76 protein-coding genes, 1 tRNA gene and 1 pseudogene are annotated in these 89,175 nt (G+C 48.4%); 25 read left to right on the forward strand and 53 right to left on the reverse strand.

The window, feature by feature from the left end:
* Positions 1-9 precede the first annotated feature (9 nt).
* From VK958_RS06685 to VK958_RS06735, 11 genes are all read right to left on the reverse strand, one after another.
* Positions 10-1,116, reverse strand: a complete 1,107-nt coding sequence (locus VK958_RS06685; protein ID WP_325240040.1) for a pseudouridine synthase — start codon at positions 1,114-1,116, stop codon at positions 10-12.
* A gap of 44 nt (positions 1,117-1,160) precedes the next feature.
* Positions 1,161-2,417: a biosynthetic peptidoglycan transglycosylase gene (locus tag VK958_RS06690; protein ID WP_325240042.1), complete on the reverse strand. Its 1,257-nt coding sequence runs from the start codon at positions 2,415-2,417 to the stop codon at positions 1,161-1,163.
* A 9-nt stretch (positions 2,418-2,426) separates the two neighbouring features.
* Entirely contained in the window at positions 2,427-2,741 is a 315-nt protein-coding gene (locus tag VK958_RS06695; RefSeq protein WP_325240045.1) for a (2Fe-2S) ferredoxin domain-containing protein, read from the reverse strand.
* Positions 2,742-2,850: 109 nt separating this feature from the next.
* On the reverse strand, positions 2,851-3,795 hold the full coding sequence (locus tag VK958_RS06700; RefSeq protein WP_325240047.1) for an energy transducer TonB: 945 nt from the start codon (positions 3,793-3,795) through the stop codon (positions 2,851-2,853).
* A gap of 18 nt (positions 3,796-3,813) precedes the next feature.
* On the reverse strand, positions 3,814-5,184 hold the full coding sequence (gene mpl, locus VK958_RS06705; protein ID WP_325240049.1) for a UDP-N-acetylmuramate:L-alanyl-gamma-D-glutamyl-meso-diaminopimelate ligase: 1,371 nt from the start codon (positions 5,182-5,184) through the stop codon (positions 3,814-3,816).
* A gap of 127 nt (positions 5,185-5,311) precedes the next feature.
* On the reverse strand, positions 5,312-5,938 hold the full coding sequence (thiE, locus tag VK958_RS06710; RefSeq protein WP_325240050.1) for a thiamine phosphate synthase: 627 nt from the start codon (positions 5,936-5,938) through the stop codon (positions 5,312-5,314).
* Entirely contained in the window at positions 5,922-6,782 is an 861-nt protein-coding gene (gene thiD, locus VK958_RS06715; protein ID WP_325240052.1) for a bifunctional hydroxymethylpyrimidine kinase/phosphomethylpyrimidine kinase, read from the reverse strand. The genes thiE and thiD overlap by 17 nt, the downstream gene beginning before the upstream one ends.
* An 11-nt stretch (positions 6,783-6,793) precedes the next feature.
* Positions 6,794-6,867 (reverse strand) — tRNA-Gly (locus VK958_RS06720).
* A 128-nt stretch (positions 6,868-6,995) separates the two neighbouring features.
* On the reverse strand, positions 6,996-10,994 hold the full coding sequence (locus VK958_RS06725) for a two-partner secretion domain-containing protein (protein WP_325240053.1): 3,999 nt from the start codon (positions 10,992-10,994) through the stop codon (positions 6,996-6,998).
* Positions 10,995-11,182: 188 nt separating this feature from the next.
* Positions 11,183-12,886, reverse strand: coding sequence for a ShlB/FhaC/HecB family hemolysin secretion/activation protein (locus VK958_RS06730; RefSeq protein WP_325240054.1), 1,704 nt, complete (start codon positions 12,884-12,886; stop codon positions 11,183-11,185).
* A gap of 156 nt (positions 12,887-13,042) precedes the next feature.
* A complete protein-coding gene (locus VK958_RS06735; protein WP_325240055.1) occupies positions 13,043-15,298 on the reverse strand; it encodes a primosomal protein N' in 2,256 nt (751 codons plus the stop codon).
* A 59-nt stretch (positions 15,299-15,357) separates the two neighbouring features.
* On the opposite strand from VK958_RS06735, the gene argS reads away from it, so the two are divergent.
* The 3 genes from argS to VK958_RS06750 all read left to right on the forward strand — a co-directional run bounded on the left by argS (position 15,358) and on the right by VK958_RS06750 (position 18,459).
* The gene (gene argS / locus VK958_RS06740; RefSeq protein WP_325240056.1) at positions 15,358-17,016 is read left to right on the forward strand and encodes an arginine--tRNA ligase; all 1,659 of its coding nucleotides are present in this window, start codon (positions 15,358-15,360) and stop codon (positions 17,014-17,016) included.
* Positions 17,017-17,112: 96 nt separating this feature from the next.
* Entirely contained in the window at positions 17,113-17,703 is a 591-nt protein-coding gene (locus VK958_RS06745) for an SPOR domain-containing protein (RefSeq protein WP_325240058.1), read from the forward strand.
* Positions 17,704-17,820: 117 nt separating this feature from the next.
* The gene (locus tag VK958_RS06750; protein WP_325240060.1) at positions 17,821-18,459 is read left to right on the forward strand and encodes a thiol:disulfide interchange protein DsbA/DsbL; all 639 of its coding nucleotides are present in this window, start codon (positions 17,821-17,823) and stop codon (positions 18,457-18,459) included.
* Positions 18,460-18,553: 94 nt separating this feature from the next.
* Here the strand turns inward: VK958_RS06750 and VK958_RS06755 are convergent, their stop codons facing one another.
* The 4 genes from VK958_RS06755 to VK958_RS06770 form a co-directional block, all read right to left on the reverse strand.
* Positions 18,554-18,913: a hypothetical protein gene (locus VK958_RS06755; protein ID WP_325240062.1), complete on the reverse strand. Its 360-nt coding sequence runs from the start codon at positions 18,911-18,913 to the stop codon at positions 18,554-18,556.
* Between the two features lie 10 nt (positions 18,914-18,923).
* On the reverse strand, positions 18,924-19,499 hold the full coding sequence (locus tag VK958_RS06760) for a hypothetical protein (RefSeq protein WP_325240064.1): 576 nt from the start codon (positions 19,497-19,499) through the stop codon (positions 18,924-18,926).
* Between the two features lie 181 nt (positions 19,500-19,680).
* The gene (locus tag VK958_RS06765) at positions 19,681-21,375 is read right to left on the reverse strand and encodes a potassium channel family protein (RefSeq protein WP_325240066.1); all 1,695 of its coding nucleotides are present in this window, start codon (positions 21,373-21,375) and stop codon (positions 19,681-19,683) included.
* A 10-nt stretch (positions 21,376-21,385) separates the two neighbouring features.
* Entirely contained in the window at positions 21,386-21,760 is a 375-nt protein-coding gene (locus VK958_RS06770; RefSeq protein WP_055830719.1) for a DUF6394 family protein, read from the reverse strand.
* A 60-nt stretch (positions 21,761-21,820) separates the two neighbouring features.
* On the opposite strand from VK958_RS06770, the gene VK958_RS06775 reads away from it, so the two are divergent.
* Positions 21,821-22,627, forward strand: coding sequence for an SDR family oxidoreductase (locus VK958_RS06775; protein WP_325240071.1), 807 nt, complete (start codon positions 21,821-21,823; stop codon positions 22,625-22,627).
* A gap of 32 nt (positions 22,628-22,659) precedes the next feature.
* On the opposite strand, the gene VK958_RS13965 is transcribed toward VK958_RS06775, so the two are convergent.
* From VK958_RS13965 to mnmG, 20 genes are all read right to left on the reverse strand, one after another.
* Positions 22,660-23,277 carry a DUF1508 domain-containing protein gene (locus tag VK958_RS13965; protein WP_325240073.1) on the reverse strand — a complete coding sequence of 206 codons (618 nt, stop codon included), beginning with the start codon at positions 23,275-23,277 and terminating at the stop codon, positions 22,660-22,662.
* A complete protein-coding gene (locus tag VK958_RS06785; protein WP_325240075.1) occupies positions 23,270-24,532 on the reverse strand; it encodes a type II toxin-antitoxin system HipA family toxin in 1,263 nt (420 codons plus the stop codon). The genes VK958_RS13965 and VK958_RS06785 overlap by 8 nt, the downstream gene beginning before the upstream one ends.
* A 97-nt stretch (positions 24,533-24,629) precedes the next feature.
* The gene (gene ettA / locus VK958_RS06790; protein WP_325240077.1) at positions 24,630-26,294 is read right to left on the reverse strand and encodes an energy-dependent translational throttle protein EttA; all 1,665 of its coding nucleotides are present in this window, start codon (positions 26,292-26,294) and stop codon (positions 24,630-24,632) included.
* A 143-nt stretch (positions 26,295-26,437) separates the two neighbouring features.
* Positions 26,438-26,899, reverse strand: a complete 462-nt coding sequence (locus tag VK958_RS06795) for an Hsp20 family protein (protein WP_325240079.1) — start codon at positions 26,897-26,899, stop codon at positions 26,438-26,440.
* 116 nt (positions 26,900-27,015) lie between these two features.
* On the reverse strand, positions 27,016-28,236 hold the full coding sequence (locus VK958_RS06800; RefSeq protein ID WP_325240081.1) for an EAL and HDOD domain-containing protein: 1,221 nt from the start codon (positions 28,234-28,236) through the stop codon (positions 27,016-27,018).
* Positions 28,237-28,350: 114 nt separating this feature from the next.
* Positions 28,351-30,186 carry a glutamine--fructose-6-phosphate transaminase (isomerizing) gene (glmS, locus tag VK958_RS06805; RefSeq protein ID WP_325240083.1) on the reverse strand — a complete coding sequence of 612 codons (1,836 nt, stop codon included), beginning with the start codon at positions 30,184-30,186 and terminating at the stop codon, positions 28,351-28,353.
* Positions 30,187-30,190: 4 nt separating this feature from the next.
* Positions 30,191-31,561, reverse strand: a complete 1,371-nt coding sequence (glmU, locus tag VK958_RS06810; protein ID WP_325240085.1) for a bifunctional UDP-N-acetylglucosamine diphosphorylase/glucosamine-1-phosphate N-acetyltransferase GlmU — start codon at positions 31,559-31,561, stop codon at positions 30,191-30,193.
* 112 nt (positions 31,562-31,673) lie between these two features.
* Positions 31,674-32,099 (reverse strand): F0F1 ATP synthase subunit epsilon, encoded by a 426-nt coding sequence (locus tag VK958_RS06815; protein WP_325240086.1) that lies wholly within the window; start codon positions 32,097-32,099, stop codon positions 31,674-31,676.
* A gap of 74 nt (positions 32,100-32,173) precedes the next feature.
* Positions 32,174-33,628, reverse strand: coding sequence for a F0F1 ATP synthase subunit beta (atpD, locus tag VK958_RS06820; RefSeq protein WP_325240088.1), 1,455 nt, complete (start codon positions 33,626-33,628; stop codon positions 32,174-32,176).
* Positions 33,629-33,705: 77 nt separating this feature from the next.
* Positions 33,706-34,575 (reverse strand): F0F1 ATP synthase subunit gamma, encoded by an 870-nt coding sequence (gene atpG, locus VK958_RS06825; RefSeq protein ID WP_325240089.1) that lies wholly within the window; start codon positions 34,573-34,575, stop codon positions 33,706-33,708.
* 29 nt (positions 34,576-34,604) lie between these two features.
* On the reverse strand, positions 34,605-36,146 hold the full coding sequence (atpA, locus tag VK958_RS06830) for a F0F1 ATP synthase subunit alpha (protein WP_325240091.1): 1,542 nt from the start codon (positions 36,144-36,146) through the stop codon (positions 34,605-34,607).
* Positions 36,147-36,162: 16 nt separating this feature from the next.
* Positions 36,163-36,699 carry a F0F1 ATP synthase subunit delta gene (locus VK958_RS06835; protein ID WP_325240093.1) on the reverse strand — a complete coding sequence of 179 codons (537 nt, stop codon included), beginning with the start codon at positions 36,697-36,699 and terminating at the stop codon, positions 36,163-36,165.
* A 9-nt stretch (positions 36,700-36,708) separates the two neighbouring features.
* Positions 36,709-37,179: a F0F1 ATP synthase subunit B gene (locus tag VK958_RS06840; RefSeq protein ID WP_325240095.1), complete on the reverse strand. Its 471-nt coding sequence runs from the start codon at positions 37,177-37,179 to the stop codon at positions 36,709-36,711.
* Positions 37,180-37,244: 65 nt separating this feature from the next.
* Positions 37,245-37,511 (reverse strand): F0F1 ATP synthase subunit C, encoded by a 267-nt coding sequence (gene atpE, locus VK958_RS06845; protein WP_055830697.1) that lies wholly within the window; start codon positions 37,509-37,511, stop codon positions 37,245-37,247.
* Between the two features lie 59 nt (positions 37,512-37,570).
* A complete protein-coding gene (gene atpB / locus VK958_RS06850) occupies positions 37,571-38,446 on the reverse strand; it encodes a F0F1 ATP synthase subunit A (protein WP_325240097.1) in 876 nt (291 codons plus the stop codon).
* 28 nt (positions 38,447-38,474) lie between these two features.
* Entirely contained in the window at positions 38,475-38,867 is a 393-nt protein-coding gene (locus VK958_RS06855) for an ATP synthase subunit I (RefSeq protein ID WP_325240099.1), read from the reverse strand.
* A 159-nt stretch (positions 38,868-39,026) separates the two neighbouring features.
* A complete protein-coding gene (locus VK958_RS06860; protein ID WP_325240101.1) occupies positions 39,027-39,875 on the reverse strand; it encodes a ParB/RepB/Spo0J family partition protein in 849 nt (282 codons plus the stop codon).
* A 42-nt stretch (positions 39,876-39,917) separates the two neighbouring features.
* Positions 39,918-40,676, reverse strand: a complete 759-nt coding sequence (locus VK958_RS06865; RefSeq protein ID WP_325240103.1) for a ParA family protein — start codon at positions 40,674-40,676, stop codon at positions 39,918-39,920.
* Entirely contained in the window at positions 40,676-41,302 is a 627-nt protein-coding gene (rsmG, locus tag VK958_RS06870; protein ID WP_325240105.1) for a 16S rRNA (guanine(527)-N(7))-methyltransferase RsmG, read from the reverse strand. The genes VK958_RS06865 and rsmG overlap by 1 nt, the downstream gene beginning before the upstream one ends.
* On the reverse strand, positions 41,299-43,236 hold the full coding sequence (gene mnmG, locus VK958_RS06875; protein ID WP_325240177.1) for a tRNA uridine-5-carboxymethylaminomethyl(34) synthesis enzyme MnmG: 1,938 nt from the start codon (positions 43,234-43,236) through the stop codon (positions 41,299-41,301). The genes rsmG and mnmG overlap by 4 nt, the downstream gene beginning before the upstream one ends.
* 234 nt (positions 43,237-43,470) lie before the next feature.
* On the opposite strand from mnmG, the gene VK958_RS06880 reads away from it, so the two are divergent.
* Together VK958_RS06880 and VK958_RS06885 are read left to right on the forward strand one after the other, a co-directional pair.
* Entirely contained in the window at positions 43,471-43,905 is a 435-nt protein-coding gene (locus tag VK958_RS06880; RefSeq protein ID WP_325240107.1) for a DUF1924 domain-containing protein, read from the forward strand.
* 18 nt (positions 43,906-43,923) lie between these two features.
* Positions 43,924-44,511, forward strand: a complete 588-nt coding sequence (locus tag VK958_RS06885) for a cytochrome b/b6 domain-containing protein (protein ID WP_325240109.1) — start codon at positions 43,924-43,926, stop codon at positions 44,509-44,511.
* A 20-nt stretch (positions 44,512-44,531) separates the two neighbouring features.
* Here VK958_RS06885 and mnmE read toward each other — a convergent pair whose 3' ends face one another.
* The 5 genes from mnmE to rpmH are packed head-to-tail and all read right to left on the reverse strand — an operon-like array spanning position 44,532 to position 48,328.
* A complete protein-coding gene (mnmE, locus tag VK958_RS06890) occupies positions 44,532-45,914 on the reverse strand; it encodes a tRNA uridine-5-carboxymethylaminomethyl(34) synthesis GTPase MnmE (RefSeq protein WP_325240178.1) in 1,383 nt (460 codons plus the stop codon).
* Between the two features lie 43 nt (positions 45,915-45,957).
* On the reverse strand, positions 45,958-47,565 hold the full coding sequence (gene yidC, locus VK958_RS06895; RefSeq protein ID WP_325240110.1) for a membrane protein insertase YidC: 1,608 nt from the start codon (positions 47,563-47,565) through the stop codon (positions 45,958-45,960).
* 19 nt (positions 47,566-47,584) lie between these two features.
* Positions 47,585-47,794, reverse strand: coding sequence for a membrane protein insertion efficiency factor YidD (gene yidD, locus VK958_RS06900; RefSeq protein WP_325240112.1), 210 nt, complete (start codon positions 47,792-47,794; stop codon positions 47,585-47,587).
* Between the two features lie 8 nt (positions 47,795-47,802).
* A complete protein-coding gene (gene rnpA / locus VK958_RS06905; RefSeq protein ID WP_325240114.1) occupies positions 47,803-48,168 on the reverse strand; it encodes a ribonuclease P protein component in 366 nt (121 codons plus the stop codon).
* A gap of 25 nt (positions 48,169-48,193) precedes the next feature.
* Complete coding sequence (rpmH, locus tag VK958_RS06910) at positions 48,194-48,328, reverse strand: 50S ribosomal protein L34 (protein ID WP_018987191.1); 135 nt, start codon at positions 48,326-48,328, stop codon at positions 48,194-48,196.
* Between the two features lie 335 nt (positions 48,329-48,663).
* On the opposite strand from rpmH, the gene dnaA reads away from it, so the two are divergent.
* The 5 genes from dnaA to VK958_RS06935 all read left to right on the forward strand — a co-directional run bounded on the left by dnaA (position 48,664) and on the right by VK958_RS06935 (position 57,065).
* Positions 48,664-50,094 carry a chromosomal replication initiator protein DnaA gene (gene dnaA, locus VK958_RS06915; RefSeq protein ID WP_325240121.1) on the forward strand — a complete coding sequence of 477 codons (1,431 nt, stop codon included), beginning with the start codon at positions 48,664-48,666 and terminating at the stop codon, positions 50,092-50,094.
* A 269-nt stretch (positions 50,095-50,363) separates the two neighbouring features.
* Positions 50,364-51,467: a DNA polymerase III subunit beta gene (dnaN, locus tag VK958_RS06920; protein WP_325240123.1), complete on the forward strand. Its 1,104-nt coding sequence runs from the start codon at positions 50,364-50,366 to the stop codon at positions 51,465-51,467.
* Positions 51,468-51,561: 94 nt separating this feature from the next.
* Positions 51,562-53,967, forward strand: a complete 2,406-nt coding sequence (gyrB, locus tag VK958_RS06925; protein ID WP_325240125.1) for a DNA topoisomerase (ATP-hydrolyzing) subunit B — start codon at positions 51,562-51,564, stop codon at positions 53,965-53,967.
* Between the two features lie 293 nt (positions 53,968-54,260).
* Complete coding sequence (locus tag VK958_RS06930; protein ID WP_325240127.1) at positions 54,261-55,499, forward strand: putative DNA modification/repair radical SAM protein; 1,239 nt, start codon at positions 54,261-54,263, stop codon at positions 55,497-55,499.
* Positions 55,500-55,547: 48 nt separating this feature from the next.
* Entirely contained in the window at positions 55,548-57,065 is a 1,518-nt protein-coding gene (locus tag VK958_RS06935) for a UdgX family uracil-DNA binding protein (protein WP_325240129.1), read from the forward strand.
* 126 nt (positions 57,066-57,191) lie between these two features.
* Here VK958_RS06935 and VK958_RS06940 read toward each other — a convergent pair whose 3' ends face one another.
* Both VK958_RS06940 and VK958_RS06945 read right to left on the reverse strand, forming a co-directional pair.
* The gene (locus tag VK958_RS06940; protein ID WP_325240131.1) at positions 57,192-57,422 is read right to left on the reverse strand and encodes a hypothetical protein; all 231 of its coding nucleotides are present in this window, start codon (positions 57,420-57,422) and stop codon (positions 57,192-57,194) included.
* A 170-nt stretch (positions 57,423-57,592) separates the two neighbouring features.
* Positions 57,593-59,359 (reverse strand): monovalent cation:proton antiporter-2 (CPA2) family protein, encoded by a 1,767-nt coding sequence (locus VK958_RS06945; protein WP_325240133.1) that lies wholly within the window; start codon positions 59,357-59,359, stop codon positions 57,593-57,595.
* Between the two features lie 300 nt (positions 59,360-59,659).
* Between VK958_RS06945 and VK958_RS06950 the strand changes: the two genes are divergently transcribed.
* The 10 genes from VK958_RS06950 to VK958_RS06995 all read left to right on the forward strand — a co-directional run bounded on the left by VK958_RS06950 (position 59,660) and on the right by VK958_RS06995 (position 68,349).
* Complete coding sequence (locus tag VK958_RS06950) at positions 59,660-63,124, forward strand: response regulator (protein WP_325240135.1); 3,465 nt, start codon at positions 59,660-59,662, stop codon at positions 63,122-63,124.
* Positions 63,125-63,126: 2 nt separating this feature from the next.
* Positions 63,127-63,945, forward strand: a complete 819-nt coding sequence (locus VK958_RS06955; RefSeq protein ID WP_325240137.1) for a CheR family methyltransferase — start codon at positions 63,127-63,129, stop codon at positions 63,943-63,945.
* The gene (locus VK958_RS06960; protein WP_325240139.1) at positions 63,946-64,557 is read left to right on the forward strand and encodes a chemotaxis protein CheB; all 612 of its coding nucleotides are present in this window, start codon (positions 63,946-63,948) and stop codon (positions 64,555-64,557) included.
* Entirely contained in the window at positions 64,544-65,314 is a 771-nt protein-coding gene (locus VK958_RS06965; RefSeq protein WP_325240141.1) for an ATP-binding response regulator, read from the forward strand. The genes VK958_RS06960 and VK958_RS06965 overlap by 14 nt, the downstream gene beginning before the upstream one ends.
* Positions 65,315-65,379: 65 nt before the next feature.
* Positions 65,380-65,760: a sensor histidine kinase gene (locus tag VK958_RS06970; RefSeq protein WP_325240143.1), complete on the forward strand. Its 381-nt coding sequence runs from the start codon at positions 65,380-65,382 to the stop codon at positions 65,758-65,760.
* Positions 65,761-65,777: 17 nt separating this feature from the next.
* Complete coding sequence (locus tag VK958_RS06975; RefSeq protein WP_325240145.1) at positions 65,778-66,134, forward strand: response regulator; 357 nt, start codon at positions 65,778-65,780, stop codon at positions 66,132-66,134.
* Complete coding sequence (locus tag VK958_RS06980) at positions 66,131-66,778, forward strand: hypothetical protein (protein ID WP_325240146.1); 648 nt, start codon at positions 66,131-66,133, stop codon at positions 66,776-66,778. The genes VK958_RS06975 and VK958_RS06980 overlap by 4 nt, the downstream gene beginning before the upstream one ends.
* On the forward strand, positions 66,779-67,102 hold the full coding sequence (locus VK958_RS06985; protein ID WP_325240148.1) for a thioredoxin family protein: 324 nt from the start codon (positions 66,779-66,781) through the stop codon (positions 67,100-67,102). It abuts the gene before it with no gap.
* 187 nt (positions 67,103-67,289) lie between these two features.
* Complete coding sequence (locus VK958_RS06990) at positions 67,290-67,661, forward strand: hypothetical protein (RefSeq protein ID WP_325240150.1); 372 nt, start codon at positions 67,290-67,292, stop codon at positions 67,659-67,661.
* A 115-nt stretch (positions 67,662-67,776) separates the two neighbouring features.
* Positions 67,777-68,349 carry a hypothetical protein gene (locus VK958_RS06995; protein ID WP_325240152.1) on the forward strand — a complete coding sequence of 191 codons (573 nt, stop codon included), beginning with the start codon at positions 67,777-67,779 and terminating at the stop codon, positions 68,347-68,349.
* Between the two features lie 46 nt (positions 68,350-68,395).
* Here VK958_RS06995 and VK958_RS07000 read toward each other — a convergent pair whose 3' ends face one another.
* Positions 68,396-69,319, reverse strand: a complete 924-nt coding sequence (locus VK958_RS07000; RefSeq protein WP_325240154.1) for a DNA-3-methyladenine glycosylase family protein — start codon at positions 69,317-69,319, stop codon at positions 68,396-68,398.
* 114 nt (positions 69,320-69,433) lie between these two features.
* Between VK958_RS07000 and VK958_RS07005 the strand changes: the two genes are divergently transcribed.
* On the forward strand, positions 69,434-69,634 hold the full coding sequence (locus VK958_RS07005; RefSeq protein ID WP_325240156.1) for a hypothetical protein: 201 nt from the start codon (positions 69,434-69,436) through the stop codon (positions 69,632-69,634).
* Between the two features lie 18 nt (positions 69,635-69,652).
* Here the strand turns inward: VK958_RS07005 and VK958_RS07010 are convergent, their stop codons facing one another.
* From VK958_RS07010 to VK958_RS07020, 3 genes are read right to left on the reverse strand one after another with little or no spacing between them, the layout of a single operon-like run.
* Entirely contained in the window at positions 69,653-70,486 is an 834-nt protein-coding gene (locus VK958_RS07010) for an alpha/beta hydrolase (protein WP_325240158.1), read from the reverse strand.
* Between the two features lie 51 nt (positions 70,487-70,537).
* Complete coding sequence (locus VK958_RS07015; RefSeq protein WP_325240159.1) at positions 70,538-71,188, reverse strand: glutathione S-transferase N-terminal domain-containing protein; 651 nt, start codon at positions 71,186-71,188, stop codon at positions 70,538-70,540.
* Between the two features lie 52 nt (positions 71,189-71,240).
* Entirely contained in the window at positions 71,241-71,990 is a 750-nt protein-coding gene (locus tag VK958_RS07020; protein ID WP_325240161.1) for a glucose 1-dehydrogenase, read from the reverse strand.
* A gap of 139 nt (positions 71,991-72,129) precedes the next feature.
* On the opposite strand from VK958_RS07020, the gene VK958_RS07025 reads away from it, so the two are divergent.
* Entirely contained in the window at positions 72,130-73,062 is a 933-nt protein-coding gene (locus VK958_RS07025) for a LysR family transcriptional regulator (RefSeq protein ID WP_325240163.1), read from the forward strand.
* A gap of 20 nt (positions 73,063-73,082) precedes the next feature.
* Positions 73,083-73,529, forward strand: a complete 447-nt coding sequence (locus VK958_RS07030; protein WP_325240164.1) for a YiiD C-terminal domain-containing protein — start codon at positions 73,083-73,085, stop codon at positions 73,527-73,529.
* Positions 73,530-73,535: 6 nt separating this feature from the next.
* Here the strand turns inward: VK958_RS07030 and VK958_RS07035 are convergent, their stop codons facing one another.
* From VK958_RS07035 to pdxR, 7 genes are all read right to left on the reverse strand, one after another.
* A complete protein-coding gene (locus VK958_RS07035; RefSeq protein WP_325240165.1) occupies positions 73,536-77,180 on the reverse strand; it encodes an AAA family ATPase in 3,645 nt (1,214 codons plus the stop codon).
* 26 nt (positions 77,181-77,206) lie between these two features.
* Positions 77,207-79,114, reverse strand: coding sequence for an AAA family ATPase (locus tag VK958_RS07040; RefSeq protein ID WP_325240167.1), 1,908 nt, complete (start codon positions 79,112-79,114; stop codon positions 77,207-77,209).
* Between the two features lie 6 nt (positions 79,115-79,120).
* Positions 79,121-80,821: a restriction endonuclease subunit S gene (locus VK958_RS07045; RefSeq protein ID WP_325240168.1), complete on the reverse strand. Its 1,701-nt coding sequence runs from the start codon at positions 80,819-80,821 to the stop codon at positions 79,121-79,123.
* Positions 80,821-82,290 carry a type I restriction-modification system subunit M gene (locus VK958_RS07050; protein WP_325240170.1) on the reverse strand — a complete coding sequence of 490 codons (1,470 nt, stop codon included), beginning with the start codon at positions 82,288-82,290 and terminating at the stop codon, positions 80,821-80,823. The genes VK958_RS07045 and VK958_RS07050 overlap by 1 nt, the downstream gene beginning before the upstream one ends.
* Before the next feature lie 23 nt (positions 82,291-82,313).
* A complete protein-coding gene (gene hsdR, locus VK958_RS07055) occupies positions 82,314-84,704 on the reverse strand; it encodes an EcoAI/FtnUII family type I restriction enzme subunit R (protein ID WP_325240172.1) in 2,391 nt (796 codons plus the stop codon).
* 442 nt (positions 84,705-85,146) lie between these two features.
* Positions 85,147-87,201 carry a sensor domain-containing protein gene (locus VK958_RS07060; protein ID WP_325240174.1) on the reverse strand — a complete coding sequence of 685 codons (2,055 nt, stop codon included), beginning with the start codon at positions 87,199-87,201 and terminating at the stop codon, positions 85,147-85,149.
* Between the two features lie 159 nt (positions 87,202-87,360).
* The gene (gene pdxR, locus VK958_RS07065) at positions 87,361-88,818 is read right to left on the reverse strand and encodes a MocR-like pyridoxine biosynthesis transcription factor PdxR (RefSeq protein ID WP_325240176.1); all 1,458 of its coding nucleotides are present in this window, start codon (positions 88,816-88,818) and stop codon (positions 87,361-87,363) included.
* A 193-nt stretch (positions 88,819-89,011) separates the two neighbouring features.
* On the opposite strand from pdxR, the pseudogene VK958_RS07070 reads away from it, so the two are divergent.
* A pseudogene (locus VK958_RS07070) lies at positions 89,012-89,175 on the forward strand (AAA family ATPase); the annotation flags it as partial.

The following is an 89,175-nucleotide window of genomic DNA, read 5'->3' on the forward strand; positions in this document are numbered from 1 at the left end:
CTATTGCCATCAAAACTTCTCATGCTCTCCCAAATATCGCCACTGCCCCGCCGGTAATTTCCCCAAACTTATCCTGCCAATCCGGATCCGCTTCAACCCAACCACTTTCAAGCCCACCAGCTCACACATCCTGCGAATCTGCCGCTTGCGCCCTTCGCGCAAGACAAACCGCAACTGATCTTCATTCTGCCAGGAGACTTTGGCCGGTTTGAGCTGCACACCATCCAGGCTTAAACCATGGTTGAGCTTTGCCATGCCGCTGGCACTCAACTCACCCTCTACCCGCACCAGATATTCTTTTTCTACACTGGAATCATCACCAATCAAGACGCGCGCAATCCGCCCGTCTTGAGTCAGTACCAGCAAGCCGGTGGAGTCGATATCCAGGCGTCCTGCAGGCGCCAGTCCATGAAAAATCCCTCTGTGGAACGTTTTCTGGGTCGGGTCTTCTGACCACTGATTTTCGGGTTTCACCAAAACCACGGCGGGTTCATAACCATCTTCCGCCTGACCACTGACATAGCCAACCGGCTTGTGCAGCAGGATGGTGACATTTTCGGCCTGGTATTCTTTGGCATAGGTGCTGATAATAATCTCGGCATCCGCGTCTATACGTGTACCCAGGGCCTCGATGATCTCGCCATTGACCTTGACCCAGCCATTCACAATCCAGTCATCGGCTTCACGTCGGGAACACAGACCACGGTCTGCCATCACTTTGGATAAACGAGGTTGGGCATCCGGATCTGTTGGGGGGATAGGGCGTCTTGGTACCGAATCATCACGCCGTACAGGGCGATCGGAGCTATATTCTTTACGAGCATTGTGCTGAGAGTCATTTCGCGATTCCCTGCCTGGTGCATTGCGTGCGTCTTTACGCGCATAGGGTTTATCGCCTGGCTTGTGCTCATGCCTGCTGCGGTCCTGGCGCCCTGGCTTTTCTGTTCTGGCGTTTTGTCTGTCTGCAGGCGGCGCTTTCTCAACAACTTTAGGGACAGGTTTAGGCGGTGGTTGGGTGCGGTCACGCAGGGTGGGTGAGGCGCGACGCACCGGTTTGCTGCGCTTTGGCGCTTCTTCACTATCCGCAGGGGGTTTATTCAGTTTGATTGTGCTCAAAATACAGGTCCCGACTTGGTTGGGAAATAAAGTGCTATTGTAAGTTATCCAGCGGCTTTCACCGGACGAAAATTCAGGCTACCCGGCTCTTTACGCGCACTGCGGGGCATAAAATGCAGGATATCTTCTGCGCGCTTTAAATCCGGTTGCTGTTGGATATACTGTTTTTTCCAGGCGCGGTGCGGATTACTGATAATGCCAGCCAGCCACGCCGCCTGTATCGGATTCAATTTATCCGGTGCCAGATCGAAATAATAGCGGGATGCAGCATGCGCACCGCAAAGACTTGGACCTAGATCCACCGTATTCAGGTATAGCTCCAGGATATCGGTTTTGGTCAGTGCAGATTCCAGTTGCACGGCATAGAGCAATTCCTCTACTTTGCGCTTCCAGGTACGTTCGCCGTTAGTGAACATGTATTTCGCCAGTTGCTGGGTAATGGTACTGCCGCCTACCTGTTTATCAGTGCTTTCCTTGCCCAGCAAATGCTGCATTTGTGCAATGACAAAACCGGGATGATGTTTGAATTCGGCATCCTCGGCGATGATGGTCGCTACAGGCAACCAGCGCCCAAGCTTGTCGTAAGACACCCATTGCATGTTTTCGGGATGTTTATGTTCATCCAGTAACGGGCAATCATATTGTATAGGTAGCGTAGTGGCGGCGCTTATATTCAGCCCGGAGACAGCCATCGCATTCAATTGCGGTTGTGCACTCCACTCCTGCTTGGGCCAGCGCAAAGTACCTGATGCAGATAATGAACCGGAGACCATTGCGTCGCGTATTACCTGAGAATGTGGTTGCAACGGTTTGAGCAATGCCTGCAATGGCGTTTGCGGCAGTTCCCAGGTCAGTTTTAAACTGCGCATGCTGACTTTGCCGCTGAAATCTATTTTAAACAGCGGCTGCTGTTCACCTACAGAAAGGTTCCCATGAATATGGTCCTGGTCCATCTGCAGCCACAGTTCGACCATCGGCAGGACAATCGGCTGGTCACTCACCGATTTCGCCTCTATCCAGCACTGGCGGCAGCGGACCCGCAACCCATTTTCGTCGGATAATTGGATATCGCCATGGTGTATATTAAATGCCTGCCTGTCTAATAGCCAACGCCCGGGGGCTGAAGTAGCCAGCATTAGCAATGGCACTACCCGCACCTGCACCCCACCAGCCACGGGCAATCTGACGCGCCAGGCCTCTGTGTCATAGGGCTGCCAGATCCAGCCAGCCAATGCCACCACCGTCATGCCAATGACGACCAGCAGCGTGACGATCAGTCTTTTAAACCACAGTAACAGCATGCGTACAGCCTACACCACCAGGCGCTCCACGATTTTGCCTTGTTGCAAATGGCTTTCGATAATCTCATCGATATCTTCGTTATCAACAAAGGTATACCAGACCGCTTGCGGGTAAATGACCATCACCGGCCCCTCGCCACAACGGTCCAGGCATCCAGCACGGTTGATACGCACTTTGCCGGTGCCTGCCAGGCCTTGTTTCTTTACCTGTTTCTTCATGTGATCAAAGGCCGCTTCAGCGCCGCGGTTCATGCAGCAGTCTTCGCCTTTTTCGCGCTGGTTAAGGCAAAAAAACACATGATATTGAAAGTGACTTTGATTCATAAGGTTGCTTTCTGATGCCGCTTATACAAAAGATCAATTGAAAATACCACAGAATAAGATTACAGAAAAACAGAGTATGAAAAACACCTACTATAAAACCTTAGTCACTTTACTCTGTTGAAAGTTGGTCTTCTTTGCTGAATGTCCAGGTACGGGTAATGCTCAGCACATCGGTGTCCTTGCGGATGTTTTCAGGAAAAGCCGGGAAGGGCGCGGCGAGTTGCACAATGCGGCGCGCGGATTCATCAAGTAAACGTTTTCCAGAGCTCTGCTGGATTTTAATGCTTTCGATACTACCATCGGCGCGAATAGCTACGGTCAATTGCAATTTTCCATACAGCTTTTGCGTGCGGGCCGCTTCAGGATAATTAAGATTCCCTACCTGCTCGATTTTTTGCCGCCATTGATCCACATAGCTGGCAAACCGGTACTCGCGGGTGCGCGCACCAATAAACTGCCGTTTGGGACGCATTTCGTAAGCATCCTGCTGTTTGGCGATCAAAGCTTCCAGTTTTGCCATTTCCTGCAAGGCCATGATTTCCTGTTGTGTTTGCACCGGTTGATTCAGGGCTTGTGGCGCGGGCTTTCTGGTGGCGGCCTGCGTTTGTGACAACGGCAGTGCTTGTACGCTGGTCACGGCCTGGCTTGCTTTAAGCTGCGTCAGTAGCGCTTGGGCCTCCTGCTCAAGTTGTGCGACACGTTGTTGATGTCGCTGTAATTCCGCATCCTGTGGCGTGGCAGGAATGGCTGGCTGCATGGTGGCTTCAGTGGCTTGCGGGGTGGTCGCCGGCATTTTCTGCACGCTGGGCAACGGACTCTTCATCTGCCGTTTTTCGTCGGTATTGCCACCACGATCCAGATTGGCTTGCGCCAAAGCATCTGCTTTTTCAGGTGCCTGCCGGGTTTTGCTGTTAACCAGCATCACCTTGAGTGAAGGAATCTGGTCTTTCAGTGCCTTTAATTCAGGTTGAAAATGTAGCGTCAATAACACCGCATGCGCGAGGAGCGAAAACCATATGGCCCATACCAGAGGCGAACGTTCACGGAAGCGCATAGGGCATCTGCCGCCTGGTTAGCCCTGCAATGCCTGTAGTAATTGTTGGTGTACGCCACCAAAGCCGCCATTACTCATCACCAGTATCTGGTCGCCAGGTTGCGCCAAGCGGCTGACCGCTTGCACCAATTCGGATAAATCATCAAAGGTTTGTGCTTTGCTTTGCATGGGGGCGAGGGCAGCCGCAGCATCCCAGCCCAGGTTATTGGCGTAGCAGAATACGGCATCCGCATCACGTAAACTGTCGGGCAATGCGTCTTTCATCACGCCCAGCTTCATGGTGTTTGAACGTGGCTCTAGCACTGCCAGGATTCGGGCTTTGCCTACCTTGGCACGCAGGCCTGCGACAGTGGTCGCAATCGCAGTCGGATGATGGGCAAAATCATCGTATACCGTGATATTGTTGACGACGCCTTTGATTTCCATGCGGCGTTTAACATTTTTAAATTCGTTTAATGCTTCAATCGCAATACAGGGTGCGACACCGACGTGGCGTGCAGCGGCAATCACAGCCAGCGCGTTACTGCGGTTATGTTCACCCATCAACGCCCAGCTGACATTGCCCTGGCGCTCGCTGTTAAAAAAAACATCGAAGCGACCTTGTGCATCCACATTGCCTACTTGCCAGCCTTTAGCACTGTCTATGCGCTCCACTCCGCTCCAGCAGCCACGCGCTAATACGCGGTCCAGGCTCTCCTGCTGATTGGCGACTACCAGGCCTTGTTGCGGCACGGTACGTACAAAATGGTGAAACTGTTTTTCAATCGCTGGCAGGTCTTCAAAAATATCTGCATGATCAAATTCCAAGTTATTCAGCACTGCAGTGCGTGGGCGATAATGGACGAATTTGGAACGCTTGTCGAAAAAGGCGGTGTCGTATTCATCGGCCTCAATCACAAAGAAGGGCGAAACAGATTTCGGGTCTTGCCTGGGTGTTTGCGGCAAACGGGCAGACACCCCAAAGTTCTCCGGCACGCCGCCGATCAGGAAACCCGGTGCCAGACCAGCATATTCAAGTACCCAGGCAAGCATCGAAGAAGTCGTCGTTTTGCCATGTGTGCCGGCAACTGCTAATACCCATTTACCTTGTAAAACGTTTTCAGCCAGCCATTGCGGGCCGGAAATATAAGGCAGGCCTTGATTGAGGATTTCTTCCATCAAAGGGTTTCCGCGTGCAACGACATTTCCGATCACATACATATCGGGGTTGAATGCCGTCTGGCTCGGGTCAAAACCTTCGATCAACTCAATGCCCTGTGCTTCCAGTTGCGTACTCATGGGTGGGTAAACATTGGCATCACACCCGGTGACACGGTGCCCGGCCGCTTTTGCCAGCACAGCGATGCCACCCATAAACGTACCGCAAATACCGAGAATGTGAATATGCATAGAATTTACCGAATCAATTTAACGAGTGCATTTTACCAAACAAGCTTTAATTCCAAACAAGCTTTAATTAAGCTACAGCTTAAAAAGATAGCGGACATGACTGAGGCAAAAGCGGCAGCGAAAAAACTCAATTTTTCGCAAATAATGGCAGGTATTGGCGACAGCGCGCTGAAATATCGCTGGCCTGGAAAATATCTGTAATCACTGCCAACGCATCTGCACCAGCGGCGATCAGTGGCGGCGCATTCTTCAAAGTGATTCCACCTATACCAACTACGGGTATGGAGAGCGATTGCTTGGCCTGAGAGAATAAGTCTATCGTAGCGCGTGGCGCGTCTGGCTTGGTGGAAGAAGGGTAGCAGGCACCAAATGCGATGTAATCTGCCCCTGCGGCCTGCGCCTGCTCGGCCAAATCAAAGCGGTTATAACAAGAAGCGCCTATGATTTTATCCGTACCGAGCAACGTTCTTGCTTCTGCGATTGCCCCGTCATACTGGCCAATATGCACGCCATCCGCATCCAGGCTGATGGCAAGAGCTACGTGATCATTGATCAATAAAGGGATATCGGCCTGGCGGCAAATGCTCAACAGCGCACTTGCCTGCTCAAACCGTAATGCGTCACTGGCTGTTTTGTGCCGATACTGAACGATTGCTACGCCGCCTTGTAACGCCTGTTTCACTTGCTTACACAGTAATTCTGTATCGTCACAGTCTGGTGTGACCAGGTAAAGCCCGTTAATGCTGTAGCTCACTGGCTTTTTCCTGTTCCTCGGTTTCGCGTGCCCAAAAGAACCGGTCCGGGATAAATTGACCCATGCCTGGACGGAAGGAGTGGCGCAAGGTCTGCCAGGTGAATTCCTGTGCTTCATGCACAGCTTCTTCAATGCTCAGCCCATGTGCCAGGCACGCAGTAATCGCGCTGGCCAGCGTACAGCCGGAACCATGATAGCTTCCTGGTAAACGTTCCCAGTGATAATCCTTGATCAGGCCTGGCATATTGCTTAGCTGCATGCCATACAGGCTGTTGACCACATCAATCGAGCGTTCATGAGTGCCGGTGATCATCACGTATTCAGTGCCCATTTCAAGCAGGCGCAACGCGCATTCTTCCAGCGAACTATGCTTTACTTCATCGCCTTCGTCGTAATAAGCGAGTCGACGCGCTTCGAGGCTATTGGGTGTAATCAAGGTTGCTTGCGGGAACAGTAATTCACACATCGCCGCCTGCATTTCTTCATTAGAAAGCTCATCGCCGCGCCCTGAGGTGAGAATCGGGTCTATGATCAAAGGCACATCAGGATAATCGGCCACGATCTCGGCGATGATGGCGACATTTTCTACGCTACCAAGTAAACCCAGCTTGAATGCGCTGACGGAAACGTCTTCGAGAATGGTACGCGCCTGATCATTGATCCAGTCCGCATCCAGCGGCATGACGCTTTCCACGCCCACGGTGTCCTGCACCGTGATACCGGTAATCACTGACAGTGGGTAACAGCCAATGCTGGCAAGCGCCATGATATCCGCTTGTACGCCGGCACCACTGCTGGGGTCTGTTGCTGCAAATGTAAGAACGGTGGGGGGAGTGTTAGCCATGAAAATTCCTTTGGAGCGGCTGACGGGAATCGAACCCGCGTATCAAGCTTGGGAAGCTGGCGTTCTACCATTGAACTACAGCCGCGAATAGCCCTTATTTTACTTGTATTTTACTTGGTTGGCTAAAAGCCAAAAGCAAAATGTCATTGTCCATAAGAAAAAAGCCGGACAACTGTCCGGCTTTTCTGGGATCACTAACCTAAGCAGACTGGATTAAATACAATTCGAACTGACACCATCTGGCAGTTTCACGCCTGAATTCAGGATAGGCGTACTGCCCAGGCTGTCTTCGTTGGTAGGACATGCCACTGCATCCAGATCTTCTTCATCACCCGCAGCTGGGTTCAGGGAAACGATGAACATCGTGTTCAATATCGGATTATTAGGAATCAAACCACCCAAACCGGCATCATCACGGGGAGAAGCGAAACCCAGTGCTGGCGGTGTTCCACCTCCGGTATCAGTGATACTGCCTGTGGCATTAGAAGTTTCAACAAACTGATAACCATACACCTGTTTACCCTCTGCAGTCACAATGACACCCGGAGCATTCAGGTCATAGGTTCCGGCAATCGGTTTATTGGTACCAACTGATGGGTTATCAAAGGTTGCCCCAGTGATAGGGGTTGCGGCACCAGCCTGGTCATTATTAAAGAACCCTGACAGGCTAGCATTGAGGCCGGACAAGTCTGTCACCGTATTATTGCCATCGAACGGTTTCGTACTTGTGCCATTCAATGTCACGTTCACAGTAGGTGCGACTTTGTAGATAAACCCATCGTTAGCACCAAGAATGGTGTCACCAAAACTGGCATTGTACTGCGTGAAATCATAGCTTGCCGTCAGTGCCGCACCACGCGTGTCAGCAGTTGGGCTGGTTGAATACACCAGCCATCTGCCACCCGCACCGGTTGTAATCGAGCCATTACCGGCATTGTTGAAATTACGCTCGGCTACCAGCTGAACGGCAGTCGCAGTGCCGCTTGTGGTGACGATATTGCCATTCAGGGTCAAGTCCCTGGCTGCACGCACCAGCAAGTCACCGGTCATGTCTGCAGATTCGACGGTGATATCATCGGCATCACGCACACTTACGTTACGGCCATTCACCACCTGGATCGAAGCGAACTGGTTAGCAGCGTTGTTGGCAGTAAAGTCGCCAGTACCGGTTTTCACAATCACGGCATTACCTGCAGCGTTGATCACATCATTCAAAGCCACGTTGCCGCCAGATGTGGTTTCAAATGTGGTAGCGGTATGCAGGTTAACCCTGTCGTTGTAGGTCTGGTTACCTGTGGTTTTCATGGTGGAACCAAAGATCTCGGTAGTGCCACCAGCATCCGTCGTCAAACTTGCCAGTTCTTTGGTTGCGCCTACGGATTGCGTAAAGTTGGTTGTGCCGTTGGTATTCACAGTGAGCGCACGATTGCCTGCCGCTACGGAATCCACAGTGCCGTTAAAATTCACATTACCGCCGGTGACGCCTCGGCTATCGATCACTGCATTGGTTGCAATCAGCGCATTGCCGTTGATATCAACAGTGCCGCCATTACCGGAGGTACCTGACCCGCCAGCCACGCCACCACGGGTATCGATGGATTGCAAGGTAACCGTTCCACCTACAGAAGTCAGATTCACGTTGCCGCCGTCACCTGCATTGCCGGAACCATTTGAAGCGGCTCCGCCAGCAGTGATATCACCAACTTTAACGCTGCCGTTGTTAGCGATGGCGACGACCTGGCCGCCAGCACCGCCAGTGCCGTTGGCGCTGGTTGGCGCAGACCCGTTGGTGTTGATATTACCAACAGTCACGTTCTGGCCTGTCAACAGGGCGGCGCCACCGTTGATGCCATCGCCATTTGCAACTGTTGAACCTGAGGTATCAATCTGGGTGGTACCCAGATTTGCATCGCCATTGGCAACCACGATCACATTACCGGTTAAGTTGACATCGGTGCCCGCACCGGTCTTACCCATGCCGTTGGTGTTCAGGCTACCGTTATTCATGGTCACATTATTATTGGCACCAATCAGGATATTGCCAGAAATAGCCACGTTAGAACCGCTGATTGGCACGGTTTGGCTAGTGGTTGATTCACCTGCCACGTTGATTTTAGTATCTTGTAAATCAATATTGCCTTGTGAAATCACCGCAACATTTCCGCCCTGGCCACCAGTGTAAGTCACACCGGTAGAAGCTGGATTAGCGGTATTGATTTCACCTGACATGGTGAGATCTTTGCCGGCTAGCAGCAGCACATTGCCGCCAGTTTCTTGTGTAGCACCACCACTTTGATCATAAGTATTGATTTTCATGTCGCCCAGATCAACATTACCGTTAGAGCCGATCATGACCATGCCGCCATTGGTTGTGACATCACTGCCGGTAGTCTGGGTGATATTTGCACCTGCAAGTGATACCACGCCTTTATCAGTCACGATATCGGCTTTTAAATTGAGGTTACCGATGTTGTTGCTATCAGAGTCGGCCGTGAGCGCCACAAATCCTGCACCATCAGCAATGATATTGGCATTCAGGTTGATATCGTTTTTAGCCAGCAACGTTAAGCTGACACCGGTATTGCCTGTCGCAGTTCCCAGGTTAAACTCGGAATTCACATTGATGTCTTTATTTGCCTGCAACACAATATTGGCATTGTTACCTACGCCAGTGAAACTGCCGCCTGCGCCCACATTAAAAACACTGTCCACACCGAAATTGTCGTTATAGGCTTCCTGATTATCCACGCCTGGCTGGAATCCGGAGGTGTTGGATGCAGCTCCATTGATCAGTGTGATATTTTCAGGGTCCAGTAATAAAGTACCTCTGTCACCATTCACAGCTGCAAGATTCACACGTCCTGCAAAGTCCAGGTAATTCTTGCCGGATACTTCAGTAAAACCGCCATTACCCCCTAGCAGGCCACCTTGTGCAGAGATGGATCCATAGAAACGGGTGGCATGGTTAGCCCATACAATCACCTTGCCGCCGTCACCTTGTTTGATCGCATCTGCCTTGATAGTCGCGCCACTGGCAATGTATGTTGTTCTGGCATTATAAACAGCGGCATTCGCGCCCTGATAATCGCCACCAACCAGTACTTTGCCACCGCCGGTATCGCCGGAAGCATCAAGCAAAGCGCCATTCATCAATGCTACCTGCTCACCGGTGACCTCAATGGTGCCGCCAGTCGTATTTTCACCTTTGGCAAGCAATTTACCGGAAACCTCTACTTTGGAATTATCGCCACCTTCAAGGCGAATCACGCCATCGCGTTCAACCAGTTGGTTGGCTTCGATGATGCCGGTGACGTTGATTGCAGCAGAGCGTGCATTCGTGGCTAATTGCACAATGCCACCATTCGCCTGGATCAATCCGCTATTTTTTACAATCCCTTCAACCGCTTGCGCCGTCAAGTTGGCCCTTACCAGGCCATTACCATAAAAATCCAGCACTGCTTCTTTGGCAGAGGCTAATACCACGCTGCCGTTACTCGCAACCAGGGTGCCTGCGTTTTCAACTTTTTTACCCAGCATGACGATATAGCCTTCATCAGCGGCTTTGATTGCGCCTTTATTAATCACGTTCCCGGCAGTATCTCCCCCGGTAAAATGGTAGCGACCCTTGAGGAAATCGTCATTAGAGATATTTAATGTAGATGCAACAATATTACCAACGTTAACTTCAGCATTTGGACCAAACAACACCCCATTCTGGTTAATCAAAAACAGGCTGCCGTTAGAGTTTAATTTACCCATGATTTCCGAAGCGCTGTTTCCAAGCACACGGTACAGTGCTCGACCTGCATCTGGCATCACTACATCCAGCTGATGACCTTCTAGCACACCGAATTTGTAGAAATTAACAATATTGACGTTGGCCGTATGGGTATATTGGGTATGCGTAGCGCTGATGTCTTTGATAGTGAGGTCACCTGCGACAACGCCAGCAACCACATTTGTATCCGCAAATGATGAGAAAGGCATTAAAGTTGCGGCGAAAGCAGTTGCAATCGCTACACGCCATTTTGTATCTGAAGTAAAAGATACTTCTCTTGAAGAGACGCAGTTGCCTGACTCTTTAGAACCATTCACCTGGCCATGCAACGAAGACTTGCCACTAGTACGTGTGCCTTCGGCAACGGCGACCCATGCCTGTTGCACCTTGCTCCAGATCAAACGATAAACGTGGTTTAGGGATGCTGCTTTCATGAAATTCTCCTCAAAGGCATTCCACTGATCCTCCAGGATCAGTGGTCTTCCATAACTTCTCTCATTCCTGATAATCAATAGTTTGATTCAGGATGTTTTTTTTGTCTGTAGCCCAGTATGACTAATGGGCTAAGATTAATTATTTTATATATTTGTATTATGAACTTGCTAAGCGAACTTACAACGATCTAAAAGTTTTTACGCAGTTGTGCCCACAATTGATATTCAGTATCACTGGCAGCACCATCAAGATCACGCTTTTGCTGCGAATAAGTGGTAGTTAATATCCACTGTGCGGGGAACTGGATATCCGTACCGACACCTATGTGATTTGACCGGACATGATTATCACCGCCAGCAGGATCGTGATTGAGCCTGCCACGACCTGCGTCGTAAAACGCGAATGGTGTCACAGATTGAATATAAGGGACTACATCTGCAGCCGTTGAAACAAATGTCCTGCGGAGATCAGTGCCTACCATCCAGCCCTGGTCAGCCTGGCTCGGAATTTCGGAGAACTGTCTCCAACGGTTAATCGCGCCAATACCGAATCTTTCAGCAATATCCAGGTTACTGTCAGTGCCTTGATAATCGGCACGGACTATCCAGTTAATGCCATTTTCAAACACTTGGGTACGGCTTGATGTCCAGTTCCATTTAATGAAACTTCCTTGAGTATTCAGCTGGTCCCTGTCATTCGCTTTGGCAGTTCCATCTTTGAAAGAGACGTTACCTTGCGTCAGGATAATCCCCCACTGATAAGCCACACTGCCGCTATCATTGATCCAGTCACCGACCAGGCCAAGCTCAAGACTGGCAATATCACGTCGATTATTAATCAAGAATAGATCTACATCATCATCCAGAATTTTGTAATTGCTACCGACTTTGAATGCGATACCTTTTTTGGTTTCACGCAACAGCGGATGCTCCAGAGAACCATAGAAATAATGCGCATCACCAGAGGCATCAAAGATTTTAAAATCTTTGCCAAGCTTGTAATCCACATAGCTGTAAGCCACATTCAAGATCGTGCCTGCATCACCCACCGGAGTGAAATAAAGGCTGCTCAGCGAGCGCTGGCCCCCATCGTTTGAAAACTTACCGATCATCGCTAACTGGTCGCCACGGCCTCTGAGGTTATTCACGGCCAGGCCAAAACCCAGGGTTTCGCGATTGGTGAAGCGGTTGCCATAGTTATTGGCGCTGACAAACCCGCTGTATGAGACACGTGGTTCGACCGAAACAGCAACGTCTGAACTACCGACCGCTTCACCCGGGTTCAGCTGCGAGGTGACCTGTATGCCAGGCAAACCATTCATCACCATCAGGTTACGCACCAGGTTGCGCTCGTTAAGCACCTCCCCTTTTTCAAGGCCGTATTGGGAAAGTGACTGGAAATATTCCTGATCAAGCCCTTGGCCTGTTTCAGCTTTTACATCGCCCAGTGTCCCTTCAAGGATAGAAAGCTCAACCACTGCTTCTGTCTCAGTAGTTTTCTGCAGATCCTGGGCAGGTAAATACACTTGCGTCAGCAAATAACCACGCTGACGATAATAATTACGGATTGTCCCAACCGCTTCGTTGAGCTCTTTCATGCCAATTTCGTGACCGGTTAAATACTCGACTTGTGCTGCAAGCACTTCGTTGGAGAATTGTTTGTTGCCGGAGAATTTGAATTCCTTGACGGTTATTTTTAGGCTGGATTTTTTCTGTTTCTTTTCTTGCACCGGCGTCTCTTCAGGCACCTGAATGACTGGCGCAGGTTGAGGCAGGATAGGCCTTGGCAGATTTTGCTGGATGTTTTGAACATCAGGTAATTGCACACCGCCCGCGAACGCCTGCACTGTGTAACCTATCGCCAACAAATTGACTACACTCCATCGTGTCATGTGATTTTTCAACATCATTCCTTAATTGCACCCTAAATTAAGGTCTTATGATAGCTCACTACGAAAATTAACATATGTGCAGCGACCTATTGACTACAATGTTTTACAATCTTTAAGCCTGAGAACTGTTTAATTGTTGTAAAAACCCTGCAAAAATCAATATTCCAATGCATCTACATCCACCACCCAGCGTATTTTTGCCTGCAATGGGTGTTGCCTCGCCCAGACGACTGCGGCGCGCAAAAGTTGCTGAATGGCATTGCGTTGTGTGCATTGCAACATGACATAGCCACGCTCCATGCGATTCAATCTGGCGATCCCAGGCCGCACCGGATCATATATCACTGGTTTATCAGATAAAACACCACTTTGCTGCGCGACAAACTCACGGGCTGACAGCGTCAAATCGGTTAAAAATTGCTCCACCAGCGCATAGTCAGCGGCTTCTGCCTTCATCACCGCGATATACGTCGACGGAGGAAATTGCAGGGTAATGCGTTCCTGCAGCAGACTATTGGCAAACTCGGCATAATTCTGCTGTTGCAAGGCGGCAAATAAAGGGTGCTGCGGGAAAGCGGTCTGTATCAACACTTCGCCGGGTTTGTCGCCACGTCCCGCACGGCCTGACACTTGCATCAGTTGTGCAAACAGGCGCTCACTGGCCCGATAATCCGGGCTGTAAAGCGCACTGTCGGTATCCAACACCCCGACTAACGTCAGATTGGCAAAATCATGGCCTTTGGCCAGCATCTGTGTGCCGATCAGAATATCTATTTCTCCGGCATGCACAGCCGATAGCAAGTCGGTCAGCGCGTCTTTGCCCTGGATAGTATCCCTGTCTACCCGCGCTACCCGCGCTTGCGGAAACAGCTGTTGCAAAGTTTCCTCCACCCGCTGGGTTGCCTGGCCGACCGGACGTAAATCCGCATTCCCACAACTCGGGCATTGCAGGGGAACCGGCTGCTCATCACCACAATGGTGACAGCGTAGCAGCCGTTGCCGCAGGTGCAGCACTACTTTGGCTGAACAGCGACGGCAATCTGCCAGCCATTGGCAAGCCGAGCAGTGAAGTACCGGTGCATAGCCGCGACGGTTGATAAACAGCAAGCTTTGTTCACCGCGCTCCAGGCGTTGCGTAATCGCCTGTTTCAGTTGCGGCGTTAATCCGGCTTCAGGCGGTGAGTGCGTAGTATCCACACAAAATATGCGTGGCAATCTGGCCTGGGCGGCAGCACGGTTATTCAGCGTCAACAACCGGTAGGATGGTTTTTTATTCGCGTCACCTATCGCGTTGTACCAGCTTTCGAGCGAAGGAGTTGCACTGCCAAGTACCACCGGAATACGGGATTGTTTGGCGCGCACCAGCGCCACATCACGGGCATGGTAGCGCATGCCATCCTGCTGCTTGTATGAGTGATCGTGCTCCTCATCAAGAATCATCAGCTTGAGATGCGGCATAGGTGTAAACACACTCAACCGCGTGCCGATCACAATACGCGCCTCTCCCGATTGCGCGGCCTGCCAATGTTGCAAGCGCTCACTCTCACTTAAGTGACTGTGTAAAGTCACTAACGGGAATTGACTCAATCGGCTACGGAAACGTCCTTCCAGCTGCGGCGTGAGGTTGATTTCCGGTACCAGAATCAACGCCTGGGATTTTGGTTCAGCCAATACAGCTTGCAACAGCCGGATATACACTTCTGTTTTGCCCGAACCGGTGACACCAAATAACAGCCACGGCTGAAAGCGGCCCAAGTCATTTAAAATCGAATTAACTGCGTGTGCCTGCTCTTCGTTTAATACTGGTTCACGGTCAGAAGCGGGCAAAGACGGACGCATCGCCACCACTTCGCGCCTGGTCACCAGACCGCTTTCAAGTAAAGGTTCTATTGCTTTGCGCCACCCCGAAGATACTTCCGCCAACATGCTTTCGCTACATTCCTTGTGCTGCTGCAACACAGCCACCAATCTGGCAAGTACCAATTGGCGCTTGCCTATCAGATTTTCTGGCAGCGGTTTTGCCAGCGCGAACATCCACATTTTGCGGGAAACCGCAGGCTTGGTTTGACGCAAACGCAACGGCAAACTGGAAAGCACCGTTTGCCCGAACGGGTAGTGATAATAGTCAGCACAAAACTTTAGTAATTTCAGGGTAACAGCATCAAACGGTACGTCATCGAATACTTGTAAGACGGCTTTCAGCTTGTTTTCCGGCACATCGCTTTGTTCGGGCAAAGCCATGACAATGCCGATCAGCTGCCGCCCGGCAAAAGGCACCACCACACGATTACCTACGCGGATTTCCAGACCTGTATTCAGGTAATCAAACTGGCGGTCCAATGGCACGTCCAGCACCACGCGGACAAAGCCGGCGGATGAAGTGACCTGAGTGGAAAGGGCTGCGGAACTCATGGGTGAAAGTGGTTTATTAGGTTAAAATGGCGGTTTGACTATTCCTCACCATTTTAACCTTGAAACAAACGATCACAGAATTGATTCTGCAAGCGGTCACTCCGCTGGTGGAAGACACCTCCAGCCTGAATATCATTCTTGAGCGGCCAAAGTCTGCCGAGCACGGTGACTTTGCCAGCAATATTGCCATGCAGCTGGCCAAACCTCTCAAGCAGAATCCCCGTGCGATTGCGCAAACCATCATTGACGGCTTACCCGCGAATAGCGTGATCAGCAAGGTCGAGATTGCGGGGGCTGGGTTTATTAATTTCTTCTTGTCGGCGCAAAGCAAGCAGAACGTTGTTAAAAGCATTTTTCAGGCAGGCGAGGCATTTGGCCGCAATGCTTCGGGCCAGCATGAAAAAGTGCAGGTCGAGTTTGTGTCAGCCAACCCGACCGGCCCGTTGCATGTAGGTCACGGACGTGGGGCAGCAGTCGGCGATTGCCTGTGCCGCTTGCTGGATGCGAATGGCTGGGAGGTGACACGTGAGTTTTACTACAACGATGCCGGCGCCCAGATTGATAACCTTACCAAATCAGTACATTCACGCGCCCTGGCCATTGCCCCTGACGATGCGCGTTTTCCTGAAGATGGTTATCGTGGTGAATATATTGCAGATATTGCCCAGGCTTATCTGGCCAAAGAGACAGTTACTGCTGACGACATGGCGGTCACTGCCAGCGGCGATGTCAATGATACCGAATCTATCCGCAAATTTGCCGTAGCTTATTTGCGCCATGAGCAAGACCTCGACTTACAGGCTTTCCAGATCAAATTTGATGTGTTTTCTCTGGAAAGTGCTTTGTACACTGAAGGCAAAGTCGAAAATGCCGTACAAGCCCTGATACGCAGTGGCCACACCTACGAGCAGGATGACGCCTTGTGGTTACGCACCACTGATTTTGGTGACGACAAAGACCGCGTCATGCGCAAAAAAGAGGGCGGTTATACCTATTTTGTGCCCGATGTCGCTTACCACCGTGAAAAATGGAACCGTGGTTTCAAGCGCGTGATCAACGAGCAGGGTGCCGATCACCACAGCACCATCACCCGCGTACGCGCTGGCTTGCAGGCGCTTAACACCGGCATTCCACAAGACTGGCCGGAGTACGTGCTGCACCAGATGGTGACAGTCATGCGCGGTGGCGAAGAAGTAAAACTCTCGAAACGGGCCGGCAGTTATGTCACTTTGCGTGACCTGATTGAAGAGGTCGGCTGTGACGCGACGCGCTATTTCCTGGCAGCGCGCAGTGCAGATTCACAACTGGTGTTTGATATTGACCTGGCCCGCGCGCAAACCAACGACAATCCGGTGTATTACATCCAGTATGCGCACGCGCGGATCTGCAGTGTGCTTAATCAATGGGCTGGCGACAGCGCCAGTCTGGCAAACGCAGATCTTTCGCCTTTGGAAAGTGCAGCTGAAACCGCATTGATGCAGGCCTTGAGCCAATATCCCGAAGTAGTGGCGACTGCTTGCCAGGCTTCGGCGCCGCATATGGTGGCCAATTACCTCAAAGAACTAGCCAGTGCCCTGCATAGTTATTACAATGACACCAAATTTTTGGTGGATGATGTGCAACTGAAACAAGCACGTCTGGCACTGATCACCGCTACCCGCACGGTACTGCGTAACGGTTTGCACCTGTTGGGCGTGAGTGCACCGGATAAAATGTAAACTCGTAAACATTAAACGTATTTGCAATGCATTGTTAATGAGATGAAAATTGATTAGTTGGAATAACTCACCGAATTGAATGGTTGAATAGTACACATGAGTCGCGATTACAAACCCTCACAAGCAAAGCCCAAATCTAAAAGTAGTGGCAGCTCGTTTTTTAACGGGCTGCTGGTAGGGCTTTTTCTGGGGGTCGCCCTCACAGTGGCGTTGATCATTTATATCAAGGGCGATCATAGTCCTTTCTCCAGCGCCTTTAAAAAAGACGAAGGCCAGCAAGAATTGCCGATTAAGAACACCGTGACTGAAGAAGAAGTCAAACCCGGCAGCGCAGCGATTGAAGACCCGAACAAGTTTGATTTCTACACCATTTTGCCAGATACCGAGAGCAAGATCAGTGAAGAACAGGTCAAAAAGAACCCGACCATCAAGCAGGAAAGCTACTTCATCCAAGTCGGCGCATTCGCCAAGGAAGATGATGCCAACAACCTGAAAACCCGCCTGGCTCTAGTTGGCTTTGAAGCGTTTGTGCAAACAGCGGATATCCCTAACAAAGGTACTATGCACCGGGTTCGTATCGGCCCGCTGCGTGATTTAGGCAAAATCAGTAAAATCAGCCATGACCTTGAAACCAATGGCTTCCAGGCCAATCTGATCAAGGTCAATATCGAGTCTTCTGCACATTAATGACAGCCCTTAAACCTTGGGCTGTCATCGCATTGTCACTTGGCTACGTTAAATCAACAGTTTGTAAATTATCGATACGTTAAACATCACTTTCCCTCGAACAAGGAAGCTAATTTTATGAAAAAAATGTTGTTTAGTTTGATGCTGTTGGCCGGACTGACCTCCACTGCAGTTTCAGCAGATCCACAAGTGGGCGTACAGTTTGACCAGGTCACACAACAAATCGCGACTGACCAGCCTGGCAAAATCGAAGTGATGGAAATTTTCTGGTACGGCTGTCCGCACTGCTACCATATGGAACAACCACTGGATGCATGGGTAAAAAAATTACCCGCCGACGTGTATTTCAAACGTGTACCAGCATTGCCAAATGCGGGTTGGGCGCCGATGGCGAAGGCTTTTTATGCCATGCAGGAACTGGGTGTACTAGATAAACTGCATAGCCAATTGTTCGACGCGATTCACAAAAGCAAAACGCTAAATCCTTCGGATGAAGCAGCGACGATTGACTGGGTCATCAAACAAGGTGGGCTGGACAAAATCAAGGTTGAAAAAGCCTTTAAATCTTTTGCCACCAATATGCAATTGAATAAAGCCATGCAAGTTTTCAAGGCTTCAGGGGCGACTGGTGTCCCTAGCCTGATTATCGACGGTAAATATATCACCGGTAGCTCAATGGCCGGTGGCAACGACGCTGCACTGCAAACTGCAGATTTTATTATTAACAATGTCCGCAAAGATAAAGCCAAGAAATAAGCGTTAGCTTGAAATAAAAAGCCCTGCATTTGCAGGGCTTTTTGTTGGCTTGCGTCTTTGAAAACGCTCTCCTATTGCTGAGAGAGGAACTCATTTATCCATCAGAGCTTTGACTCTCTTCTGACTTATTTTTATTCCAGCGTTTACCTGTAAACACCCAGCCCATCAAGGTGATTTCCATTAATACCCTTAAAACTCTGGTGATGGAAAATTGTGTTTTAACAGCCTCTTCCTGCAGTGTTGGATTAATAAAATCGTTTAATAATTCCTGTGCAAACGCTTGAAACTCATCTGGCACCATAAAGGTTTGCGTGTTGTAGTCTTTTATTTGCAAGCCAGGGTAAAGCTTGCTAAAAGCACCACCCCGTATGTAATACGGAATTTCATACGCATCCAGCATGGATGAAATAACCGCGACTTCAGACTCAGTTTGTGGCGTGTAGATGGGGATCATGACATCAAAATCATTTGAATATCTTTTTAAAGAAGCTATTTCTGGCTTTTTCTACTGGCAGCTTGCCAATATGATGCCCAACAAATCCCTGGTTTTGCACAGGGATAAAACTGGCAACCGTAGTGACTAAATTTGCCGCTTCAGGATTTTCAGTTTCAAGTTTAGACGACCAGAATTTCCTGGCACCATTCGATAAAAAAGCCGTTAGGTGCAAACTACGGGCACCATCATTAGTGACGAGTTCGACCACATTTTTCGCTCTATTACCTAATGAAATATAAGATCTGATAGCGCCGAAATACATAATTGGATAGCGTTTATGAAGCCGAGTGCCAAAAATAGTATAAGTAATCACTTCTATTTCCCTGCTGGCTTTATTGATCAAGACTTGCTTTTTGGAGTCTATATGCCACCGCCGCAACTTGTAGGTAATAAGCACTACTGCAATAAAAAGTAGTGATTGTGTAATGCTATTGAATCCTTTATTCAGATAACTCGCCACCGTCAAACTCAATAGGATGATAAGCAGAAAAACAGGTTGGGTTTTAAGCGCACCCTTGGCGGAGGTTATCAGTAACTCGGTCATACAGCTTTCAAAATTCAGGAACGATCTCCACTTTGGAAACGCACTCGGTGCGGAGATGTTGCTATTATTTGTTTCAGCAAAAATTCAATCATGCCGAAAATTTAAATCTGATGGGTGTGAATTCTTTGTGAATTTGACAAAACTTCCCCATATTAATTTTACATTGTGGATTTTTAAAACTTTAATTTTTTGATTTTAACCAGCGACCTATCCAGGTTTCTGGCATTTCGGTGCCAGTGACGATGTAATGCAAGGTTTTGATGTCATGCATCACATAACGTTGTATGGATTTAGCCTGGTCCATACCGCAACACAAGATTTTGTCGCCAATTTGTAATGGTGTAGAAAGCTCAGGCAACATGGATTTTTGTTCGCCACGCACCAGCATCAATGGCACCACCGGCATTTCGTGTCGCTTGCCGGATGGGCTCATCACCAGATGTTTGAGTGAAGGCTGCAACCCTTGCTGCATTAACGCACACACGGCAAAAGCCATCTCGTTTCCTATCGTGATATCCCAGGTATCGGGCACCTGCTCGCCTAATTTGGAAACCAGTTGCGCAATCACTGCATTGGCCCAGGCATTGGTTTGGTGCCGCGCAGTCGCGAGGAATTCAGCCAGCATCGGTGAAACCATATAAGACAGACAGGTATGCGCAATCACGTCACTCGGCTGCATGGTGATATCAGCATTAAAGTGCTGGAACAAGGGATCGTTGTGGCGCTTGTTTTTGCGGATGATCACAAATAATTCCGGATTCACTTCCTGCGCGGTCATGACGATAGAGAGGTTATTAATATCATTGTCAGTCCCAGCCACAATGCCAACAGCCTGTTCCACACCTGCTTGCTGCAGGATATGTGACTCTACGCCGCTGCCGACAATACAGTGTTCGCATTGGGTACCTTTAGGATCTGCTTCAATAATGGTGACATCCGCCACACCCTTTTGCAGGCTATTGACTACCGATTTCCCGAAACGGCCAAAGCCACAGGCAATCCACTTGCCTTTAGGGATCGCGGCTGGAGGTTCAATCGCATCCCCCGGTGCCCTGGTCAGCCATTCATGCAACAGGTAAGTGCCCAGCGCATTCAAGCGCATCGCTAAATGCTCACCAAAAATCTTGTAGGGATTAATAATATGGTCGGTGCCGAATGATGCCATGTTGGCCGCCACCACATCATTTTCTACCCGGGCCAGCACCGGCAGCTCTGGTTTGATCAATTTCACCGCCACTGAAATGGCGAGGTTGGCATGATCGTCATCGGTTAATGCCGCCACACCCTTGCACATAGGATTTTTGATCCCGGCATAGAGCAACACTTCTGACATTTTCGCATCTGCACACAGATGGGGCACATAGAACTGGTATTCATTCATGCCAAGTTCATTTATCCGTTCTGGATTGATTTCAAGTACCACTACCCGTAGCTCATTTTTATCCAGCGCGCGTACCAGCTCGCTACCGGTTTCACCATAGCCGCAAATCAGGTAAAAAGGCTCCATCAGGTTACAGACATCGCGCTGGAACCGGGCGGTTTTGATCGCCTGCTGTAGGGAAGCCTCCTGGAACAAGCCAATAATCGCCCCGATGGCATAGAACCAGGCAATCACTGTGAAATAAATGGAGAAGGTCATCCACATGCGTTGATGACCCGTGAATGCATAAGGAATTTCACCAAAACCGATAGTGGTGGCGGTATAGCTCAGGATATAAAATGCATCGAAAAAGCTCAGGTGATAAGGCCGGCCTTGATCATCAATCCCAGTAATCAGCACAAACCCGATCAGCGCGATGGCGTAGCTGATAATCACCATCAACAGCGGCGCGCGCATGCGCCGCAGAATCAGGAAAATAATCTGATTGAGGTTCATTGCTGGGAGACTAGCGACGCAGGGTGACGGTTTCGTAGATCAGTAAAATCACTGATGTGATATTGGCCAGGAAAGCACCACCCGACAATGACACAACGCCGACGATCACTTCCGGCGCTGCGGACTGGGTACCGGCTGCGGTCCAGATGATAGCGGCGGCGATCAGCTGCAGATCGGCCACCAGGCTGGTCGCCAGGTGAATGGCCCCAATCTGTGTACGGTCACCAAACTTGAGCACGGTAGCGATCAAATTGACTACGATGGCCGCATACAACTCATAATGCAAATGGTGTTGGGGATTATCAATTTGCCCGACAAAAAAACCAAAGTTGAGTGTCATGGCCAAAATAATAAAAAAGCCAAATATTACTTTTTCCAGATTCATACGTGTTCCCTCTCATTGTTTTATGGCATTCTAACCCAACCATTTTTTTCTGTAACTTTTATGCAACCACCAGCACCTCCTCAACTTCGCGTCCTGATTACCGGCGCTACCAGCGGCATAGGAAAAGCATTGGCTACCGCCTATGCACGCCAGCATGGCGCGCAATGTACGCTGGCACTGCTAGGACGTAACCAGTCTGCACTCACATTGTTACAGGCCCATGTGGCAGCGCTTGGTTGCCAGGCTTACTGCTATGTTGCCGATGTGCGGGATGCAACGCGTGTGCAAAGCATCGCAGAGGACTTTCTCACCAAGGTGGGAACACCACACATTGTCATCGGCAATGCCGGGGTCAGCCGTGGCACACTGACGGAACATGCAGAAGATATCCCGGCCTTTCAGGCTGTTTTTGATACAAACGTCATGGGATTAGTGCACACCTTCCAGCCGTTTATCGCCGCCATGAAAACAGCAGCCAGGCAAGGCGAATGTGCGCAATTGGTGGGCATAGCCAGCGTAGCGGGCATACGCGGCTTGCCGGGCTCAGGCGCGTACAGCGCGAGCAAGGCAGCGGCGATCACTTACCTGGAGAGCTTGCGAGTCGAAATGCAATTACACAATATTTCCGTCACCACCATTGCTCCGGGTTATATCCGCACCCCGATGACAGATATCAATACCTATCCTATGCCATTCTTGATGGACGTGGATGTGTTTGCCGACAAAGCCATCAAAGTAATCGCCAGACAAAGCCGATTCAGCGTGATTCCCTGGCAAATGGGGATCGTCACTAGTCTCATGCGTGTATTGCCTGCTGGCTTGTGGGATTTGATCATGAAAAAAGCCCCGCATAAGGCGAGGCTTTAAACTGGTAACCAACAGGTCTGATCAAAAACTGATCAGGTTAAGTCTTTGACAGTGTCTGTTTGTCCATTATTTTTCACCGACGCGATTCCGCCATCGCGCGACGCCTCAGAAGAATACATCTGGCTAGTGCCGATAATCTGGCTGTTCGCTGCGAGCAGATTAAAATATGGATTCCCATTTTTAGCTGTCAGTTTTTGATAGCGCTCATCTTTCGGGCTATTCGTACGCACAGATTCGATACCATTCGACGCTGCAGCCTTTGTAGTGTATTGCTCGCTTTTTAGAATTTGTTCCCCGTTGCCTGCTTTAAGTGCAAAACTGAATTGCCCATTTTCCTCACTTTTTGTCAGTTCAAACCAACCTGCTGCAGGGTATTTTTTTTGTACAAATCCGACCTCCAAACCAAACGCTTCACCTAATTTATTCAATGTATCTATCTGGGGATTACCCACCCCTGATTCAATTTGTCTGAGTGCTTGCACCGAAAGACCTCTATGCTTTGCAAACTCTGGTTGAGTTAATTTGGTCATTTGTCGCATAACTCTTACCGCTTCAGTTAAGCTGATTTTTTGATTCTTTATATCCTCAAAAAAGGAGATACGTAACTTTCTTTCCTCACCATAGTCGATTTTTTTAATTCTTTTATCCACTTATTAGTTCCTTTGCTGAATTAATGCGGCTAACCAATAAGTTTAACCACTCATCTTCTAGTTCATGCTCTTTTAAAAGATATGGTAAATCGTCAAAAATATTCGCAAAACTTAATATGCTCTGATGCAAAATTGATTTCGCTTCATCAGAAAGGTCTAAATGATTGAGTATCTCAGAAAGTTTATTAATTTCGTACCCATCAATAATCCATCGGCAACTACGAGGTATCATCTCTGGGTCTCTAAACATTGGCGCGCAATCATACAGAGGCGTCAATTGTACAATTCCATTCGATAATATCTGCAATGCAGTATTCCGGCCGTGATTATCAGTATTTCCTAAAGCCCTATTTAGAAATTCTCTTTTAATAAACTCAGCTGCCTCTGCCACAGGGTTAGTCGCATGTTTAATTATGGTATTTGTAAGCGTAAATAAAGATACATTACTTGGAAACCCAGAAATGCCTGCTGCCGCCAGCAAACTTTCTTGATGCACTCGGGTTACTTTATTGTTTTGATTATCCACTTCACGGTCAAATCTCTCAAAAAACATCATATTGCCAATGAATTCACATTGCCCAAATGTACGCAGTCCAATTAAAGAGGCAATTTTTTGATAAATTGATTCAATCCTAAGAATGTCTAAATCTATTTGTGTTTTCCCTCTAGGTAACTTCACAAGCCAATGTTTCAGAGAGCGCTCATCCGAAAGTGCAGAGTCTGCATGAAATAAACCTTCATAATCCTGAGTTAACAGAAACTTAGGTGCGGCCCCTTGCACACCTGTAGTACCTGCAGTCAGCATTGCATGCATCCAAATATGACTGACAAACTCTTCACTACGTTGAACAATGTCTTTTTTATCGAATCCGGAAGGCATAGTGACAACATTACGCTTTTTCCATTGATCAAAGAAAGTTACAGCTGTATCAATTCTAATATTGCCAATGGGATTAAAAGCCCCTATTTGAGCAAGTGCAATATCTGAAGTTGGCAAGCCATTACGATTTGCCTCTTCAATCAGATATTTACGACCTAATCCTTGTGGCACTAGGTCGTAAAGAAATGACGGGACTTGTCCATCTAAGTTAGGAAAAGGTTCAGAAATCGGAAGTGCCAAGGAAACAGGCAGCGGATTATCGCCAAATGCATAATGCGGCACATACTCAAACTTAACAGTTTCGCCTAGAATATAAATCTCTGCAGCAGGTATCCACTGCCCATCAATATAAATCTCAACAATGCTGTTTTTCATACTTTAATCACTATAATAAATAAACTAGCATTCGTCAACGATACATATTATCCATTTTAATAGTCATTAAGTCGAAGTACAGATAATCAATAAGTTTTTAACGTGCAATCGGTTTATAGCGGATGCGCTTGGGTTTGGCGCCTTCTTCGCCCAGGCGTTTTTTCTTGTCAGCTTCATATTCCTGATAGTTACCGTTGAAGAACGTCCATTGCGAGTCTCCTTCAGCTGCCAGGATGTGTGTCGCGATACGGTCCAGGAACCAGCGGTCATGCGAGGTCACCAGTACGCAACCGGAAAACTCCAGCAAGGCGTCTTCCAACGCGCGCAGGGTTTCCACATCCAGGTCGTTAGATGGTTCATCCAGCAGCAACACGTTAGCACCGGAAATCAGCGTCTTTGCCAGATGCAAACGGCCTCGCTCACCTCCTGAAAGTTGACCAACGATTTTCTGCTGGTCACCGCCTTTAAAGTTAAAACGCCCAATGTAAGCGCGGCTTGGCATTTCAAATTTGCCAACATTCAGCATATCCAGGCCACCTGAAATCACATCAAATACCGTTTTGTTATTATCCAAGCCTTCGCGACTTTGATCTACAGCCGCTAATTTCACGGTAGGTCCGGTAATGATCTCGCCGCTATCAGGCTGCTCCTGGCCTTGCAACATCCGGAACAAAGTAGATTTACCGGCACCGTTAGGGCCGATCACGCCTACGATCGCACCGGGAGGGAAACTGAAAGACAGGTTATCGATCAGCAGGCGGTCGCCAAAACCTTTGGATACATGATTGAACTCGATGACCTGGTTGCCCAGGCGTTCACCCGGGGGAATAAATATCTCCTGGGTTTCGTTGCGGCGCTGATACTCAACGCTGGACATTTCTTCATAACGAGCCAGACGTGCCTTGCTCTTGGACTGGCGGGCTTTGGCACCTTGGCGCACCCACTCCAGCTCTTGTTTCATGGCTTTGCGATGCGCATCTTCCTGTTTTTGCTCTCCGGCTAAACGGTCTTCTTTTTGCTCCAGCCAGTTAGAGTAATTGCCTTTCCAAGGAATGCCTTCGCCGCGATCCAGCTCAAGTATCCATTCAGCGGCATTATCCAGGAAATAACGGTCATGCGTGACTGCAACCACAGTGCCGGGAAAGCGTACTAAAAACTGCTCTAACCAATCCACTGACTCAGCATCCAGATGGTTGGTCGGCTCATCCAGCAACAGCATATCTGGTTTAGAAAGCAGTAGTTTACACAAAGCAACCCGGCGTTTTTCACCGCCAGACAGCGGACCTATCTTGGCATCCCACGGTGGCAAACGCAAAGCATCGGCGGCGATTTCCAGTTGTTGTTCAAGATCACTGCCACTGGCAGTGAGGATATTTTCATATTTAGCCTGTTCTTCAGCCAGCTTGTCAAAATCCGCATCCGGCTCGGCATAGGCAGCATAGATTTCTTCCAGCTTTTGCTTGGCTTCCATCACGGCACCCAGGCCGGACTCCACTTCCTGTCGCACCGTTTTTTCAGGATCAAGCTCCGGCTCTTGCGGCAAATAACCAATCGACAGATTGGGCTGCCACTGCACTTCACCTTCATATTCTTTATCGGCACCGGCCATGATACGCAATACGGTCGACTTGCCGGAGCCGTTCAAACCCAACAAGCCAATCTTGGCCCCTGGGAAGAATGACAGGGAAATGTTTTTAATGATTTGCCGTTTGGGTGGCACGATTTTGCTCACACGGAGCATAGACATGACATATTGGGCCATAAGATTTACAAGCCTTCAAAAATTCTAAAAACGTATTTTAATACGCATCTCCCAACTGCGCTCGGCTAAACGCAGTCGAATCTTGTGATTCAGCATGCGCACATGAAAAAAGGCCCGACGGGCCCTTTTACTTAACGCAGCGGTCAGGCGGCTTTTTGCTCAAGCAATGTTGAGCTTGGTTGTACTTGGGTAGCAATTTCAATTTTGCGCGGTTTCAACGCTTCCGGGATTTCCCGCACCAAGTCAATGCTCAGCAAACCGTTTTCCAAATTGGCGCCTGTCACCTTCACATGATCGGCCAACTGGAATTTATGCTCAAAATCTCGGTTGCCGATGCCACGGTGCAAGAAAGTGGTTTCCTGCTCTTTTTTTGTTTTGCGGCCAGTGACGCGCAAAGTCTGGTGTTCGGTTTCGATTTCCAGTTCATTTAACTGGAAGCCGGCGATGGCCATGACGATTTTGTAAGCATTCTCATCGACCAGTTCGATATTATATGGGGGATAGCTGATTTCGTTTTCACTGCGCTGGCCGTCGTTGAGCATTTTAGCCAGACGGTCAAAGCCAATAGCGGTACGATAAAGTGGTGTTAAATCAAAAGTACGCATAGTTTATCCTTTTCAAAATTAAGCGATTAACATGATTCACAGACCTCAAACACCAAGCATCTGTGATTTCAATATGGGAACTCGCTTTATTTTTTCAAGAGAATCGTTTGCGGTTTTTAAACTCCCAGTTTTTCAGTCCAGGCCAACGCTTCCATATGGCACTGGTTTACTTTATCCGGGTTAAGCTGCAGCATTTCTGCCAGGTGCAGGATTTCTTTGCTGTCTGCGTCTTCACAGGCTTCCGTCAGCTTGAGGAAAGGACCAAAAATACCTGAGCGTTTAGTCAGTGCATCCACTATCGGCTCCGGCAATTGCAACTTCTCCAGGATATCTTCCATCGGTACCTTCAACATGACATCCAGCAGGGAGAATACGCCGACTACAAATAGGTTATCGCGGTCTTTCTTGTCAAAAAAGGGCTCGCCCAGTAGTTCGGTCAAGCGGCCACGGGTAATCGAGGTTTTCATGAGGGCAGGGGAGGTGCTGTTGTTACCGGCGGTGACCATCAGCAAGGTCAACCAGCGATAGAGCTGGTTACGTCCAAGTATGGTCAAGGCATGACCGATGGATTGCACTTCGCACGACAAACCAAAACCTACCGAATTAATATAGCGCAGCAATTTGTAGCTGAGTGTGGTGTCGCGCTTAAAACCGTTTTCAATCGCTTTATTTTCAGCTTCCTGGCTGACCAGGTTTAATAAATTCAGCACCCCTTCAAAACTGGGGTTGATCACCTTGGCATTCAGGTTTTCCGGTTTGGCATAAAAATACCCCTGGAAGTGCTGGTAGCCTGCTTCTTGCAGGTTTTTGAATTGGGCGTTTTGCTCGACTTTTTCTGCAATTAATTTGCAGGTGGGTTTTTGGTATTTGCGCAGCCATGTTTTGGCCTCTTCAATGCTGATGTCGCGCATATCGAGCTTGATATAGTCAGCCAAAGGTATCAAAGCTTCCAGGTGATGGTGGCGTTGTGGGTTATCCAGCGCAATTTTAAATTTGGCAGCTTTAAGTGCCTCACAGCGCGTAATTGTTTCCGGAGTGATATCGACCTGGTGCACGATTTCCAATACCGTCTTTTCGGCAGGCATCAACTCCAGGAATTCACTATTGAGCATCACATGATCGACATTGATAAATGCCAGTTGCTGGCCTAGTAACCAGCTTTCATGCATTTCATCCATGGTGGTAGACAGAATTCTGGCACAGGTCTGGATATCTTCTGCAAATGGCCTATCATTGCCACCCGACTCCTTCCTGAAAAAAAACTCGTAGCCAATGATTTCCTGTTTATCATTAACAATAGGTTGGCGCCCAATAATACTTTGATGTGTTGTGGTCATGACTACATTCCTAATTAGCACCGCTTTTGAGTGCCCGGTAACAAGTCTAATTGAGAGCAATCTATTTCGTATCGGAAAAAAAGCCCCATTTGCAGGGGCTTTTCACGGTTTGTCTTATTCTACTGTGACGCTCTTGGCCAGATTACGTGGCTTATCAACATCCGTGCCCTTCAATAGCGCAGCATGATAAGCCAGCAACTGCACCGGGATCACATGCAATATCGGTGATAACACACCGACATGGCGTGGCGTGCGAATCACATGCACGCCTTCGGAGCCATGGAAATGGCTATCCGCATCAGCAAACACGAACAACTCACCGCCGCGCGCTTTCACTTCCTGCATATTGGATTTCACTTTCTCCAACAGCGCATCATTAGGTGCAATCACCACGACTGGCATGTTGCTGTCGACCAGCGCCAACGGACCGTGCTTGAGTTCACCCGCCGGGTACGCTTCGGCATGGATATAAGAGATTTCCTTTAATTTGAGGGCACCTTCCATCGCGATCGGGAAATGTATGCCACGACCCAAGAATAAAGCATGCTCTTTATCACCAAATTTTGCTGCCCATTCACGAATCTGGGGTTCCAGGTTAAGGGCAATTTGTACGCTGCTGGTTAATTGCCGCAAATCGGTCAGATATGATTGCTCTTGTTCTGCTGTTAATAAATGACGCTCTTTAGCTAACGTGACTGAAAGCACAAATAATGCAATCAGTTGCGTCGTAAACGCTTTGGTACTGGCGACACCAATCTCCGCACCGGCACGGGTGTAGAAAATCAATGAAGACGCACGCGGGATGGCGCTTTCCTGCACATTACAAATCGCAAGGCTATGCGTATGCCCCAGTTTCTGCGCATGCTTAAGCGCTTCCATGGTATCAAGCGTTTCACCGGATTGCGAAATAGTGACTACTAACTGTTTGGGATTAGGCACTGACACGCGATAGCGGTATTCACTGGCAATTTCAACAGATGTTGGAATCCTGGCAATGCTTTCCAGCCAATACTTTGCCGTCAATCCTGCGTAATAGCTGGTACCGGCTGCCAGGATCAATACGCTGTCGATCTGCTGGAAAATCTCTGCGGCAGATGTGCCAAACAACTCACTTCTAAAGGCACCATCATCAATCAGCGCTTCGATTGTATCGCTGATAGCGCGTGGTTGTTCGTGGATTTCTTTCTGCATAAAGTGGCTGTAAGGGCCAAGCTCCAGCGAGGCCAGTGAAACGTCACTCATATGCACTTTACGTTGCACGGTTTCACCTTGCCTGTCATAAATGACGACGGCACTGGTGCTTAAGGTCGCGACATCACCATCTTCGAGGTAAATCACTTTACGTGTGGCTGACAACACTGCTGAGACATCAGACGCAACAAAATTTTCCTGTTCGCCCAAACCAACCAACAATGGGCAGCCTAACCGGGCAACCACCAATTGCGCAGGATTATCCAATGCAACTACGCTGATGGCATAGGCTCCGGTCAATTCGGTAATCGCTTGCTGTACGGCTTTCAACAGATCTTTGGTCTGCTGATAATAATAGTGCACCAAATGTGCAATCACTTCAGTGTCGGTCTGTGAATAAAACTGGTATCCCAAAGCCATCAGGCGGTCGCGTTGCTCATCGTGGTTCTCGATAATGCCGTTATGGACAACCGCAATCTGTGCATTGTCTTGCGCAGGTGAAACGTGAGGATGCGCATTTTGCTCGGTAACGCCGCCATGTGTGGCCCAGCGTGTATGGCCGATACCTATATGGCTCTCTAGTCCCCGCGCTTTGTTCTCAAGTTCAGCTACACGCCCAACCGAGCGTACACGATCAATTCGAGTGTTCAGCACCGCTATCCCTGCTGAATCGTAGCCCCTATACTCAAGACGGCTCAAACCCTCAATCAATAATGGAACGATATTCCTGTTTGCAACCGCACCGACGATGCCACACATATGCTTATTTTTTCACCTTTTGTGGACGTTTCCATCCTTGAATTGAACGTTGCTCTCTTGCGCGACACAGGGTCAGCGTGTCAGCCGGGACATTTTTTGTGATGGTGGAACCCGCAGCAATGGTGGCGCCTTTTCCGACCGTGACTGGCGCAACCAGTTGCGTATCCGACCCTACGAAAACATCATCTTCTATAATGGTTTTATGTTTGTTCGCACCATCATAATTACAGGTAATCACACCGGCACCAACGTTTACATTGGCACCTACCTCAGCATCACCCACATAACTCAGATGATTTACTTTACTGCCAATGCCGACCTGGGCATTTTTTAGTTCTACAAAGTTACCAATATGGGTTTTTTCTGATAACTTTGTGCCTGGACGCAAGCGCGCAAATGGGCCAATGCTACTTTCTGCGCCAATATTCGCATCATCGATATGTGTAAATGCTGAGACCTTGGTCCCTTTTGCGATGCTGGCCTGCCTGATCACGCAATGAGGGCCAATATGCACATTATCTTCAAGCGTCACATCGCCTTCAAAAATGCAGTTCACATCAATGATGACGTCACGGCCACAAGTTAATGTTCCGCGAATATCAATACGATTGGCATCCAGCAAAGTCACGCCTTGCGTCATTAATGCGTAGCCTTTACGTTTCTGGAATTCTCGTTCGATATCATGTAAATCAAGCTTGGAATTAATGCCCGTCACTGACCAGCCATCTGTGACCACATACGGCAGCACAGCTCGACCCTCTCTCACAGATAGCGCTATGATATCTGTCAAATAATATTCTTTCTGTGCGTTGTGGTTAGATATTTGTGACAGCCAGTTTTTTAATTGTGCATTCGGCATAGCCATGATGCCGGTATTCACTTCTTGAATAGCTCTTTGCGCTTCGCTGGCATCTTTATGCTCAACAATCGCTAGCACTTGCTCATCGGCATTACGCACTATACGACCATAACCGGTTGGGTCGTCCTTGATGAAAGTTTGAACCACCAGATGCTGATCTGCCTGCGCTAGCATTTGCTTGCAAGCTTCTACATCGACCAAGGGCACATCTCCCAGCAGTATCAACGTAGAACCGTTATCTCCCAGCAAGGGCACGGCTTGTTGTACCGCATGGCCAGTGCCTAGTTGTTCTGCCTGCAATACCCATTCCAAATCTTCACCCGGCGTTAGCTGTTGCACCTGCTCACCACCGAAACCATACACAACTATGATTTTTTGTGGATTCAGTTGCCGTGCAGCTTCAATGACACGGTGCAATATCGGTTTGCCGCCGATTGCATGCAATACCTTTGGCAAATCAGATCGCATACGCGTCCCTTTGCCGGCGGCCAGGATAATAATGTTCAGGTCAGTCATAGTGTTATTTTAGCTCAGAACAAATGCTGGCGGCATGCATAAACAGTAACGTGCTCGTTAAGAAATAAAAAAGGCGACTCTTGAGTCGCCTGTAATCTTGTGTGCAATCTGCTTAATGTACAGACTTACGCAACTTTTGAATTGCCTGAATTTGTGCCACGGCTTCTGCCAGTTCAGCTTGCGCTGCGGCATAGTCGATTTCAGAAGCACGATTTCTCAATGCCTCTTCTGCAGCTTCTTTTGCAGCAATTGCCTTGGCTTCGTCCAGATCCTGACCACGTATAGCCGTATCTGCCAGCACAGTAATGACACCTGGTTGTACTTCCAGCATGCCGCCAGAAATATAAATCACGGTTTCATCTTTATCAGCAGTTTGTTTGATACGCAAAGCCCCTGGCTTAATGGTGGTAATCATTGGTGCATGATTAGGGTAAATACCCACTTCACCAGCGCCTGCTGGGGCCACGACAAATTCAGCTTCGCCGGAGAAGATAGATTCTTCAGCGCTTACTACATCGATATGCACAGTATTTGCCATAATGTTCTCTTTTCTATTTCACTGAAAACTCATTAAACAAGCAGGTGAAAACCACCTGCCTGTATAACAAATGATTAGTTCAGTGTTTTAGCTTTCTCAACAGCTTCTTCGATACCACCCACCATGTAAAACGCTTGCTCTGGCAAGTGATCGTATTCGCCGGCAACAATTGCTTTGAAGCCTTTGATGGTTTCTTTCAGTGGTACGTACTTACCTGGCGCGCCTGTAAACACTTCAGCCACGTGGAAAGGCTGTGACAGGAAGCGCTGTATTTTACGTGCACGGCCAACTGCCAGTTTGTCTTCCGGTGACAGTTCGTCCATACCCAGAATCGCAATAATATCGCGCAGTTCTTTGTAACGTTGTAATGTCTGTTGAACACTACGTGCAACGTTGTAATGCTCTTCACCAACAACCAGTGGATCCAGCTGACGTGAGGTTGAATCCAGTGGATCAACTGCTGGGTAGATACCCAGGGAAGCAATGTCACGTGACAACACAACTGTGGAGTCCAAATGCTGGAATGTGGTGGCTGGTGATGGGTCGGTCAAGTCATCCGCTGGTACGTAAACCGCTTGGATAGAAGTAATAGAACCCACTTTAGTTGAAGTAATACGCTCTTGCAGACGGCCCATTTCATCAGCCAGGGTAGGTTGGTAACCCACCGCAGAAGGCATACGGCCCAGCAACGCGGATACTTCAGTACCGGCCAGTGTATAACGGTAGATGTTGTCGACGAAGAACAACACGTCACGGCCTTCGTCACGGAATTTTTCAGCCATGGTCAAACCTGACAAAGCCACGCGCAGACGGTTGCCTGGAGGTTCGTTCATCTGACCGAACACCATCGCTACTTTTGACTCTTTCATGTTGTCCAGCTTGATCACGCCAGCATCAGCCATCTCGTGGTAGAAGTCGTTACCTTCACGGGTACGCTCACCTACACCGGCAAATACAGACAAGCCGGAGTGTTGCTTAGCGATGTTGTTGATCAGTTCCAGCATGTTTACGGTTTTACCTACACCCGCACCACCGAACAGACCCACTTTACCGCCTTTAGCGAACGGGCAAACCAGGTCAATCACCTTGATACCAGTTTCCAGCAGGTCAACGGATGGTGACAGCTCTTCAAAAGCCGGGGCTTTCTGGTGGATAGAACGGAATTCTGTAGAATCGATTGGACCCACTTCGTCGATTGGGCGACCCAATACGTCCATGATACGGCCCAGAGTACCTTCACCAACCGGCACAGAAATCGCACCACCAGTATTTTTGAATGCTGTACCACGTGCCAGGCCGTCTGAGGAACCCATGGCGATGGTACGTACCACGCCGTCTCCCAGCTGTTGTTGCACTTCAAGTGTTAAACCTGCTTCTGCATTTGAGTTTTGGTCATCAATGATCAATGCATCGAATACTTTAGGCATCTGATCGCGTGGAAATTCCACGTCAACCACAGCGCCAATACACTGCACCACTTTACCTGTGCCTACTTGTTTATCTGTTACTGCTTGATTTGCCTTTGCCATTTTCTTTTCCTAACTGTATGAGTCAGATCTAATTGAATTCTTTGCTTACGTTTTAAACTTTTTGTTTAAAATGCGCCTTAGGATGAAACTGCCGCTGCACCGCCAACGATTTCTGAAATCTCTTTGGTAATCGCAGCCTGACGGGCTTTGTTGTATACCAGTTTCAATTCGCCAATCACGCTCTTCGCATTGTCGGACGCAGATTTCATCGCCACCATACGGGCAGATTGTTCAGATGCCATGTTTTCAGCCACTGCGTTGTAAATCAGTGACTCGATGTAACGCGTCATCAGCTCATCCACCACTGGTTTAGCTTCCGGCTCATAAATGTAATCCCAATGGCCGTTCGGGCTGCCCAGTTGCTCACCAGACAATGGCAGCAACTGCTGCATGGTCGGCTCTTGCTTCATGGTATTAATGAACTTGGTATAGCAGATGTATAGCTGATCAATTTCACCGGCGATATAAGCATCCAGCATCACTTTGATGCTGCCGATCAGTTTTTCCAGGTGCGGTGTATCGCCCAGGCCTGTGATATGCGATTTAACCTGAGCGCCGATACGGTTCATGAAACCATAGCCTTTGTTACCGATCGCGCTAACGCTGATGCCTTTGCCTTCAGCTTCCCAGGCTTTCATCTGGTTCAGGGACAAACGCAATACGTTGGTATTCAAACCACCGCACAGGCCTTTGTCTGAACTGACCACAATCAGACCGATATTTTTCACCACATCACGTTTGATCAGAAACGGATGCCTGTACTCAGCTTGTGCAAAGGAAAGGTGAGCCGCCACATTACGGATTTTATCCGCATAAGGGCGGGAAGCACGCATTCTGTCCTGCGCTTTACGCATTTTAGAAGCGGCCACCATCTCCATCGCCTTGGTGATCTTGCGTGTATTTTCTACACTCTTGATCTTGGTTCTGATCTCTTTACTACCTGCCATATTAGGTTCCTAAGTCGAAGTGTCAGAGATTAATAAGCGTTGGTTGCTTTGAAATCTTGAATCGCAGCTTCCAGTGCTTTCTCGTTATCACCACTCAGATCTTTGCTGGAATCAATCGCGTCCATGATGTTCTTGTACTTGGAGTTCAAGAAACCATGCAATGCGTTTTCAAATGCCAGCACTTTATTGGTTGGTACGTCGTCAAAATATCCTTTGTTTGCTGCAAACAGGCTCACGCCCATTGTTGCTACGCTCAATGGTGAGTATTGCGCCTGTTTCATCAACTCGGTAAACATACGACCGCGGTCCAGCTGTTTACGGGTTGCCTCGTCCAGATCGGAAGCGAACTGCGCAAATGCAGCCAGTTCACGATATTGCGCCAAAGCCAGACGTACACCACCGCCCAGTTTTTTGATGATCTTGGTTTGTGCAGCACCACCTACGCGTGAAACGGAAATACCGGCGTTGATCGCTGGACGCACACCTGCGTTGAACAAGTCTGTTTCCAGGAAGATCTGGCCATCGGTAATTGAAATCACGTTGGTTGGCACGAACGCTGAAACGTCACCGGCCTGGGTTTCAATCACTGGCAATGCAGTCAGAGAACCTGTTTTACCTTTAACTTTGCCTTCTGTGAATTTTTCTACGTACTCTTCATTTACGCGCGCTGCACGCTCCAGCAAACGTGAGTGGATGTAGAACACGTCACCAGGGTAAGCTTCGCGGCCTGGTGGGCGGCGCAGCAACAGGGAGATTTGACGGTAAGCAACCGCTTGTTTGGACAAATCATCGTAAACGATCAATGCATCTTCACCGCGGTCACGGAAGTACTCGCCCATGGTACAACCGGCATATGGTGCCAGGAATTGCAGTGCAGCAGAGTCAGAAGCAGAAGCAGCCACGATAATGGTGTAAGCCATCGCACCGTGCTCTTCCAGTTTACGTACCACGTTAGCAATGGTAGAGGCTTTCTGACCAATCGCTACGTAGATACAGGTCATGTTCTGACCCTTCTGATTGATGATTGCATCAACTGCAACAGCTGTTTTACCTGTCTGACGGTCACCAATGATCAACTCACGCTGACCACGGCCTACCGGCACCATGGAATCGATAGACTTCAAACCGGTTTGTACTGGTTGTGATACAGACTTACGTGCAATCACGCCTGGTGCAATTTTTTCAATCTTGTCGGTCAACTTGGTTTTAACCGGGCCTTTGCCATCAATAGGCTGACCCAGTGCGTTCACAACACGGCCAATCAGTTCCGGACCTACCGGCACTTCCAGAATACGGCCGGTACATTTACATACGTCACCTTCGGTGATGTGCTCGTAATCACCCAGTACCACGGCACCTACGGAGTCACGCTCCAGGTTCAATGCCAGACCAAATGTGTTGCCTGGAAACTCAATCATCTCGCCAGCCATGACATTAGACAGACCGTGAATACGCACAATGCCATCCGTCACAGAAATCACGGTACCCTGGGTACGTGCTTCAGCGGTAGTAGAGAAGTTTTCCAAACGGCTCTTAATGAGCTCGCTAATCTCTGATGTAGATAACTGCATTTAAATCTCCTATGCCTTATGCTGTGAGCGTATAGGCTAAATTTTGTAACTGACCTTGGACAGACGCGTCGATGACGGTGTCGCCAACAATAATTTTGATGCCACCGATGATTTCCGGATCTACAGAAACGCTTGCTTCAATTTTCTTGCCGAACTTGGCTTCCAGACGCTTGATCAAATCTTTAGTCTGTGCAGCTGTCAGTTTTGCAGCCGCAATGATTTGAGCGTCCATCGTGCCTTCATCTTGCGCCTTCAAAGCCTCAAAAGCTTCAGCAATGGCAGGCAATAAGGATAAACGGCCATACTCAACCAGAACCTTGATTAAGTTTTGCCCATGATCATTAAGATTGTCGCCACTTACCTTGAGGAATGCCGCTTCAATATTTGCTGCATCCAGTTTGGGGTTATCAATCAAAGTTTTCATTTGCGCATCTGCAGCAACAGCTGCAGCAAATGCCAACATTTCAGACCATTTTGCCAGTGCCTTTTTTTCTTTGCCTAACTTGTAGGCGGCAACAGCATAAGGTCGTGCAATGGTTGAGAGTTCAGCCATGTATTATCCTTATAGTTCCGCAGCAAGTTTAGTCAGCATTTCGCTATGTGCTTTGGCGTCGATCTCTTTGCGCAGGATTTTTTCAGCACCGGCCACAGCCAATGTAGAAACTTGAGCGCGCAGGCCTTCTTTTGCGCGGTTCACTTCCTGATCAATCTCGGCTTTGGCACCAGCAATGATGCGATCACCTTCAGCTTTGGCATTTACCTTGGCTTCATCGATGAGTTGTGCAGCGCGTTTTTCAGCTTGCCCAATGATCTCACTTGCTTTTTGTTTTGCTTCATTCAGTGTTGCGTCAGATTTTTTAGCCGCTACTTCCAGGGCACTTCTGCCTTCTTGTGCAGCAGCCAAACCATCCGCGATTTCCTTTTGGCGTGTTTCAATCGCTTTTAAGAGCGGTGGCCAGACGAATTTCACTGTGAACCAAATCAGCACTGCAAATGCGATAGCTTGCGCGATGAGTGTGAAATTAATATTCATTTTTGATCCATCTTACTGGGTTGTTGAAAGGCTTAAGTCAACACTTAAACCCTACCTGGCGTTAATTACTGTGCAACAACGCTCAACAATGGGTTTGCAAATGCAAACATCATGGCCAAACCAACACCGATAATGAAGGACGCATCGATAAGACCCAACAGCAAGAATACTTTACCTTGCAATGCGGGAATCATTTCTGGTTGACGTGCAGCACCTTCAAGGAAACTTGCACACATAATACCAATACCGATACAGGCACCTGCAGCACCCAAACCAATGATCAAACCGATACCAATGCCTGTGTAGGCCTGAATCAATGCTAAAGCTTCCATTATGTATAACCTCTCTTATGTCAAAGAAATAAAAACAACTACAAACTTAAAAATTTAAACTAGTGCGACTCATGTGCCATGGCTAAATACACCACAGTCAACATCATGAAGATAAATGCTTGCAACGCCACGATCAGGATGTGGAAGATAGACCAGCCAGCACCCAGAATTGCCCCTGCGATTGCGCCTGTTACACCGGTGGCTGCCCACAGGCCCAACAACAGGAAAATAACTTCGCCGGCATACATGTTGCCGAACAAACGCAATGAGTGTGAAAGTGGTTTTGAAACGTATTCGATGAGGTTAAAAGCGAAGTTTGCGACGAACAACAAAGGGCTTAAAACGAGACCAATAAAGCCAAGAAAGCTTTTTGGTTTGAAAAACTTGGCGGAACCGAAAGGGGCACAGAACAATTCGTGAATCCAGCCACCCAGGCCTTTGGCTTTGATTGAGAAGAAAATCATCAGGAACCAGACCGCAAGGGCCAAGGCAAATGTTGTATTGATGTCTGAAGTAGGGACTGCACGCCAGTGTTCGAAACCCAGTGCATGAATTCCTTTTGCAAAAATATCTACCGGCAGGAAGTCCATGGCGTTCATGGCAAATACCCACAGGAACACTGTCAGCGCTGTTGGCGCAATAAACTTGTGACGATCACCGTGGAAAATATTTTTTACCTGGTCATCAATAAAACCAAATACCAATTCAACAAACGCCTGGCCTTTGCTAGGCACGCCAGAAGTCGCACCGCGGGCAACCAACCATACCAAACCCATTACCACCAAACCCAGAATGACCGACATCGCCAGCGTATCCACATGCAATGTCCAGAAGCTGGTATCACCTACAGATTGCGCATTGAATCCCAGATGGTGCTGGATATAACTGGAAGGAGTCAGCGCGTGCTCGGCTTGTTGTGTGTGTTGGGTTGTCATAATCTCAAACTATTTTAAATAATCTTGTCTACACGGGTGTTTGCGCTTTTGCCAGGGCAGCACCCGAGAACAGGGCAGCGGCCGCCAAACCGGCAATCAGTGCAAACGGCACCAACGATTGATACAACTTGAATATCGCGAACAGCAAAATAGCGATAATCAGAATTTTCACTGCCTCAGCCTTCAACATATTCAACAGTACTGCAGTCGGATCTGCTTTTGCCTGCGCCCTCACTGCAATTTTTGCAGCAAACCAGGCACCAACAATGACTGCTACACCGCCAAGCAAAGCCGAAATACCTGCTGGAATGCCAGAAATCAGGACCGCCGCTACAATGACTATCGCAGTCGCCATCATTTGCCAGCGCAGCATATTGCGATACATCTGCGCGTCGGATTGAGTGGTTTCCGGGGTGGTCATGGGGTTTGAATGTTAAAAATCAAGGCAAATTACTACAAAGACGCGAGATTTTGAATTATTCAACGCTTGAAGTCAAGCGCTCAGCACAACATAACTATCTGAATGTGCTGGAAAAATCGTTTTCGCCGATAAAATTTTGTTTTCCGCTGGAACTTTTGTTCATTTACCAGTGAGTTTTGCTATCCAATCGTCCAGCTGGTCTAAATTTGCATAGCTTAATTTCAGCACACCCGAACCGTTGGTTTTAGCACTGATATTGACGCCCGCACCCAGCTGTTCGCTTAATTCAGTCTGCAAGGAAGCAATATCCGGCTGCACTTTTTCCTGGGCTTTCTTTTTCGCACCTGGCGCTTGTTGCATTAGCCGCTCAACTTCCCGTACTGATAAACCGTCTTGTACCACTTTATTGGCTAACAGAATTTGCTGAGCAGGTTCAACACCGATTAAAGCACGGGCATGCCCCATATCAATCTGGTTATCCAGCAGCATGTCCTGCACCATCGGGGTAAGTGTCAGCAAGCGGAGTAAATTTGAAACTGCCACGCGGGAACGGCCTACCGCTTCTGCTGCTTTTTCATGCGTCATATCGAACTCATCAATCAGGCGCTTGATACCCATGGCTTCTTCGAGCGGGTTCAGGTTTTCACGCTGGATATTTTCAATCAGCGCCATTGCCAGAGCAGCTTCATCGGCAATATCGCGTACCAGCACCGGCACTTCTGTCAAACCGGCTTTTTGTGACGCACGCCAGCGGCGTTCACCGGCAATAATTTCAAATTTATCTTCGGCAATCTCGCGTACCAGAATAGGCTGCATAATGCCTTGCGCACTGATGGAGTCTGCCAGGGTTTGCAAGGCCTCTTCGTTCATGTAAGACCGTGGCTGATATTTACCCGGCTGCAGCTGGCTGACATGCAACGTGCGTAAGCTATCCGATTGAGCGATAGTTTCCACATCACCGGATAACAATGCATCTAATCCGCGTCCTAGTCCTTTTAGCTTCACCATACTGCCGATTCCTTGTATTGAATGTCTTTTAAATTTGAAAATTTAATTTTTCTGGATGAGTTCTTGGGCCAACTCAAGATAAGCCTGGGCACCTTTAGAAGCCCGATCGTATAACAGCACCGGCATGCCATAACTTGGCGCCTCCGCCAAACGCACATTGCGTGGAATAATCGTTTGATAGACCTTTTTACCGAAGTGACTGACCAGTTGCGCCGACACTTGCTGAGCCAGCATATTGCGATTATCAAACATGGTGCGCAGCAGACCTTCTATCTCCAAGACCGGGTTTAAGTGAGCGCGCACTTTCTTGATAGTATTGACCAGGTCTGAAAGTCCTTCTAATGCATAATACTCACATTGCATAGGAATCATTACCGAATGTGCAGCAGTCAAAGCATTTACTGTGACCAGATTTAAAGAGGGCGGACAATCCAGTAACACATATTCATAACTATCCCCCAACTTTAAAATGGCATTCTTTAACCGTGTTTCACGCGCCATTTCATTCACCAACTCGACTTCAGCACCCGCGAGATCACGGTTAGAAGGTGCCACATCAAACTTCGCCGCTTCTGCACGCAGGATTACTTCCTGCAAAGTATTATTGCCAATCAACACCTGGTAAATACTGCCTTTAAGATGCGCCTTATCTATACCGCTACCAGTACTGGCATTACCTTGCGGATCCAGATCGACCAACAACACTTTTTTACCATGTTCAGCAAGGCTGGCTGCCAGATTAACGCAAGTAGTCGTTTTACCTACGCCGCCTTTTTGGTTGGTGATCGCGATTATTTTCATTATGAATTCTCAAACACAATTAAATGTCTTTCCGCTTGCAGTGTTGGTACCAGCAAACGAATAACTTCTGAAGGGATAATGCTGGCGAGTTGTAACTCCTCTGAAGGGATCACCCCCTTCATTGCCAACCAGCGACCATGCGGCATTATTAGGTGCATAGTCAATCGCCTTAACAAGGCTATGTCTGAAAACGCCCTGGAAATCACTTGTCCAAATGGCGAGGGTGGCTGATAAGCCTCAACACGGCTATGCACAACCTGCACACTCTCCAACCCTAACTCAGCTTTTACCTGGCGCATGAAAATGGCTTTTTTCTGCACGGTATCAATTGTGGTCACTTGCACATCTGGTCGTGTGATTGCAATTATCAATCCCGGCAAACCGCCGCCACTGCCTACATCCAGCAAATTTCCTGACTGCACATACGGCAACACACTTAGACTATCCAGTATATGCAATGCCAACATTTCTTGTGGATCGCGAATTGCGGTCAGGTTATAGACTTTGTTCCACTTTTGCAGCAAAGCCATGTAGGTCAAACATTTTGCCTGCATATCGGTTGTCACAACCGACTCCAAACCCAGCGCTGTTACGCCTTCTGCTAATTTCGAATCCAAACTTGTCATGCAGCAGCGATATCACCAGAAAGACTTTGTTTTTTCTGCCTGCGCTTGAGATACACCAACAGCAAAGAAATTGTTGCAGGGGTAATGCCTTGGATGCGACTGGCCTGACCTATGGTTTCAGGTTTCTGCGCCAACAGTTTTTGCCGCGCTTCATTACTTAAGCCATGCACATCATCATATTGGATAGCCTCACCCAATTTAATGTGTTCACTATTTTTTTGTCTGGCGATTTCTTCATTTTGCCGGTCTATATACCCTTGATATTTGGCTGCAATTTCAACTTGCTCGATAACGTCATCAGCCAATGAATCTAGAGAAGGCATAATACCCATTAGAGACTGATAAGTAATTTCTGGGCGACGTAACAATTCGAATAATGAATACTCATGCTCCAAAGCCTTACCAAAAACTTCTAACTGTGTTTCACGTGAAACAATTTTATTTTGACTTGAGGTATTTGCTTGACCATTGTCTGGTTGAAGGAATGTCCGTTTTAGTCGTGCCTGTTCGCGTTCAACAGCTTCCTGCTTTTTACTGAAGGCTTCCCAACGCACATCATCTACCAACCCTAGTTTACGGCCCATTTCTGTCAACCGCATATCTGCATTATCTTCGCGCAGTTGTAAACGATACTCTGCACGACTGGTAAACATGCGGTACGGCTCATTTACCCCAGTCGTGATCAAGTCATCCACTAACACACCTAAATAAGCTTGCTCACGGGAAGGGCACCAGCCTTCTTTATCCTGCGCATACAATGCAGCATTCGCACCTGCAAGCAATCCTTGCGCAGCCGCCTCTTCATACCCGGTGGTGCCATTAATCTGACCGGCAAAAAACAATCCACTTACTGTTTTAGTTTCGAGGGTAGATTTCAAGCCTCTCGGGTCGTAATAGTCATATTCTATAGCGTACCCGGGGCGCAAGATATGCGCAGCCTCCAAGCCATTAATAGATCGCACCAGTGCCAACTGGATATCAAACGGCAGACTGGTAGAAATGCCATTAGGATAGATTTCATGCGTGGTCAATCCCTCAGGCTCAAGAAATACCTGATGGGACTCTTTATCTGCAAAACGATGAATCTTATCTTCCACAGAAGGGCAGTAACGCGGACCCACACCCTCGATCACACCGGTATACATCGGTGAGCGATCCAAGCCACTACGGATGATGTCATGCGTTTGCTGATTGGTATGCGTGATCCAGCAAGGTAGTTGTTGCGGATGTTGTGCAGCAGTACCCAGAAATGAAAAGACCGGTACCGGCGTATCGCCTGGCTGCTCAGTCATGACACTATAGTTTATGGTGCGTCCATCAATACGGGGTGGGGTGCCTGTTTTCAAGCGGCCCGCCGGGAGTCCAATCTCACGCAATCTGGCAGCCAGTGAAATAGCTGGCGGATCTCCGGCGCGTCCAGCACTGTAATTCTGCAAACCAATATGCACCAACCCACCCAGAAAAGTACCGGCTGTCAGCACGACTGATTTTGAATGAAAACGCAGTCCGATTTGCGTGACGACACCAACCGCTTGTTCACCTTCTAAAATAATATCGTCCACCGCCTGCTGAAAGAGCCACAGGTTGGGTTGATTTTCAAGGCGATGACGAATGGCAGCTTTATAGAGGATACGATCAGCTTGTGCACGTGTCGCACGTACGGCCGGGCCTTTGCTAGAATTCAGGATACGAAATTGGATACCACCGATATCGGTGGCAGCAGCCATGGCGCCGCCAAGTGCATCAACTTCTTTCACCAGATGGCCTTTGCCGATGCCACCAATCGAGGGATTACAGGACATTTGCCCCAATGTCTCAATGTTATGAGTCAGCAGCAGGGTTTTTTGACCCATGCGCGCGGCTGCCAGCGCCGCTTCGGTACCTGCGTGGCCACCACCGACAACGATCACATCGAATTTATCAGGAAAATCCATCATAAAGTGATTGAACTATTTGATTTTAAAAGAGATGAGATTTTAGCGTAAACTAAGCCTGCCTGTAATTTTAATTCACACATAACCGTGTTTTCGTTACACTTGATTATGGATTTACTACAGTTTTAATACAAATTAATTACGGTTTAATACAAATCAATTACAAGCAAGCCATATTTACTTAACATAAAAATAATAAAATTCATTCCAATAATAACCAAAGGAGCTCTTACCATGAAAATCAAAACAATTATTGCTGTATTCGGGGTACTTTTTTCTGTAAACGCAGCCGCTGATGTGACCAATGCTGAAAAATTGGTTTACAAATATACCAGCATTGCACAGTCAGTAAATCCCTCATTTAAAGCGCCTTCAATTACAGATGGCAAAATCTTTTTTAATCGTAAATTTCAAACAGCGAGCGGCAGAGAAGCTGCATGTGCATCATGCCACACGAACAATCCTGCTAACGTTGGTAAAAATATCGTCACCAACAAAGAAATTCCTCCTTTGGCACCTCGTGTCAACACAAAACGCTTCACTGATATTGATAAGGTGGAAGAAGAGTTTACCAAGCATTGCAACGATATCTTAGGCGCAGATTGTGCACCGGCTGAAAAAGCCAACTTTATTGCCTATTTGTTGACCGAAACTAAACCAACAAAATAAGCAGAGTTAACCACTGGAATGCTGCGTTACGTTTGGGATCCATTTATCCGGATATTCCACTGGTCCCTGGTGGCGGCTTTTGCATATGCGTTTTATACCCATAGTTCCATGTGGGATAGATTGCACCATGCTTACGCAGGCTATGTCGCCGGCACTTTGATCATTGCGCGTATTATCTGGGGCGTAGTCGCAACCGGCTACGCCAATTTCCAAAGTTTTCCGTTAAATCCCGTCTGGGCAGTGAAACATTTATTCAAACTGCTTAAAGGGACAGCCAGGCATTATGTTGGCCATAATCCTGTCGGTTCGATTGCGATCTATGCGATGCTGGGTTTAGGGATTCTGGCAGTGGGTTCAGGTTGTATTGTCTATAACAGCGGCTGGGGATTTATTGATGATGATTTAGCCCAAGTCATCCATCACTATGTTACTTGGACCTGGTTGGGTGTAGTTGTCATTCATGTATTAGGTGTATTGTTTGAAAGCTTTATTCATAAAGACAATTTGATCTGGGCCATGATTACCGGCTCCAAGCGCGTTTGCCTGATTGATGAACGCTACAGCCGGAGAAATACGCCATTTCCCAGACAGAAAAAAACCCGCTAATGCGGGTTTTTATTTATCTACTATTTACCGATACAAAATCTGCTGAATATTTCACCCAGCAAATCATCAGGGGTAAATTCGCCAGTGATGGATGCCAGCGCCTCTTGGGCACTACGCAACTCTTCTGCAATCAGTTCGGCAGCATGCATTTGTTTTGTTGCCAAATCCAGATGTAACTCCACTTGTTGCAATGCCTGAAGATGTCGCGCACGCGCCATGAACACACCCTCACTTCCTGGCTGATAACCTACAATTTCAAGAAGCGTTTTTTGCAGGGCGGCAATACCTTCGCCTGTCTTGGCTGATAAAAACAAGTGTGTCTCTTTTTCGAGAATTTCTATGCGAGATGTTTCACGTGAAACATCTATCTTATTATGCACCCAGACTTTTTGGATTTCAGTCGATAGTTTTTCAAGAATGCTGATTTCGTAAGGGCCAATACCATGCTGGCTGTCTATCAGTAATAAAGCCACCTGCGCAGTTTCAATGGCTTTCCAGGTGCGTTCAATGCCTACCTGTTCAACGATATCTTCAGTCTCGCGCAGGCCAGCCGTATCAATGATATGTAATGGTACGCCTTCGATTTGAATAACGTTCTTAATCGTATCGCGTGTAGTCCCTGCGATCGGGGTCACGATTGCAATATCCTCACCAGACAACGCGTTGAGCAGGCTGGATTTTCCAACGTTAGGCTGCCCAATTAAAACAACATTCATACCTTCGCGTAAGAGGGCGCCTTGTTTGGCTTTGGTATAAATAGCATGCAAAGCTTGCTGGTTTGCATGCAACTTTTCCAATACGCGTCCCTGGCTTATGAAATCGATATCTTCCTCAGGAAAATCTAGACAAGCCTCGACATACATACGCAAATCTATCAATTGCTGTAACAGTGTTTGAATGGCCTGGGAAAACTCACCCGACAATGAGCGTACAGCACTGCGCGCAGCTTCAGCAGTGGCAGCGTTGATTAAATCAGCCACGGCTTCAGCTTGCGCCAGATCAATTTTGTCGTTCAAATAAGCGCGCTGGGTAAACTCACCAGCCACTGCATGGCGAGCACCGCATTCAATACAGCGGGCCAGCAGAATTTGCATAAGCGCTGTGCCTCCATGGGCCTGTAGCTCTAGTACATCTTCACCGGTATAGGAGTGTGGATTGGGAAAGTAAATCGCTATGCCGCGATCAATCAAGCTGCCATCAGCTTGTAGAAAAGGTAAATAGGCAGCGAGCCTGGGGGAAGGGCAGTGACCGAGTACTTGTTCGGCTATCTGCCTGGATAATGGGCCAGAGACCCTGACAACACCGATACCACCGGCACCCGGCGCGGTGGCAATAGCTGCAATGGTTTCGGTGCTTGAATCAGTTGTCGCAGGGTTTGGTTGCTCAGGGCCAGACGGAGTCATTTCAGCGCTGGCATTCCCTAAGTTAACGTTACCCAGTTGTTGATTACTTGCCATGCCCTTTTTTAGCAACTGTTTCTGCATGTATCATGCGATTGATCGCCCACTGTTGCCAGATAGAAAGAATATTGTTCACCAGCCAGTACAACACCAGGCCAGCAGGGAAGAAGAAGAAGAACACACTGAACAACACCGGCATGATTTTCATGACCTTGGCCTGGATAGGATCCGTAGGGGGTGGATTCAAAGTGGTTTGAATGATCATGGTCGCGCCCATCAGGATAGGCAGGATGAAGTAAGGATCAGTCGCTGACAAATCCTGTATCCAGCCGAAGAAAGGTGCGTGCCGCAATTGCACTGAACCCAACAATACCCAGTACAGGGAAATAAACACCGGAATTTGCACCAAGATAGGCAGACAGCCACCCATGGGATTGATTTTCTCAGTGCGGTACATTTCCATCATGGCTTGTTGCAGCTTTTGTTTGTCATCGCCAAACTTGTCTTTCAACGCCTGCATACGTGGTGCCATTTCACGCAAATGGGCCATATTGCGGTAACCGGAGGCAGATAGCTTGAAGAAAGCAGCCTTGATCAACACTGTCAGAATAATAATAGCCACACCCCAGTTTTTAACCAGGTCATAGATATGGGTCAACAACCACATCAATGGCTTGGCAATAATGGTGAGGATACCGTAATCAACCACGTATTCCATGCCAGGCGCAGCTGCTTCCAGAGCATCCTGTTCCTGTGGGCCGGTGAATAATTTGGCATCGATAGTTTTAGTGCTGCCGGCAGCAATCTCACCAACCGGTAAGATAGTGCCGATTGAAAAATCACTTTCGCTGAGTTTAGTGGTATAGAACTTTTGTTCTGCTTTGGATTGAGGAATCCAGGCACTGACAAAATAGTGCTGAACCAGCCCGACCCAACCATCTTTGGCGCTGAGTGAGATATCTTTCTTCGCCATTTCATCGAATTTGACCTTGTTATATTTATCAGCCTCATTGAAATAGGCGCCACCGGTAAAGGTAGGCATCATTTTTGAGCCCTGGTTAGATTCTCTGTCATGGATGATCTGGTAATACACAGAAGGCGAAATCGCTTGTGCGCTGTTATTCTTAATTTCGTAACGGACGTCGATCTGGTATTGGCCACGATGGAAGATGTAAATCTTTTCTACTGCAATGCCGTTAGTTTCCGGCGCCGTTAAACGCACTTCGAGTGAATTTTCGCTCTCTTGCATGACATAGCTGGTACTGGCAGTAGTAAACATCTCGTAATGTGTAGGCAGGCCATCACCTTTCAGGCCGGTCTGCGCTACATAAAGCTTATCCTTGCTTTGATCGCTCATCAGCTCATATGGCCCGGAGTTGTCATCTGCTTTGTGTTCAAGCAAAGACAGCTGGCGCAAATCGCCACCGACGGTATCTATCACCGCTGAATAAAGATCGGTTTTTACCGAAATGCGTTCACCCTTTTTAAGGCTGAAGCCACCGTTTTCTAGTGGCTTATCAGCAGGTGCACCTTGTGGGGTGGCAGCAGTTTGCGTCGCAGGGGTCTCAGGTGCATGTTCTTTTTGCCAGGCATCCCATAGCAACATGATGGAGAAAGAAAAAATGACGAACAGAATTAAACGGCGAGTATCCATAAGGTTTCGTTTTTACAAGTCAAGGAAGAGGGTCCACACCACCGGGATGCCAGGGATGACAGCGGCCGATACGGGCCAATGCCAGTCGAGAACCTTTAATAGCGCCATAGCGCTCTAAAGCCTCAATCGCATAGTGTGAACAGGTTGGATGAAAACGGCATTGACGGCCCAGCCAGGGACTCAAGCCCCACTGGTAACACTTAATCAAAGTAATCAGTACTATTTTCATCGGATTTATCAGGAAACGACAGCTGTTTTTTTCAGCTTGCCCAGCAAAAGTGACAGATCACGTTGTACTGCAGGAAAATCAGCATGCTGAAATTTCTTGCGTACCTGAAGCACAACATCATAACCGCTTGCAGCAGGGGATGGTTGATTTCTTAACAGTTCCCGCAGTACACGCTTCATATAATTACGACTTACCGCCAGCTTGGCGATTTTTTTTGAGACCACCAGACCATAACGGTGCTGATCTTGCTGATTAGGTTTTATATTAACAAGCAACCACTCGCCATATAACCGTTTCCTGAAAGTAAAAACGGATGAAAATTCATCCGTTTTTCTAAGCTTGTACAATGTCATGGCTTTTGTAATGTCATGCATTGATTAAGCAATGCCACACCGGGAATTACAGACCCAGGCGTTTACGGCCTTTAGCGCGACGGGCAGCAATCACTGCACGACCACCTTTGGTTTTCATGCGTACCAGAAAGCCATGGGTACGGGCACGACGTGTTTTAGATGGTTGGTAGGTACGTTTCATTATTTAGCTCCTGTGCCAAGTAGGGAATAATCCCGGCAATTAAAATCTGTTCCGGCACCACTGGTTTCACAGCGGAAATTTGCCGATTTCAAAAACCCTTAATTAAACATGATTTCGGCTTGGTATGTCAATGATTTTTTTTATATTTTATTAGGTGCAGGCTGTGGATAACTCACCTCAAAACGTTTAGAATGTTCTCAATGAATCACACGGTTAAACAGGTTTGATTCTCACTTCTGCCACTCTTTCCTGGCAACTATTAAAGAATAAACGCAAACTTCTCACAGACTAACAAGCTGGAGTAAGCTTTTGCATACATTGAAAATTTTGGAGCAATGGAAAACTTTTGGGCGCATTGTCTGCTGAAGTTCGAACAGGAACTGTCTGCACAACAATACAATACCTGGATTAAACCCCTGCGAGCGCGCGTGAATGGTCAGGCCGTACAAATTGTTGCGCCTAACAAGTTTGTCATGCAGTGGGTAAAGAGCAAGTTCTTCAGCCGCATTGAAACCATTGCGCTGGAACTATCCAATTCTATGGTTGTTGAGCTGATTGTCGACAGCAGCATTCTGCAAACCGAACCGGGTTTAGCGAATGCACACTCTGGTATGCCTTCCATGGATACTGAGCTTGGCAACAGTGAAAAACCTGCTGCCAAGCTACTTCCAAGATCTCTTGAAAAAATCGCAGAAAAGAAACCTCTGCCTAGCCGTGTCCCGGTTAAAAATTTAAAAGCTGAAAAAAGCAGCGGGCTCAATAACAGTTTCCTCTTTGACAATTATGTCACCGGGCGCGCCAACCAACTGGCACGTGCGGCTGCCATCCAGGTTGCGGGTAATCCGGGCCAAGCCTACAACCCGCTATTTATTTATGGCGGCGTAGGGTTAGGTAAGACGCATTTACTGCAGGCGATTGGTAACGAGCTGAAAAAAGTGAAGCCAGACGCTAATATCCGCTACCTCCATGCTGAACGTTATGTGTCAGATGTGGTGAAAGCCTACGAAAATAAAGCGTTTGATGAGTTTAAACAGTTATACCATTCGCTGGATTTATTGCTGATCGATGATATTCAGTTTTTTGCCAAAAAGACCCGTACGCAAGAAGAATTTTTCTATGCATTCAATACATTGATCGAAGAAAAAAAACAGATTGTCATTACCTGTGATACTTATCCTAAAGAGATCGTCGATATGGATGAGCGTTTGCGCACACGCTTCAGCTGGGGCCTGACCGTCGCCGTTGAGCCACCGGAACTGGAAATGCGTGTCGCCATCCTGCGTAAAAAAGCCGAGACCCTGAAGATCAACCTGCATGAAGATGTCGCATTTTTTGTCGCCAAGCAAATCCGCTCCAGCGTACGTGAACTCGAAGGTGCCCTTAACCGTATTATTGCCATGGCTAACTTTACCGGTCATGCGATTGATGTACATTTAGCCAAAGATGCTTTACGCGACTTGATTGCCGTGCGTGGTCGCCAGATCACTATTGAAAACATACAAAAAACCGTCGCTGATTATTACAAGATAAAAGTCAGTGATATGTTCAGTAAAAAGCGTTCGCGCAATGTCGCTCGACCACGTCAGGTAGCGATGTCGTTAGCCAGGGAACTCACCAATCACAGTTTCCCTGAAATCGGGGAGGCCTTTGGCGGTCGTCACCATACCACCGTGATGCATGCCTGTGACGAAATCGAACAACATCGTTTAAATGACCAGACACTCGCGCGCGATATCGGTTTTTTAACGCAGGTGATTAGAGATTAGTGATCAGGGATTAAAGCAACAGATTGAAAACAAAAGCTGTGGATAAGATGCGAATGAACTGTGTTTAAATATTGCGTAAAGCCAGGATAAATTCAGTTTACAATACCAGGCACAAACGATGCAGGTTTAAACCGCAATTTATACACAAGCTAGCAGTGCAACAAGTGGTTGAATTTAAATAGATTTTTAAGTTACCCACAAATAATCGTATCATTACTATTATTCTTATCTTTTATATATTGAAATAAAGTTATTAATTAGGTCAGGCCATGCAAATCAAAATCAGCCGTGAAGTATTGCTTAAACCACTTAACAATGTCACCGGAATCGTAGAACGCAGACATACGTTACCAATTCTTTCCAATTTGTTGATCAACATCAAACAGCAGGAAATGCATCTGACGGCGACCGACCTGGAAATGCAGATTTCGCTGAAAGTGAATAGTGGTGTTGAGGGTGAGTTGAGTACCACCATCTCTGCCAAGAAATTACTCGATATCTGCCGTTCATTGCCTGACAGCACCACCATAGAAATGAATAACCAGGATAATCGCATTACTTTGAAAGCAGGTAAGAGCAGATTCAACCTGCAAACCCTGCCAGCAGCTGATTACCCATTAATGAGCAAAGCCAGCGGCCAGAACATCAGTTTCAGCCTGGCGCAATCAGAACTGAAACGGCTGTTGAAACAGGTCGAATTCGCCATGGCACAACAGGATATCCGTTATTACCTGAATGGCCTGTTGATGGAAGTGCAAGGTAACCAGTTGCACGTAGTGGGCACCGATGGCCACCGTTTAAGCTATACCAATACCACGCTGGATCAGGAATTTGAAAAAACTGAAGTGATTTTGCCGCGTAAAACTGTGTTGGAATTAACCAAATTACTGGATGAACAATCCGACTCGCCGGTGGTGATCGATCTACTCAATGGCCAGGTCAGTTTTGAATTTGGTGATATCCAGCTCATCAGTAAAGTGATCGACGGTAAATTCCCGGATTACAACCGTGTCATCCCGAATGGTCACCAGAATACATTTGAGGTGAATCGGCAGGCGATTTTGAGCGCATTGCAGCGTGCTTCGATTCTCTCTAATGAAAAGTATCGCAGTATCCGCATGGTAATTACCGATGGTCAACTCAAGCTGATCAGTACCAATACCGAGCAGGAAGAAGCCGAAGAAGAACTGGATATCGATTACAGCAAGGCACCCCTGGATATCGGCTTTAATGTGACTTACCTGATTGACGTGCTCAACAATCTGGGCGATGAAAACATCCAGTTTGCGTTTGCTGATGCCAATAGCAGTTGCCTGATCACCACCGCCAGCGATACCAACTATAAATACGTTGTGATGCCAATGCGCATATAATGCAGGGTTACCAATGAGTGGTCGCCGTGTTTCACGTGAAACACGGACGGTATTGGTTTCAATCGTCTTTTAATCAATTAAAGAAACTTTTGTTATGGCACAGCCACAAGAATATAACTCAGACAGTATCAAGATTTTAGAAGGTTTGGATGCAGTACGTAAGCGTCCAGGCATGTATATCGGTGACACGTCAGACGGTTCCGGCCTGCACCATATGGTGTTTGAAGTATTGGATAACGCGATTGACGAAGCATTGGCTGGTCATTGCGATGATATTAAAGTCATCATCCATCCGGACAACTCCATTAGTATTTCTGATAACGGCCGTGGTATTCCCACCGATATCAAGGATGATGACAAACATGAGCCTAAGCGTTCTGCCGCTGAAATTGTGATGACTGAGTTGCATGCTGGTGGTAAGTTTGACCAGAACTCATACAAAGTGTCAGGCGGCCTGCATGGTGTGGGTGTATCGGTAGTGAATGCCTTGTCAGACTGGTTGAGACTGAAAATCTACCGCAAAGGCAAAGTGCACCAGATGGAATTCCACCGCGGTGTGCCACAAGCACCTTTGGCTGTCACTGGCACCACCGATAAAAAAGGTACTGAAGTGCATTTCCTGGCTTCTGTTGATACTTTTGTGCTGGTTGAATACCACTTCGAAATATTGGCTAAACGTATCCGAGAATTATCTTTCCTGAACAACGGCGTGAAAATCGAATTGATCGATCAGCGCACTGGCAAGTCAGAAAATTTTGAGTTCAGTGGTGGTATCAAAGGGTTTGTGGAATACATGAACCGCAGTAAAACTGTCCTGCACCCGAAAGTGTTTTACGCGATCAGCGAAAAAGACAATATGACGGTAGAAGTCGCGATGCAGTGGAATGACAGCTACTCTGAAACGGTGCAATGCTTCACCAACAATATTCCGCAACGCGACGGTGGTACCCATTTAACCGGTTTGCGTACTGCCATGACGCGGACCTTGAATCAATATATCGAGCAAAACGAATTCGCTAAAAAAGCCAAAGTGGAAACCACTGGCGATGACATGCGTGAAGGTATTACTTGCGTATTGTCAGTCAAGGTGCCTGATCCTAAATTCTCATCCCAGACCAAAGACAAACTGGTTTCTAGTGAAGTACAGCCGGTAGTGTCTGAGATCGTGTCAGCCAGACTGGCAGAATTTTTAGCTGAAAATCCGGTGGATGCCAAAATCGTTTGTGGAAAAATCGTTGAAGCAGCCCGTGCACGTGAAGCAGCGCGTAAGGCGCGTGAAATCACCCGTCGCAAAGGCGTGATGGATACCATGGGTTTGCCAGGTAAACTGGCCGACTGCCAAGAAAAGGATCCTGCCCTGTGCGAAATCTACCTGGTCGAGGGTGACTCTGCCGGTGGTTCGGCCAAACAAGGCCGTGACCGTAAAAACCAGGCCATCCTGCCGTTAAAAGGTAAAATCCTTAACGTAGAAAAAGCCCGTTTTGACAAACTGCTGGGCTCACAGGAAATTGCGACACTGATTACCGCTTTGGGTACCAGCATCGGCAAAGCGGATTTTAATGTCGAAAAATTGCGCTATCACCGCATCATCATCATGACTGATGCTGACGTCGATGGTGCCCACATCCGTACTTTGCTTTTGACCTTCTTCTACCGCCAGATGCCTGAGCTTGTAGAACGCGGACATATCTACATTGCGCAACCACCACTTTATAAAGTCAAACAGGGCCGTGAAGAGCGTTACCTGAAAGATGAGCACGAACTGGATGAGTACCTGCTGAATTCAGCACTCAAAGGTGCCGAGTTACTGACTCGTGAAGGCGGCGACAGTTTGAAAGATGACGCACTGAACAGCATCGCCAAACAAATGGTGCTGACAGAAGCCGTGATCCGTCGTATTGCCAACCTGTACGATGAAAGTGTGTTGCGCGCCATTCAAGACTTGGGTGAGCTGGACTTGAGCACTGAAGCCACTGCTAATGACGCGGCCAGTAAACTGCGCCCTATCCTCGGAGCCATTGGTTCTGAAGTGATCGTAGCGCAAGATACCGAAACCAGCGCTTACCGCCTGGAAGTGAATAAATTCGTGCACGGTAACCTGCAGAGTTGTGTGATTGATGCCGAATTCGTCGGCAGTGGTGATTACCGTCAAATCAATCGTACCTCGCAACTGGTGAATAACCTGCTGGGTGAAGGTGCGTTAATCAAACGTGGCGATAAAGAGCAACGCGTCAGTACCTTCAAACAGGCGCTGGACTGGTTATTAGGGGAAGCCAGACATAACCTGAACATCCAGCGCTATAAAGGGCTGGGTGAGATGAATCCGGAGCAACTGTGGGAAACCACCATGGACCCAACTGTGCGTCGTTTACTCAAAGTGCAAATCGACGATGCGATCAGTGCCGATGAAATCTTTACTACACTCATGGGCGATAACGTGGAACCACGCCGGGCATTTATTGAAAGCAATGCGCTGAGTGTGAGCTCACTGGATGTTTAATAGCATCTAACGGCGGATCAAATTAAAGATCCGGCCACATTGCAATAAGTTGAAGGCTCCGTATGGAGCCTTTTCTTTTTGGGAGTGTAAGTAGTCCTCATCCTGATAACGAATAGTGAACGCTTCTTTTAGATTTTGTATAGGGTTTAAACCCGCGACACGACTACTGATGGCAGGAACTAACAGCTTGCAAAAAACATAATTCTAATCGGCAGAACCCAGAACCAAGGGGCTATTGCCGGGTCATATCTCTGTTCTATTTCATTCAAGAAAACCCAATCAAAAAGACCTCCATGGAGCTTAAGCAAAAACTCGAAATACTGGCTGACGCCGCTAAATATGATGCCTCGTGTGCCTCCAGCGGCACCGACAAGCGCACTTCGACTGGCGGTAAAGGCATAGGCTCCACAACAGGCATGGGCATTTGTCATAGCTACGCGCCTGATGGGCGCTGTATCTCGCTGCTGAAAATTTTGCTCACTAATTTCTGTGTGTATGACTGCGTTTATTGTGTGAATCGCGTCAGCAGTAATGTGCCGCGTGCACGGTTCAGTGTAGAGGAGGTGGTCAACCTCACCTTAAGCTTTTACCGTCGTAACTACATCGAAGGACTTTTTCTCAGCTCGGGCATTATCCGTAACCCGGATTACACCATGGAGCAGGTGGTCGAAGTGGCGCGGGTGTTGCGTGAGGAGCATGATTTCCGCGGCTATATCCATCTCAAAACCATACCTGATGCCAGTCCTGAATTGATGGCGCGCGCCGGTCTCTATGCTGACCGCCTCAGCATCAATGTCGAACTACCGACCATTGCCAGCTTGCACAATCTTGCGCCGGAGAAAGATGGGCAAGCCATCCGCCGCTCCATGGGCCATTTGCGGCTCAAGATAGATGAAAGCAAAGATAAAACACTTACCGGCAAAAAACCACCGCGTTTCGCACCTGGCGGCCAGAGTACGCAAATGATTGTCGGTGCAGATACGACAGACGACCGCGCTATCCTCGATACCAGCGCCAACCTGTATGGTGCGTTCCGCTTGCGCCGTGTCTACTACTCAGCGTTCAGCCCGATACCGGATGCCAGCAAGGTGTTGCCGTTGAAAGCGCCACCGCTGGTGCGCGAACACCGGCTATACCAGGCCGACTGGTTGTTACGCTTTTACGGTTTTAACGCTGAAGAGATCGTGACCGGCCAGGATGGCATGCTCGATCTCGACGTCGACCCTAAAACAGCCTGGGCGCTCCAGCATCGCGAGCAGTTTCCGGTCGACCTCAACCGCGCGCCCAAGGCTATGTTATTGCGCGTGCCTGGGCTGGGCGTGACCAATGTTGCGCGCATTGTCACTGCACGCAGGGTGCGGCCCATCCGCTATGACGACCTGGCGCGTTTGCGCGTGTCGCTGAAAAAGGTGCTGCCGTTCGTACTCCTGCCTGATTATCATCCTGGCCGCAGCCTGGATGACAACAACTTGAAACAGCGCTTGCAGCAGTCAATAGCCCCTCAACAGTTCGGCCTGTTCGAGCCGTTCTAGCTTGTTGTGCTATCTTTACTTGCAGCCTGAAAGTATTCGAAATGCCCCATGCAGGTAGTCCGGCTCGCTAATGAAACCGATTTTGAAGGCTGGCGCAAAGCTGCGCGGGCATTGCTTGCTCAAGCCATCGCGCCTGAAAATATCGAATGGCTTGTGGGTGAAGAAAGCGGTGGTTTATTCGATAGCCCTGAGTTTAAGCCGGTTGGACAGCAAAATCAGCTATTCGATCACTCGCCATCAACCTCATTCCGCTCCAGCCAATCACCCTCCAACGAATTAGAGAATAGCCAATTTAAGGTCCCTCGCGACTTTATTGAGCTTTGCCGCAAAGCCATCTTGCACAGCGACCCGACCCGTTTTGGCTTGTTGTACCGCCTGCTGTGGAGATTAAAAAAGGAGCAGAAACTGCTACACATCTCATTCGACCCGGATGTAGCGCGTATTCAGTTTATGATTAAAGCGGTACGCCGTGATCTGCATAAGATGAAGGCCTTTGTGCGATTCCGCGAAATAGAGATTGAGGGCAGAGAATCCGAATTCGTGGCCTGGTTTGAGCCTAGCCATCATATCGTTGAAGCGTCTGCCCCATTCTTCACCGGGCGTTTTACCAATATGCGCTGGTCGATACTCACCCCCGACATCTGTATGCATTGGGATGGCTCAGCGTTAAGTTATAGCCCGGGTGCTAGCAAAGCGGATGCACCGGCTGATGATGCCGGTGAGGATTTATGGCGTTCGTATTACCGCAGCATCTTCAACCCGGCACGGCTCAAGATATCAGCCATGCAGTCGCAAATGCCGAAGAAATACTGGCGCAATCTGCCGGAGGCACCACTGATCGCCGAGTTGATCGTGAATGCCTCACAGCGGATGGACAGCATGATCGAGGCCCCGCCGACCGAACCGCAGCGCAAAGTGGTCAAATATGTGGTAAACAGGCAAAACATCTTGCCGCCTGCAGACGAACCGGAGGCATTAGCCGCGCTACGCAGATTGAATGCGGCGATGCTGCTATCAGAGTTTCCGCTGGCGGTGCATGCGACGCAGGCAGTGTTGGGCAGAGGTGCCGTGCCAGCTTCAATCATGCTGCTGGGTGAGCAGCCAGGCGAGCAGGAAGACCTGGCGGGGCAACCTTTTAAAGGCCCGGCCGGGCAACTATTAAACCAGGCCTTGCAGCAAGCCGGTATAGCGCGTTCAAACACTTATGTCACCAACACACTCAAGCACTACAAGTTTAAGTTGCAGGGCACACGACGGGTACGCATGTTGCCTGGCATCGGTGATATCAAAATGTATTTGCCATGGTTACAAGGTGAAGTCGCCATTGTGCAGCCGCGCATCATCATCGCCCTGGGAACGGTTGCTGCCCATGCAATCACAGGTGAGGCGCTGGAAATGGAAGCTAATCGCGGCAATCTGTTTCCGCTACCGGATGGGCGGCAAGTGCTGGTGACTTACCACCCTTCATTTATCCTGCGCGTAAAGGATGAAGCGTTAAAACAGCAATATTATAAAAAGTTAGTGAATGACCTTGTATCCGCGTCGACCATCGTAAATGCACCATAGTGTCTTTAGTCATGAGGGCAATCGTGATCCTGGGCTTCATGATCCATGACGCAGGGCACAATCTGGCGTTATGAAACTACTAACATATACAAAAGGCATGTCCAGAATAATCAGGGCCCAGCACAATCAGGCAGCTTTGGCCCCACGATAACTATAAAATGGAGTCAGTTCGCTACTCAGAAGCTTGCATGCCTCGTCATAATCCACTCTGGATAGCAGTATGCGATCGCCTTCGTCAGGCACAAATAGATAAGACTTATTCACCATATCAGAAATAAGCTCGCCTGCTAACACGCCATTGATGTACACATAATCCAGGCTAGATTGCGTGTCTGATTTTTTGAATTCTATTTTCATGAGTAGGCTCGCTGACGGATTGGGCATAAAAAGCGGCTCCCGCAGAAGCCACCACACGTTTGTACATAGCGAGATCAGGACTTCATTCCGCAATGCTCACTATATGAACATTAACGGCAATAAATGGAAAAATTTATAGGGCAAATGCCGCTAAATTTGTAGGAATATCCTTACGTCTCTGGATTAGGGCCTTCCAGCTCCAGTAAAGTTTTCAAATCCTGGCGACCTTGTTCCATCAAACTGGAGATTGCTTTGCGGTCATGGCGTATTTTAAGCGTGGCTTCCAGTTGATCCAAGTCATGCTTCTCAAATTGCCTGACGATTTTTTCAGCAGTGCTGACGCTTTCACCAATCGCCAGCAATGACTGCCTGGCAGCTTCCAGTGAAGAATAAAAGGTTTCCCTGATCGGGTTTAACTCCAGCTCCCGCAAATCAAAAGCGTCGGTACGGCTTCTGGCCCTGGCGACAATAGCAACGGCAGGCCAACGTTCTTTGACCAGTTTCGCCATCTCCAGCGCAGCCGCAGAATCATTGACGGCGATGACCAATAACTTCGCTTCGGCGATGCCTGCTTCCTCCAGCAGATCCAGCCTTGAAGCATCACCGTAATAACAGCGCCAACCGAAATCACGCATCAAATCGACCTGGTTAGGGTCGTTATCGATCAACGTCGGCGTAACGCCTTTGGCGACCAGCACGCGGCCCACGATCTGGCCAAAACGGCCAAACCCGGCAATGATGACGCTGTTATTTTCCGGGATGGCATCTTTAGGTCGTTCGCTGCATTGCAGGCTAAGGAAGCGATCATATAGTAACAACAGGATAGGGGTAGTCAGCATAGACACGGCGACAATCGCATTGAGGATATTGTAGGTTTCGCGTGAAATGGAGTTTTGCGCCAAGGCCAGGCCAAAAATAACAAATGCAAATTCTCCGATTTGCGAGATGGAAAAACCGAATAATAATTTGTCACGCAACGGGTATTTAAACACCCAGCCCAGCCCCATCAGCACCCCTATTTTGATCGCGACTATCAATAAAGCGAAACCGAAGATCAGTAAGGGCTGCTCGGTGACCAGCGATAGATCAACCGTCATGCCTACTGCGATAAAGAACAGGCCTAACAACAGGCCTTTCACGGGCTCGATATCTAACCTGAGCTCATAGCGATATTCAGAGTCGGCCAGCAATACCCCTGCGAGAAAGGTGCCTAGAGCCATCGATAGACCCACCGACTCCATGGCCAGTGAAATACCGATCACCAACAGTAGCGAAAAAGCGACAAAAATCTCCCTGACCCCGGTCTGGGCGATAGCACGCATGATGGGGCGCAATACAGTCCGGCTCGCCAGCACGATGGCGACAATCACGGCAATCGCCTTAGTCACCGCCAGCAGGTCAAAACTGGAGGCAGCGCGGTCAGGCGCCAGAAATGCCAGCAGCATAAATAAGGGGATCACGGATAGATCCTGGAACAGCAAGGTGGCAAAAGCCGCTTGGCCGCCAGAGGTATGCAACTGTTTCTTTTCAATCAGTGCGGTGAGCCCAATCGCGGTAGAGGACATGGCTACGCCCATGCCCATAATGAGTGACTCGCTCCAGGTAAACCCCAGTGTGTGCGCAATCACTGTCACCAGCCCGATGGTCAGTGACACTTGCATGCCGCCCAGCCCGAATAACAGCTTGCGCAATTCCCATACCTTTTGCGATTCAAGTTCCAGGCCGATCAGGAACAGCATCAACACCACGCCAAACTCAGCGAAGTGCAGCACGTGTTCTGGGTCTGCAATCAGTTTCAAGGCATACGGGCCAATCAGGATGCCGGCAATTAAATAACCCAGCACCGAGCCCAGTCCCAGCCTTTTAAAGATGGGGACCAGAATGATGGCGGCAGATAAATAGATCGCTGCCTGAACAAGAAAATGGGATGAATCCATGGATGGGCCTTAATGATGATTTCTATTCGTCGCGATACAGACACAGAAGGTAGCGCCAGCGTAGGTTTAAATTAATGTTCAAGCGAAATTATCGCACAAGCCTTGATCAGGGCTAGCCATTCTTATCCTTGTATCGCTTAAACATACACACGGATTTTCCACAAAAAATGACTTCCGGATTTTTATCGGCTTGTGGTAAACAAATCTTTTCCGGCCAAATGCTGGCTTAGGCTAGCCATCCCATGTTATCTACGGTATCTTTGACGGGTTAAGAAGAGATATTTTCAAGCAGGAATAGCAATGACAGAACAGCAACAAGTAGACCAAATCGGTTTCCGCAGGATACTCATCCGCAATATCACATTGCCGTTAGCGCTGGGCGTACTGAGCGCAATCATTTTTGTCGTCCTTATTTACAACCTGCTTTCAGCTTTGAACTGGGTGGAACACACACAGAAAGTCATCGGCAAGATCAATGAAACGGCCAAGCTTTCCACCGACATGGAATCAGGCATGCGCGGTTATCTTTTGAGTGGTGACCAAAACTTTCTTACGCCTTACCAGGTAGCACGGCCGTTGGTGCAATCCGAACTGGACAGCCTGGTGAAACTGGTTGGGGATAATGACTTTCAGATAAACCGCCTGCGCAAGCTCAAAAGCCAGGTTACCGAATGGGATAAATATGCGCAATCGATGATACAGATGCGCGAGAAAGGAGAGGATTATCTATCGGTCGTGCGTTCCCAGCGTGGCAAGGTGCAGTTTGATGAAATAAGAAAAGACCTGAACCTGACGCTGGAAACCGAGCAGCGCCTGTTGAAGGAAAGAAACGACCGGGCGATCAGCACTACCTACGTCAGTGTGATCGCTTTCCTGGCTATCAGCCTGCTGGTCAGCGGGTTGCTGGCGTTGATGGGCCGCAAAGACCTGATGGGGCTCTCCAAAAATTATAGCGAGATATTGAACAAACAGTCCGAGCATGCTGAATACCTGCAAGAGCAGGGTCGCATGCGGCAAGGGCAGGCTGAGATCGTGCAGAGCGGACTCGGCCAGCTGGCATTGCCGGAACTGGGCAAGACCGCGTTGACGATCTTGTCCAAATATGTCCCGATGAAGGTGGGTGCTCTTTACGAATATAAAGAGGATGGCACACTTGGCCTGTTCGCTACCTATGGATTCAAAGACAATACCGAGCAGCCGGCCGAGCATTTGCACAAACATGAAGGCCTGGTCGGGCAGGTAGCGTTGACCGGCGAGATCATGCAGTTGAATAATCTGCCAGAAACCTACCTCAGCATCCATTCCGCACTGGGTTCGGCCCCCGCCAACGGCATCGCCATCATCCCGCTGAAAAGCGATGGTCACGTGAATTCGGTCATGGAGCTGGGCTTCCTGGAACCTGTTCCGGAAAAGCATATGGCCCTGCTGGAGTTTATTGCCAATAATTTGGGCTCGGCGATTGAGGCCACGATTGCCAAACAGCGGCTGCAACGTGCCTATGCCGAAGTGCAGCAATTGAATGAAGAACTACAGGTTCAGCAGGAAGAACTCAAAACCGCGAATGAAGAGCTGGAAGAGCAATCGACTATCCTCGAAGAATCGCATTCCATGCTCGAAAACCAGAAAGCCGAGCTGGAACAGACCAATGAGCAACTGGCGCATCAGGCAACATTGATCGATCAGAGAAATGAATCACTGATGGCTGCCCAGAAAGAGCTTGAGAAAAAAGCCGAAGAATTACAGTCTTCCAGCCAGTATAAATCCGAGTTCCTGGCCAATATGTCGCACGAGCTGCGCACGCCGCTGAACAGCGCGCTCATCCTTTCAAAACTGCTGGCCGATAACGCGCACGGTAACCTCAGCGAAGAGCAGGTGACGTTTGCAGAAACCATTTATGCCTCGGGTAATGATCTGCTCAACCTGATCAACGATATCCTGGATATCTCCAAGGTAGAGGCAGGCAAGCTGGAGCTCAACCTGCTGCCGGTCACTTTGCAAAGTGTGGCAGACGCGATGAAAATAAGTTTTGAGCCTGTCGCCAAAGAAAAGGAACTGCAATTCCAGGTATCGGTCAGCCAGGATGCGCCTCTCAGCATGACCACCGATAAATTCAGGTTGGAGCAGATACTTAAAAACCTGCTTTCCAACGCCTTTAAATTTACTGCAAATGGCGAAGTAGCGCTGTCGATTGCAGCGCATGGCAATGGCCAGGTTTCCTTCACGGTGCGTGATACCGGCATTGGCATTGCCAAAGACCAGCAGCAAAATATCTTTGAGGCATTCCATCAGGCAGATGGCTCGATCAGCCGTAAATATGGCGGCACCGGCCTGGGCTTATCCATCTCGCGTGACCTGGCCAGGTTACTCGGCGGCGAACTGACGCTGGAAAGTACACCCGGCAGCGGCAGTGCATTCACCTTGACCTGTCCTTTGGAAGTCAGTGCAACAGAAGTCAAACCGGCACGCGTCACTGAGGCAAAACCAGCGGCAGCGCCCATAGCAATAGCGCCTAAACCGGCTGAACCTGAGGCCATGGCCTTGCCTGCGTTCCCCGATGACCGCGACAATATCCAGCATGCCAACCGCATTGCACTGGTGATCGAAGATGATAAAGATTTTGCCAGGATCCTGTATGACATCGCGCATGAAATGCAATACAGCTGTCTGGTCGCAAATAACGCTTCCCAGGGCTTGTGGCTGGCAAAAACACATAAGCCGCAGGCGATTTTGCTGGATATCCGCCTGCCGGATGCTTCCGGTCTGACAGTATTACAACAGTTGAAAGAAGACCCGGAAACGCGGCACATTCCAGTGCATGCAGTGTCGGCGACAGAACAACAGGATGCTGCATTGCAACTCGGCGCGATTGGCTTTGCGTTAAAACCGAAATCCCGTGCCGAGTTAAAAGAAGTATTTTTAAAGCTGGAAGAAAAATATACCCAACAGATCAAACGCGTGCTGCTGGTTGAAGATGATGCAAGGCAGCGTGAAAGCGTCATCCAGTTACTGACCGACGAGGATATCGAAATCGTGGCGGTTGAGCTGGGTGAAGAAGCCCTGCAACAACTGCAAAAACAAGTGTTTGATTGCATGATCATTGACTTGAAGCTGCCGGACATGAAGGGCAACCAGCTGCTACAGCGCATGTCTACCGAGAAGATCCTTTCGTTCCCGCCGGTCATCGTGTACACCGGCCGCAACCTGACGCGCGAAGAGGAAATGGAGTTGCTCAAATATTCCAACTCCATCATCATCAAAGGCGCCAGGTCGCCTGAACGCCTGCTTGATGAAGTGACCTTGTTCCTGCACAAGGTAGAATCACAACTGTCGGCTGAACATCAATCCATGCTCAAGACCATCAGGAACCGGGACCGGGTATTTGAAGGCAGAAAAATCCTGGTGGTGGATGATGATGTGCGAAACATATTTGCGCTGACCAAAGTCCTTGAACACAAGGGCCTGCATGTGGATATCGCCCGCAACGGGCTGGAAGCGATTGAAAAATTGCAGCAGCTGGAAGATATCGACCTCGTGCTGATGGATATCATGATGCCGGAAATGGATGGCTACGAAGCCATGCGCGAGATCAGGAAAAAGCCTGAATTTGCGCGACTGCCTATTATCGCGTTGACTGCAAAAGCGATGAAGGATGATCAGGAGCTGTGCATGAAAGCGGGTGCCAGTGATTACCTGGCCAAGCCGCTGGATATCGACCGGCTGCAATCCCTGTTACGCATCTGGATACCAAACCTGGAGCGCTTGTAAGCATGCAGTTGCCGGACGCAGACATTGAGATCAAGCTGTTGATAGAGGCGATTTACCTCAAGTACAACTATGATTTCAGGAACTACTCCAAAGCCTCGCAGAAAAGAAGGATAGAGCAGGGCATGGGTGCTTTGCGCTGCGAGTCTATCTCACACCTGCAATCCCGGGTCATGCATGACCCGGCGGTATTTATGCAGCTGCTGCAATACCTTACTATTCCCGTCAGCGAGATGTTCAGGGACCCTTCGTATTTCCTGTCAGTACGTGAACAGGTGGTGCCGGTATTAAAAACCTACCCTTCTCTCAAGCTGTGGGTGGCCGGATGCAGCACCGGTGAAGAGGCTTATTCAATGGCGATTTTATTGCAGGAAGAAGGCTTGCTGGAGCGCAGTATCATCTACGCCACCGACATCAATCCTGTTTCCCTGGAAAAAGCAAAAAAAGGCGTATTCGCGCTGGATAAAATGCCGCTGTACACCAAAAACTACCGGGCAGCGGGCGGCAAGTTCACCTTGGATAAATACTATACCGGCGCTTATGGCGGCGCCCTGTTTGATAAGTCCCTGGCAGAGAAAATCACTTTTTCAGATCACAGCCTGGCTACTGATTCTGTGTTTTCGGAAACACACTTTATTTCATGCCGTAATGTGGTGATTTACTTTAACAAGGCATTACAGAGCCGGGCTTATGGCCTGTTTCACGAGTCGCTATGCAGGCGTGGTTTCCTCGGCCTGGGACACAAAGAAAGCCTGGACTTCTCATCCTGTTCACATCAATTTGAAGCGATCGTGAAAAAGGATAAATTGTTCAGGAAGCTGTAAATGGAAAGTGACGGCAAGGCAGAGAAGCGGCTGCAAGCGATTAAAGCCGTGGTGGTGGGTGCTTCTGCCGGTGGCATAGAAGCCATGATGCAATTATTTTGCCCGCTGCCGCCGGATTATCCGGTGCCCATCATTTGTGTCATCCACCTGCCGGATCACCACGAAAGCAACCTGGCGGAAGTTTTCCAGCAGTGGACACGCATCAAAGTGCAGGATGCCGAAGATAAAGCCACCATCATGAATGGCAGGCTGTATTTTGCACCGGCCGGCTATCATTTACTGGTGGAAGAAGACGGCACTTTTTCACTGAGCTGTGAAGGGCCGGTGAATTATTCCAGGCCCTCGATAGATTTGCTGATGCAAACCGCGGCGCTGGCTTATGGCCCTGGCCTGCTCGGAATATTATTAACCGGGGCGAATATGGATGGGGCTCTGGGTATGAAAACAATTAAGCAGCATGGTGGCTTTACAGTGGTGCAGGCACCGCTGGAAGCAAAATCGGGTACTATGCCGAGCGAAGCCATCAAATTACAAACACCGGACCTGATCGCAGGCTTATCCGGTATCAAACAGAGATTGCTGCAACTTGGGGAGGGGCATGCGGGACAGTAACGAAAAGATCAAGCTATTGATCGTGGATGACTTGCCCGAAAACCTGAGGGCACTGGATGCCGTCCTGCGTGCGCCCGACCGGGTCATTATGCAGGCCAGCAGTGGTGTCGATGCGCTGGAACTGCTGTTGACGCACGATTTTGCACTGGCGATGGTCGATGTTGAAATGCCTGAAATGGATGGCTTCCAACTGGCTGAGCTGATGCGCGGCACCGAAAAAACAAAGCATGTGCCTATCGTGTTTGTCACCGCCGCCGGCATGGAGCTGAATTATGCTTTTAAAGGCTATGGCGCCGGTGCGGTGGATGTATTGTACAAACCATTAGACATCAATGCGGTCCAAAGTAAGGCCAATGTGTTTGTCGAGCTGTTCCGTCATCGGGTAGCCTTTGAACATCAGGTGAAGGCACTGGAAGAAAGCAGACGCGAACAGGAGTTTCTGTTGCGCCAGTTAAGGTCTACCCAACAGGAACTGCAACATTCGCTGAACATGCGCGAAGAATTCATGTCATTGGTGGCACATGAAATGCGGACACCGCTGAATACGCTGTTCCTGGACGTGCAGGTCAGGCTGGCGCAGTTGGCCAAGAATAACCTTTCGGCATTTACGCCTGATAACCTGCACAAAATGCTGGCGCGTGGAGAGCGGCAATTAAAAAGTATCATCCGGCTGATTGAAGACATGATGGATGTCTCACGCATCAAAAAAATGGCAAACTTTCCATCCAGCCTGGCGATGCGAATCTATCCTTACTGATCAGGCAAATTGCCGAAGACCTGACGCCGCTGGCAAAAGAAGCCAGTATAGAATTCACACTGGAAGTGGAAGCAGAAGTCATTGGTTTTTGGGATGCGTTCCGCATTGAGCAGATCATTATTAACCTGATGACGAATGCGATCAGATATGGCAAGGGCAAGCCTGTGCATGTCAGTTTAAAACGCGAAGGCGAGTCAGCCATCATACAGGTGACTGACCACGGGATCGGTATCTCCGAGCATGAGCAAAAGAATATATTCGAGGCTTTTGAACGGGCCTCTGGTAACGAGGTGAGAGCCGGGTTAGGCCTGGGACTGTATATCTCGCGTAAATTAGCTGAAGCACACGGTGGACAAATCACAGTGAACAGCCAGAAAGCGTTGGGCAGTACTTTTACACTCAGTTTGCCCTTGAGTTGCGTTACGAATATCATCAATCAAAGTTAATTAATAGAAACCAATGCATGCACATTCTGATTGTTGAAGATGATCTCGATACGCGGGAAATATTAAGCGAGCTGCTGCAAATGCAAGGGCATGTCATCGTCACTGCCAGCGAGGCACAGCATGCGCTGGATATCCTGCGGCAGCCATCCGCCATTGACCTCTTGATCACAGACGTCAGCCTGCCCGGCATGTCGGGCATAGAGCTGGCCAAAATGTCGAAAGCGATCCAGCCGTCCATTGGTATCATGGTCTGTTCCGGCTATGGCGAGCAGCACTGTGAAGCGTTGCCGTTTCCGGTAGAGTGGAGCCAGAAACCGCTCGAGATGGATGCTTTCCTGGCGGCCATTGAGCGCTTTTCCGGGACCAGGCAATGAGCATAGTGGCCGACACTGTATTATTCGATCAGTTAAGAAACGAAGTGATCAACCGCGTGATGCCAGGCCTGCGCCATAAGATGCTCGGTAAATTACAGCCGATCACGTTGCTATCGCATGTGCTGAGCAGAAAAGTACATGCCGGTAGTGCAGATGCGGCATATGTGCAGACGCAGGTCGATGAAATCAAACTGAATGCCAAAATCTTAACCAACGCCACCCAGAATTTGTTCACCTGGATTGCCCAGGAAAGCCCGTTTCAATTGCCTGCCGATGAACTGGTCAGTGAGTGCCTGGAATTGCTGAAAATGGAGTGCTACACCAACAATCTGATTATCACCAATCATGTGTCGACCCGGCAGATGCTGCCGGCACAGGAAGCAAGGGTATTGCTATGCGCAGGTATCATCCTGATGATTGATAAGCAAGGCACAGAGAAAAAATTGCAGATCAGGGCGGAGAGTGACAGCATCCAGTTCAGCTGGAACAAGGCGTGTGCCGGCACAGATACGAGTAATACAGGCCTGTTGAGCAATTGGGATTGGGCAACCAATATCTCTGAACAATGCGAGATCGTACATAGTGATGTCGATGCTCAATTCAACTTTAAAACGGCGCTTTCTGAAAAGGAAGACGCCAGATAAATGATAGAAGCACAGCCATCGCCCGAGCCAAGTCGTGAAGAAATCGATGCCCTGATTGGGGCAGTGGTACTGGAGTTCGGTACCAGCTGGTGTGGTCACTGCCAAACCGCCCAACCAACTATCACCTCCGGCATCCGCCAGTTCCCGCAGGTGCAGCATCTCAAAATCGAAGATGGCAAAGGGCGCAGGCTGGGCAGGTCATTCAAGGTTAAATTATGGCCGACCTTGATCTTTATCAAAGACGGCATTGAGCAAGAACGCCTGGTCAGGCAAATCAATGCAGGTGAGTTAAACACTGCCCTGCAGTTGATTTCCACACCATAAGGCGGATCCCCCATAATTCTCTGTGAGAGTTCGCAGTATGCCTTTACCCTGCGGCTAGCTTTTGCCAGATTTATCTGACAATAAAATCAGATTTTCGCCAGTTTTTATCCTACAAGTTTCAACCTACACTGACGCCATTCTTAAGCAGTGCATTTCTTGGTAAAAACTAATTACAGGTTGAAAAAATATGCGTACCCCGATCGAATTTGCAGAACAGATTTTTGAAGTATTGAGTTTCTCGATTAATCAAGCATGCAACGAGCAAGATTGGTTTCACGTCAGACGGGATGCGCTAGCCTACGGTTTCAAGCAAACAGATGTATCCACTCACTCTGCCTACGGCCAACGATTTGACCTGCTGATTGAGCCTGGCCTCTACCTGTGCCTGGACTACCGCTCATTTGATCCATCAGGCCCTTTCCAAAGCTTGCCGGTCACTAACAAGTTCGAGCTCACTTTCTCTACAGAAAATGGAAAGCTCAAATCGCACCAGAACAGCTTTGATGAGCCAGTGGCTGCCAATGACAAATCCATCTGGCATGAGCTTTCATTTGCATGACTTGATAATCAGAGCAGTATGGTCCTATAAAAAATAACGATTCATTGGCCTGGCAGACCTGTCAGGCCTTTGCTGCAAGCAGCTACCAGAGATCAACCGGCCAGGAGAATACTGTATGTATCGCCCGAAAAACAACAACCTATGGTCTGCACTTCTGGTCGTTTACAGCGCACTGTATGCCGCAGCCGTGATCGGTGCCGAGCCGGCACAACTGTTTGAGCCTATCCGCTCTGTCCTGCAACATCCGCGTTGCCAGAATTGCCATATTCCCGGTGACCAGCCCTTGCAATATGACCAGGGCAAACCGCATGCGATGCTGGTACAGCGCGGGATGGATGGCAAAGGCATGCCAGCGATGGAATGCAGCTCCTGCCACCAGCAGAAAAACTCTCCCGCCGTGATGGGTATGCATGCGCCACCGGGTGCGCCTCACTGGCAATTGCCGTCACCGGAAAACAAAATGGTATTTATCGGCCTCTCACCCAAAGACCTGTGTATGGTGTTGAAAGACCCGGCCCGCAATGGTGGTAAAGACGGCCAGAAACTGATTACTCACTTTGCTGATGACAAGCTGGTGGCCTGGGGCTGGAACCCGGGTGGCAACCGCACTGTGCCGCCACTCACCAAAGAGCAAACGGTCGCTGCAGTGAAACAATGGGTGAATGCAGGCATGCCTTGCCCGGCTTGATCTGAGCTTATCAAGCCGTCAATTTTAAAAATCCGTACTTCTTAAATCAGCCAGGCGTGCGGGATTGCCAGGCCCATAAATGTGCTGCCAGCAAAGCGCGCCACGGGCTGAAAGGTTTCAGCCATTGCTCGGCCTCTTTATCGCTCAACTGCGCCAATGCCATCAATCCCCTGATCGCGCGCCGTACCGCGGCATCACCATGCAAAGAACCATCCAGCCAGCCATAGCCCCTGAGTAATGCATAACTGATGGTCCACGGCCCAATGCCTTTGATGGTAGCCAGGCTAGTGGCGATCAGCTCGGGCGATGCCTGGTTGTGCAGCCAGTCATCCAGTGGCAATGCCCCTGTTAACATAAGCTCGCTGACTTTCAAAAGTGTATTGGCCTTGCTTTGCGAAAGGCCCGCCAGCCGCAACGACGCTACGGATAATTGTGCCACCTGTGCTGGTGAAGGGTAGCAATAAAACCCCGATGAATGCCTGATATTTGCCTGCTGGATAAATTTACGCCGCATGGCAATCGCCGCACTTAAACTCACCTGCTGGCCGATGATCGCCCACGTCAGCGCTTCAAACGGACTGACGCTTACCGGTACGCGCAACCCGCTTTGCTCGGCAAGCATCCTGCCCAGCAATGGGTGATCTGCATAAGCCTGTTCAAAGCCTGCAATGGCTTGCGTAAGCCCAAGTATGTGTTGCACCAGATGAAGTGTTTCTTCCGCGCTTACGTCCAGCAGCGGGTCATCCAGCGCCAGTTGATACTTCACTGCATTCAAATCAAACACTAGCGTTAACAGGGCAGGGCGATCTTTCCACACAATCGCTTTTTCCAGCGTGCTGCCGGTGACTTTTTCCGATACCGCCAGCTGATCGCGCCCATGAAAAGTCAGGAAATCCTGCGGCCGGAATCCCTTGGGTAAAAGCAAGCGCTGTAAAGGCAAACTGTGTAAAGGCAAAGTTGTTGATGACATAGCGTTGAGGCAGTAAATTTGACTAAGAGAATACACTTACCATGAAACACAAACGCGGATGCCTTGTCTGACCAATAAGTAAGCTTTTTGTTTAGATATTTGAGGGAGAACCCTATGCAAGACAATAATAATCAATCCAACAACCACGCACACCCACCTGAAACGCCAGTCCTGGACGAAACCTCACTGTTACCACCCAAAACCCATAAGAAAAATGACAAGCAGCCACCCGGCTCACACTCGGCTGAAATCGCAGCAGAAGTAGAAGAGGGTCAATTATCGCCAGGAGAGCTGAGTAGCGAGAATGACATTTAACAATGTCAGCTTTGTTGGCTAGCTTTTATCCAGCAATACTTGCCGGATCAATTGCGTCAAGTTGTTAAAACAAGGGTGCAGCGGTGAAGTCAGTGGATGGGTACTATCTCCCAACCGGCGCACCTGCACCGGCACGCCTGCCAGTAACAATTTCGCCGCATACGCTTCCGCTTCGTCCCGCAGTGGGTGAGATTCAGTTGTCATAATGGTTGCAGGCGCCAGCCCACCCAGGCGGCATGAGTGCAACGGTGACGCGTAAGGGTGGGTGCAATCACTGGCGGTGGGAATATATTCCGCCCAGGCACGCCGGCATGGGCTATCGGCCGCATTGCCCATCGATTTCGAAGTCTGTAGCGCATCCAGCATCGGGTTGATCAATATCTGGCCAGCTAAAGTTGTCTGCTTGTTAAAGTGCATCGCACGGTCGCGAAACAGCATGGCAATGACCGCTGCCAGGTTGCCACCGGCATGCTCACCGGCCACAAATATCCGCTTGCTGTCTGCGCCAATCTGCCTGGCATTGTCAACTACCCATTGGAGTGCGGCGAAAGCGACTTCAATGGTGGCGGGGAATCTCACTTCAGGGGCTAAGGGATAATCCACACACACCACAATCGCCTGGTTTTCCTGGTTTGCCTGATCGGTGAGCGCCTGATCGGTGAGCGCAGTCGCCAGCGGTTGCGCATCTTCAATATTGCCCGCATTAAATAACCCGCCGTGAAAAAACATCACCACCGGTGATCTGGTTTGACCGGGTCTTTTACCTGGCATGCCGAAACCCTGCAACGTCACCGGTTGGTTGGTTGCAGGTGTTTGAAAAGTGGTGGTCCACATCAATGCTTTATTCGACAAAGTCTGAAGCCTCGATTCTTTCTAAATCAATGTTTAACTGTTAACCAGATTTCAAATCTGGGGGATCGCCATCCCGCGCTGTACCGCAGGCCTTTCGCCTACGGTTTGCAGCCAGCGGTGCAATGCCGGTTTGGTCGCCAGTGAATCTTTGAGTACCTCTTTCAGGTAACCGGTCGCCGCCAGGGTCCACGCATAACTGGCAATGTCGGCAATCGAATATTCGTTACCCGCCAGGTAAGTGTTGCTTTGCAGTTGCTTATCCATCACGTTCAGTAGCCTGTCCGCTTCTTCGGTAAACCTGGTAATCGCCAGTGGTGATTTTTCCTCACTACGCACGGCAAAGAAACCCAGCTGGCCCAGCATAGGTCCCAGGGCGCTAGTCTGCCAGTGCAGCCATTCAAAAGCGGTGTAACGCGCCTGGCCTGCTGGCGCCAGAAACTTCCCATACTTTTCTGCCAGATAAGTCAAAATCGCGCCGCTCTCAAAAATAACCACTGGTTCGAGGCCTGATCTATTAGGTACTGGTTCAGTGTCGACAATCGCCGGAATCTTGTGGTTGGGCGAAATCGCCCCAAATTCCGGCGAGTATTGTGCCAGCTTGCCCAGATCAACCGGGCTCACCTCATAGTCCAGTCCCAGCTCTTCCAGCATGATGGAAATCTTGCGGCCATTCGGTGTCGCCCATGTATACAAGTTGATCATTTGCTTTATCCCTCAAGTAATTAGCGCAAACTTTGCTCCACGCATACGCTTGTTAACGAAGACCACCGCCAGCCAGCAATTGTTCGCCAGTTAACCAATACGAGTCGTCCGAAGCCAGGAAAGCGGCAATCGCGGCGATATCACTTGGCTGGCCGCTGCGGCCCAATGGTGTTTGTGCCACATAGCCCGCTTCCACGTCTGAGCCGATCACACCGGCAGTGTGTGTACCTTCAGTGACTACCAGGCCAGGGTTCAAGGCATTCACGCGGATCTTGCGTGGGCCCAATTCACGGGACAATGAGCCGGTGATCGCATCCACTGCGCCTTTGGTCGCGGTATACACCGCAGCACCAGGAGGCGTTAAACGGCTGACCACAGAACCGATATTGATAATGCTGCCGCCTTCACCCAAATGTTTCACCGCGGCCTGGGTAGTCAACAACAAGCCCAATACGTTGGTGTTGAATTGTTTGTGGAAGTGTTCAGCGGTGATTTCTTCAATAGCACCGAATTCATAGATACCGGAGTTATTCACCAGGATATCCAGCCTGCCGAAATTGGTGATCGCAGTGTTGATAATCGCTTCAGCCGCGCCTGCTTCGCTGACGTTACCGCCGACGGCAACGGCTTTGCCACCGGCCTGGGTGATTTCCGCGACCACTTTGTCAGCACCTGCCTTGCTGGAAAAATAATTCACCACCACTGCCGCGCCATCACGCGCAAACCTTTTGGCGATTTCTGCGCCTATGCCTTTAGATGCACCGGTTACGACTGCGACTTTACCTTCAAGTTTATTGCTCATCATCATTCTCCTAAATAAAAAGTGTGGGTTGTTTGAAATTGGTAACCACTATAAATAAATAAAAATCATAGATAAATAAGCCAAATAAGCATTCACTGTGTTAATTTATTGCACAATCGATAGGTTAGTTGAGGCATTGATGGATAGATTCGACACCATGCTGGCATTCACACGCGTGGTAGAGCTGGAGAGCTTTACTAAAGCCGCCATGTCATTAAACCTGCCGAAAACCACGGTGTCGGCACAGGTGGTGGCGCTGGAAAAACGCCTGCGGGTGAAACTGCTGCACAGAACTACGCGCCGCATCAGCGTCACTACCGATGGCGCCGCCTATTACGAACGCGCCATCAGGTTATTGAACGAGCTGGAAGAAACCGAAGCCGCGTTAAACCAAGCCACCAGCAATGCGAAAGGCCGTTTGCGGGTAGATGTGCCTACGCCATTGGGCCGGTTGGTGATCATTCCGGCATTGCCGGATTTTTTTAAACGTTACCCGGAGATTCAACTTGAAATCGGCTGCGATGACAGGCCGATTGATCTGCTGGAAGAAGGTGTCGATTGCGTGATCCGCGTCGGCCACCCTGCGGATTCGACGCTAGTCGCCAGACGCGTAGGCACCATGCAGTTTTTATTGGTCGCCTCGCCGGAATACCTGCAAACCTATGGCAAGCCAAGCCATGTGGATGATTTGCAACGCCATCAGGCCGTGCATTTCTTTTCCTCCAAAACCGGCAAAGTGCGCAACTTCATTCTCGAGCACGAAGGCGTCGAGCAAGAAGTCCCCACCATCCGCAAACTGGCCATCAATAATGGCGATGCCATTGTCTCCGCTGCGCTGGCAGGCATAGGCATCTGCCAGCTGCCTACGTTTATGGTGCAAAATTACCTGGCCGATGGCAAGTTAGAAAAAGTGCTGCCTGATTACCCGGCGGGTAGCCTGCCACTTAATGCGCTCTACCCGCAAAACCGGCACCTCTCATCCAAAGTGCGCGCGTTTATTGAATGGGCTGCCGAGCTATTCGCCGAATGCCGTTTGCTGCAAAGCCAGCCACAGGTTAATAACAAAAGTTAAATAATTAGAAAGGAAGCACCATGGGCCAACTGGAACAGAACTTCGAAAACACCTTATTCAAGCTTATCCCGCAAACCAGAAACCTGGGGATAAAAATCGCAAGAATCGAAGATCACCAACTCACCGTGCACGGCTCTTATGCCCTAAACAAAAACCATCTCGATATCGTGTTTGGTGGCAGCATTGCAGCTATTTCAATCACCACAGCCTGGTCGTTAGTGCAGTCAAAAATTGAGCAAGCTGGCTTAAAAGGTAACCTGGTGATCAAGCGCCAGGATATTGATTATCTATTGCCGGTGAAAACAGACTTTGAATGTGTGGCGAGCTTTCAATCAGCGGATGACTGGGAGAGTTTTGAAAAGACTTATCAGGAAAAGGGCAGGGCGAGAATTGTAATCACTGCTCAAGTGATCAGTGAATCGAAAGTGACATCAAGGTTTCATGGATTGTTTGTGCTGTACAAATGATGAATTTCAGAAATTAAGTGAGTTAATAATTTTGTTTGCTTGCGTGCTAACATCGATAGGTGATTTTTGGGTGCTTGTCGTAAGTTCTGAGCTTCGCTCGTAGGATATTTTGAGTTTATTTGGAAAATTCTTTTCGTACCATTCCTGTTTAACGCGCCAGTGAGAAAGATATTTCCCATCGGTTATCTTGCCTACATGCTCCCAATAAATCTCCTCTCCGTTCCAGATAATAGTGAAGTCAGGAAGGTACATCGTTCCATCTGGCGCGAAAAGGGGCTTTTCATAGAAAAACTTTATTCCACGCTCATGCAGCATATTGGCTATGATTACTTCAGATTTGCTGCGTACCATGTCGCCAGTCAAAGATTCATGAACCTTACCATCTTCATACCAGCCTTCGCTATCAAGTATGTTAGACGTTGCTAAATGCCATCCCAACAATGAAGAGTTGATACGACTTAGCCAACACCTCTCACGTCTACGCATATCAATTAGCGCGCCTGCATTCCCCTGAATCAACAATGTACAATGTCGCTTGCCACGAGTTAGTGCTGTGTATAGTAACTCTTGGCTTAAAAGCTGGCGCTTTGATGCCGGAATCACGACATAAATGCGCTCGAACTCACTGCCTTGCGCCTTATGAACTGAAATGGCGTAACCCAATTCAAGATTTTCCTCCACACGTTGATTAGGTAAGAATCTTCCTTTTGCATCCTTCCCTAGCTCTGTTCCATAGTTAACGCGCAAATCCCCCTTGCCTGCAAAGGCAACTGCCAATCGCTTTAAGCGGAAGTTCCAACCTTTCCAATCATCTTTGTCATATCCATGTGGCCCAACAAAACCTAATTCACCATTAAAAACATCGCATTGCTGCACACGTTTTGTCTTATAGTCATAGCTATAAATTGGATCTGAAACTGTCCTATTTCTAATTTGAATGACTTTGTCGAAAAGTGTGATGCCATCAAGGCTCCCCTTGCGCTGTATCAATTCACCGCTTTTCTTCTGCTGCACAACAAGATTTAAAGCTTCTATGCCATACAGCTCACCGCGATAAGGGCTGAGCACCTGTGCATATTCAGGTTTCCAGTTATATGCCTTATCCCAAAGTTCATGAAACTGGATTTTATTGGTATCTACCTTTGCATCCTCAGCCATATCCACAGTTAAACGTGTGAGCAACAAATCGGATAAGTCTTCTGGTTCCTGCCAATACAAAACTCGCAAATCTTTATCAACATCCCCCGAGGCCTGAACCCGTTGTAAGAGCTCTTCGGCTGCAGCATCTTGATCCTCATTTTTTTCATCCACAAGCCCTGTTTGTCTATAGAGCGCTGCTAAAGAAATGATCCCGATTCCCTTCCCCTCAACTGCACTTTCAAGTTGGCGAAGATTGGCCGTCAACTCAGAAATTGATCCAGGCGCAGATACTCTGCAATAATCAACAATATCAGCGAAGACACGGCCTATGCCGATAGGCGGTAACTGATTAGGATCTCCAACAAGGATTAATCTCTTAACCGTTGTCCAGTTAACAGCTCGGAACAATGTGGCGAACAGCGACAGATCCATCATTGAACACTCATCAATGATAATGGTTTGGCTCTGAGCTTCTAGTTCGCCACCTAGGCGTTTGAATGTCAAATTGTCATTTAGCCAACCTCGCTTGGCTAAGAAAGAGTGAATGGTGGCCGTTTCTATCGACGATCCTATTCCTGCATCTCTTAATACACCTCTCGTTCGATCTGCAGCCTTACCTGTCGGAGCTAGTGCAATAATTGAGGCACCAACCCCATCGACTTTACGAATAGCTTTAACAATAGAAGCTAAAACAGTTGTTTTACCGGTTCCTGCAGCACCACAAAGTACTGAGAGTCCACGAAGAAAGATATGCTGGCAAGTAGCAATTTGTGTAGCAATTGCTTGCTCATACTCTTTCTTTGCTTTTGCCGCTAAAGAGCTTTCTTCTTTATAGAGATATTCGCGCCAATTACTCTCCGTCATCGGGATTTTCAATTGAATATCAGGGCGTTGTATCAGCTGTTTAAGTTGCTGCTCAATTTTCTTCTCAGCTTCGTAATGGTCTTTCAAATAGACGTAAGCATGTTCTTCTTCGCTATGGAAAAATAATGCCTTTCTGTAAATGTCTTCATCAACTTCAAAATATTTTGCTTTGAATTGAACCTGTTTCCATGCTGGAACGCTTTGCAAGCGTCGATTCACCAACGCAATCAATTCAGATTGTTCAATAAAAGTATGTCCACTAACTCGTGTTAGGCATTCATGAGTTAGAGCACGCAATCTCTCCGGCGAATCATGCCCAACCAACTCAGACACACCCAACTCAGGTGATGGCAATGCAGCACGATCCAATTGTCCCCAGGTAATACGATCGTCTGTATCTTCGCCAACAAATTGCTCACTCAGAATGTAAGGGTTTGAGACAATCTCAGCAGTTCGGGCAACCAATCCATATTTGAGATAAGGTGCGTCAATAATTCGACCCATCGTTTCAGCATTGATATCAATCCGCGATAGGACCTGACGCAATAATTTCTGAGCTTCATTATCAAGAAGTTTCCAAGAGCGCCTGGCACTATCAAGGGATAACTTAGGCAATGCAATTGTGCCGAGTGCCGATATTGTGCCGTCGAGTAGGCTCCATATGGTTTCTACTGCGCTGATTTCTTGGCCCAGCAACACTTGTGCTTTTAAGAAGGGGATTGCTTCACTTAGCTTCAAATATTTGCAAACTTCAGCCATGCCAGGAAAAGCGCCGCGGCGAGTCCATAACTCACTGATAATCCCTTCAAGCCATTTACGTCTGGCATCCCAGTTCTCACTCTTATCGCCCATCTCAATCAAAGTAAGAACTGCCTGATGAAATTGTTCAACTAGACCAAGTGCTTGGTCATCTGTCATTAATTTCGAGCCGTATTTGCACAAAATAGGGTTATCTGGAAATACAGCAAATTGCTCGATACGTGAATCATCCTTATATAAGTGATAAGGTAGCCGCACCCCTTCAGCAGGGTAGTTAGATGTGATGTTACGATCCCACACATACCCGCCGTAACGATCTAGTGTTTTTTCATCACACCCTTCATAATAAAGATCATCACCCACTTCAATAATGCGCGAGACCCCTATAAGTACATAACGAGGTTCTTCGTCTGTGCTGAAAGGGTTAGAATAGTTTGCGTAATAAAAAATAAAACTAGACTTTTCTTCAATCTTTGAGAAAAAAGCATCAACAAAGCGTTTTCTTGCGTGTGCGTCGAACCCACTCTCTTTACGCACCTCTTCACGGTACATCTCTTCATACGGCCAAACGCAAACAGTTGCTGGAGGCAGAACCCAATCTTTACGTTTAGCATCTTTATTGAAAAAATCAGGAGGCTCAGCAAAAGCAGTTAACGTGTCTTTACCGAAGGCATTGACGCTGTAAGCACAGGGCGTCATTTTTTTTAAGTTAGCACACGATTGACCTGAACAACTTTGCTCCGACTCCAAGTCGCGGTGTTTAGCAACCATGTCACCAGGATATGAATGAGCACCAATGCAATAAGTATTTTTCTTAGGCTCGTTGCAAACATGGCCATTCCATCCACTATCGTGCCAAGCCAGCCTTGCTGTTAAGTGGAACCCCATTGCAACCTCCCTTTTTGTTATCAAAGCTAGACACTAGCAACAACTACACTCTTTGACTTTATAAACTCAAAAAGTGGGCGAAGCACTTCAAAGTGGGCAGCTCCAAGAGTTGGAACAACATCCTTGGCAAAAGTCGTCTTTTGTCCGTCACTGATGAATTTAATGAAACCGTCTGTGCGCTCGGTGTCGACTATGAAATAGGCATCAAGGCCCGTTACTCCATGAAAAAGGAGCTCAATAGTCAATAGCGATTTGTTTCCGTAATTGCCGCCTGTATGTGGATTGATCACCTGTCTGCGAATCTGCCCGTTTGGTACGGGAAGTAATAGTGCATAACTTTCACAACCGTTGCGCTTCTTAGTCAGACACAGCGCTGGATTTGTTTGTACATCTTGGCCTAGCTGGTTCCAATCGTTATATGCCTCATCAAAGTCAAAAAGCGCAAAGAACGTTCTACCTGGATGGTTTTGATACAAAGCTGCATCTTTCACCAGGGTTCGTTGAAATCCACAACTAAACGCATTCTGTATCTCAAAAGGCCGCCTCTCGCCTGGAAAAAGCTTATCCCACGCTGTCTCAAGGATCATTTCATCCGTGATGCCCTCTGTAAACAATACTGGGGCAGTTGTGTTTTTTAGAACATGCTGAATATTCAGACGTGCTTCACTTTCAGAAAAAGCAATCAAGCCTGCTGACAACGATTTAATAACATCAGCCTTATTCACCTTTGTCAACGCCACTTTCTTGCCATCAAACTCAAACAAATTTATGACACTTTCATTGGCACAGGTAATTGTTGATGCGCTATGGCTACTCATCAGAATATGACTGGTTTTGGCCGCCGCATCCGTAATCTCGAATAGCTGCTTTAAAAGAACAAACTGCCATTCTGGATGTAGGAATGCATCTGGCTCATCAAGCAGTATTAAACTATTACGGTCTTGAAACAGCTCGACAATTGAATAGATGTAAACCGATTGAAACTGGCCGTCGCTGTACTGGTTAATATTTCCATCCATGCCAGAAGTAAGACGAAGTGGTACGGAAATATTGCCCAGCATGCCTAGGATTTTAAGATTATCGAACTGACGGAACAGTTCTTGCCACTTTCCATCGAATGAAGCTTGCAACTTGCTAATCGACAAGTACAGCATGTACCGATCATCATTTGCAAGATAACCCTCGGTTACCGTTAATGCTTCAGCGTTATTCCAGACGCATTGAGTCAATATATCAAGAAAACTTTTAGTAATGCCGTCGGCTTTCCAGTATCTATCGGACTCGTCATTGAGCTCGATATCGAAGTCTTTTTTGCCATGTGCATACTCCGGGCGATTCAGTTCGACTCGAAGTACAGGTTCTGTAATTTCATTGGTCCCTGGTTTAATAATCCCAAGTTTATCTATACCAAGCTTTTGGCGAATGAAAGTGTGGGCGCAACCATCTTCTGCTTGCGTCAGCAACACAGCAAGCAACAGCGCTTTGTATTCCGGACCAATACCTATAAAGCGGCGAGACTCTTCGATGTTTGCACCCTTGATTCGCGCACGAAAGCTTATCTCATAAGCCGTAACTAACTCAGATACTTTAGTGTTATGACCGGAGTAATAGATCAGCACATTGTCAGGGAACGGAGTCTGTCCCAGTGTCTTACGATCTTCATCGTTGTTAATTCGCAGTTTGCCAAGTTTCCATTCAATTTCAGTGTCTTGCCCATTTATTTCGTAATTCAAGCGATAATCGAAGGCAATGTTATTGCCCACACGGCCAAACTGATCGAGGTGACGAAATATATCAATTAAAGCCTCGAATAAATTTGATTTTCCGCTACCATTCTTGCCGACGAATACATCTATAACGCTCGAGCCATCGACACTCAGCGTGAAGTCTTTAAGATTTTTGTAGTCGCTAATGAAGATTGATTTCAGGCGCATGGCAGTTTATTTATACCGTGCAATTACGGCATTCAGAAGTTCTGACTGCTTTAAATTGGTTGCCACAATTTGCTCCTCCAGTTGATCACACTGTCGCATCAACTTGTTAATTTTTGACACAATCCGACGTTGCTCTTCTATCGGTGGTATAGGGATAGGTAGGCTGCTTAATGTCTTTTGATTAATTTTTGGCATTGTTCCGGAAGTTCCAGATGCTCGTTCGCGAAGAAAATCACGGCTCGGCTTAGCGCTCATTGCAAAGCAAACATAGTCGCTATCAAGTTCTGTCGAAACACGTAGTTTCATCATTAAGTCTGGATATATGTATGTGTTTCTTTCACCTCTATAAATTGCTGGAACACCGACGTAATCAATAGTGTTGCCGCGCTGTACTAAGATGTCACCATCTTGTAGCCAAAGGTATGAGCTAATCGGTATCTCGTCGACGATGAACTTTGAGTGCTCGCCTTTAAACACACCAGAAGTCGTTGCGCTCAAGGTTAAGGATTTAACCTTGGTTTTATAATCAACAGCCTTTGGGGAATACCCATTTGTAGGGCCTAAGATCAAAATTGCATCAAGCGGTAATAGAGCCCAGCCATCTGGAAGTGAGAGAGTTGATTTGTTTGTTTCAATTTGCTTAACAGTGGCGCTTCGAATGTTTAGGCGAGATCGTTCGGATTTAATTTTCTTCAAAAGCTCACTCACAGGGCCGTCTTCTTTTAGTCGCTCAGTGAGTTTTCCCATGAGCGCTAGATGAAGAATGGATTTGCGCAGTTCCATGACGTTTTCTTTAACCGCGTAAAGATCTTCGAAGCGATTGAAAATAAATGAAAAAGCACTCTCTACGTTACCGTTTTTTTCAGCGGTATCCAGTAGCTGTGAAAGTGCAGCTTTATGTATGACCATGCGTTGTTTATCACGGCTTTTTCTCAATTCTTCTAAGGCGTCGCAACGCGACATTAGCTGATCTATTTTGGCAACGATGCGATTTTGCTCTTCAAGGGGTGGAAGTGGAATTGAAATCTCACCAAACTTGGCAATGGATACGCCGCCAATAATCCCAGTCATTGCATTGGAAAACATTGCGCGAAAGATTGGTGACAAATAAGTATAGAGGATGAATCGAGCTGGAATCTGCCCATAAAGTTCATTGGCGAACAGTTTGTTACCAAAGCAAATATCACGATCAGTTAGGCCACATTTTTTACCTGCGCTGCCGCCTTCAGCACAAATCAGCACAGCGCCTTTATGTGCGACCCTGAATTTTTCTTCATTGAGAGGAATGCAAATTCCATTTTTGTAGTTTAGAGGGTCTAAACCGTAGCCGACATCTTTGGTGGCTATGTATGGCAATCCGTTTTCACCCGCGTACTTCGACTCTTTCTCTGCTGTGTTGATGCTATTGCCGTTGAAAATATTACCAACGATGCCGAGCCGAACCCACTGCCACCCTTGTGGCAACGGGTAGGGTTCATCGCTCGCAGTAATTTCTGACAGCGGCTTTGGCGTTTTAAGCTTGCGCTCTTTTACTAACTGTTTCCTTTCGGCTTGAATGGTTTTGAGCAGCTCGCTGGATGATTTCTCGCTAGGGTCTTGCGGTACCAGTTTGCCATGCATGGCAAACGTCAATATTAGTTCGCGCAGTTTCTTGATACCATCAGGCGCAGAGAATGCTACATCAAAGTGTCGCTCCAGTAGCTCCATCACTGGCCCCCGAGCGCGCGCATGAGTTCCGCTTTGAGTACGTCTTGAGCTTCGGCCAATTGGCGAGTGATCTCCTCATACTCCGCCATGAGTTCTTCCGGAGCTGCGTGTTGAGTGGCAACCTCATGCGGGTTCTTGCCCACAGTATCTAAGTTATAGTTTTTCTCGGCAATTTCTTTGGCCGACACTTTCCATGAGTATTCTGTAGTTTTACGGCTTTTGCGCTGTGAGTCACCCCACCAAGCTTTTTCCAGATCAAACTCTTCTATCGTCAAAGGTTTAGAGCGGGAATAGCTCTTGTAGCCATCCGGATAAGGGTGTTCGAAGAACCAGACATCCTGTGTGGGTCCGCCTTTTTCAAAGAACAGAATGTTGGTGGCAATGCTGGTATAGGGCGCAAACACGCCTTTTGGCAAACGCACGATGGTGTGCAGGTTGAATTCTTCCAGAAGCTCGCGCTTGAGCGTGGTTTTTACACCCTCGCCAAACAGAAAGCCATCGGGCAACACCACGGCAGCGCGCCCCGTGTCATATTTGAGCACATGCATGATCAGTGCCATGAATAGGTCAGCAGTCTCGCGCGTCTGGTATTTTCGCGGAAAGTTGTTTTCGATACCATCTTCTTCCATGCCACCAAAAGGCGGATTGGTGATGATGATATCCACCCGCTGGCTAGGGGCATAATCTTTGAGTGGACGCGAGAGCGTGTTGTCGTGACGGATGTTGGTGGGCACATTGATGCCGTGTAGCAACATGTTGGTAATGGCCAGCATGTGCGGGAGCGGTTTTTTTTCTACGCCGTGAATGCTGTTTTGCAATTGTTCATCATCGCCCGGGGTTTTGACTTGTTTTTTCAGGTGCTCGATGGCGCAAGTGAGGAAGCCGCCGGTACCGCAAGCCGGATCAAGGATGCTTTCGCCTAGCTGTGGATCAAGGATATCGACCATGAACTGGGTAACGGCGCGCGGGGTATAGTATTCACCTGCGTTACCCGCCGATTGCAGGTCAGCCAGGATTTTTTCATAAATGTCGTTGAACAGGTGACGATCGCCAGACTTATTAAAGTCTACGTCTTCTTCAATAGCGTTGATCACCTGCCGCAGCAAGGTGCCGGACTTCATGTAGTTGTAGGCATCTTCGAAAACCGAACCAACCACGCGGCCGTGCGCCACGACGCCTGCTGAGGTAGCGAGCTTTTTGAGCGAGGGGAACAGATCATTGTTGACGAAATCGATCAACTCTTCGCCAGTAATGCCTTCAGGGTTTTTGGCCCAGTTGCTCCAGCGAAACCTGCTTTGCAGTGGCGACTTGTAGTTAAGGTGAGTGAGCTCCCACTCTTGTTCTTTATCGTCGAAAATTTTCAGGAACAGCAACCAGCAAATCTGACTGATGCGTTGGGCATCGCCATCGACACCGACATCTTTGCGCATGATGTCCTGTATGGTTTTAATAAGGGTAGCGATTGACATATGGATTCCTAGTTCTAACTCTTTCAGGCGCTGTAGAGCGCTTGTTCGAGCTCGTTGACAGCTTGCTCATATTGAGCCTTGCCGCCAAAAGCACGGATAAGTTCGATTGGTGTGCCCAGTTTGTTAAACGGGGCAATGGTGAGGATTTGGGTTTCTTCGATGGCGGAGACGCCTTCGTCAGCATATTTGTCGAGTAAAGCTTGTAGGACTGCCTGCGCCCGTTCGCCATATTTGGCAAAATAGTGGCGCTTTTTGACCTGCTCGGCCCGTTCTCTGCGGGTAAGCGGTGGTTGATCCCAGGCAATATGGCAGAGCAGATCAAACGGATCAAAGGTCTTGCCCGATTGCTTGTCTACCTCATCGGCCAGCGCTTCAAAGAGAATGCCTTGACTACTCAACTCATCAATTATGGCTTGCTTTTTCTCCGTACTATTCCAGCGGCGTAAAAAGTCATCCAACGAGGCAAACTCTTTGGCCAGTGTGTTGCGGGTGTAGTCCTTTAACGACTCGGTGATCAGGTTACCGTTGGCGTCAAAGTACTGAACCCGCTCGGCAACAACATTTACTGTGACATTGGCCACCACATAACGGCGCACACGACCATCAATCTCATCTGGCCCAGCTTCGCCAATCCAAGGTGAATCACTGTCTGTGGGATAAGCGAAGCCATTTATGGTTTTTTCATCTTCCATTGGCATACCGTCCAATTCGTCTGGCGGCACTGGCGATGCATCACCATTCGGCTCATAGATTTGTACTGGATCACCATCAAAAGCTGGGTCTGCAAATAGCTCAGTAGCCTTCTTGAAGTCAAGGATAGTGAAATAGTATTTATCAAAGTCTTCGTTGATGCGCGTACCTCTACCAATGATTTGCTTGAACTCAGTCATGGACTGGATGCGCTGATCTAGCACAATCAGCTTGCAGGTCTGGGCATCGACTCCGGTGGTCATCAGCTTGGACGTAACGGCAATGACTGGGTACCTACTTTCAGGAAAGATAAAATTGTCGAGCTCGAGCTTGCCCTCTTCATTATCTCCCGTAATGCGCATCACGTATTTACTATTTTGCGCAACCAGATCGGCATTTTCATTCACCAAAGCTTGACGCATACGCTCAGCGTGGTCGATGTTGTCGCAGAAGACAATGGTTTTGTCGAAGCGGCTGGTGGCTTTGAGAAAGTCACTGATTTTTTTGGCTACCATCAGCGTGCGCTGCTCTAGCACTAGATTTCGGTCAAAGTCACTCTGATTGTAGATTCGGTCTTCTATCTCATTGCCGAGCTTATCCACCATGCCCTTGTCTGGCCTCCAGCCTGTGAGGTCTTTATCCAAATCGATACGCACCACTTTATAGGGTGCAAGAAAACCATCATCAATACCTTGTCGTAGAGAATAGGTGTAAATAGGTTCACCGAAGTAATCAATGTTGGAAGTATCTTTTGTTTCCTTAGGTGTTGCTGTAAGTCCAATCTGAGTCGCTGAGCTGAAGTACTCCAAAATTTCCCGCCATGCTGAATCAGCTGCAGCACTGCCGCGATGACACTCATCAATGATAATTAGGTCAAAAAAATCTGGGCTAAACTGTTTGTAAATGTTCCGCTCTTCCTCAGCGCCCGTAACGGCTTGATATAGAGACAGATAGATTTCATATGCCTTGTTAGCCTGCCGCTTCTGGATCTTAGTCATAGCCGAACCAAAAGGCTTGAAGTCATTAGTCATGGTTTGATCAACTAGGATATTGCGGTCAGCTAGAAACAAGATGCGCTTCTTGGAGCGTGATTTCCATAAGCGCCAGATGATTTGGAAAGCTGTGTAGGTCTTGCCTGTGCCAGTAGCCATTACTAGCAAAATGCGTTGTTGGCCCTTGACGATGGCTTCAATAGTTTTGTTGATAGCAAGCAACTGGTAATAGCGTGGAGTTTTGTTACTGCCGTCGCTGTAGTAATCCTGACTTACTAGTTCCTGTTGATGCGTATTGAGTCCATGGTGTGCAGCCCACCAATGCCAAAGGGTTTCTGGGCTTGGAAACGCCTCAAGCTCGAGCTGTCGCTCAATGACACCGTCCGCAGCGATTTTATTGTGAAATAAGAAGCCATCGCCATTGCTACTGAATACGAACGGCACTTGCAATAATTCGGCGTAACCAAGTGCCTGCTGCATGCCATCCCCTAGGCTGTGGTTATTATCTTTAACCTCAATGATTGCAATTGGAAAATTCGGTTTGTGAAATAAGACATAATCAGCACGTTTGTGTTGAGCGCGTGTATGTAACTTGCCTCGCACGATTATGCGGCCTTTGGTAAGCGGAAATTCTTCGCGAATCTGTGTAGTAATATCCCATCCTGCAAGTTGTAAAGCGGGTGTTATAAATTTGCTACAAATATCACGCTCAGAGAATTTTTTCTTATTCATTTAGGTTTGTAACGCTAAATAGTTTTTAAATTGTATTGAGTCATTTAGGAGGCAATATACATTAGTCGACACATTGATGTACTCCTTGCGTGAATATTTATTTCAATTTGAAAGATGTCGATATTTCCGATGGAATGTATTTATATTGCTGCACTTTGATAAGTGATCAAGGCATATGTAAACTTTACATACGGTTATTATTTACTTAGTTGACGGTCTAAATCATTTAGGCCTGAATTAATCTAACATATCAAAAGCTGATCTCCCCTTTTTTCAATTCCGGGTTCATTAAGCTACCAAGCTACCAAGCCCTAATTGAATAGCATGCTTGTTCGGCGACTTTCTGTGCTTTATAACCTTCCGCTAAGCGTAACTTGGTTGCCAGCCACCCCCTTGGTGTGTTTGTTGCAAGCTTTAAAGGTTTGTGGATATGGCAATTGAATTACAGATTTTTGCGTAATGCCTGCATATCAATCTCATCAAACGGCTTAGGTTTACTAAAATAAAAACCTTGCACCACTTTGCAGTCACAGCCTAGTAAATACTTGGCCTGTTCCGCCGTCTCCACCCCTTCCGCAACCAGTTCTTTGCCCAAGCTTTTCGCCATAGAAATAATCGCTTGCACAATCAGCCGGTGGTCATTGTTATCTGCAATGCCTTGCACAAATGATTGATCGATTTTGATCTCACTGACGGGGAATTTGCTTAGATAACTGAGCGCTGAATAGCCGGTGCCGAAGTCATCCAGGGAGATTCTGAAGCCCATGCTATCCAGGATTTTCAGGGTTTTTCTGATATAGGCGCTGTCGCTCAGCAGCAGGCTTTCGGTGATTTCCAGGGTGATCCATGCCGGGTTGCAGTGGGTTTTCTTTAACAGGTGCTTGATGGAGTTGAGCAGGTTGTTATGGATAAACTGGCGGCTGGATAAGTTGATGGCAACGGTGATCGGCTCTTCGCGGCCGGTATTCCACCTGACCGCATCTTTAAATGCGGTTTGCATGATCCACTCGCCGATTTCGATGATGAAGCCTGAATCTTCGGCGATGCCGATAAACCGGTTGGGCGGGATCATTTCGCTGTGATTGCGGTGCCACCTGAGCAGGGCTTCTACGCCGACAATGTTGTTGGTCTCCAGATTCACCTGCGGTTGGTAATGCAGCAGGAATTCATCATTTTGCAGGGCGGTGCGTAATGAGCGCTCGATGTCTATGCGTTCTATCGTGGTTTGCGATAAATCAGACGAATAAAACTGGTAGTTATTGCGGCCTTGCTTTTTGGCCTTGTACATGGCGATATCGGAGAACTTCACAATATCGCTGACAAGGCTGCTATGTTCAGGGCAAATCACGATGCCGATGCTGGCGGAAATGAACAGTTCTGTGCCACGGATCAAAATCGGTTGCCTGATGGATTCAAGCACTTTTTTCGCGACTAGCCCTGCATTTTTAGGGTCTTTCACTTCTGACAACACAATCGCAAACTCATCGCCACCCAGGCGGGAAACGGTATCGGTGGGCCTGACAGACCTTTCTATGCGCCTGGCCATCTCGTATAGCAGCAGGTCGCCTTCTGCATGGCCGAGCAGATCATTGACGGCCTTGAAGCCATCCAGGTCCAGCATCAGAAACGCAAATGAGGCTTCTGACTGTGGCGATTGAGTGAGGCATTGATTCAATACTTCAAGCAAGGCAATGCGGTTGGGCAGTTTGGTGATGGAATCAAAATACGCCAGGTTGTGGATGCGGTCGAGGTGTTCATACGACTGCGTCATGTCCTGCCCGATGGCGATCACGGCTTTGACTTCGTGGTTGGCATTGAATTCGGGCGTTAACACCGTATCCATGATTTTGTATTTGCCATTGCTGGTGGTGAGCCTGAAGGCGACATGCTGGTCTTCACCGCTTTGAAACACTTCCCGGATACTTTTCTCAAAGGCGATGGCGAAGTCGCCACCGGGATATTGCGAGGGGGTTTTGCCGATCAGGCTGCTGCAGTCGACTTCATAAAATGCGGAGTTGGCGTTATTGAGAAAGATACGCTGGCAGGCGCTGTTGTATTTGGCGATGCAATTCGATGAGTTTTCTACAATGGATCTGTATTCGTGCGCTTTCTGGATATTCTCGGTGACATCCCTGGCGTAACCCAGCGAACCGACCACTTGACCATCTACCACTACCGCAGATTTGTAAGACTCTATCCAGTAATACTCACCTTCGGAATTTTTGATCGGCACCGTGACTGCACTCGGTGAAGTGCTCCGCATGGCTTTTTGATCACCATCGACATATTCCTGCGCCAGGTCATGCGGGAAAAAATCAAAATCCGTTTTGCCGATCAACTCTGCACTTGAGGCTACACCCACCATATTGGCATAGGCAGTGTTCGCCACCAGGATGCGGCTGTTCTCATCCTTGAGCCAGACCATGAAAGGGAAGTTATCGATCAATGTCTGGATGTATTGATCGCTCTCAATATGCTGATGTTGAATATTTTTCATGGCATGACCGAATATTTCTAATATTGATCTATCTGTATCTTCCCACAATAAATTTAGTTTTACTTCAATATACTGTTTTCGGTCACATTTGATTTTTCTTAAATATCAATGTGTTGGAAATGTGTCATACAGGCATCAACGAGGTGTCTGCGCTGAGATTCAGCTACCCGTAAAAGCGGCTTTTAGCCCCAACACCCCTTTCTCCAATTCAGTCGTTGTCAGGCTACCAAACCCCAGCCGGATCGCATGCACGCTTGGTTGCGATTCTGAAAACAGCGTGCCTGGCAAAATGCGCACTTTGTGTCTTAAAGCCTGTTCTGCCACTTTCTCGACATCGATCCCTTCTTTCAGGCGCAACCAGATCGCCAGCCCGCCATCGGGGGCATCGAAGGTGACGTATTCCTTGAGTTCTTTTTTAATCAATGCGATCAGCAGGGTTCGGCGTTCGTTATAGACCTTGAACGTACGGCGGATATGGCGCTTGATTTCGCCGGAATCCATCAGCTCGGCCACCGCCAGCTCAGTGATCGAGTTGCCTTGCCGGTCTATCAGCATGACTTCTTTTGCACAGCGGTCTATCAGGCCGGGGGTGGCCACCAGGTAACCAACACGTAAACCGGGGGCGAGCACTTTGGAGAGCGAGCCGACATAGATGACGCGGCCACCGTGGTTGGTGCTGGCGAGTGGAAACACCGGGTGGTGCGAGAAGTGGAATTCGTGGTCGTAGTCGTCTTCTACGATGGTGAAATCATATTGCTCGGCCAGCATCAGCAGCTTCAGGCGACGTTCGGCGGTCATGATCACGGTGGTGGGAAACTGGTGATGCGGCGTGACATAGATGGCGCGGATAGGGTGTTGTTTGCACAGTTTCTCCAGCGCGACGACATCAATGCCGTGCTTGTCTTGCCCGACGGTAAGAATATTGGCACCGCAGGACCTGAACGCTTCTTTCGCCGCCGGGTAGCTCAACTGTTCTACCACTACATAATCATTCGGCCTGGTTAACACACGCGCCGCCAGGAAAATACCCATCTGGCTACCGCGCGCGATACAGATCTGGTCGATAGCGACACTCAGGCCCCTTTCCATATTCAGCATGGTGGCAATCGATTGCCGCAAAGCCAGCGTGCCGCGCGGGTCGCCGTAGCCCAGGTTTTTGCTGGAACCGATCAAGGCATGCCTGAATGCGCGTGACAGGATATTGAACGGGATCAGCCGTGAATCGGGGATGCCATCATTAAAATCAATCACGCCGGCTTCCGGGGACTGATAATTCAACAGCGGATGCGTTGGCCCTTCGACCACATTGGCGGGCTGTTTGCTGGTTTTAGCGGTTTGCGGTTGCGCATTGAAGTTGGGCAGGTTGGCGGAAACAAATGAGCCCCTGCGTTGCTCGGACACCAGCCAGCCCTGGGCGATCAATTCATCATAGGCCAGGATCACCGTTTTGCGGTTCACGTGCAGTTTTTCGGCCAGCTCCCGCGTGCCAGGCATGGCGGTGGAAGGCGCCAACCGGCCACGCTGGATTTCTTCCATGATCTGCTGCGCGATTTGTAAATACACTGGCAAACCCGAGGTGTCGGTAATGGTTAACTTAAGACTCCACGAACGTAGCATTTTTCACGTCTCCCTTCACCCTTGAATATATAAAACGACGGGAAAAAATCCCTATTCTTCGCCGCCAAACTGGACTATGTAACCTTCACTATATCGCATATTTAACTGGACCAGCAAAGTTCTCAAAACTGGAGGATTGTGGACTAGTTACATTCTGTTACATTTTTGAAACATTCTATTAAAGGAAAGATTCATGTCCGCTTCATTAGATATTCAATTGGCAGATTGGCGTAACCATGCACTGAACCTGGAAAAACAGGTCAACCAGGTGATTGTTGGACAGAGCAAAGCCATTCGTTTGATGAACACTGCGATTTTTGCACGCGGGCATGTGTTGCTGGATGGTGGCGTCGGTGT

It is taken from the genome of Methylophilus sp. (genome assembly GCF_035460085.1).
In the GTDB taxonomy this organism is placed as follows: domain Bacteria; phylum Pseudomonadota; class Gammaproteobacteria; order Burkholderiales; family Methylophilaceae; genus Methylophilus.

What these genes read in the sequence shown, in the direction of transcription:
- VK958_RS06690 (WP_325240042.1), bottom strand. Translation starts at nt 2,417, where the DNA reads ATGCTGTTACTGTGGTTTAAAAGACTGATCGTCACGCTGCTGGTCGTC.
- VK958_RS06695 (WP_325240045.1), bottom strand. Translation starts at nt 2,741, where the DNA reads ATGAATCAAAGTCACTTTCAATATCATGTGTTTTTTTGCCTTAACCAG.
- VK958_RS06700 (WP_325240047.1), bottom strand. Translation starts at nt 3,795, where the DNA reads ATGCGCTTCCGTGAACGTTCGCCTCTGGTATGGGCCATATGGTTTTCG.
- mpl (WP_325240049.1), bottom strand. Translation starts at nt 5,184, where the DNA reads ATGCATATTCACATTCTCGGTATTTGCGGTACGTTTATGGGTGGCATC.
- thiD (WP_325240052.1), bottom strand. Translation starts at nt 6,782, where the DNA reads ATGGCTAACACTCCCCCCACCGTTCTTACATTTGCAGCAACAGACCCC.
- VK958_RS06725 (WP_325240053.1), bottom strand. Translation starts at nt 10,994, where the DNA reads ATGAAAGCAGCATCCCTAAACCACGTTTATCGTTTGATCTGGAGCAAG.
- VK958_RS06730 (WP_325240054.1), bottom strand. Translation starts at nt 12,886, where the DNA reads ATGACACGATGGAGTGTAGTCAATTTGTTGGCGATAGGTTACACAGTG.
- VK958_RS06735 (WP_325240055.1), bottom strand. Translation starts at nt 15,298, where the DNA reads ATGAGTTCCGCAGCCCTTTCCACTCAGGTCACTTCATCCGCCGGCTTT.
- VK958_RS06745 (WP_325240058.1), top strand. Translation starts at nt 17,113, where the DNA reads ATGAGTCGCGATTACAAACCCTCACAAGCAAAGCCCAAATCTAAAAGT.
- VK958_RS06750 (WP_325240060.1), top strand. Translation starts at nt 17,821, where the DNA reads ATGAAAAAAATGTTGTTTAGTTTGATGCTGTTGGCCGGACTGACCTCC.
- VK958_RS06755 (WP_325240062.1), bottom strand. Translation starts at nt 18,913, where the DNA reads ATGATCCCCATCTACACGCCACAAACTGAGTCTGAAGTCGCGGTTATT.
- VK958_RS06760 (WP_325240064.1), bottom strand. Translation starts at nt 19,499, where the DNA reads ATGACCGAGTTACTGATAACCTCCGCCAAGGGTGCGCTTAAAACCCAA.
- VK958_RS06765 (WP_325240066.1), bottom strand. Translation starts at nt 21,375, where the DNA reads ATGAACCTCAATCAGATTATTTTCCTGATTCTGCGGCGCATGCGCGCG.
- VK958_RS06770 (WP_055830719.1), bottom strand. Translation starts at nt 21,760, where the DNA reads ATGAATCTGGAAAAAGTAATATTTGGCTTTTTTATTATTTTGGCCATG.
- VK958_RS06775 (WP_325240071.1), top strand. Translation starts at nt 21,821, where the DNA reads ATGCAACCACCAGCACCTCCTCAACTTCGCGTCCTGATTACCGGCGCT.
- VK958_RS06785 (WP_325240075.1), bottom strand. Translation starts at nt 24,532, where the DNA reads ATGAAAAACAGCATTGTTGAGATTTATATTGATGGGCAGTGGATACCT.
- ettA (WP_325240077.1), bottom strand. Translation starts at nt 26,294, where the DNA reads ATGGCCCAATATGTCATGTCTATGCTCCGTGTGAGCAAAATCGTGCCA.
- VK958_RS06795 (WP_325240079.1), bottom strand. Translation starts at nt 26,899, where the DNA reads ATGCGTACTTTTGATTTAACACCACTTTATCGTACCGCTATTGGCTTT.
- VK958_RS06800 (WP_325240081.1), bottom strand. Translation starts at nt 28,236, where the DNA reads ATGACCACAACACATCAAAGTATTATTGGGCGCCAACCTATTGTTAAT.
- glmS (WP_325240083.1), bottom strand. Translation starts at nt 30,186, where the DNA reads ATGTGTGGCATCGTCGGTGCGGTTGCAAACAGGAATATCGTTCCATTA.
- glmU (WP_325240085.1), bottom strand. Translation starts at nt 31,561, where the DNA reads ATGACTGACCTGAACATTATTATCCTGGCCGCCGGCAAAGGGACGCGT.
- VK958_RS06815 (WP_325240086.1), bottom strand. Translation starts at nt 32,099, where the DNA reads ATGGCAAATACTGTGCATATCGATGTAGTAAGCGCTGAAGAATCTATC.
- atpD (WP_325240088.1), bottom strand. Translation starts at nt 33,628, where the DNA reads ATGGCAAAGGCAAATCAAGCAGTAACAGATAAACAAGTAGGCACAGGT.
- atpG (WP_325240089.1), bottom strand. Translation starts at nt 34,575, where the DNA reads ATGGCAGGTAGTAAAGAGATCAGAACCAAGATCAAGAGTGTAGAAAAT.
- atpA (WP_325240091.1), bottom strand. Translation starts at nt 36,146, where the DNA reads ATGCAGTTATCTACATCAGAGATTAGCGAGCTCATTAAGAGCCGTTTG.
- VK958_RS06835 (WP_325240093.1), bottom strand. Translation starts at nt 36,699, where the DNA reads ATGGCTGAACTCTCAACCATTGCACGACCTTATGCTGTTGCCGCCTAC.
- VK958_RS06840 (WP_325240095.1), bottom strand. Translation starts at nt 37,179, where the DNA reads ATGAATATTAATTTCACACTCATCGCGCAAGCTATCGCATTTGCAGTG.
- atpE (WP_055830697.1), bottom strand. Translation starts at nt 37,511, where the DNA reads ATGGAAGCTTTAGCATTGATTCAGGCCTACACAGGCATTGGTATCGGT.
- atpB (WP_325240097.1), bottom strand. Translation starts at nt 38,446, where the DNA reads ATGACAACCCAACACACACAACAAGCCGAGCACGCGCTGACTCCTTCC.
- VK958_RS06855 (WP_325240099.1), bottom strand. Translation starts at nt 38,867, where the DNA reads ATGACCACCCCGGAAACCACTCAATCCGACGCGCAGATGTATCGCAAT.
- VK958_RS06860 (WP_325240101.1), bottom strand. Translation starts at nt 39,875, where the DNA reads ATGGTGAAGCTAAAAGGACTAGGACGCGGATTAGATGCATTGTTATCC.
- VK958_RS06865 (WP_325240103.1), bottom strand. Translation starts at nt 40,676, where the DNA reads ATGAAAATAATCGCGATCACCAACCAAAAAGGCGGCGTAGGTAAAACG.
- rsmG (WP_325240105.1), bottom strand. Translation starts at nt 41,302, where the DNA reads ATGACAAGTTTGGATTCGAAATTAGCAGAAGGCGTAACAGCGCTGGGT.
- mnmG (WP_325240177.1), bottom strand. Translation starts at nt 43,236, where the DNA reads ATGGATTTTCCTGATAAATTCGATGTGATCGTTGTCGGTGGTGGCCAC.
- VK958_RS06880 (WP_325240107.1), top strand. Translation starts at nt 43,471, where the DNA reads ATGAAAATCAAAACAATTATTGCTGTATTCGGGGTACTTTTTTCTGTA.
- VK958_RS06885 (WP_325240109.1), top strand. Translation starts at nt 43,924, where the DNA reads ATGCTGCGTTACGTTTGGGATCCATTTATCCGGATATTCCACTGGTCC.
- mnmE (WP_325240178.1), bottom strand. Translation starts at nt 45,914, where the DNA reads ATGACTCCGTCTGGCCCTGAGCAACCAAACCCTGCGACAACTGATTCA.
- yidC (WP_325240110.1), bottom strand. Translation starts at nt 47,565, where the DNA reads ATGGATACTCGCCGTTTAATTCTGTTCGTCATTTTTTCTTTCTCCATC.
- yidD (WP_325240112.1), bottom strand. Translation starts at nt 47,794, where the DNA reads ATGAAAATAGTACTGATTACTTTGATTAAGTGTTACCAGTGGGGCTTG.
- rnpA (WP_325240114.1), bottom strand. Translation starts at nt 48,168, where the DNA reads ATGCATGACATTACAAAAGCCATGACATTGTACAAGCTTAGAAAAACG.
- rpmH (WP_018987191.1), bottom strand. Translation starts at nt 48,328, where the DNA reads ATGAAACGTACCTACCAACCATCTAAAACACGTCGTGCCCGTACCCAT.
- dnaA (WP_325240121.1), top strand. Translation starts at nt 48,664, where the DNA reads ATGGAAAACTTTTGGGCGCATTGTCTGCTGAAGTTCGAACAGGAACTG.
- dnaN (WP_325240123.1), top strand. Translation starts at nt 50,364, where the DNA reads ATGCAAATCAAAATCAGCCGTGAAGTATTGCTTAAACCACTTAACAAT.
- gyrB (WP_325240125.1), top strand. Translation starts at nt 51,562, where the DNA reads ATGGCACAGCCACAAGAATATAACTCAGACAGTATCAAGATTTTAGAA.
- VK958_RS06930 (WP_325240127.1), top strand. Translation starts at nt 54,261, where the DNA reads ATGGAGCTTAAGCAAAAACTCGAAATACTGGCTGACGCCGCTAAATAT.
- VK958_RS06935 (WP_325240129.1), top strand. Translation starts at nt 55,548, where the DNA reads ATGCAGGTAGTCCGGCTCGCTAATGAAACCGATTTTGAAGGCTGGCGC.
- VK958_RS06940 (WP_325240131.1), bottom strand. Translation starts at nt 57,422, where the DNA reads ATGAAAATAGAATTCAAAAAATCAGACACGCAATCTAGCCTGGATTAT.
- VK958_RS06945 (WP_325240133.1), bottom strand. Translation starts at nt 59,359, where the DNA reads ATGGATTCATCCCATTTTCTTGTTCAGGCAGCGATCTATTTATCTGCC.
- VK958_RS06950 (WP_325240135.1), top strand. Translation starts at nt 59,660, where the DNA reads ATGACAGAACAGCAACAAGTAGACCAAATCGGTTTCCGCAGGATACTC.
- VK958_RS06955 (WP_325240137.1), top strand. Translation starts at nt 63,127, where the DNA reads ATGCAGTTGCCGGACGCAGACATTGAGATCAAGCTGTTGATAGAGGCG.
- VK958_RS06960 (WP_325240139.1), top strand. Translation starts at nt 63,946, where the DNA reads ATGGAAAGTGACGGCAAGGCAGAGAAGCGGCTGCAAGCGATTAAAGCC.
- VK958_RS06965 (WP_325240141.1), top strand. Translation starts at nt 64,544, where the DNA reads ATGCGGGACAGTAACGAAAAGATCAAGCTATTGATCGTGGATGACTTG.
- VK958_RS06975 (WP_325240145.1), top strand. Translation starts at nt 65,778, where the DNA reads ATGCACATTCTGATTGTTGAAGATGATCTCGATACGCGGGAAATATTA.
- VK958_RS06980 (WP_325240146.1), top strand. Translation starts at nt 66,131, where the DNA reads ATGAGCATAGTGGCCGACACTGTATTATTCGATCAGTTAAGAAACGAA.
- VK958_RS06985 (WP_325240148.1), top strand. Translation starts at nt 66,779, where the DNA reads ATGATAGAAGCACAGCCATCGCCCGAGCCAAGTCGTGAAGAAATCGAT.
- VK958_RS06990 (WP_325240150.1), top strand. Translation starts at nt 67,290, where the DNA reads ATGCGTACCCCGATCGAATTTGCAGAACAGATTTTTGAAGTATTGAGT.
- VK958_RS06995 (WP_325240152.1), top strand. Translation starts at nt 67,777, where the DNA reads ATGTATCGCCCGAAAAACAACAACCTATGGTCTGCACTTCTGGTCGTT.
- VK958_RS07000 (WP_325240154.1), bottom strand. Translation starts at nt 69,319, where the DNA reads ATGTCATCAACAACTTTGCCTTTACACAGTTTGCCTTTACAGCGCTTG.
- VK958_RS07005 (WP_325240156.1), top strand. Translation starts at nt 69,434, where the DNA reads ATGCAAGACAATAATAATCAATCCAACAACCACGCACACCCACCTGAA.
- VK958_RS07015 (WP_325240159.1), bottom strand. Translation starts at nt 71,188, where the DNA reads ATGATCAACTTGTATACATGGGCGACACCGAATGGCCGCAAGATTTCC.
- VK958_RS07020 (WP_325240161.1), bottom strand. Translation starts at nt 71,990, where the DNA reads ATGAGCAATAAACTTGAAGGTAAAGTCGCAGTCGTAACCGGTGCATCT.
- VK958_RS07025 (WP_325240163.1), top strand. Translation starts at nt 72,130, where the DNA reads ATGGATAGATTCGACACCATGCTGGCATTCACACGCGTGGTAGAGCTG.
- VK958_RS07030 (WP_325240164.1), top strand. Translation starts at nt 73,083, where the DNA reads ATGGGCCAACTGGAACAGAACTTCGAAAACACCTTATTCAAGCTTATC.
- VK958_RS07035 (WP_325240165.1), bottom strand. Translation starts at nt 77,180, where the DNA reads ATGGGGTTCCACTTAACAGCAAGGCTGGCTTGGCACGATAGTGGATGG.
- VK958_RS07040 (WP_325240167.1), bottom strand. Translation starts at nt 79,114, where the DNA reads ATGCGCCTGAAATCAATCTTCATTAGCGACTACAAAAATCTTAAAGAC.
- VK958_RS07045 (WP_325240168.1), bottom strand. Translation starts at nt 80,821, where the DNA reads ATGGAGCTACTGGAGCGACACTTTGATGTAGCATTCTCTGCGCCTGAT.
- VK958_RS07050 (WP_325240170.1), bottom strand. Translation starts at nt 82,290, where the DNA reads ATGTCAATCGCTACCCTTATTAAAACCATACAGGACATCATGCGCAAA.
- hsdR (WP_325240172.1), bottom strand. Translation starts at nt 84,704, where the DNA reads ATGAATAAGAAAAAATTCTCTGAGCGTGATATTTGTAGCAAATTTATA.
- VK958_RS07060 (WP_325240174.1), bottom strand. Translation starts at nt 87,201, where the DNA reads ATGAAAAATATTCAACATCAGCATATTGAGAGCGATCAATACATCCAG.
- pdxR (WP_325240176.1), bottom strand. Translation starts at nt 88,818, where the DNA reads ATGCTACGTTCGTGGAGTCTTAAGTTAACCATTACCGACACCTCGGGT.